106 protein-coding genes and 5 tRNA genes are annotated in these 111152 nt (G+C 62.6%); 46 read left to right on the forward strand and 65 right to left on the reverse strand.

Annotated features, from left to right (window positions below; genetic code table 11):
* Positions 1-147: 147 nt before the first annotated feature.
* Together E8E78_RS27620 and cysK are read right to left on the reverse strand one after the other, a co-directional pair.
* Positions 148-1083, reverse strand: a complete 936-nt coding sequence (locus tag E8E78_RS27620; protein ID WP_049276567.1) for an aspartyl/asparaginyl beta-hydroxylase domain-containing protein — start codon at positions 1081-1083, stop codon at positions 148-150.
* Between the two features lie 171 nt (positions 1084-1254).
* A complete protein-coding gene (gene cysK, locus E8E78_RS27625) occupies positions 1255-2229 on the reverse strand; it encodes a cysteine synthase A (protein ID WP_049276566.1) in 975 nt (324 codons plus the stop codon).
* 134 nt (positions 2230-2363) lie between these two features.
* On the opposite strand from cysK, the gene E8E78_RS27630 reads away from it, so the two are divergent.
* The 3 genes from E8E78_RS27630 (at position 2364) to E8E78_RS27640 (ending at position 5633) form a co-directional block, all read left to right on the forward strand.
* Complete coding sequence (locus E8E78_RS27630) at positions 2364-3437, forward strand: DUF748 domain-containing protein (RefSeq protein WP_016498391.1); 1074 nt, start codon at positions 2364-2366, stop codon at positions 3435-3437.
* A 158-nt stretch (positions 3438-3595) separates the two neighbouring features.
* Entirely contained in the window at positions 3596-4441 is an 846-nt protein-coding gene (locus tag E8E78_RS27635) for a MoxR family ATPase (protein WP_016488585.1), read from the forward strand.
* A gap of 13 nt (positions 4442-4454) precedes the next feature.
* On the forward strand, positions 4455-5633 hold the full coding sequence (locus E8E78_RS27640) for a VWA domain-containing protein (protein ID WP_049277437.1): 1179 nt from the start codon (positions 4455-4457) through the stop codon (positions 5631-5633).
* Between the two features lie 114 nt (positions 5634-5747).
* Here E8E78_RS27640 and E8E78_RS27645 read toward each other — a convergent pair whose 3' ends face one another.
* The 4 genes from E8E78_RS27645 to E8E78_RS27660 are packed head-to-tail and all read right to left on the reverse strand — an operon-like array spanning position 5748 to position 9420.
* Positions 5748-6665 carry a biotin-dependent carboxyltransferase family protein gene (locus E8E78_RS27645; protein ID WP_049276941.1) on the reverse strand — a complete coding sequence of 306 codons (918 nt, stop codon included), beginning with the start codon at positions 6663-6665 and terminating at the stop codon, positions 5748-5750.
* Positions 6662-7348 (reverse strand): 5-oxoprolinase subunit PxpB, encoded by a 687-nt coding sequence (pxpB, locus tag E8E78_RS27650; protein ID WP_049276939.1) that lies wholly within the window; start codon positions 7346-7348, stop codon positions 6662-6664. The genes E8E78_RS27645 and pxpB overlap by 4 nt, the downstream gene beginning before the upstream one ends.
* Positions 7345-8124 (reverse strand): 5-oxoprolinase subunit PxpA, encoded by a 780-nt coding sequence (locus tag E8E78_RS27655; RefSeq protein ID WP_049276936.1) that lies wholly within the window; start codon positions 8122-8124, stop codon positions 7345-7347. The genes pxpB and E8E78_RS27655 overlap by 4 nt, the downstream gene beginning before the upstream one ends.
* A 9-nt stretch (positions 8125-8133) precedes the next feature.
* Positions 8134-9420 (reverse strand): MFS transporter, encoded by a 1287-nt coding sequence (locus tag E8E78_RS27660; protein WP_049276934.1) that lies wholly within the window; start codon positions 9418-9420, stop codon positions 8134-8136.
* Positions 9421-9550: 130 nt separating this feature from the next.
* Here E8E78_RS27660 and E8E78_RS27665 point away from each other — a divergent pair, with 130 nt between their 5' ends.
* Positions 9551-10462 carry a LysR family transcriptional regulator gene (locus E8E78_RS27665; RefSeq protein WP_049276932.1) on the forward strand — a complete coding sequence of 304 codons (912 nt, stop codon included), beginning with the start codon at positions 9551-9553 and terminating at the stop codon, positions 10460-10462.
* A gap of 70 nt (positions 10463-10532) precedes the next feature.
* On the opposite strand, the gene E8E78_RS27670 is transcribed toward E8E78_RS27665, so the two are convergent.
* From E8E78_RS27670 to E8E78_RS27680, 3 genes are read right to left on the reverse strand one after another with little or no spacing between them, the layout of a single operon-like run.
* On the reverse strand, positions 10533-11054 hold the full coding sequence (locus tag E8E78_RS27670; protein WP_280314507.1) for a DUF2937 family protein: 522 nt from the start codon (positions 11052-11054) through the stop codon (positions 10533-10535).
* Between the two features lie 9 nt (positions 11055-11063).
* Positions 11064-11837, reverse strand: coding sequence for a class II glutamine amidotransferase (locus tag E8E78_RS27675; RefSeq protein WP_016498384.1), 774 nt, complete (start codon positions 11835-11837; stop codon positions 11064-11066).
* 17 nt (positions 11838-11854) lie between these two features.
* Positions 11855-12352, reverse strand: a complete 498-nt coding sequence (locus E8E78_RS27680; protein WP_049276929.1) for a hypothetical protein — start codon at positions 12350-12352, stop codon at positions 11855-11857.
* A gap of 92 nt (positions 12353-12444) precedes the next feature.
* On the opposite strand from E8E78_RS27680, the gene E8E78_RS27685 reads away from it, so the two are divergent.
* A complete protein-coding gene (locus E8E78_RS27685) occupies positions 12445-14487 on the forward strand; it encodes a S9 family peptidase (RefSeq protein WP_049276927.1) in 2043 nt (680 codons plus the stop codon).
* 178 nt (positions 14488-14665) lie between these two features.
* On the opposite strand, the gene E8E78_RS27690 is transcribed toward E8E78_RS27685, so the two are convergent.
* A complete protein-coding gene (locus E8E78_RS27690; protein WP_049276925.1) occupies positions 14666-14944 on the reverse strand; it encodes a hypothetical protein in 279 nt (92 codons plus the stop codon).
* A gap of 132 nt (positions 14945-15076) precedes the next feature.
* On the opposite strand from E8E78_RS27690, the gene E8E78_RS27695 reads away from it, so the two are divergent.
* Both E8E78_RS27695 and E8E78_RS27700 read left to right on the forward strand, forming a co-directional pair.
* The gene (locus tag E8E78_RS27695) at positions 15077-15448 is read left to right on the forward strand and encodes a YajD family HNH nuclease (protein ID WP_016488597.1); all 372 of its coding nucleotides are present in this window, start codon (positions 15077-15079) and stop codon (positions 15446-15448) included.
* 71 nt (positions 15449-15519) lie between these two features.
* Positions 15520-15990: an RNA methyltransferase gene (locus E8E78_RS27700; protein WP_016498381.1), complete on the forward strand. Its 471-nt coding sequence runs from the start codon at positions 15520-15522 to the stop codon at positions 15988-15990.
* Between the two features lie 71 nt (positions 15991-16061).
* Here E8E78_RS27700 and E8E78_RS27705 read toward each other — a convergent pair whose 3' ends face one another.
* The 5 genes from E8E78_RS27705 to E8E78_RS27725 all read right to left on the reverse strand — a co-directional run bounded on the left by E8E78_RS27705 (position 16062) and on the right by E8E78_RS27725 (position 22138).
* Positions 16062-17552 carry an aldehyde dehydrogenase gene (locus E8E78_RS27705; protein ID WP_049276923.1) on the reverse strand — a complete coding sequence of 497 codons (1491 nt, stop codon included), beginning with the start codon at positions 17550-17552 and terminating at the stop codon, positions 16062-16064.
* A gap of 13 nt (positions 17553-17565) precedes the next feature.
* On the reverse strand, positions 17566-18459 hold the full coding sequence (locus E8E78_RS27710) for a dihydrodipicolinate synthase family protein (protein WP_016498379.1): 894 nt from the start codon (positions 18457-18459) through the stop codon (positions 17566-17568).
* A gap of 69 nt (positions 18460-18528) precedes the next feature.
* Entirely contained in the window at positions 18529-19857 is a 1329-nt protein-coding gene (locus tag E8E78_RS27715; protein WP_049276921.1) for an MFS transporter, read from the reverse strand.
* 183 nt (positions 19858-20040) lie between these two features.
* A complete protein-coding gene (locus tag E8E78_RS27720) occupies positions 20041-21360 on the reverse strand; it encodes an FAD-binding oxidoreductase (protein WP_049276919.1) in 1320 nt (439 codons plus the stop codon).
* A gap of 61 nt (positions 21361-21421) precedes the next feature.
* Positions 21422-22138 (reverse strand): GntR family transcriptional regulator, encoded by a 717-nt coding sequence (locus E8E78_RS27725; RefSeq protein ID WP_049276917.1) that lies wholly within the window; start codon positions 22136-22138, stop codon positions 21422-21424.
* A 300-nt stretch (positions 22139-22438) separates the two neighbouring features.
* On the opposite strand from E8E78_RS27725, the gene E8E78_RS27730 reads away from it, so the two are divergent.
* Positions 22439-22777, forward strand: a complete 339-nt coding sequence (locus E8E78_RS27730; RefSeq protein ID WP_280314521.1) for a DUF2892 domain-containing protein — start codon at positions 22439-22441, stop codon at positions 22775-22777.
* A gap of 89 nt (positions 22778-22866) precedes the next feature.
* Here the strand turns inward: E8E78_RS27730 and E8E78_RS27735 are convergent, their stop codons facing one another.
* Both E8E78_RS27735 and E8E78_RS27740 read right to left on the reverse strand, forming a co-directional pair.
* Complete coding sequence (locus E8E78_RS27735; RefSeq protein WP_049276915.1) at positions 22867-24075, reverse strand: hypothetical protein; 1209 nt, start codon at positions 24073-24075, stop codon at positions 22867-22869.
* A gap of 41 nt (positions 24076-24116) precedes the next feature.
* Positions 24117-24566: a YcgN family cysteine cluster protein gene (locus tag E8E78_RS27740; RefSeq protein WP_049276913.1), complete on the reverse strand. Its 450-nt coding sequence runs from the start codon at positions 24564-24566 to the stop codon at positions 24117-24119.
* A 143-nt stretch (positions 24567-24709) separates the two neighbouring features.
* Here E8E78_RS27740 and E8E78_RS27745 point away from each other — a divergent pair, with 143 nt between their 5' ends.
* On the forward strand, positions 24710-25303 hold the full coding sequence (locus E8E78_RS27745; protein ID WP_016498372.1) for a nitroreductase family protein: 594 nt from the start codon (positions 24710-24712) through the stop codon (positions 25301-25303).
* A gap of 113 nt (positions 25304-25416) precedes the next feature.
* On the opposite strand, the gene E8E78_RS27750 is transcribed toward E8E78_RS27745, so the two are convergent.
* The 4 genes from E8E78_RS27750 to E8E78_RS27765 all read right to left on the reverse strand — a co-directional run bounded on the left by E8E78_RS27750 (position 25417) and on the right by E8E78_RS27765 (position 29638).
* Complete coding sequence (locus tag E8E78_RS27750) at positions 25417-26349, reverse strand: D-2-hydroxyacid dehydrogenase (protein ID WP_049276910.1); 933 nt, start codon at positions 26347-26349, stop codon at positions 25417-25419.
* A 2-nt stretch (positions 26350-26351) separates the two neighbouring features.
* Entirely contained in the window at positions 26352-26645 is a 294-nt protein-coding gene (locus E8E78_RS27755) for a YcgL domain-containing protein (protein WP_049276907.1), read from the reverse strand.
* A complete protein-coding gene (gene rnd, locus E8E78_RS27760; protein WP_049276906.1) occupies positions 26642-27775 on the reverse strand; it encodes a ribonuclease D in 1134 nt (377 codons plus the stop codon). Before rnd ends, E8E78_RS27755 begins: the two co-directional genes overlap by 4 nt.
* 225 nt (positions 27776-28000) lie before the next feature.
* Positions 28001-29638, reverse strand: coding sequence for a phosphoethanolamine--lipid A transferase (locus E8E78_RS27765; RefSeq protein ID WP_049276905.1), 1638 nt, complete (start codon positions 29636-29638; stop codon positions 28001-28003).
* Between the two features lie 252 nt (positions 29639-29890).
* Between E8E78_RS27765 and E8E78_RS27770 the strand changes: the two genes are divergently transcribed.
* Complete coding sequence (locus tag E8E78_RS27770; RefSeq protein WP_016498367.1) at positions 29891-30127, forward strand: YdcH family protein; 237 nt, start codon at positions 29891-29893, stop codon at positions 30125-30127.
* Between the two features lie 193 nt (positions 30128-30320).
* On the opposite strand, the gene E8E78_RS27775 is transcribed toward E8E78_RS27770, so the two are convergent.
* Complete coding sequence (locus E8E78_RS27775) at positions 30321-31502, reverse strand: aminotransferase class I/II-fold pyridoxal phosphate-dependent enzyme (protein ID WP_049276904.1); 1182 nt, start codon at positions 31500-31502, stop codon at positions 30321-30323.
* A 92-nt stretch (positions 31503-31594) separates the two neighbouring features.
* On the opposite strand from E8E78_RS27775, the gene E8E78_RS27780 reads away from it, so the two are divergent.
* Positions 31595-32053 carry an Lrp/AsnC family transcriptional regulator gene (locus E8E78_RS27780; RefSeq protein WP_049276903.1) on the forward strand — a complete coding sequence of 153 codons (459 nt, stop codon included), beginning with the start codon at positions 31595-31597 and terminating at the stop codon, positions 32051-32053.
* 109 nt (positions 32054-32162) lie between these two features.
* On the opposite strand, the gene E8E78_RS27785 is transcribed toward E8E78_RS27780, so the two are convergent.
* Positions 32163-34493 (reverse strand): FdhF/YdeP family oxidoreductase, encoded by a 2331-nt coding sequence (locus tag E8E78_RS27785; protein ID WP_049276902.1) that lies wholly within the window; start codon positions 34491-34493, stop codon positions 32163-32165.
* A 336-nt stretch (positions 34494-34829) separates the two neighbouring features.
* Between E8E78_RS27785 and moaA the strand changes: the two genes are divergently transcribed.
* The 3 genes from moaA to E8E78_RS27800 all read left to right on the forward strand — a co-directional run bounded on the left by moaA (position 34830) and on the right by E8E78_RS27800 (position 37895).
* Positions 34830-35834, forward strand: a complete 1005-nt coding sequence (gene moaA / locus E8E78_RS27790) for a GTP 3',8-cyclase MoaA (RefSeq protein WP_080983729.1) — start codon at positions 34830-34832, stop codon at positions 35832-35834.
* A gap of 20 nt (positions 35835-35854) precedes the next feature.
* Complete coding sequence (locus E8E78_RS27795; RefSeq protein ID WP_049276900.1) at positions 35855-36754, forward strand: bestrophin family protein; 900 nt, start codon at positions 35855-35857, stop codon at positions 36752-36754.
* Positions 36755-36869: 115 nt separating this feature from the next.
* Positions 36870-37895, forward strand: coding sequence for an RHS repeat-associated core domain-containing protein (locus E8E78_RS27800; protein WP_080983728.1), 1026 nt, complete (start codon positions 36870-36872; stop codon positions 37893-37895).
* Between the two features lie 60 nt (positions 37896-37955).
* Here E8E78_RS27800 and moaB read toward each other — a convergent pair whose 3' ends face one another.
* On the reverse strand, positions 37956-38492 hold the full coding sequence (gene moaB / locus E8E78_RS27805) for a molybdenum cofactor biosynthesis protein B (protein ID WP_049276898.1): 537 nt from the start codon (positions 38490-38492) through the stop codon (positions 37956-37958).
* Positions 38493-38632: 140 nt separating this feature from the next.
* Here moaB and E8E78_RS27810 point away from each other — a divergent pair, with 140 nt between their 5' ends.
* A complete protein-coding gene (locus E8E78_RS27810) occupies positions 38633-39520 on the forward strand; it encodes a LysR family transcriptional regulator (protein WP_049276897.1) in 888 nt (295 codons plus the stop codon).
* On the opposite strand, the gene E8E78_RS27815 is transcribed toward E8E78_RS27810, so the two are convergent.
* Positions 39508-40290, reverse strand: coding sequence for an AraC family transcriptional regulator (locus E8E78_RS27815; protein ID WP_049276895.1), 783 nt, complete (start codon positions 40288-40290; stop codon positions 39508-39510). The genes E8E78_RS27810 and E8E78_RS27815 overlap by 13 nt on opposite strands.
* A 368-nt stretch (positions 40291-40658) precedes the next feature.
* Here E8E78_RS27815 and E8E78_RS27820 point away from each other — a divergent pair, with 368 nt between their 5' ends.
* From E8E78_RS27820 to E8E78_RS27840, 5 genes are all read left to right on the forward strand, one after another.
* Positions 40659-42272 (forward strand): APC family permease, encoded by a 1614-nt coding sequence (locus E8E78_RS27820; protein ID WP_016498358.1) that lies wholly within the window; start codon positions 40659-40661, stop codon positions 42270-42272.
* A gap of 23 nt (positions 42273-42295) precedes the next feature.
* Entirely contained in the window at positions 42296-43222 is a 927-nt protein-coding gene (locus tag E8E78_RS27825) for a 4-hydroxyproline epimerase (protein WP_049277653.1), read from the forward strand.
* 41 nt (positions 43223-43263) lie between these two features.
* Entirely contained in the window at positions 43264-44211 is a 948-nt protein-coding gene (locus tag E8E78_RS27830) for a dihydrodipicolinate synthase family protein (RefSeq protein WP_049277651.1), read from the forward strand.
* Between the two features lie 181 nt (positions 44212-44392).
* Complete coding sequence (locus E8E78_RS27835; RefSeq protein WP_061203437.1) at positions 44393-45970, forward strand: aldehyde dehydrogenase (NADP(+)); 1578 nt, start codon at positions 44393-44395, stop codon at positions 45968-45970.
* Between the two features lie 2 nt (positions 45971-45972).
* Positions 45973-47220, forward strand: coding sequence for an FAD-dependent oxidoreductase (locus E8E78_RS27840; protein ID WP_049278134.1), 1248 nt, complete (start codon positions 45973-45975; stop codon positions 47218-47220).
* Positions 47221-47338: 118 nt separating this feature from the next.
* Here the strand turns inward: E8E78_RS27840 and xenA are convergent, their stop codons facing one another.
* A complete protein-coding gene (gene xenA, locus E8E78_RS27845; protein ID WP_041167628.1) occupies positions 47339-48430 on the reverse strand; it encodes a xenobiotic reductase XenA in 1092 nt (363 codons plus the stop codon).
* A 49-nt stretch (positions 48431-48479) separates the two neighbouring features.
* On the opposite strand from xenA, the gene E8E78_RS27850 reads away from it, so the two are divergent.
* Positions 48480-48815: a helix-turn-helix domain-containing protein gene (locus E8E78_RS27850; protein WP_016488623.1), complete on the forward strand. Its 336-nt coding sequence runs from the start codon at positions 48480-48482 to the stop codon at positions 48813-48815.
* Positions 48816-48947: 132 nt separating this feature from the next.
* On the opposite strand, the gene mqo is transcribed toward E8E78_RS27850, so the two are convergent.
* Positions 48948-50585 (reverse strand): malate dehydrogenase (quinone), encoded by a 1638-nt coding sequence (gene mqo, locus E8E78_RS27855; RefSeq protein WP_016498351.1) that lies wholly within the window; start codon positions 50583-50585, stop codon positions 48948-48950.
* A 332-nt stretch (positions 50586-50917) separates the two neighbouring features.
* On the opposite strand from mqo, the gene E8E78_RS27860 reads away from it, so the two are divergent.
* From E8E78_RS27860 to E8E78_RS27870, 3 genes are all read left to right on the forward strand, one after another.
* Positions 50918-51448, forward strand: a complete 531-nt coding sequence (locus E8E78_RS27860) for a sigma-70 family RNA polymerase sigma factor (protein ID WP_049278132.1) — start codon at positions 50918-50920, stop codon at positions 51446-51448.
* Between the two features lie 4 nt (positions 51449-51452).
* Complete coding sequence (locus E8E78_RS27865; RefSeq protein WP_049278129.1) at positions 51453-52418, forward strand: FecR domain-containing protein; 966 nt, start codon at positions 51453-51455, stop codon at positions 52416-52418.
* Positions 52419-52690: 272 nt separating this feature from the next.
* A complete protein-coding gene (locus E8E78_RS27870; protein WP_049278127.1) occupies positions 52691-55132 on the forward strand; it encodes a TonB-dependent siderophore receptor in 2442 nt (813 codons plus the stop codon).
* Between the two features lie 88 nt (positions 55133-55220).
* Here the strand turns inward: E8E78_RS27870 and E8E78_RS27875 are convergent, their stop codons facing one another.
* Entirely contained in the window at positions 55221-55412 is a 192-nt protein-coding gene (locus tag E8E78_RS27875) for a YhfL family protein (RefSeq protein ID WP_003254720.1), read from the reverse strand.
* Between the two features lie 189 nt (positions 55413-55601).
* Between E8E78_RS27875 and E8E78_RS27880 the strand changes: the two genes are divergently transcribed.
* Positions 55602-56219, forward strand: coding sequence for a LysE family transporter (locus tag E8E78_RS27880; RefSeq protein WP_049278125.1), 618 nt, complete (start codon positions 55602-55604; stop codon positions 56217-56219).
* Positions 56220-56244: 25 nt separating this feature from the next.
* On the opposite strand, the gene E8E78_RS27885 is transcribed toward E8E78_RS27880, so the two are convergent.
* Positions 56245-56502 (reverse strand): hypothetical protein, encoded by a 258-nt coding sequence (locus E8E78_RS27885; protein WP_053092300.1) that lies wholly within the window; start codon positions 56500-56502, stop codon positions 56245-56247.
* Positions 56503-56771: 269 nt separating this feature from the next.
* Here E8E78_RS27885 and E8E78_RS27890 point away from each other — a divergent pair, with 269 nt between their 5' ends.
* Positions 56772-57044 (forward strand): DUF3077 domain-containing protein, encoded by a 273-nt coding sequence (locus E8E78_RS27890; RefSeq protein WP_049278123.1) that lies wholly within the window; start codon positions 56772-56774, stop codon positions 57042-57044.
* Positions 57045-57097: 53 nt separating this feature from the next.
* Here E8E78_RS27890 and E8E78_RS27895 read toward each other — a convergent pair.
* The 5 genes from E8E78_RS27895 to dapA all read right to left on the reverse strand — a co-directional run bounded on the left by E8E78_RS27895 (position 57098) and on the right by dapA (position 60803).
* Positions 57098-57187, reverse strand: a tRNA-Ser gene (locus tag E8E78_RS27895).
* Positions 57188-57278: 91 nt separating this feature from the next.
* Positions 57279-57989 (reverse strand): phosphoribosylaminoimidazolesuccinocarboxamide synthase, encoded by a 711-nt coding sequence (purC, locus tag E8E78_RS27900; protein ID WP_016498342.1) that lies wholly within the window; start codon positions 57987-57989, stop codon positions 57279-57281.
* Between the two features lie 30 nt (positions 57990-58019).
* Positions 58020-58778, reverse strand: coding sequence for an MBL fold metallo-hydrolase (locus E8E78_RS27905; protein WP_016488635.1), 759 nt, complete (start codon positions 58776-58778; stop codon positions 58020-58022).
* Entirely contained in the window at positions 58779-59900 is a 1122-nt protein-coding gene (gene bamC, locus E8E78_RS27910) for an outer membrane protein assembly factor BamC (protein WP_049278120.1), read from the reverse strand. It lies immediately after the preceding gene.
* A gap of 15 nt (positions 59901-59915) precedes the next feature.
* Complete coding sequence (dapA, locus tag E8E78_RS27915) at positions 59916-60803, reverse strand: 4-hydroxy-tetrahydrodipicolinate synthase (protein ID WP_016498340.1); 888 nt, start codon at positions 60801-60803, stop codon at positions 59916-59918.
* A 259-nt stretch (positions 60804-61062) separates the two neighbouring features.
* Here dapA and E8E78_RS27920 point away from each other — a divergent pair, with 259 nt between their 5' ends.
* Together E8E78_RS27920 and E8E78_RS27925 are read left to right on the forward strand one after the other, a co-directional pair.
* The gene (locus tag E8E78_RS27920; protein ID WP_016488638.1) at positions 61063-61626 is read left to right on the forward strand and encodes a glycine cleavage system protein R; all 564 of its coding nucleotides are present in this window, start codon (positions 61063-61065) and stop codon (positions 61624-61626) included.
* Positions 61627-61637: 11 nt separating this feature from the next.
* On the forward strand, positions 61638-62111 hold the full coding sequence (locus E8E78_RS27925; protein ID WP_049278119.1) for a peroxiredoxin: 474 nt from the start codon (positions 61638-61640) through the stop codon (positions 62109-62111).
* 119 nt (positions 62112-62230) lie between these two features.
* On the opposite strand, the gene E8E78_RS27930 is transcribed toward E8E78_RS27925, so the two are convergent.
* Both E8E78_RS27930 and E8E78_RS27935 read right to left on the reverse strand, forming a co-directional pair.
* The gene (locus tag E8E78_RS27930) at positions 62231-63301 is read right to left on the reverse strand and encodes an AI-2E family transporter (protein WP_016498338.1); all 1071 of its coding nucleotides are present in this window, start codon (positions 63299-63301) and stop codon (positions 62231-62233) included.
* 20 nt (positions 63302-63321) lie between these two features.
* Complete coding sequence (locus tag E8E78_RS27935; protein ID WP_049278117.1) at positions 63322-63561, reverse strand: sulfurtransferase TusA family protein; 240 nt, start codon at positions 63559-63561, stop codon at positions 63322-63324.
* 121 nt (positions 63562-63682) lie between these two features.
* Here E8E78_RS27935 and E8E78_RS27940 point away from each other — a divergent pair, with 121 nt between their 5' ends.
* Positions 63683-65119, forward strand: a complete 1437-nt coding sequence (locus tag E8E78_RS27940; protein WP_049278115.1) for a M48 family metalloprotease — start codon at positions 63683-63685, stop codon at positions 65117-65119.
* Positions 65120-65235: 116 nt separating this feature from the next.
* Here E8E78_RS27940 and nadA read toward each other — a convergent pair whose 3' ends face one another.
* Together nadA and E8E78_RS27950 are read right to left on the reverse strand one after the other, a co-directional pair.
* Entirely contained in the window at positions 65236-66294 is a 1059-nt protein-coding gene (nadA, locus tag E8E78_RS27945) for a quinolinate synthase NadA (protein WP_019472564.1), read from the reverse strand.
* A gap of 297 nt (positions 66295-66591) precedes the next feature.
* Positions 66592-68100 carry a YdgA family protein gene (locus E8E78_RS27950; protein ID WP_049277826.1) on the reverse strand — a complete coding sequence of 503 codons (1509 nt, stop codon included), beginning with the start codon at positions 68098-68100 and terminating at the stop codon, positions 66592-66594.
* Positions 68101-68536: 436 nt separating this feature from the next.
* Between E8E78_RS27950 and E8E78_RS27955 the strand changes: the two genes are divergently transcribed.
* The 3 genes from E8E78_RS27955 to E8E78_RS27965 all read left to right on the forward strand — a co-directional run bounded on the left by E8E78_RS27955 (position 68537) and on the right by E8E78_RS27965 (position 73123).
* A complete protein-coding gene (locus tag E8E78_RS27955; protein WP_016498333.1) occupies positions 68537-69889 on the forward strand; it encodes an APC family permease in 1353 nt (450 codons plus the stop codon).
* Between the two features lie 66 nt (positions 69890-69955).
* Positions 69956-72022 carry a methyl-accepting chemotaxis protein McpU gene (mcpU, locus tag E8E78_RS27960; protein ID WP_049277822.1) on the forward strand — a complete coding sequence of 689 codons (2067 nt, stop codon included), beginning with the start codon at positions 69956-69958 and terminating at the stop codon, positions 72020-72022.
* A 141-nt stretch (positions 72023-72163) separates the two neighbouring features.
* Positions 72164-73123, forward strand: a complete 960-nt coding sequence (locus E8E78_RS27965) for a cation transporter (RefSeq protein WP_016498331.1) — start codon at positions 72164-72166, stop codon at positions 73121-73123.
* A gap of 103 nt (positions 73124-73226) precedes the next feature.
* Here E8E78_RS27965 and E8E78_RS27970 read toward each other — a convergent pair.
* The 18 genes from E8E78_RS27970 to E8E78_RS28055 all read right to left on the reverse strand — a co-directional run bounded on the left by E8E78_RS27970 (position 73227) and on the right by E8E78_RS28055 (position 86957).
* Positions 73227-73302 (reverse strand) — tRNA-Lys (locus E8E78_RS27970).
* Between the two features lie 60 nt (positions 73303-73362).
* A complete protein-coding gene (gene queC, locus E8E78_RS27975) occupies positions 73363-74037 on the reverse strand; it encodes a 7-cyano-7-deazaguanine synthase QueC (protein WP_049276760.1) in 675 nt (224 codons plus the stop codon).
* 17 nt (positions 74038-74054) lie between these two features.
* Complete coding sequence (gene queE, locus E8E78_RS27980; protein ID WP_041167623.1) at positions 74055-74702, reverse strand: 7-carboxy-7-deazaguanine synthase QueE; 648 nt, start codon at positions 74700-74702, stop codon at positions 74055-74057.
* Positions 74703-74870: 168 nt separating this feature from the next.
* Positions 74871-75677 (reverse strand): tol-pal system protein YbgF, encoded by an 807-nt coding sequence (gene ybgF, locus E8E78_RS27985; RefSeq protein ID WP_016498328.1) that lies wholly within the window; start codon positions 75675-75677, stop codon positions 74871-74873.
* A gap of 6 nt (positions 75678-75683) precedes the next feature.
* Positions 75684-76184 (reverse strand): peptidoglycan-associated lipoprotein Pal, encoded by a 501-nt coding sequence (pal, locus tag E8E78_RS27990; RefSeq protein ID WP_012273762.1) that lies wholly within the window; start codon positions 76182-76184, stop codon positions 75684-75686.
* A gap of 54 nt (positions 76185-76238) precedes the next feature.
* Positions 76239-77510, reverse strand: a complete 1272-nt coding sequence (gene tolB, locus E8E78_RS27995) for a Tol-Pal system beta propeller repeat protein TolB (RefSeq protein WP_041167621.1) — start codon at positions 77508-77510, stop codon at positions 76239-76241.
* 26 nt (positions 77511-77536) lie between these two features.
* On the reverse strand, positions 77537-78655 hold the full coding sequence (gene tolA / locus E8E78_RS28000; protein WP_016498326.1) for a cell envelope integrity protein TolA: 1119 nt from the start codon (positions 78653-78655) through the stop codon (positions 77537-77539).
* Entirely contained in the window at positions 78655-79107 is a 453-nt protein-coding gene (tolR, locus tag E8E78_RS28005) for a protein TolR (RefSeq protein ID WP_012273765.1), read from the reverse strand. Before tolR ends, tolA begins: the two co-directional genes overlap by 1 nt.
* Positions 79108-79121: 14 nt before the next feature.
* Entirely contained in the window at positions 79122-79817 is a 696-nt protein-coding gene (gene tolQ, locus E8E78_RS28010; RefSeq protein ID WP_008090219.1) for a protein TolQ, read from the reverse strand.
* 2 nt (positions 79818-79819) lie between these two features.
* Positions 79820-80272 (reverse strand): tol-pal system-associated acyl-CoA thioesterase, encoded by a 453-nt coding sequence (gene ybgC, locus E8E78_RS28015; RefSeq protein ID WP_016498325.1) that lies wholly within the window; start codon positions 80270-80272, stop codon positions 79820-79822.
* Between the two features lie 125 nt (positions 80273-80397).
* On the reverse strand, positions 80398-81444 hold the full coding sequence (gene ruvB, locus E8E78_RS28020) for a Holliday junction branch migration DNA helicase RuvB (protein ID WP_016488653.1): 1047 nt from the start codon (positions 81442-81444) through the stop codon (positions 80398-80400).
* Entirely contained in the window at positions 81441-82058 is a 618-nt protein-coding gene (gene ruvA, locus E8E78_RS28025; protein ID WP_016498324.1) for a Holliday junction branch migration protein RuvA, read from the reverse strand. The genes ruvB and ruvA overlap by 4 nt, the downstream gene beginning before the upstream one ends.
* Before the next feature lie 109 nt (positions 82059-82167).
* The gene (ruvC, locus tag E8E78_RS28030) at positions 82168-82692 is read right to left on the reverse strand and encodes a crossover junction endodeoxyribonuclease RuvC (protein ID WP_049276757.1); all 525 of its coding nucleotides are present in this window, start codon (positions 82690-82692) and stop codon (positions 82168-82170) included.
* 188 nt (positions 82693-82880) lie between these two features.
* Entirely contained in the window at positions 82881-83627 is a 747-nt protein-coding gene (locus E8E78_RS28035; RefSeq protein ID WP_049276756.1) for a YebC/PmpR family DNA-binding transcriptional regulator, read from the reverse strand.
* A 114-nt stretch (positions 83628-83741) separates the two neighbouring features.
* A complete protein-coding gene (aspS, locus tag E8E78_RS28040) occupies positions 83742-85517 on the reverse strand; it encodes an aspartate--tRNA ligase (protein ID WP_049276754.1) in 1776 nt (591 codons plus the stop codon).
* Between the two features lie 93 nt (positions 85518-85610).
* On the reverse strand, positions 85611-85832 hold the full coding sequence (locus E8E78_RS28045; protein ID WP_016498320.1) for a zinc ribbon domain-containing protein: 222 nt from the start codon (positions 85830-85832) through the stop codon (positions 85611-85613).
* A 92-nt stretch (positions 85833-85924) separates the two neighbouring features.
* The gene (locus E8E78_RS28050; protein ID WP_016488658.1) at positions 85925-86254 is read right to left on the reverse strand and encodes a ribbon-helix-helix domain-containing protein; all 330 of its coding nucleotides are present in this window, start codon (positions 86252-86254) and stop codon (positions 85925-85927) included.
* Between the two features lie 229 nt (positions 86255-86483).
* A complete protein-coding gene (locus tag E8E78_RS28055) occupies positions 86484-86957 on the reverse strand; it encodes a Dps family protein (protein WP_003254783.1) in 474 nt (157 codons plus the stop codon).
* Between the two features lie 280 nt (positions 86958-87237).
* Between E8E78_RS28055 and E8E78_RS28060 the strand changes: the two genes are divergently transcribed.
* On the forward strand, positions 87238-87831 hold the full coding sequence (locus tag E8E78_RS28060) for a cold-shock protein (RefSeq protein WP_049276753.1): 594 nt from the start codon (positions 87238-87240) through the stop codon (positions 87829-87831).
* Between the two features lie 62 nt (positions 87832-87893).
* On the opposite strand, the gene E8E78_RS28065 is transcribed toward E8E78_RS28060, so the two are convergent.
* Entirely contained in the window at positions 87894-88100 is a 207-nt protein-coding gene (locus E8E78_RS28065) for a SlyX family protein (RefSeq protein WP_016498318.1), read from the reverse strand.
* A 1-nt stretch (position 88101) separates the two neighbouring features.
* On the reverse strand, positions 88102-88521 hold the full coding sequence (locus E8E78_RS28070; protein ID WP_016498317.1) for an HIT domain-containing protein: 420 nt from the start codon (positions 88519-88521) through the stop codon (positions 88102-88104).
* A 692-nt stretch (positions 88522-89213) separates the two neighbouring features.
* On the opposite strand from E8E78_RS28070, the gene E8E78_RS28075 reads away from it, so the two are divergent.
* The 3 genes from E8E78_RS28075 (at position 89214) to E8E78_RS28085 (ending at position 93344) form a co-directional block, all read left to right on the forward strand.
* Positions 89214-90494 carry an OprD family porin gene (locus tag E8E78_RS28075; RefSeq protein WP_016488662.1) on the forward strand — a complete coding sequence of 427 codons (1281 nt, stop codon included), beginning with the start codon at positions 89214-89216 and terminating at the stop codon, positions 90492-90494.
* A gap of 160 nt (positions 90495-90654) precedes the next feature.
* On the forward strand, positions 90655-92370 hold the full coding sequence (locus E8E78_RS28080) for a proline--tRNA ligase (RefSeq protein WP_016498316.1): 1716 nt from the start codon (positions 90655-90657) through the stop codon (positions 92368-92370).
* Positions 92371-92390: 20 nt separating this feature from the next.
* On the forward strand, positions 92391-93344 hold the full coding sequence (locus E8E78_RS28085) for a lipoprotein (RefSeq protein WP_049276750.1): 954 nt from the start codon (positions 92391-92393) through the stop codon (positions 93342-93344).
* 27 nt (positions 93345-93371) lie between these two features.
* Here the strand turns inward: E8E78_RS28085 and dinB are convergent, their stop codons facing one another.
* A complete protein-coding gene (gene dinB, locus E8E78_RS28090; RefSeq protein ID WP_162465281.1) occupies positions 93372-94430 on the reverse strand; it encodes a DNA polymerase IV in 1059 nt (352 codons plus the stop codon).
* A 220-nt stretch (positions 94431-94650) separates the two neighbouring features.
* On the opposite strand from dinB, the gene E8E78_RS28095 reads away from it, so the two are divergent.
* The 5 genes from E8E78_RS28095 to E8E78_RS28115 all read left to right on the forward strand — a co-directional run bounded on the left by E8E78_RS28095 (position 94651) and on the right by E8E78_RS28115 (position 99344).
* Positions 94651-94727, forward strand: a tRNA-Met gene (locus tag E8E78_RS28095).
* Between the two features lie 134 nt (positions 94728-94861).
* Positions 94862-94938: transfer RNA gene (locus tag E8E78_RS28100), tRNA-Met, on the forward strand.
* Between the two features lie 134 nt (positions 94939-95072).
* Positions 95073-95149, forward strand: a tRNA-Met gene (locus E8E78_RS28105).
* Positions 95150-95409: 260 nt separating this feature from the next.
* Positions 95410-98052 (forward strand): bifunctional lysylphosphatidylglycerol flippase/synthetase MprF, encoded by a 2643-nt coding sequence (gene mprF, locus E8E78_RS28110; protein WP_049277781.1) that lies wholly within the window; start codon positions 95410-95412, stop codon positions 98050-98052.
* Positions 98052-99344 (forward strand): AcvB/VirJ family lysyl-phosphatidylglycerol hydrolase, encoded by a 1293-nt coding sequence (locus tag E8E78_RS28115; RefSeq protein WP_049277779.1) that lies wholly within the window; start codon positions 98052-98054, stop codon positions 99342-99344. Before mprF ends, E8E78_RS28115 begins: the two co-directional genes overlap by 1 nt.
* 33 nt (positions 99345-99377) lie before the next feature.
* On the opposite strand, the gene E8E78_RS28120 is transcribed toward E8E78_RS28115, so the two are convergent.
* On the reverse strand, positions 99378-101288 hold the full coding sequence (locus E8E78_RS28120) for a potassium transporter Kup (protein ID WP_049277777.1): 1911 nt from the start codon (positions 101286-101288) through the stop codon (positions 99378-99380).
* 236 nt (positions 101289-101524) lie between these two features.
* On the opposite strand from E8E78_RS28120, the gene rimO reads away from it, so the two are divergent.
* Positions 101525-102856 carry a 30S ribosomal protein S12 methylthiotransferase RimO gene (gene rimO, locus E8E78_RS28125; RefSeq protein WP_059394723.1) on the forward strand — a complete coding sequence of 444 codons (1332 nt, stop codon included), beginning with the start codon at positions 101525-101527 and terminating at the stop codon, positions 102854-102856.
* A gap of 71 nt (positions 102857-102927) precedes the next feature.
* On the opposite strand, the gene E8E78_RS28130 is transcribed toward rimO, so the two are convergent.
* From E8E78_RS28130 to E8E78_RS28145, 4 genes are read right to left on the reverse strand one after another with little or no spacing between them, the layout of a single operon-like run.
* Complete coding sequence (locus E8E78_RS28130) at positions 102928-103677, reverse strand: hypothetical protein (RefSeq protein WP_049277773.1); 750 nt, start codon at positions 103675-103677, stop codon at positions 102928-102930.
* Positions 103678-103731: 54 nt separating this feature from the next.
* Complete coding sequence (locus E8E78_RS28135; RefSeq protein ID WP_280314568.1) at positions 103732-105498, reverse strand: DUF5666 domain-containing protein; 1767 nt, start codon at positions 105496-105498, stop codon at positions 103732-103734.
* Positions 105495-106340: a DUF6502 family protein gene (locus tag E8E78_RS28140; protein WP_061203491.1), complete on the reverse strand. Its 846-nt coding sequence runs from the start codon at positions 106338-106340 to the stop codon at positions 105495-105497. Before E8E78_RS28140 ends, E8E78_RS28135 begins: the two co-directional genes overlap by 4 nt.
* 6 nt (positions 106341-106346) lie before the next feature.
* The gene (locus E8E78_RS28145; protein ID WP_274138827.1) at positions 106347-107003 is read right to left on the reverse strand and encodes a hypothetical protein; all 657 of its coding nucleotides are present in this window, start codon (positions 107001-107003) and stop codon (positions 106347-106349) included.
* Between the two features lie 209 nt (positions 107004-107212).
* Here E8E78_RS28145 and E8E78_RS28150 point away from each other — a divergent pair, with 209 nt between their 5' ends.
* From E8E78_RS28150 to tsaA, 4 genes are all read left to right on the forward strand, one after another.
* Entirely contained in the window at positions 107213-107665 is a 453-nt protein-coding gene (locus E8E78_RS28150; protein WP_049277698.1) for a GNAT family N-acetyltransferase, read from the forward strand.
* Positions 107666-107742: 77 nt separating this feature from the next.
* Positions 107743-108453, forward strand: a complete 711-nt coding sequence (locus E8E78_RS28155; protein WP_049277699.1) for an rRNA pseudouridine synthase — start codon at positions 107743-107745, stop codon at positions 108451-108453.
* Positions 108454-108500: 47 nt separating this feature from the next.
* Positions 108501-108962: a DUF1456 family protein gene (locus E8E78_RS28160; protein ID WP_016498302.1), complete on the forward strand. Its 462-nt coding sequence runs from the start codon at positions 108501-108503 to the stop codon at positions 108960-108962.
* Between the two features lie 6 nt (positions 108963-108968).
* Positions 108969-109661 (forward strand): tRNA (N6-threonylcarbamoyladenosine(37)-N6)-methyltransferase TrmO, encoded by a 693-nt coding sequence (gene tsaA, locus E8E78_RS28165; protein ID WP_151326343.1) that lies wholly within the window; start codon positions 108969-108971, stop codon positions 109659-109661.
* Positions 109662-109735: 74 nt separating this feature from the next.
* Here the strand turns inward: tsaA and E8E78_RS28170 are convergent, their stop codons facing one another.
* On the reverse strand, positions 109736-111058 hold the full coding sequence (locus E8E78_RS28170) for a dicarboxylate/amino acid:cation symporter (protein ID WP_016488678.1): 1323 nt from the start codon (positions 111056-111058) through the stop codon (positions 109736-109738).
* Positions 111059-111152: the final 94 nt, after the last annotated feature.

The raw sequence follows: 111152 nt of genomic DNA on the forward strand, positions 1-111152 counted from the left end.
CATGCCCGCGACTGGCGCGAGGGCAAAGCGTGCAGTGGAAGGGATGGCTGGCATGAACAGGGTCTTCGAGGAAGTGAATGCACTGGAATATAGCGTGGGATTCTTCGCGGGACAAGTCCCGCGAAGAGGCCCGATCAGCCTACAAAATCAGAATAACCAGCGGTACAGCAGATACGCCACCACTACCGCCAGCACCGGCCGCAGCACGCGGTAGGCCTTGGGGTTGGCGCGCTTGAACTGCTTCACGTGGGTGCTGATTTTATTGCTGAACCGCTTGCTCCAGGCATACGCCTGGTTGATGCCGCCCACGCGCTCGTCGTCGGTGTTCTGCGGCGCGGTGGCGCGGCCGAGGAAAGCACTGACCTGGCGGTTGATGCGGGTCATCAGCGGGCTGCTCAGCGGGCGCTCGATGTCGCAGAACAGGATAACGCGGGTAACGTCGGTCTCGTTCTTCACCCAGTGCACGTAGGTTTCGTCGAACATCACGTCCTCGCCATCACGCCAGGCGTATTCCTCGCCATCGACGTAGATGCGGCAAGCATCGGAATTCGGCGTGGACAGGCCCAGGTGATAGCGCAGCGAGCCTGCGAACGGATCGCGGTGCGGGTTCAGGTGGCTGCCGCCGGGCAACAGGGCGAACATCGCGCCCTTGACGTTGGGGATGCTGCTGACCAGCTCGACGGTGCGCGGGCACAGGGCTTCGGCCGAAGGCAGCGGTTTGTCGTACCACTTCAGGTAAAAACGCTTCCAGCCTTTCTTGAAGAACGAACCGAAGCCGGCGTCGTTGTCCTTTTCGGCGGCGCGAATGTAGCCTTCATCGAACAGGCGCATGGCCTCTTCGCGGATGTCTTGCCAGTTGTCCTTCAGCACGTCCAGCTCAGGGAAGCGCTGGCGGTCCAGGTAGGGTTTGGACGGCACGCCGGAAAACAGGTACATCAGGGCGTTGTAGGGGGCGAACAGCGCCGAATGGTTGACGAACTGGCGCAACACCGGCAGGCGAGCCTTGCCGCGCAGGTGCACGAACAGCACGCTGCCGAAGAACACCAGCAGGACACCCGCCTTGGCTGCAAAGGAAAAGGTCATGCTTCACTCCTTGGAAAGGAGACAGGGCTGCGCAGCCTGGCTCCTGAAAATCATCCTGCCATCATAAACCGATCCCGCCGCGGTAAAAACAACCCGGGCGGGATCGCATTCATGAAGATTTTGCAATAAACCACGCCGCCAAACGTTGCGCCGGATCAGCGGCGAGGCCGATTACTGCTGGTTTTCCTGCTCGCTGAACATGTCGCTGAACAGCATGCTCGACAGATAACGCTCACCCGAATCGGGCAAAATTACGACGATGGTCTTACCCTGCATATCGGGTTTTTCGGCCAGGCGCACCGCGGCGGCCATTGCCGCACCACACGAAATACCACAAAGGATGCCCTCCTCCTGCATCAGGCGAATGGCCATGGCCTTGGACTCTTCATCGGTCACCGTCACCACTTGGTCGACAATCGACAGGTCGAGGTTTTTCGGCACAAAACCGGCGCCAATGCCCTGGATCTTGTGCGGGCTGGGCTTGAGCTCTTCGCCCGCCAGGGTCTGGGTGATCAGCGGCGATGACACGGGCTCGACAGCCACCGACAGGATTGCCTTGCCCTGGGTGTGCTTGATGTAGCGCGACACACCGGTGATGGTGCCGCCGGTGCCCACGCCCGCCACCAGTACGTCGACTGCGCCGTCAGTGTCGTTCCAGATTTCCGGGCCGGTGGTTTTTTCGTGGATGGCCGGGTTGGCCGGGTTCTCGAACTGGCCCGGCAGGAAATACTGGGCCGGGTCGGAGGCGACGATTTCGTTGGCCTTCTCGATGGCGCCCTTCATGCCTTTTGCCGGCTCGGTCAGCACCAGTTCGGCGCCCAATGCCTTCAACACCTTGCGCCGCTCCAGGCTCATGGAGGCTGGCATGGTCAGCATCAGCTTGTAGCCACGGGCGGCGGCAACAAAGGCCAGGCCGATACCGGTGTTGCCCGAGGTAGGCTCGACGATGGTCATGCCCGGCTTGAGCTTGCCGCTGCTCTCTGCGTCCCAGACCATGTTCGCGCCAATGCGGCATTTGACCGAGTAGCCCGGGTTGCGCCCTTCGATCTTGGCCAGGATGGTCACGCCACGCGGGGCGATGCGGTTGATCTGCACCAGCGGTGTGTTGCCGATGGAGTGGGCGTTGTCTGCAAAGATACGGCTCATGGCAGGGGTCCTTGGCATGAAAAACAGCAGGGAAAGACCCCAAGGGTAAGCCCCGACCGGTGGCCCGTAAAGCCTGTTCGAACTCGACCGGGCGCGTTGCGGTCAACCACACATCCCGCCTTGGAGACGCCCTGATGAGAGCCCGTTACCGCTGGCCGCTGATCGGCCTGGGCAGCCTGATCGTGCTGCTGGTAGCCCTGCACCTGGCCCTGCCCTACCTGGTGCGCGATTACCTGAACGACAAACTGGCCGACATGGGCGATTACCGTGGCCAGATCGCCGACGTGGACCTGGCCTGGTGGCGCGGCGCATACCAGATCAACGGGCTGAAGATCGTCAAGACCAGCGGCAAGGTACCGGTACCGTTTCTGGACGCGCCGCTGATCGACCTTTCGGTGAGCTGGCATTCGCTGTGGTCCGACAGAGCGGTAGTGGCCGAAGTGACCTTCGTGCGCCCGGAGCTGAACTTCGTCGACGGTGGCACCAAGCAAGCGTCGCAGACTGGCCGGGGTACCGACTGGCGCCAGCAACTGGAAAAACTGCTGCCCATCACGCTCAACGAAGTGCGCATCGACAATGGCGTGCTGACGTTCCGCAACTTCAACTCCAAGCCACCGGTCGACCTCAAGGCCACCCGGCTGAACGCCAACATCCGCAACCTGACCAATGTTCGAGACCCCAAAGGCCGTCGCGATGCGAGTTTCGAAGGTACTGCCCTGATCGCGGGCGATGCGAAGGTAGAAAGCCGTGCCACGTTCGACCCGTTCAGTGATTTCGATGACTTCGAATTCAGGCTGCGCGCCACCGGCATCGAGCTACGCAAACTGAACGACTTCGCCAGCGCCTATGGCAAATTCGATTTCAATGCCGGTCACGGGGACGTGGTCATCGAGGCGCAGGCGGAAAACGGCCGGCTAAACGGCTACATAAAGCCGCTGCTGCGTGATGTCGATGTGTTCGACTGGCAACAGGACGTCGAGGAAAAGGACAAGGGCTTCTTCCGCTCGGTGTGGGAAGCGGTGGTGGGGGCGACCGAGACGGTGCTGAAAAACCAGCCGAAAAACCAGTTTGCCACCCGGGTGGAGCTGAGTGGCAGCGTGCGCAAGCAGGATATCAGCGCCTTCGAGGCGTTTTTGCAAATCCTGCGCAACGGGTTTATCCAGGCGTTCAATGCCCGATACGAGCGAGGGGCGCCGGATTCCGACTGAGTGGGCGTGACGGGGCATTCAGGGACTGAATACCCGGTCTGCGTTTCCAGCCGCTCAACCCCGCGTTATAGTCGGTAACAAATCGAAAACAGGTGTTGGGCCTTTCGCGGGCGTGCCCGCGAAGAGGCCCTGACAGGCATACGGCAGAGGACAGACCCATGAAGTTCGAAGGCACCCGCGACTACGTCGCCACAGACGACCTGAAACTGGCGGTAAACGCGGCCATCACCCTCGAACGCCCGCTGCTGGTCAAGGGCGAGCCCGGCACCGGCAAGACCATGCTTGCCGAGCAGCTGGCGGCCTCGTTCGGCGCGCGGCTGATCACCTGGCACATCAAGTCCACCACCAAGGCCCACCAGGGCCTGTACGAGTACGACGCGGTCAGCCGCCTGCGTGACTCGCAGCTGGGCGTGGACAAGGTGCACGATGTGCGCAATTACCTGAAAAAGGGCAAGCTGTGGGAGGCTTTCGAGGCTGATGAGCGGGTCATCCTGCTGATCGACGAAATCGACAAGGCCGACATCGAGTTCCCCAACGACCTGCTGCAAGAGTTGGACAAGATGGAGTTCTACGTCTACGAAATTGACGAGACCATCAAGGCCAGACAGCGCCCGATCATCATTATTACCTCCAACAACGAAAAAGAGCTGCCGGACGCGTTCCTGCGCCGCTGCTTCTTCCACTACATCGCCTTCCCCGACCGCACCACGCTGCAGCAGATCGTCGACGTGCACTACCCGAACATCAGCCAGTCGCTGGTCAGCGAAGCCCTGGATGTGTTCTTCGACGTGCGCAAGGTGCCGGGCCTGAAGAAAAAACCGTCCACCTCCGAGCTGGTCGACTGGCTCAAGCTGCTGATGGCCGACAACATCGGTGAAGCCGTACTGCGCGAGCGCGATCCGACCAAGGCCATCCCGCCGCTGGCCGGCGCGCTGGTAAAAAACGAGCAAGACGTGCAGTTGCTGGAGCGCCTGGCCTTCATGAGCCGGCGCGGCAACCGCTGACAGGAGCCGGGCCATGCTGCTCAACCTGTTCAATGAAATGCGCGCGGCCAAGGTGCCGGTGTCGGTACGCGAGTTGCTGGACCTTCACCAGGCCCTGCAAAAGCATGTGGTGTTCGCCGACATGGACGAATTCTACTACCTCGCGCGCGCCATCCTGGTGAAGGACGAACGCCATTTCGACAAGTTCGACCGGGCCTTCGCTGCCTACTTCAAAGGCCTGGAAAACCTCGACCGCCACATCGAGGCGCTGATCCCCGAAGACTGGTTGCGCAAGGAGTTCGAGCGTTCGCTCACGGATGAAGAGCGTGCGCAGATCCAGTCCCTGGGTGGCCTGGACAAGCTGATCGAGGAATTCAAGAAACGCCTTGAGGAGCAAAAGGAACGCCATGCCGGCGGTAACAAGTGGGTCGGCACCGGCGGCACCAGCCCGTTCGGCTCGGGTGGTTTCAACCCCGAAGGCATCCGCGTGGGCGAGGCAGGCAAACGCCAGGGCAAGGCGGTAAAGGTGTGGGACCAGCGCGAGTACAAGAACCTCGACGACCAGGTTGAACTGGGCACGCGCAACATCAAGCTGGCCCTGCGCCGGCTGCGCAAGTTCGCCCGTGAAGGCGCCGCCGAAGAGCTGGATATCGACGGCACCATCGACCATACCGCACGCGACGCCGGCTTGCTGAACATCCAGATGCGCCCCGAGCGGCGCAATACGGTAAAGCTGCTGTTGCTGTTCGACATCGGCGGCTCGATGGACGCCCACATCAAGGTTTGCGAAGAGCTGTTCTCGGCCTGCAAGACCGAGTTCAAGCACCTGGAGTACTACTACTTCCACAACTGCGTGTACGAGTCGGTGTGGAAGAACAACCTGCGCCGCACCTCGGAGCGCTATTCCACCTTCGACCTGCTGCACAAGTATGGCGACGACTACAAAGTGGTGTTCGTCGGCGATGCGGCCATGGCGCCCTACGAAATCACCCAGCCGGGCGGCAGCGTGGAGCACTGGAACGAAGAGGCCGGGTATGTGTGGCTGCAGCGCTTCATGGAAAAATTCAAGAAGATCATCTGGATCAACCCTTACCCCAAGCAGGCCTGGGACTACACCGCATCGACCCATCTGGTGCGGGACCTGATCGAGGACAAGATGTACCCGCTGACCTTGCAGGGGCTGGAAGAAGGGATGCGCTACCTGTCCAAGTGATGTTGCCGGTGCCGGCCTTTTCGCGGGCTCGCCCGCTCCCACAAGTGCACCACAGACCCTGAGTTTTGTGGAATACCTGTGGGAGCGGGCAAGCCCGCGAAAGGGCCAGCAGCCTTACAACCAACGGCCCAGGTAAACCTGGTGCTCCCGCCAGGCCTCATCCTGCACCACCGCCCTGAACCGCGCCACCGCCCCCGGCATGCACTGCGCCAGTTGCGCCAGCGCCAACGGCGTCAACGCCCCCAGCCGCGGATACCCGCCAATGGTCTGCCGATCATTGAGCAACACAATCGGCTGCCCATCCGGCGGCACCTGCACCGCCCCCAGCGGTATCCCTTCAGAAATCATCGGCGCCCCCTGGTAAACCAGCTGCGGCCCCAACAGGCGGATGCCCATGCGGTCAGCCCGGCTGTCCAGCGTCCACTCCCGGTTGAAGGCTTCGAACAGGCTGGTACCGCTGAAATCACCGATCTGTGCGCCCATCACCAGGTCGAGGACAGGCTTTTCTGCGTACTGCAGGCGCAGCGCTGGCGGCACCTCGCGCAGGGTTGCATCGCTACCGGTAAACGCTAACGCCTGGCCTTTGGCCAGCGCCGCACCCTGGCCACAGATGCCACCCAGTGCTTCACGTACCACCGTGGCACAACTGCCCAGTACATCTTCGCCCAGGAACCCGCCCGGTGCCGCCAGGTATGCCCGCACACCCTGCTTTGGCTGCTTCAGGGTCAAGCGCTGGCCCTTGCCCAAGGTAAAACTGCGCCAGGGCGCGACAGGCTGGTCATCGACTCGGGCATCCAGGTCGGCACCGGCCAGGGCCAGCACGCAATCCTGTTCGGCCACCATGCAAAAGCCACCCAGCGCCACCTCGACCACCGGCGCCCCCAACGGGTTGCCCAGCAGCCAGTTGGCCCAGCGCATCGCCACCCAGTCCAGCGCCCCGCCCTGGGTCACGCCCAGGTGGCGTACGCCAAAGCGCCCAGCATCCTGCAACTGGCACAGCGGCGTGCTGGCCTCGATCTTCAATTGCTTCATCCTTGGGCCTCCACGTCGCCGCCCATCGCCAGGAACTCGCTGCGCGAAACCGGCACGAAACGCACCCGGTCGCCGGGTTGCAACAGGCTGTAGCCGTCACGCTCACGGTCGAACAGGCGCACCGGCGTGCGCCCGATCAGGTTCCAGCCACCCGGCGATACCGCCGGATACGCCGCCGTCTGGCGCTCGGCGATGCCCACGCTACCCGCCGCCACCCGCTTGCGCGGGGTGCTCAGGCGTGGGCTGGCCAGGCGTTCGTCGACCAGGCCCATGAAACCGAAACCGGGGGCGAAGCCCAAGGCGAACACGGGATAATCACGTTCGCTGTGCAAGCGCACAACCTCGGCTTCACTCAGCCCGCTGCGGGCCGCCAGCACAGGCAGTTCAGGGCCGACGCTGGCGTCGTACCACACCGGGATCTCGTGGCGCCGGCCGCCGCTGCCGGTGTCTGGCTGCAAACCCTCCAGCGCCTGGTTGATCAGCGCCCTCGCCTCGCCCGGTGGCAGGTCGAACTGCACCATCAGCGTGGTGTAGGACGGCACCAGGTCCAGCAGGTGCTCGCCGAACACGCCGCTCAGGCGCTGGCTGGCGGCGAGCATCCACGGCATGTTGGCCTCGTCGATCCGGTCGAACAGGCGCACCATCAGGCTGTCGATGGCCACCACTTCGATACGCGCTTTCATTGCGGCTCCAGGGCGTCGAGAGCCTGGCGTATCTGCCGCACCGCCGCCACCGAACTGTCGTTGTCGCCATGCACGCAGAGGGTGCTGGCCTGCAGGCGCAGGGCGCTGCCATCGTCCGCCACCAGCGTATCGCCACGGGCCAGGCGCACCGCCTGCTCCACCACCAACGCCGGGTCGTGATGCACCGCGCCAGGCAAACGGCGCGACACCAGGTGGCCGCTGGCGGTGTAGGCGCGGTCGGCGAACGCCTCGAACCACAACGGCACACCGATTTCATCGCCCAGGGCCTGGGCGACGCGGTTGTCGGCGGTGGCCATCAGCATCAGAGGCAGGTTGCTGTCGTAGGCCGCCACAGCTTCCAGTACGGTACGCAGCTTCAGCGGGTCGGCCATCATGTCGTTGTACAGCGCGCCATGGGGCTTCACATAAGCCACGCGGCCACCCAGCACTTTGCAGATGCCGTCCAGCGCACCGATCTGGTAGTGCAGCAGGTCGCGGATTTCCTCGGGGCTGCAGGCCATGGAGCGGCGGCCGAAGCCGACCAGGTCCGGGTAGGCCGGGTGCGCGCCGATGGTTACCCCATGCTCCAGCGCCAAGGCCACGGTGCGGCGCATGATGCCGGGGTCGCCGGCGTGGTAGCCACAGGCAATGTTGGCGCAATCGATGTAGGGCATTACCTCGGCGTCCAGGCCCATGCGCCAGCTGCCGAAACTCTCGCCCATGTCGCAATTGAGTAGCAGGCGTTCCACCACGGGGTCTCCCTTGTTGTTGTTCATAGGCTTACCTTACCGCGCCTGCAGCTGTTTGCCGCGTGTTTCCGGCAGGCTCAGGGCCGCCAAGATCACAATGCCGTAGGACACTGCAGAGAACACCCCGATACCTACGCCCAGCGGCACGTTCTGGCCGAGCATGCCGATCAGCAACGGGAACAACGCCGCAATGACCTTGCCAATGTTGTAGCAGAAGCCCTGCCCCGAACCACGAATGCGCGTAGGGAACAGTTCGGTCAAAAACGCCCCCATGCCGCTGAAGATGCCCGAGGCGAAGAAGCCCAGCGGGAAGCCCAGCCACAGCATCACGCCATCGCTGACCGGCAACTGCGTGTACAGCAGCACGATGACGAACGAACCCACGGCGAACAGGATGAAGTTCTTCTTGCGCCCCAGCAGATCGGACAGGTACGCGCTGACCACATAGCCCACGTACGAGCCGACAATCACCATGGCCAGGTAGCCACCGGTACCCAGCACGCTCAGGCCGCGCTCGTTCTTGAGGAAGGTCGGCAGCCACGAGGTGATCGCGTAGTAGCCACCCAGTGCACCAGTGGTCAGCAGCGACGCCCGAACGGTGGTCCAGAGCATGCCCGGGGCGAAGATTTCGTAGAAGTGCGAAGGTGCCTCGGCGCTTTCCACCGCCTTGGCCGCGCGGTACACCTCCGGGTCCTTGACCAGGCGGCGCACGAATATCACGAACACCGCCGGTACCAGCCCCAGCAGGAACAGCGCGCGCCAGGCCTGTTCTGGCGGCAGCCAGGAGAACAGCAGCGCGTAGAGAATCGCCGTGAGGCCCCAGCCGATGGCCCAGCCGGACTGCACCATGCCCACCGCCTTGCCACGGTCCTGGGCACGGATCACCTCGCCGATCAGCACCGCGCCAGCGGTCCATTCACCACCGAAGCCAAAGCCCATAAGGGTCCGGGCGATCAGCAACTGTTCGTAGTTCTGGGCAAAGCCGCAAAGGAAGGTAAAGAAAGCGAACCACAGCACCGTCAATTGCAGGGTGCGCACCCGGCCGATGCGGTCGGAAAGGATTCCGGCGATCCAGCCGCCCACGGCCGAGGCGATCAGCGTGCTGGTATGGATCAACCCGGCTTCGGTGGTGGTGATGCCCCACAGCATGATCAGCGTGGGGATGACAAAACTGAGCATCTGCGTGTCCATGCCGTCCAGGCCATAGCCGATCTTGCAGCTCCAGAAGGTGCGTCGTTGCTGTTTGTCGATGTCGCGGTACCAGGCGAAAGGCCCGGACGAAGGTGGGGAACTGACCTGCTGCTGCACGCCGGTGGGGTTCATGGATGCCTCGGCTTGTTGGTATTGTTTTATGGGCGACATAAAGCGTCGCGGCCTGGGTGCCATTGTTCAGAGGCCGCGACAACTGAGTCCAACGATAAAAACCGCCGGTCTGGAACAAGAAAAACTGATCATGAACCTTCGCTTCCTCGAAACCTTCGTCTGGGTCGCCCGGCTGAAAAGCTTCCGCCTGACGGCAGAAAAGCTGTTCACCACCCAAGCTTCCGTGTCCAGCCGCATTGCCGCGCTGGAGGCAGACCTTGGTGTGAAGCTGTTGCTGCGCGATTCGCGCGGGGTGAGCCTGACCCCGGAAGGCGGCAAGGTACTGGAGTACGCCGAACGCATGCTGGAAACCGCCAAGGCCATGAAGCAGTCGCTGGACAGCGACCGGGCAAAAGTCGGGCGCATTCGCATCGGGGTGATGGACACGGTGATCCACACCTGGATGAGCGCGCTGGTGGCCGAGTTGACCGAGCGTTACCCGCAGATGGAAATCGAACTGGTGGCCGACACCGCGTTGAACCTGCGCGAGCAGTTGCAGAAGGGCTTTCTCGACGTGATTTTGCAGACCGACCTGCTGCGCGAGCAATCGATCCGCAGCCTGGACCTGGCGCGCTACCCGATGGGCTGGGTAGTGGCTGCCGGCTCTCACCAGCACCGGGACTATGCGTCGCTGGCCGAGCTTGGGCGCGAGCGCATCATTACCTTCTCGAAAAATTCACGGCCGCACCAAGAGGTGCTTAGCCTGCTGCAGGCTGCGGGGGCAGAGGCGCCGCGGTTGAACTGCGTGAACTCGGTGGCGGCGATTACCCGGCTTTTGCGCGACGGCTTTGGCATTGGCGCTCTGCCGCCGGCATTAGTGGATGCCGAGTTGGGCCGGGGTGAGCTGATGTTGCTTCAAGGGCTGCAACCGCCGCCTAGCCTGGAGCTGGTGGTGGCGTGGCAGACAGGGGTGGCGTTGGTCGATGAAGTGGTCGGGGTGTGCAGACAGGTGCTGGAGCGGTATGCGCGGGATGTGGGTGGCCAGCGGATAGTACTCATCTGACCGGCTAACGCGGTCTTTGTGGGAGCGGCCTTGTGTCGCGAAAGGGCCGCTCCCACAGGCGCCGTGCAGCCTAGCGCCAGCTTTCTTTCACCGCCCTGCGCCGCCCGCCCAGAATCACCCAGCCAAGCCCCAGCAACAGGCTTTCGACCACGAAGGCCAGCACAAACCCCGCGCCAACACCCCAGCCAATCGCCTCGGGCACCAGCAGGATCTGGTAGCTGTAACCATTGAGCGCTTCTTCGCGCAGCTGCGGGTCGGCCTGCACCAGCACATGCCAGGTACGCTGGGCCCAAGGCCCTTGCAGCGCCTGCCATTCGTTTTCCAGCAGTTGGTTGCGGATCATCAGGCTTTCGATGCTGTTGGCATCACTGTTGAACACCGGGTCGTCACTGCTGCGGTAATGCTGCAGCAACGCCTGCAAGTCGCCCTTGAAGAAGCGCTCGGCCGTTTGCCGGAACCCATCAAGCGCCTCGCGTGATTCGAACAGGTGCGCCTCCACCCGTTGGCTATAGTCCTTGACCAGCCCCGGGACCTGGATACCGGCCAGCAGGCCGAAGGTGAACAGCAGCAACCGCAGGTAACTTCTGAACATGCAGCGTCCTTAGCTCTGGCCGTGCGCCACGCACTCGCCGTGCCGCCACAGGGCCCATTGACCCGGCTCGTAGCGGTGCCAGGTCTCGTTCTCGGTCAAGGCCTCGGTGGCAATCACCGTGACCACGTCGTTGGGGGTGGTTTCGGTATGAAAATCGACGATCAGGTCGACATCCTTCAACCGCGCGGCGCCAAACGGCGCACGGCGGGTAATGTGCACCAGCTTGGTCGAGCAGAAGCAGAACAGCCAGTCGCCGTCGCTGAGCATGCAGTTGAACACGCCCAGGCCACGGTAGCCGGCACAGGCTTCGACCAGCACCGGTAGCAGCTGTTCCACCGGCACCGGCTCGGGGAAGGCACTGCGGATGCGGTTGAGCAGGTCGCAGAAAGCCGCTTCGCTGTCGGTGTCGCCCACCGGCCGGTAGAAGCTGGCCAGGCCCTTGAAGTCGCCCAATTGCCCGTTGTGCGCGAAGCACCAGTTGCGGCCCCACATTTCCCGCATGAACGGGTGGGTGTTGGACAGGCACACCCGGCCGACGTTGGCCTGGCGGATATGGCCAATTACCACTTCGCTCTTGATCGGGTAGCGCTGCACCAGGTTGGCCACTTCCGACTCGCTGCTCGCGGCCGGGTCCTGGAACAGGCGCAGGCCACGGCCTTCGTAGAAACCGATACCCCAGCCATCACGGTGCGGGCCGGTACGGCCACCGCGCTGCATCAGGCCGGTGAAGCTGAAAACGATGTCGGTGGGGACGTTGGCACTCATGCCCAGCAGTTCGCACACAGGCGTGTCTCCTCCGTTTACAGACGGGGCTCGACCCGGCCATTGCCGCGGGGTGCGGCAGGGCGTGGGTCGTCGCGGTAACGGTCGCCGCGCTCAGCGGCCAAGGGCGCTTGCCCGCCGACCTGGTTATCCTCGTCCGCCTGGCGCTTGGCGGCGGCCTCGGCTTGCGCACGGCGCTCGTGGGCGCGCTTTTCCAGCGGCCAGCGCAGCAGCACGAAGAGGAAATACAGGCCGAAGGCGATCATGCCGTACATGGCGAAGTCGGACACCGCACGCCAGGCGTTGTTACCGACCTTGAAGGCGACATCCAGGGCGGTGATGGCGATGGCGGGGGCGAAGCTGTCCTTGACCGGGTCGACCACGGTCGGGGTCAGCAGCAGCACTGCCAGCACCACCCGCAGCGGTTCGCGCAGCCAGCGCCACATCCAGCCGGTGACCTTGAAGGCCACCAGCAGGCAGCCCAGGGCGGCCACGGCGTACAGGCCCCAGGCGAAGGTGTAGTCGTTCTCGGTCATGGTGTTCGTGCAAGCCAGGCAAAGAGATGCCTATGATAAACACTTTTCCGGGCGCAGACAGTGTTTGCCTGTCCCTAGCCAAGAGATCACCAATGCCCAACAAGCCTCAGCCGCCCATCGCCCACGCCGACAACGCCGCCGACCCGTACGCCTGGCTGCAGCAGCGCGACACCCCCGAGGTACTCGCCTACCTGCAAGCCGAAAACGCCTACCAGGAAGCCTGCCTGGCCGACCAGGCGCCGTTGCGCGAGCAATTGTTCGAAGAGATCAAGGGCCGCATCCTGGAAACCGACCTGTCGCTGCCGGCACCCTGGGGCCCTTACCTGTATTACACCCGCACCACCGCAGGCGACGAATACCCACGCCACTACCGCTGCCCGCGCCCGGCCGACGACTCGAACACCGTCGATGAAAGCCAGGAGCAGCTGCTGCTCGACCCCAACGCCCTGGCCAATGGCGGCTTCCTGTCGCTGGGGGCGTTCAACGTCAGCCCCGACCACCGCCTGCTGGCCTACAGCCTCGATACCAGCGGCGATGAAATCTACACCCTGTACGTCAAGGACCTGGCCACTGCCAGCATCACCGCCCTGCCCTTCGACGACTGCGACGGCAGCCTGACCTGGGCCAACGACAGCCAGACGCTGTTCTTCGCCGAACTGGACGACACCCACCGGCCTTGGCGCCTGCGCCGCCACACCCTGGGCAACGACGATGCGCCGACGGTGTTCGAAGAACCAGACGGGCGCTTCTTCCTGCACTGCTACCGCACCAGTTCCGAGTGCCAGCTGGTGCTGCTGCTGAACAGCAAGACCACCAGCGAGGCCTGGGTACTGGACGCCGAAACCCCACAGGCGCCGTTCACCTGCCTGGCGCCGCGTGTCGAAGGCCATGAGTACTTCCCCGACCATGGCCAGCTCGATGGCGAGTGGCGCTGGTTCATCCGCACCAACCAGGACGGTATCAACTTCGCCCTGTACCACGCCCCGGTCACACCGGTGCCCAGCCGTGAACAATGGCAGGTGCTGGTGGCACACCGCGATGCGATCATGCTCGAAGGCCTCAGCCTGAATGCCGGCGCCCTCACCCTGAGCCTGCGCGAAGGCGGCCTGCCGATCATCGAAGTTCGCCCGCAAGGCCTGCCGGCCTACCGCGTGGAACTCCCCGACGCTGCCTACAGCCTGTACGTGCAGGACAGCCTGGAGTTCGCCAGTACGCGCATACGCCTGCGCTACGAAGCGCTCAACCGCCCAGCCCAGGTGCGCCAGCTGGCGCTGGCCACGGGCGCCCAGGCGGTGCTCAAGGAAACCCCGGTGCTGGGTGCGTTCGATGCCGATGACTACGTGAGCGAGCGCCTGTGGGCAACCGCCGCGGACGGCACCCAGGTGCCGATCAGCCTGGTGCGTCGCCGCCAGGACCTGGGCAAAACCGTGCCGCTGTACCTGTACGGTTACGGCGCCTATGGCGAAAGCCTCGACCCGTGGTTCTCCCATGCCCGCCTGAGCCTGCTGGAACGCGGCGTGGCCTTTGCCATCGCCCACGTGCGCGGCGGCGGCGAGCTGGGCGAAGCCTGGTACCGCGCCGGCAAGCAGGAGCACAAGCCCAACACCTTCAGCGACTTCATCGCCTGCGCCGAGCACCTGATTGCCGAGGGCGTGACTACTGCCGAGCGGCTGGCCATCAGCGGCGGCAGCGCCGGCGGCCTGCTGATAGGCGCAGTGCTGAACCTGCGGCCCGAGCTGTTCCGCTGTGCGATTGCCGAAGTGCCGTTTGTCGACGTGCTCAACACCATGCTCGACCCCGAGCTGCCACTGACGGTGACCGAGTACGACGAATGGGGCAACCCGGAGGAGCCGGAGGTGTATGAGCGGATCAAGGCGTATGCGCCCTACGAAAATGTAAAAGCGCAGGCCTACCCGGCGATGCTGGTGGTAGCGGGCTACAACGACAGCCGCGTGCAGTACTGGGAAGCAGCCAAGTGGGTGGCGCGCTTGCGGACGCGCAAGACCGACAACAACCTGCTGCTGCTCAAGACCGAGATGGGGGCTGGGCACGGCGGGATGAGCGGGCGGTACCAGGGGTTGAAGGATGTGGCGCTGGAATATGCGTTCGTGTTTGGCGAGCTGGGTGTGGCATAAAATTCGAGCACCCGCGCGGCCCCTGTGGGAGCGGGTTTACCCGCGAAGAAGGCACCGCGGTGGTTGGCACGGGCTTCGCCCGTGTTCGCGGGTGAACCCGCTCCCACAGGGACCGCGGTGGATCTTGTCATTGCGCACATGCGTTCTTCCCACAGCGGCCGGTGCAGGCGCGCCGTATTCAATCATCCTGCACCGCCGGCTTCGGCGGGTCTTGCCGCACCCCCGGCAATGGCTGGTCCTTGGGCGGCCCGGGCACTGGCATTGGCGGCAACAAGGGCGCCCCCGGCTGGCTGTCGTAGGCCTTGGGCGGTGTACTCGGGGTTATCTGCGGGTATGGCGTGGGCGTGGGCGTACCCGGTGCACCAGGCACTGGCGTAGTGAGTCGTGGTGGCGTGCTGGCAGCTTCGGCCATGGGCAGGCCAGCCATCAACAACGCGGTGAGGATCGCGTGAAACATCAGCAACCTCCTGTCGGGAACCTGCTTACAGGCTACGCCTAAATCACCGCTTTCGCCTGTCCGCCTGCCCTGCAAGCGCGCTAGACTCAATGCCATAACCGTCATTTGCCTGATCAGAACAAAGGAAACACCATGAGCTCCACCTCTTCCGCCGCCGCCACCGCGCGCCTCGACCGCATCCTGGCCGATGCCAAGCGTGACAAGGAAATGGGCTACCGCGACAAGGCCCTGAGAATGTACCCGCACGTGTGCGGCCGCTGCGCCCGCGAATTCGCCGGCAAGCGCCTGAGCGAGCTGACCGTGCACCACCGTGACCACAACCACGACAACAACCCGCAGGACGGCTCCAACTGGGAGCTGCTATGCCTGTACTGCCACGACAACGAGCATTCGCGCTACACCGACCAGCAGTACTTCAGCGAAGGCTCCACCAGCACGCCGAGCATCGCCAAGGCCACCCACAACCCGTTCGCCGCGCTGGCGGGCATGTTGAAGAAAGACTGACTATCGATTCGGCCCCCGCTACTACCGGGCAGCCCGTATAATCGCGCTTTTTTCGCGAAGGGCCCCGGTACGTGGCAAACAAACGATACAGCTGCATCGGCCTGTTCAACCCCAAGTCGGCAGAAAACGTCGGCTCGGTGATGCGCGCTGCGGGCTGCTATGGCGTCAATTCGGTGTTCTACACCGGCAAACGCTACGAACGCGCGCGTGACTTCGTCACCGACACCAAGCGCGTGCACTACGACATCCCGTTGATCGGCATCGATGACCTGCAGCGCATCATCCCGCTGGGCTGTACGCCGGTGGCCGTGGAGCTGGTGGAAGGTGCGCGCCCCCTGCCGGACTATACCCACCCGGACCGGGCCATCTACATCTTCGGGCCGGAAGACGGCAGCCTCAGCCCCGAGGTGCGGGCGTGGTGCGAAGAAACCATCTACATCCCCACCGAAGGCTGCATGAACCTGGCGGCGACAGTGAACGTGGTGCTGTATGACCGCTTGGCCAAAGGGCTGAATACCCGCTCGGGGCCCAAGTTCAAATAAAAAGGCCGCCACTGCGACAGCAGGGCGGCCAGGTGCTGAACTCCGTCAGAACAGCACCGCTCTTGCTCAGATCACGAAGCGTTGATCCAGATGGTCTTCAGCTCCGTGTACTGGTCGTGTGCCCAGATGGACTTGTCGCGCCCACCAAAGCCAGACTCTTTGTAGCCACCGAACGGCGTAGTCACGTCACCTTCGCCGAAGCAGTTGACCGTGACCACCCCCGCGCGGATTTCCCGCGACAGGCGCAACGCATTGCGCAGGCTGCCGGTGTACGCTGAAGCCGCCAGGCCGTAGATGGTGTCGTTGGCCAGTTCGATGGCTTCATCGATGGTCTCGAAGCTAGTCACGCTCAGCACCGGGCCAAAGATTTCTTCCACAAACAGCTTGTTGTCGCGGCCCACGTTGTCGACGATGGTCGGCTGCACGTACACGCCTTGCTCGGTTTCGCCACCCTGGACAATGCTGAGTTTTTGCTCGGCAGCGTATTCCAGGTACGACTTCACCTTCTCGAAGTGCGACTTGCTCACCATGGCGCCCAGGCGATTGTCCGGGTCCATCGGGTCGCCCAGTTTCCAGTCCTTCAGGTGCTTGGCCATCAGGCCCAGCAGCTCATCCTTCACATCCTTGTGCACGATCAGGCGCGAAGAAGCAGAGCAGTTCTCGCCCATGTTCCAGAACGCGCCGGCGGTGACGAACTGGGCCACTTCGTCCAGGTCTTCGCAGTCGTTCATGACCACGGCCGGGTTCTTGCCACCTAGCTCCAGGACGATGCGCTTGAGGTTGGACTCGGCAGCGTATTTCAGGAACAGGCGGCCAGTGTCGGTGGAGCCGGTGAAGCTGACCATCGGGATGTCCATGTGGCGGCCGATGGCCTCGCCCACTTCACGGCCACCACCAGGCACCAGGTTGAACACACCGGCCGGAATACCAGCCTCATGGGCCAGCTCGGCCACGCGCAGTGCGCTGAGGGTGGTTTCCTTGGCGGGCTTGACCACGATCGAGCAACCGGCGGCGAGCGACGGGGCGATCTTCCAGGCCAGCATCAGCAGCGGGAAGTTCCACGGCAGCACCAGGCCGACCACGCCGATGGCTTCACGCACCACCATGGTCACGGCAGCATTGCCGGTCGGGGCAGTGGCGTCGTAGATCTTGTCGATCAGCTCGGCGTGCCAGCGAATGGTGTGGATGGTTTCCGGCACATCGACGGTCTGGCACTCGCTGACCGGCTTGCCGCTGTCCAGCGCTTCCAGCACCGCCAGTTCGTGGGCGTTGTCTTCCAGCAGCTGGGCGAACTTCTGCAACACGTGCTTGCGGTCGTTCGGCTGCATCTTCGACCAGGTGCCCTCTTCGAACACACGCTTGGCAGCCGCTACGGCCACGTTGACGTCATTGACGTCACAGGCGGCGACTTCGGCCAGTTGCTTGCCGGTGGCCGGGTTGGTGGTGACGAAAGTGCGGCCCGAGATGGCATCACGGAATTCACCGTCGATAAATGCCTGGGTGCGCAGTTGCAGGTCAGCGGCGATGGCCGCGTATTGTTCCTTGCTCAGCAATTCAGCCATTTTTCTAGCCTCCTTATTTGATCTGGGCGATGGTGGCCTTCAGTTCGCTGACCACACGTTGCAGTTCCTGCTTCTCGCCAGCGTCGAGGTCGTACAGCGGCTTGCGCACGCCACCGGTGCTCAAGCCATTGAGGGCGCAGCCGTACTTGATCGACTGGACGAACTTGCCACCTTCCAGGAAGTCCATCAGCGGCATCATGGCGGCCATGATCTTGCGGCCTTTGGCAAAGTTCTTTTCGATCACGCAGGCCTCGTACAGGGCCACGTGCTCACGCGGAATGAAGTTGGAGCCGGCGCAGACCCAGCTCTGGGCGCCCCAGGCGAAGAACTCCAGGGCCTGGTCGTCCCAGCCGCACGACAGCTGGATGTTCGGGCGATGGATGGCCAGGCGGTGCAGTTGGGCCATGTCGCCGGAGCTTTCCTTGATGGCGACGATGTTCTTCACATCAGCCACGGCATCGAAGAACTCTTCGCCCATGCTTACGCTCATGCGGCCCGGGTAGTTGTAGAGCATGATCGGCAGGTCGGCAGCGGCGTCGACCGCTTTGACGTGCAAGGCGATTTCCTGTTGGGTCGGCAGGGCGTACGGCGGTGTGCCGACCAGCAGCGCGTCAGCCTTGATCTCCTTGGCGTGCTGGGCGAAAGCCACGGCGTCTTCGGTGCGGATGCCACCGGTGCCGACGATCAGCGGCAGGCGGCCGTGGAGCACGTCCTTGGCCTGGGCGGCCAGCTCGATGCGCTCCTGGGTGGTGTGGGCGTAGTACTCGCCGGTGGAGCCACCAATGATGACGCCGTGGATTTTCGACTCGACCAGGTATTCGAGGACCTCGGCGAACGCCGCCTTGTCGATCGAGCCGTCCGCAGCCAGCGGGGTGATTGCCGGGGTGTAGATGCCTTCGAATTTCACGGTAGGTTCTCCAGTGCGTTGCTCAGTGTTGTAAAGAGTCGCCACGCAACCACGCGGCGGCTTAAGGTTTCAGCTCAACGAAGCCGCTTGTTGCAGGTTCAGCGAACGGGTTTCCGGGGCCAGGGCGACCGAGAAGGCCAGGCCGACAAAGGTGACGGCGGCAGCGGCATACATGGTGGCGCCGATGCCATAGCTGTCGAGCGCGATGGGCACCAGCCAGGTGCCGACTGCCGCACCGATCCGCGACATGGAAGTGCCCACGCCCACGGCGCCGGCACGGATTTCGGTAGGGAACAATTCGTTGGGGTACACCAGTTGCAGCACTTGGGCGCCACCGATGAACAGGGCATAGGCACCGAACAGCACCAGGATCAGCATCTCGTTGTCATTGCTGAAGGCACCCAGGCCCAGCAGTGCCAGCCCAGACCAGAAGAAGCTGTGCAGCAGCGTGGTGCGCCGACCGAGGGTGTTGAGCAGGCGGGTGCCCACGATGCAGCCCACCACGAACAGGAAAGTGATGGCGATGGAGCCGATCGATGCCCAGTCACCTTTCAGGTTCAGCGCGCCCAGCACTTTCGGGGCGAATGCGTACACGGCGAATACCGGGATCACCGAGCAGGTCCAGAACATGGTGACGAACAGCATGCGTTTGCCGTAGCCGGAGTGCAGCAGGCTGAGGAACGACAGCTTGCGGGCCTTGGGCTCTTCCGGCAGGTTGTTCAGCGAAAAACCGTTGCCGTAGACGCGCTTGATCACCTGCTCGGCCTCGGCCAAGCGGCCTTTGCTGATCAGCCAGCGCGGCGATTCCGGGGTACCCAGGCGGATGGCGAACAGCAGCGCACCAATGACGGCAGCACTGGCCAGCACCAGGCGCCAGGCATCGTCGCCACCCTGGCGCAGGATGGCCTCACCGGCCAGGTAGGCGGTAGCGGCGCCGGCAAACCACAACACCGTCAGGGTAGCCAGGCGCGGGCCACGATTCTTCTTGGGCAGGAACTCCACCAGCAGCGAAGTTGCAACCGGGTATTCGATGCCTACGGCAATGCCGATGGCAAACCGCAGCAGGAACAGAACCAGCGCCGACTCCACCCATAACTGCGCGACCGAGGCCAGGATAAACAGGGTCGGGCCAACGAAAAACACGCGTTTGCGGCCGAAGCGGTCGGTTAGCCAACCGCCGAAAAAACCACCGAAGAAAATGCCGATCAACGCCGAAGCGGCGATCATGCCCTGCCAGAAACTGTTCAGGCTCAGGCCTGCAGACATCTGCACCATGGCCACGCCAATGATGCTCAGTACATAGCCATCGACGAACGAACCGCCGCCAGAACGCAAGGTCAGCAATTGGTGGAAGTTGTTGATCGGTACATCTTCAATCGAAACATTCGGATTTGTCATTGTTGTTCCTGCCATTTCGGCTACATGCACATTTTCAAGGCGAGCGTGTCCGCGAAACTGAAAACTGCCTTCAGCCCCGGGTGATCGGACGACGCATCTCGATCATAAAATTCGGGCAAGCCGTGCCCGTGCCGGCCAACTAACGCCGACGTAAAATGCTCTTTGGTCTAACTCAGGCAGCGATCAGCTTTCTTTGCCAGCGCGGAACTGCCCCCACATCAGGTTGGCGTTCAAGCCCAAGGAAACCAAGGGCTGCGGCGGGTTTGCACAAGGCCCTGGGGCATTGAGCAAAAACTCGATCAGTTCGTGCTTGTCGCCCGCCAGCCAGTCGGCCAGCAACTTGCCGGTGACCGTGCCTCGGGTAACGCCCAGGCCGTTACAACACAGTGCGCCGACGACATTAGGCGCCAACTTGCCGAAGAAGCCCATGTGGTTGCGCGACAGTGCCAGCGCACCGCCCCAGGTATATTCAAAGTTCACCCCAGGCAACATCGGAAAACGCCGGGCGAACGATTCGCGGTGGCGCTGAACAAAGCGTTCCAGATATTTGCGGTTGCTACGGCCGTCGGGGTTGTAGCTGAAGCTGTTACGGATCAGCAGGCGGTTGTCGACGGTGCGGCGCAGGGTGGTGCCGAACGGGTCGGCCGGGATCACGCCCCAGTAGGGTTTACCGCCCAGGCGCGCCTGTTCTTCCTCGGTCAGCGGGCGGGTGATACTGGCGTAGGTAAACACCGGCAGCATGCGCCCCTTGAGGAAACCGAAGCTCATGCCGAAGGCGTTGGTGGTGAGCACCAGCTTGTCGGCGGTGATCGAACCCTTGGCGTGGCGCAGCACCACCTTGTCGCCGTACTCGACGTCGGTGATCGGTGTGTGCTCGTACAGCGAGACGTTGGACGGCAGGCTATCGGCCAGGCCTTTGACCAGCGCCGAGGGTTGCAACAAGGCTGTGCCTGGCGTGAACAGGCCTTTGCGGTAGAAATCCGTGCCGATATGATCGGGCAGGTCGCGGCCCTCGATCACTTCGTAGGGTTGACCCAGTTTGTCCAGGCCGCGGCGGTAGGCATCCAGCACGGCAATGCCGCGGTCTTCGATGGCCGCCTGGTATTTGCCGCAATGGCGGAACTGGCAATCGATGTTGTAGCGCTCGATCAGGTCCTTGAGGCATTGCTGCCCACCCAGGTTGAGCTTGAGGATCGTCCTGGCGATGTCGATGTCACCAATGTAATCCTCGGCGCCGATATCGTGCGGCAGGTCGATGGCAAAGCCGGCGTTGCGCCCGGAAGTGCCGAAGCCAACCTCCTGCGCTTCGACCAGTACGATCTCGTCATGCGGAAAGTTCGTTGCCAGCTGCCGCGCGGCCGCCAGCCCGGTGAAACCTGCGCCGACCACCACCCAGCGCGCCTGGCTGTGCCCACTGTGGGCCGGCCGTGGCGTACGCGGTTTGCTCAGGTGGTACCAGCCACAGGTGGCATCATCGGCAGGTAACGAACTTATTCTTGTCATCTCACTAACCTGGATCTTGTTGTCGACGGGTGGTCAACGCCGGTGGCCTGACCCTGGTAATTCATATCTGAATCGGTACATCCAGCCCTTGCGGCGCGGCGTACTCGGCCATGCGGCGGCGCGACAGTTCGAAGTGATCGCGCACCAGCTGGCCAGCCGCTTGCGGGTCGCGGCGCTCGATGGCCTGAATCATCTGCTCGTGCTGCTCGCAGGCGATTTCGAGGTCGCGCTGCATGTCATCGGTAGTGGGATGGCGATAGAAGATCTTGCCCAATCGGGTGTGATCGATCAGCAGGCGACGCAGGCTCGGCATCAGGTAGTCGTTGTGCGCCATCTTGCCGATTTCCAGGTGGAAGGCGTCGTTGTAGAGCACGCGGTTTTCAACGTCGCGTTCTTCGATGGCCTGACGGAACTGGGCCTGGATAGCCTTGAGCACCTCGATTTCTTCAGCGCTGGCGTAAGTGGCGGCCAGCTGGGTAGTGGCCACGTAGATAAGCGGCGCCGCAACGTAGAAGCTGTGCAGCGACTCGTGATTCATGGCGGCGACGCGTGGCGCGCGGTTGGCTTCCAGCTCGATGTAGCCTTCAGCGGCAATCTGGCGCAGCAGCTCGCGGACCGGGGGGCGCGACAGGCCAAACTCGTCGCACAGGGCCAGTTCGTCCACCACGGCGCCCGGGGCCAGTTCCATGCTCATGATCCGGCGGCGCAGTGCTTCGGCGAGGACGGCTTTGCGGTCCTGCGGCACTTCTGCAGCGAGTGGTTGGACGGTGGCTTTCATGGCGGCCTTCTTTGTTGTCATAGAGCTGTGTCTACTATTTGTATAACGACTATAGGGCACTGTTAGACAATGTGTCTACAGCATTCTCGATGAACGGTGAAAACCGCCTGGCCCTTTGTTTTCAAGGGTTACAGCGGCTCCCGGGGTTTGATTAAACACCCTTGGGGGTGCATTGCCAAACCAGACAGGTAATTGGCCAAATGCGACACAGCGAGCACTTTTGGCGCCGCTGGGCGACCCGAATGAACGCCGGCGGCCTCCGGCAGGTCAGCTGCTTACATTTCACACGGAGGTCTTGCCATGCTCGATATCCACGCTGCTGCGGCTTCGCAGCATAATGTTCATGGTCTGGAGCGGGTCAGTTCGCTGGCCGGCGGGGCGCTGATGCTCAGCAAGGGGCTGCGCCATGGCGGGCTGGTCGGCTTGCTGCAGATGGTGGTGGGCGGTATTGCGGTGGCACGCGGGGTCAGCGGGCATTGCTCGACCAAGGCGTGGTGGCAGCGGGATCGGCAGGAGTACCACCGGTTGCGTTCGGATATTGAACGCAGTGCGGCGGAGCTGGAGGCGTTGAAGGCCAGTGCCAAGGCGGCGACGCGGGGAGTGACGGTGACCGGTAAGGATCCGTTGGCTGACAGCTGATCTTTTTATCGCCTGGACCGGCCTCTTCGCGGGGCAAGCCCGCTTCCACAGGTGCCGCACAGTGTTCGAGGTGCAGCCGGCAGGGACGTCTAGCGCAACGCCTTGCTTTGTAGTACCTCGGACTTGCGGCCCAGCACGTTCTCGCTGATTTGCACGAACTCTTCGGTGGTTACGCTGGGCAGCCGCATCAGCCCGCGCACCACATCGTCCAGCGAACGCTTGGCCTGGGTATGAATGCGGATTTCCTTGTCCAGTGCCTGTAGCAGGATTACCCCGCGGGCTACCTGGGCCGGGCTTGCGCGTTCGCCCTTGAGCTGGGTGACCTTGGCGCCCTGCTTGCTCAGGCGGGCCTGCCAGGCCTGGTAGCGGTCATCGCTGACCCCGCCCGAACGGCGCAGCAACTCGCTGGCGTAGTAGTCCGTCAGGCTTTCCACCAGCCAGTCATTGCCGTCGCGCCCACGGATCTGCGCAAACAGCTGCACCACTTCGCGCAGTAACGGGCTGCTGCCGCTCTCGCTCACCATCGGCCGGGCGCTGTGCAGGTACAGCGAACCCTGCGCGGCCATTGCCCCGCGCCACATGCCGTCACGGGCACCGACCAGCAGCAGCTTTGGCGGGTTGCGCGGGAACACCGCCTGCAGCTGCGGCCAGACGTAGGTCAGCAAGGTCAGGCTGTCCATGCGCCGCATGCCCTGCCCCACCGGCGCGGCCACGGTGACCTCGGTATCGCCCAGGCGGGCACGGCGGCTACCCAGGTCGCCGGCCAGCATCCAGCCAGTCGGGCGGTCGAACAGGCGCGAAACGTTGTCAATGCGGAACTTGTCCTTACCAATGCGTGGCCAGGAGGTCTCGATACTCTTCCAGCCCTCGGGCAAGTCGAACGCCAGGCGCGCCACCAGCTCGGTGCCATCTTGCTGGTCAAGCCGCGCAGGCGGTACCAGCTGGTCGCCGAGGAACAGCGCCCAGTGCGGGGTAATACGTGAGGAATAGGCACCGCTGGCGAGCTGCTGGTCCAGCTGCACGCGGTAGCTGAGGCTGGTCTTGCCAGCCGCCGGCTGCCACACGCCACGCTGGCCCTTGAGTTGCCATTGGCCATCAGCCTGGAAGCCGCTGAAGGCACCCGCCTTGCCCAGGTCGAAGTCGAGGCTGCGCACAGCACTGCCTTCTGCCAGGGTCAGGCGGACTTCCGCCTGGCCACTGGCGGGCAACAGGCGCACCTGGTAGTCAAGGTCGACCTTTTTCGCCCAGGCTGGCGAACTGGCCATCAGGCCCAACAGCAAGAACAGCTGGCAACGCATACAGAAACTCCTTGTTTCCCCGTGGCAGCGGGCCGCGCCGGTCAGCTGGCGCGGAAGATCAGGTGGTCTTCCCAGTCGTCTTCGTGCACATCCTGCTCCCTGAGCATACGCCCCGCCTGGGAAATGCGCTGTTCATGGACCTGCTGGCGATCGCCACAGACAAGATGGTGCCAGGCCGGCAGGTCCTTGCCCTCGCTGACCAGGCGATAACCGCAGGTGCTTGGCAGCCACGTGAACTGGTCGGCCTTGCCCGGGGTGAGCTGGATGCAGTCCGGTACATGCGCGAAGCGGTTGGGGTAGTCGCTGCACTGGCAGGTATCCATGTCCAGCAACTTGCAGGCGATACGCGTGTAATAGACGCTATTGTCGTCTTCGTCCTCGAGCTTTTGCAGGCAGCACAGGCCGCAGCCGTCGCACAGCGACTCCCACTCTTGCGGGCTGAGTTGTTCGAGGGTCTTGCGCCGCCAGAACGGCGCGTTTTCAGCGATCATCACACGGTTTCCTGCATTCATCTTGGGGCCACGGCGCGCGGCGGCGCCAGTCTAGAGCCTGGCCTTCGGCAAAGCCAGACCGCTTGTCAGTCGCGACGGGACGCAGTAGCGTGCCGCTTTCCCGTACGTTTGCAGGAGCTGTCATGAGCGCCACCCCCCGCATTGCCGATTACGCCATCAACGAACAGTTCATCAACCGCTGGTCGCCACGCGCCTTCACCGCCGAGCCGATCAGCGAAGAAACCCTGCTGAGCTTCCTGGAAGCCGCACGCTGGGCACCGTCGGCGTACAACTCGCAGCCTTGGCGCTTCCTGTATGCACGTCGCGACACGCCGAACTGGGAGCGCTACCTGAACCTGCTGGTGCCGTTCAACCGCAGCTGGGCGCAACAAGCCTCGGCGCTGGTGCTGATCATTTCCAAGACCACCTTTGCAGCCCCGGGCGCCACAGAAGAAAAACCGGCGCTGTGGCACACCTTCGACACAGGTTCCGCCTGGGGCCACCTGGCCCTGCAGGCCAGCATCAGCGGCTGGCATACCCATGGCATGGCCGGATTCGACCAGGACCTGGCGCGTCAGGAACTGAAGGTTCCCGAGGGCTACGTGCTGCATGCCATGGTGGCGATTGGCAAGCTGGGTGACAAGGCCAGCCTGGATGAAGCGCTGCAGTCGCGTGAAGTGCCAAGCCCGCGCAAGCCGTTGAGCGAGCTGGCTGCCGAGGGTGATTTCAGCCTGTAAGGCCTGTGTAGGCTGCACTGGCCTCTTCGCAGCACAAGGCTGCTCCTACAGGATCTCCATCGCCGGGTAGGAGCAGCCTTGTGCTGCGAAGAGGCCAATACCGGCACTACAAATCAGTAGCCCTTGACGAAGTCCACTTCCCCACGCAACCCCTGCCCCGCTTCATAAGCCCGCACATTCTCGACAAACAACCGCACCATCGCCGCCGGCGAGGTGGGTGCCGAACTGTGCCCGGTCAGCAACAGCCCCCAGGCGGTCCAGAACGGGTGTTGTTTGGGTAGTGGTTCCTGCCGGCAGACATCAATCACCGCACCGGCCAGATGGCCTTCCTTCAGCGCTTCGACCAGGTCGGCATCGACCACAGCCACGCCACGCCCGGCATTGATGAACAACGCCGTGGGCAGGAAGCACTTGAACAGCGCCGCGTCATACAGGTCATGGGTAGCCGGGGTGTCCGGCAGCAGGTTGATCACGTAGTCGACCTGGCCAACCATGCGCGGCAAGTCGGCCAGGGCCGCCACCTCGACGAACGGTGCCTGTTCCCGGGCGGTGCTGGCCACACCGTACAGCACCACACCAAACGGTTGCAGGAACTCGGCCACACGCTGGCCAATGTCGCCGGTGCCGACAATCAGCACTTTGCGCCCTTCCAGCGTGCGCCCCGGGCGGTCATCCCAGCGCCGCTCGACCTGGCTGACCAGGCGCGACAGCACCTCGCGCTCATGACCAAGCATGTAGGTCAGCATGTACTCGGCCATCACCTGGCCGAAAATGCCCACCGCACGGGTCAGGCGATAGTCACGCGGCAGGCCGTCGGCCAGCAACGGCGTGATACCGGCCCACGTCGATTGCATCCACTGCGGCTTGAGGCCCTGGCGCAGCAAGCTTGCCAGCAGGTCCGGCTGGCCCAGCCACACCGTGCACTGCGATGCCTGCTGCGCCAGTTCGGCGGAGTCACCGCTGGTCAGGATTTCCACTTCAGGCGCTGTTTCACGCAATAGCCCGGCGTATCGAGCATGCTCATGCTCAGCAATCAGTACACGCATGGTCAGACCGGGTCGTTACGGCGCAGCAGCTCTTCGGGCAGGTGCTCGATGTACTCATCTTCCAGCGGCGGCATCTGCAGGTGGTAGCCCTGGTTGTCGAGGTTTTCCAACACCTTGGTGATGTCCTCGCGGGCCAGCTTGCGCTCGGGGCTGAGCACCAGGTCAAACGCGTGGATGGGGGTACCGAAGGCCGGCAGCAGCCCTTCGGGCACGCGCTCCAGGCCCTCGGCCTTGAGCACGTAGAGGTACATTTCGTTCTTGCGGGGGCTCTTGTAGATCGAGCAAATGCGTTTCATCGGGTCTCTCCGGCACCTGCGAGGTTGTCCAGCAGGGCCTGGCCCATGCGCTCACGGCGCCAGCCGCGCAGCGAATCGGGCAGTTGATAAGGGCCATTGGGGTAGCCACTCTTGAGCAGCGCCTCCAGGGCTTTCTTGCGCAGCATCAGCTCGGGGGCAATGCCCAGGCGCTCACCTTCGGCCTGGCCGATGGCACGCAGCTGCTTGAGGACGCCGGCGGCCTCGATCGGCAATGGCTCGGGCAACGGCGCTGGCCACTGCTCGGCAGGCAGGCTGCCGGCACGCTTGATCAGCTGGATGAGAAACTCACCGTCCTGACGAATGGTGCGCGGGTGCATCTCGTCGATCTTGGCCAGCGCCGACAGGTTGCCTGGCTGGCTCTTGGCCATGGGCCACAACGAGTGTTCCTTGAGGATGCGGTTACGCGGCACATCGCGGTTGCGGGCTTCGCGCTCGCGCCAGGCGCACAGTTCACGCAGCACCGCCAGTTGCTGGGGGGCCAACTTCCAGGCGAGCTTGACGTCGCGGTACAGGCTTTCGGGCTCGACTTCACGACGCAATGCGGCCACCAGTTCGGCACCGTCCTCCAGCACCCAGGCGTACTTGTCGTCGGACAAGCGCGGGCGCAGCGCGGTGAACAGCTCGGCCAGGTGCACGGCATCCTCGGCAGCGTAGCTGACCTGGGTTTCCGAGAGCGGGCGCTGCAGCCAGTCGGAACGGGTCTCGCCCTTGGGCAGCTCGATACCCAGCACCTCTTGCACCAGGCGCGAATAGCCCATGCTGAAGCCCAGGTTCAGGTAACCGGCAGCCAGCTGGGTGTCGAACAGCGGCTGCGGCAGCTTGCCGGTCAGGCGCAGCAGCACTTCAAGGTCTTCGCTGCAGGCGTGCAGCACCTTGACCACGCCACTGTCTTCCAGCAGGTCGGCCAAGGGCTGCCAGTTGCCGATCAACAGCGGGTCGATCAGGAAGGCCCGCTGGCCGTCACCGATCTGAATCAGCCCGGCTTTCGGGTAAAAGGTGTCGACCCGCATGAATTCGGTGTCGACGGCGACAAAGGGCAGTTGGTGCCAGTCGCGGCAGTGTTCGGCCAGGCTCTGGTCGTCACGGATCCAGTGAATTTCGATGGCCACGAGGCTCTCCCACTAACATTGGCGCGCAGTATATACGGCGCGGGCACTGCTGGTGAAACCTGCGCCATCCCTGGAGTAGATAAACGGCGCTGCAAACCGGCCCTTTTTTGTAGGAGCAGCCTTGTGCTGCGAAAGGGCCGGTGCAGGCATTCTGGTAATGGGCTGGCTGTACCGGCCTATTCGCAGCACAAGGCTGCTCCTACTGGGGGAGGTACAGCCATGCATTCAGCGCTTGGCCGCCAGCCAAGGCCGGCAGCTGGCGAACAGGTCCAGCGACTGCTGGTAGAGCTCGGTGTGCACCTGTAACAGGCCGAGCATGGAGTGGAACAGGTTGTCCTGCGACAGCGGGGCATCGCTGAGCTTGGCCAGGCAGTCGGTGTCGAGGCCGAAGTCTTCCTTGTAGCTGTCGGAGAACCAGGTCAGCAGCGGCACGTGCTTCTGCTGCTCTGGGGCGATGGCGTAAGGTGTGCCGTGCAGGAACAGGTTGTACTCGCCCAGCGACTCGCCATGGTCGGACAGGTAGATCATGGCCGTGTCGACTTTGTCCTGTTTGCTGCGCAAGGTGTCGATCAGCGACGCCAGCACCTTGTCGGTGTAGGCCAGGGTGTTGTCGTAGCCGTTGATGATTTCCTGCTCGCTGCACTGGTTCAGCGCGTTGCTCTGGCACACCGGCGTGAAGCGCTCGCCGCCATTGGGGTAACGCTTGAAGTATTCCGGGCCGTGGCTGCCCATCTGGTGCAGCACCAGCACGGTATCCTTGTCGAGGTTGTCGATCAGCTCGTCCAGGCCTTGCAGCAGGATCTGGTCATGGCATTCGCCATTGGCGCACAGCTGGGGGTCCTTGAGGTTGCTGACATCAATGAACTGCACGCGGTCGCAGGTACCCTTGCAGCCTGACTGGTTGTCACGCCATTGCACGGCCAGGCCGGCACGCTGAAGGATGTCCAGCAGCCCTTCGCGGTTCTTCGCCACGCGGGCGTCGTAATCCTTGCGCTTCATGCCCGAGAACATGCACGGCACCGAAACTGCCGTTTCCGTACCGCACGAGTGCACGTCGGAAAACGCCAGCAGGCCCTGTTCCCTGGCCAGTTTCGGCGTGGTATCGCGGTCATAGCCCAGCACGCCGAAATGGTCTGCACGGGCACTTTCACCCACCACCAGCACTGTCAGCGACTTGCGCTCATGTTTTTGCCAGGCGGCATCACGCTTGGCATCTTCGCCATAGTGCTGGAACGGGCGCGAAGCAGTACCGACTCGCTCGCTGACATAACCAATGGAGGCCCCGACGATATTGCTCGGGGTCAGCATCAGACGCAGTTCGTGGTGGTTGCGAAACAGCGATGACAAGCCTTGATAGTTGATCAGCGCTACCGAGCCAAGGGCCACCACACAGGCACCACTGACCACCAGCTTGCCCAGCAGCTCACGGTGCCAGGGGCGGTAGGCGACAGGCGCTTTCCACAGCAGCACCGAAGGCAATACACCCAGCAGCAGGATATAGGCAGCAAACTTCAGCGACATCAAGTCGCGCACTTCTGCAACATTGGTCTCCGCCATATTGCGGAACATGCCGGCATCAATAAGTACACCGTACTGGTTCATGAAGTAAGCCACACCCGCGCCACTCATGAACAACACGATAAGTACGGGTTTCAATACATAGCGGAAGGCAAACAAGGTGAGGATCAAATTGAAGGCAAACAACATCAGCACGGCAAATGCCAGGCTCAGCCACAGCCCCGACAGGCCGGCGGGCACGACCGCTTGCAGATGCTCCCAAAGGAACATGTTGAAGCCAATCAGCAGGTAAAGGCTGGCCAGCAGCGTGACCCATTCAGTCCGCAGGGATTTGAAGTTGAGCATCAGTGTTCGCAATCAAGAGTGATTATCAACCCCCAGGCCGCATGGCACCGCGGGAAAGTTGGGCGAACTCTAGAAAGCGCGTCATCAATTTTTCGTGAAAAGGACGGTAACAATTTAGTGAAGCTGCGTCTTTTATCAATTACCTGACAGCAGTTCAGCTGGCATTCAGCCTGGCAGCCGTCACAAGCCTGCGCAAACGCGGCTATCCTCAGTGGTCAGGACCTTACCGACAACCCTGACAGAGGTGAAGAAATGCCAGTTCCGCATGATCTGCTCGCTGACCTGCACGTTACCGCTGATGCATTCCAGGCGCTCATAGACAAGGACCCGACGCTGCACACGCTGCACAAGGAATACAACGCCAAGGACAAGGAGGTGGTCGCCGCCGAAGGCAACGGTACCAACGACGACGCCGTCAACCGTCTGCGCAAGGAACGGTTGCTGATCAAGGACAAGATCGAACGGATCATCCATCCGCCCAAATCCTGACAAGCATTCATTGAATCCAAGGGCCTCTTCGCGGGTAAACCCGCTCCCACAGGGACCGCGCAACACCTGAGGGAAGTGAATTACCTGTGAATAGGTCAACCCGGCAACAACCCCTCCCACAGGTACAGCACCAAGCCTGCAAGCAATGCAGTACCTGTGGGAGCGGGTTCACCCGCGAAGAGGCCAGCAGCCCTTACACTGCAGCCAGGGCTTTCAGTGCACCATCCAGGTCCTCGATCAGGTCGCGGTAATCCTCGATCCCCATCGACAGCCGCAGCAGGTTCTCGCTGATCCCCATCACGCCTTTCTGCTCCGGGCTCAGCGAGCAGTGCGACATGGTCCACGAGTGGTTGATCATGCTCTCCACCCCGCCCAGCGAGTCCGCCAGCACAAAAATCTGCAACGCCTCCACCAGGCGGTTGAGCGCGGCCCTGTCACCCTTGACCTTCATCGCCACCACCGCCCCGCCACTGCGCATCTGGCGTTTGCACAGTTCATGCTGGGGGTGGCTTTCCAGCCCCGGGTAATACACCTGCTCGATCTGCGCATGCCCTTCGAGGAAGCGTGCCACCTGCAGGGCGTTGCTGCATTGGCGTTCCATGCGCACATCCAGGGTTTTCAGGCCGCGCAGGGCTAGGTAGCAGTCGAACGGCCCCTGCACCGCGCCAATCGCCATGCTGATGCGGCGCAGGCGCGCCAGCAGCGCATCATTGGCCGCCACTACCACGCCACCGGTCAGGTCGGAGTGGCCGCCGATGTACTTGCTGGCCGAGTGCATCACCAGGTCCACGCCCAGGGTGATCGGGCGCTGGTTCCACGGTGAGCAGAAGGTGTTGTCGATGCAGGTAAGGATACCCCGCGCCCTGGCCAGGTCGCACACGGCCTTGATGTCGACCAGGTGCAGCAACGGGTTGGTCGGCGACTCGATCCAGATCAGCTGGGTTTCCGGCTTGATGGCGGCGGCCACGGCCTCAAGGTCGTTGAGGTCGACATAGGTGGTGGTCAGGCCCGAGGTACGGCTGCGGTAGTCTTCCAGGATGCGGAAGGTGCCGCCATACACGCCGTTCATCACTACCACATGGGAATCCTTGGGCAGCAGCTCCAGCACCGTCGCAGTGGCATTCACCCCCGAGGCACAGGCCACCGCGCCCACGCCTTCCTCCAGGGCGGCAACACAGGTTTCGTAGGCATGCCGGGTGGGGTTGCCGACCCGGCTGTAGGAGTATTCCGGCTTGTCGTCCAGGCTGCACTTGGTGAACGAGCTGGCAGTGACGATGGCCGGGAAGATGGCGTTTTCGGCGACGCTGAACTGCTCGCCGGCGTGAATGGTACGGGTGGCGAAATTGCGCGGCTTGTCGGACATGGTCAGGCCCATTGGCAGAGTGAAGGCTGCAACTATCGCACAACCCAAATCTTCTGGCCTTGGGGTAATCTGTGAAAAATTTTTCTACACGGCTCGCGCGCGATATGGACAGTTTCGACCAGCACATTCTTACCCTGCTACAGCGCGATGCCTCGATCTCGCTCAAGGACCTGGCCGAGGCCGTCAACCTGTCCACCACGCCGTGCTGGAAGCGGGTCAAGCGCCTGGAAGAAGAAGGCTACATACTTGGCCGTGTCGCCCTGCTGGACCCCGAACGGCTAGGGCTGGGGCTGACGGTGTTCGTCCAGCTCAAGACCCAGCGCCACGACAGCGCCTGGCTGGAGCAGTTTGCCGCGACCGTGACCGGGTTCGAGGAAGTGATGGAGTTTTACCGCATGTCGGGGGACTGGGATTACATGCTGCGGGTGGTGGTGGGGGATATTGCGGCGTATGACCGGTTCTACAAAAAGCTGATTACCCGTACCGATGGGCTGTCGAACATCACCTCCAGTTTTGCCATGGAGCAGATGAAATACACCACGGCCTACCCGGTGCATCGGTGATCAAGGACTGCTTTGCAGCCCATTCGCGGCACAAGGCCGCTCCTACAGGGGAATGCGATCACCTGTAGGAGCGGCCTTGTGCCGCGAAGAGGCCAGCTCAGGCAACCGGTCAATCCGAAGCCAACACCGCGGCAATGCGGTTCCCCGTCTTGGCTTTCTCGACCTTGATGGCCACAAATTTCGAGGTCGGGGTGTAGGTCCCCTCGCCATAACTTTCCAGCGGCACCAGTGGGTTGGTCTCCGGGTAATACGCCGCCGCCTGCCCCTCAGGCACGTCATACGCCACCAGGCGGAACCCCGACACCCGCCGCTCCACGCCATCCTCCCACAGCGACACCAGGTCCACCTGCTCACCCGGCTCGAAGCCCAGGCGGCGGATGTCGGCCTCGTTGACGAACACCACTTCACGCAGGCCGAACACCCCGCGGTAGCGGTCATCCAGGCCATACAGGGTGGTGTTGTACTGGTCATGCGAGCGCAGCGTCTGCAGGATCAGGTCGGGCTTGTCACCCCGCGCCAGTACCTTGGCGTTGACCAACTCTTCCGGCAGTGCGTGGGGCATGAAGCGGGCCTTGCCCGTGGCCGTGCGGAAGTTGCGATCGGCGGCATTGTTGCCCAGGTGGAAACCGCCCGGGCTGTGCAGGCGTTGGTTGAAGCCGGTGAAACCCGGGATCACGTCGGCGATCATGTCACGAATGCGGTTGTAGTCGGCCACCGCATACTCCCAGTCGATCGGCTGATTGCCCAGCGTGGCCTTGGCCATGCCGGCGACGATCCACGGTTCGGAGCGCATGTGCGGCGAACGCGGGCGCAACTGGCCGTTGGAGATGTGCACCATGCTGAAGGTGTCCTCCACGGTCACGCCTTGCGGCCCTTCGGCCTGCAGGTCGATTTCGGTACGGCCCAGGCACGGCAAAATCAGCGCATCGCGGCCTGTCACCAGGTGCGAGCGGTTGAGCTTGGTGGAAATCTGCACGGTCAACGCGCAGTTCTGCAGGGCCGCGTGGGTGCGCGGGGTGTCCGGGGTGGCTTGGGCGAAGTTGCCGCCCAGGGCGATGAACACCTTGGCCCGGCCCTCTTCCATGGCCTTGATCGCCAGCACCGCATTGTGCCCGTGGGCCCGCGGCACGCGGAACTGGAAGCGTTTTTCGATGGCGTCGAGCAGCGCCGCCTTGGGCTTCTCGTCGATGCCCATGGTGCGGTCGCCCTGCACGTTGCTGTGGCCGCGCACCGGCGACAGGCCGGCGCCGGGCTTGCCGACGTTGCCGCGCAGCAGCTGCAGGTTGACGATTTCCTGCACGGTCGGCACCGAATGGCGGTGCTGGGTGACGCCCATGGCCCAGCACATGATCACCCGCTCGGCCTTGCGGTACATGCGTGCGGCCAGCTCGATCTCGGCCAGGGTCAGGCCCGACTGTTTGACGATGTGTTCCCACGAGGTAGCGTCCACCGCTGCCAGGTAGCCATCCACGCCGCTGGTGTGCTCGGCGATGAAAGCATGGTCGAACACCGCCGGCTCGCCCTTGGCCTGAGCTTCGCGCTCCCACTGCAAGAGGAATTTGGCAATGCCACGCATGGCCGCCATGTCACCACCCAAGGCCGGGCGGAAGTAGGCGCTGGACGTCGGCTCGGAGCCGTTGCTGAGCATTTCGAACGGGTGCTGCGGGTGCTGGAAGCGCTCCAGGCCACGCTCTTTGAGCGGGTTGAAGCACACCACCTGGGCCCCGCGCTTGACCGCCTCACGCAGCGGTTCGAGCATGCGTGGGTGGTTGGTGCCGGGGTTCTGGCCGATGACAAAGATGGCGTCGGCCAGCTCCAGATCGTGAAACACCACGGTGCCCTTGCCCACCCCGAGGGTTTCCGACATGCCGGCGCCGCTGGCTTCGTGGCACATGTTCGAGCAATCGGGGAAGTTGTTGGTGCCGTAAGCGCGCACGAAGAGCTGGTACAGGAACGCCGCCTCGTTGCTGGCCCGGCCCGAGGTGTAGAACTCGGCCTCATCGGGCGACTGCAGAGCACGCAGGTGCGTGGCGACCAGCTCGAAGGCCTCCTGCCAGGTGGTTTCGACATAGTGATCGGTGGCAGCGTCGTAGCGCATCGGGTGCGTGAGGCGGCCCTGGTATTCGAGCCAATAGTCGGTCTGGTCCTTCAGCGCGCTGACGCTGTACTTGGCGAAGAAGGCCGGGTCGACCGAGCGGCCGGTGGCTTCCCAGTTAACCGCCTTGGCGCCGTTTTCGCAGAACTTGACCATATCGCTTTCCGGCGACTCGCCCCAGGCACAGCCGGGGCAGTCGAAGCCGCCGTTCTGGTTGGTCTTGAGCATGGCCCGCAGGTTCTTGAAGGCATTTTCGCTGCCCAGCCAGCTTTTGGTGACGCTCTTGAGCGCCCCCCAGCCAGCGGCGGCGCCCTTGTAGTCCCTGATGTGTTCGTCCTGGCTCATGCGATGAATCCTCACGCTTCGATGCTTTTTTCCAGCCTATTGAGCGCGAGGCAGGGGCGTCCAATCGAAAGATCTTACGGTGTGATAAGCGGTTTCGATCATGGGCGGGAATGGGGTTGCAGTATTCGCGGGCACGCCCGCTCCCACAGGATTACCTTGCACCTCAGCCCTGTGATGTACCTGTGGGAGCGGGCATGCCCGCGAACGAGGCGACTCGGTGCAGGCTTGGGAATGCCATGATAGAGGCCGTCGATCAAGCAGTCGGACAAAGCAATTTGACGCACCTGCGGCCAGGTTATAGCTTGGAGTTGTGTCCCAACCCATTCGAGCGCGAACGTGGAACAGAACAGCCGGGCCCTGATCGACGGCTTCAACCGGAAAATCGACTACCTGCGGATGTCGGTCACCGACCGCTGTGACTTCCGTTGCGTGTACTGCATGGCAGAAGACATGCAGTTTCTGCCGCGCCAGCAAATCCTCAGCCTCGAAGAACTGTTCCAGGTGGCCGAGCGCTTCGTCGCCCTGGGCACCCGCAAGATCCGCCTGACCGGCGGCGAGCCATTGGTACGCCAGGGCATCGTCGAGTTGTGCGGGCGCATTGCCGCCCTGCCCGGCTTGCGTGAACTGTGCATGACCAGCAACGGCTCACAACTCGGGCGCCTGGCCCAGCCGCTGTTCGATGCCGGCGTGACGCGCCTGAACATCAGCCTCGACAGCCTGGACGCCGACCGCTTCAAGCAGCTGACCCGCACCGGCGACCTGCATCAGGTCATCGCCGGTATCGACGCCGCACGCAAGGCCGGGTTCAAGCGCACCAAGCTCAACTGCGTGGTGCTCAAGGGCCGCAACGATTATGAACTGGTCGACCTGGTGCGCTTCGCCATTGATCGCGAACTGGACATCACCTTCATCGAAGAAATGCCGCTAGGGGTGATCAGCGAGCACGAACGCGGCGAGTCGTTCTGCTCCAGTGATGAAGTACGTGAGCGCCTGGCTGAGCAGTTCACCCTGATCGAATCCACCGAATCCTCACAGGGCCCGGCCCGCTACTGGCGGCTGGCCGAAACCGCGAACACCCGAGTCGGCTTCATATCGCCGCACAGCCATAATTTCTGCGCCACCTGCAACCGCGTGCGCCTGACGGTCGAAGGCCGCCTGCTGCTGTGCCTGGGCAATGAACATTCGGTGGACTTGAAGCATGTGCTGCGCGCGCACCCTGGCAATGCCGAACGCCTGGAAAAGGCCATCCGCGATTCGCTGCACCTCAAGCCCTACCGTCATCACTTCGAAGTCGGTGGCGACGTGCAGATCCTGCGCTTCATGAACATGACCGGCGGCTAAGCGGCCGTCTCTGGAAATCCATGATCGTCCACCCAACCCCAGATGTGCTGCGCGTGCTGTTCACCCTCAAGGGTTCGATCGTCAAGCGCATTGCCCTGCGCTGCCTGATGGTGACCCTGCTGGCCGCGCTGATCGTGCTGATCGAGCGCCATTACCCGGCGTTTTTCTACCCGGTGAGTGCCACGCCGTTCACCTTGCTGGGCCTGTCGCTGTCGATCTTCATGAGCTTTCGCAACAACGCCTGCTATGACCGCTGGTGGGAGGGCCGCAAAGCTTGGGGCAAGCTGATTATCGAAACCCGCTCGTTCGTGCGTGAAAGCGTGGTCATTACAGATGAAAAACTGCGTAACCAACTGCTGCGTAGCCTGTGCGGTTTTGCCCATGCATTGAATGCGCGGCTGCGCGGTGAGGACGAACTGGCGGCTGCCCGGCCATGGCTCGCCCGACCAGAGGCGATCAGCCCGCACAACGTGTGCGATGGCATCCTGCGCGAAATTGGCCAGCATTGCTCAAGGCTGGCAGAGCAACAGCAGATCAGTGACTGGCGATACAGTTTGCTGGAGCAGCGACTGGTAGGGTTGACCGAAGTGCAGGCCACCTGTGAGCGGATCAAGGGTACACCCTTGCCGTTCCCCTATACGCTGCTGCTGCACCGTACCATCTACATCTTCTGCATTCTGCTGCCGTTTGCCCTGGCCGAGCCGCTGGGCTGGCTGGCGCCACTGTTCACCACCATCGTGGGGTACACGTTCTTCGGGCTGGATGCGATTGGCAACGAGCTGGAAGACCCGTTCGGGCGCGATGAAAATGATCTGCCGACCGATGCCATGGTGCGTACTGTGGAGCGGGATGTGCTTGCGGCGCTCGGAGTCGAGCCGCTGCCGCCGGTGCTCCTACCTGTGGACTATGTATTGCGCTGAGTAATTAAAAAAACCTGTTCGCATAGAATCCAGCTCTAAAGCCACTAGCATTTTTACTAGTTTTACAGAATCCAGAGGTTAGTTAAGGTGAGCTTATTTCTAGCGGAGCGCGCCCATGAAAAGCCCACATCCTCAACGCCTATTTTACAACAGCAACAAATTAAGCTCGATTATTCAAGACAAAGAACACACTGCCATCATGCACGGCAGCCAATTGCCACTTGCTGAAAAGGTACTAGCAGGCGGGGACGCAGTAGCCCACACCCGCATGCTAAGCACTGACCGCCTGGATTCCACCATAGTTAACTCGACAAACGCTGAGCAGCACGTATTAACATTCACCCCATACGGGTATATCGATCCACTTCAAATCAAGTCACTACTGGGCTTTACCGGCCAGCTGCGGCAAGCTGTGACAGGATGCTACCTATTAGGCAGCCGCCGAGCCTTCAACCCGATAACAATGAGATTCAACAGTTATGACGACCGAAGCCCTTTTGCAGAAGGTAATATCAATGGGTATGCTTATTGTGGGTGCGACCCTATAAACTACACTGACCCTTCCGGGAGATCGCGATGGGGTTGGATCAAGAAAAATATACTCCGAATAACCCCTAATACAGCAAAATACGATACCGCATTTGAGCGTGGCCGACAACAAGGCTACAACGAGGCCCGTTCTGCTAACCAATATGAGTATGAGCAAGGATTCGATGCCGGCCACACCACTGGGTTTGACAAAGGAATCAATGCCGGCCACAAGATTGGGTTTAACAAAGGAGTCATACAAGGAAATGAATACGGACATATGAACGGCATGAATTACGGCTCCGTATGGGGATTTGCAGAAGGCAAAATATCAGGAAGTAAAAGACTCAATCGTCCTCTTCAAACTTTTCCCGAACGAGCTGAGCACATCCTAACACTACCACTACCTCTCGGAAATGTAAGGAGCAAGTATTTTAATGCCAACCAAAATCAAATGATTAGCAACCTGGCCAACCTGCGGCATCAGGAGGCTGGACTACCACCGATCTATCCCCTTGATCTGAACATTAGCCCAACGTGGAACAGTGAAACATATATTCAATTTATTCGAGAGAGCAGGCATACATCCCCCTTCAACCCCACCGGTAGCTAAATCCTATCAAATGTCTGATCTTTGCAAATAGCAGGTAGATCTGTTCAAGGCAACTGAATACTACGCCTCACCCGCATTCTGACCGAGGATCAGATGTTTGACGAAGTTGCACGGCCGATGGCGGGCATCCAGCTGCTCGGCCAGAATCCCTTCCCATGCCGTACGACAGGCCCCGGTAGAGCCCGGCAGGCAGCACACCAACGTGTGGTTCGACAAACCTGCCAACGCCCGGCTCTGCACGGTCGAGGTGCCGATATCCAGAATCGACAACGCCCGGAACAGCTCACCAAAACCGTCGATGCGTTTGTCCAGCAGGCACTCGACTGCCTCCGGCGTGCTGTCTCGCCCGGTAAAGCCGGTGCCGCCCGTAATCAGCACCACCTGCACCTGCTCATCGGCAATCCAGGTCGCCACCTGGGCGCGGATCTTGTACAGGTCGTCCTTGAGCAGCGCCCGCGCCACCAGCCGGTGGCCGATCTCTACCGAACGGCTCGCCAGCAGCTCGCCAGAGGTATCGTTGTCGTAGGTACGGGTGTCGCTGACGGTCAGCACGGCGATGTTCAGCGGTATGAAGACTGCATCGGGTTGGACGCGCACGGTAAAGCTCCTTGAATGGCATTGTCGCCACGCTAGAGGCACGGCCCGAGGGCGTCCAATCAATATGGCGTACCGGGCGATCAATGACATCTATCGCAGACGTGGGTTAAGGTCTGCATAACCAGACGCCAGGCACTTTCATGGACATCAAGCAGCTCAAGTTCCTCATCGCCCTCGACCAGACCCGCCATTTCGGCCAGGCGGCGGCGTTGTGCCATATCACCCAGCCGACGCTGTCCATGCGCCTGCGCAACCTGGAGGACGAACTGGAGCTGGTGCTGGTCAAGCGTGGCCAGCGCTTCGAAGGTTTTACCGAGGCCGGCGAGCGCATCCTGGCCTGGGCCCGTACCCTGCTCGCCGCCCACGACGGCCTGCAGGCCGAGGCTGCCAGCTGCCGCGGCCAGGTGGTCGGCAGCCTGCGCCTGGGCACCGTGCCGCTGGCCAGCTTCAACCCCATGCACCTGCTGCTGCCCCTGCGCGAAAAATACCCCGAACTGCACTTTCAGCTCAGCTCGCTGAGCTCGGAACAGGTCATCGACGGGCTCAGCCGCAACCAGCTCGACCTGGGTATCTGCTACCTGGACCAGGTCAACACCAGCTTCTTTGAAGTGATCGAACTGGGCACTACCACCATGGGCCTGCTGCACGACACCCGGCACTTCCAGTTCGCCAGCGACCCGCTGCGCTGGGATGCACTCAGCGACATACCACTGGGCCTGCTGAGCAAAGGCATGCACTACCGTCAGTCTCTGGACCTGAGCTTCCGCAGCCGCGGCCTGGAGCCGAATGCGGTGCTGGAAAGCGACTCAACCTTCCAGCTGATCCAGGCCATCAACACCGGCATGTGCTGCGCGATCATGCCGCTGGACTGCGGCCTGGAAGACCTCAGCGAGCACCTGCGCATCGTGCCGGTGGCCGACGCCGCCATCCACAGCCCGGTCGGCCTGCTGTTGCGCCGCAGCGAGCCGCGCTCGGCGATTGCCGAACAGTGCTTCGCCGAGGCGCGGGCACTGTTTCAAGCCACCTGATCGCTGGTTGCCTGGCGGTACTGGCGCGGGGTAAAGCCGGTCAGTTGCTTGAACTGGCGGCTGAAGGCGCTGTGGTCGGTGTAGCCGCAGCACATCGCCACGTCCGTGATGGGCAGGTCCGAATGCAACAGGCGGTGGGCGTGTTCCAGGCGTGCCTTGTGGATCATCTGCCGGGGCGTGAGGTGGAACACCCGCTTGCAGTAGCGCTCCAGCTGGGCCACGGAAATACCGGCGATGCGGGTCAGCTCGCCCATGCTGATCGGCTGGTGAAAGTGCTGGCGAATGTGCTCGTCCACGGCGGCCAGCCGCTGATAGGCGGGGTGGCTGTCGGCGGCTGATTGCAGGTCGACCGAAATGCCGACCAGGCCGATGATCTCGCCCGCCTGGTTGTACAGCGGGCGCTTGTGGGTCAGGCACCAGCCGGGTTCACGGCTGCCGTACAGGTGCAGCTCCAGTTGGTCCTCCAGCACCCTCCCTTCCTTGAGCACCCGGCGGTCCTGTTCGGTGTAGCCGGGGCCGAGCTGTGCCGGGAATACCTCGGCACTGGTCTTGCCCAGCAACGGTTGCAGGCGCTTGAGGCCACAGCGCTGGACCAGGGTGTTGTTGGCCAGCACATAGCGGGCAGCCGGGTCCTTGATGAAGATGGCGGCGTTGGGGATGGCGTCGAGGATCGGCAGCAGCAGCGACACACCGGCAAGCAGGGCCTCGAGGGTGGCGGGGCGGTGCTGGTCGAGGGACTGGTAGAGGGTTGCCAGGGGGGTGTTGGTCATTTTCTCTATCTCGGTTTGCTGGGCGGGCCTCTTCGCAGCACAAGGCTGCTCCTACAGGCCTTGATAGCCATGCGGTCCTTGTAGGAGCAACCTTGTGCTGCGAAGAGGCCAGCACTGGCGCTGCATCTCTCAAACCCTTATCCGGTATGGCCTACAGCCTATCCACCAGCCCACCCTGGCCACCAGCTTTTTTTGCAACTGTGCCGATTTCGTCATCCCCCCTGCAGAAAATCATCAAGAACCGTCGCCCCGACCGGTTCACTCTATGCCCCACGCAAGCCGCCCAAGTCCTACAAGAGCGCGGCCCAAAAAGCCGCATCTCGTGACATCAGACCTGCCTATCCAATAACCAACAAAAAGGCGAACCCATGTCAGGCAAATTCAAAAAACAGTTATCACTGCTGGACCTCACCTTCATCGGCCTAGGGGCCATTTTCGGCTCCGGCTGGCTGTTCGCCGCCAGCCACGTGTCGGCCATCGCCGGCCCGGCCGGCATCCTCTCCTGGTTCCTCGGCGGGTTCGCCGTACTGCTGCTGGGCATCGTCTACTGCGAGCTGGGCGCCGCCTTGCCGCGTGCCGGTGGCGTGGTGCGCTACCCGGTTTACTCGCACGGCCCACTGCTCGGCTACCTGATGGGTTTCATCACCCTGATCGCCTTTTCCAGCCTGATCGCCATCGAAGTGGTCGCCTCACGCCAATACGCCGCCGCCTGGTTCCCCGGGCTGACCAAGGCCGGCTCCAGCGACCCGACCGTGCTTGGCTGGCTGGTGCAGTTCGCCCTGCTGGGGTTGTTCTTCTTCCTCAACTACCGCAGCGTGAAAACCTTCGCCAAGGCCAACAACCTGGTCAGCGTGTTCAAGTTCATCGTGCCGCTGCTGGTAATCGGCGTGCTGTTCACCTTCTTCAAGCCAGAAAACTTCGAGGTCCAGGGCTTTGCCCCGTTCGGCCTGTCCGGGGTGGAAATGGCCGTGTCGGCAGGCGGCATCATCTTCGCCTACCTGGGCCTGACGCCGATCATTTCAGTGGCCAGCGAGGTGAAGAACCCACAGCGCACCATCCCTATCGCACTGATTTTGTCGGTGCTGCTGTCCACCGCGATCTACGCCCTGCTGCAACTGGCCTTCCTCGGCAGCGTGCCCACCGAAATGCTGGCCAACGGCTGGGCCAGCGTGACCAAGGAACTGGCCTTGCCCTACCGTGACATCGCCCTGGCCCTGGGTGTGGGCTGGCTGGCCTACCTGGTGGTGGCCGACGCCGTGATCTCGCCCAGTGGCTGCGGCAACATCTACATGAACGCCACCCCGCGGGTGATCTACGGCTGGGCGCAAACCGGCACCTTCTTCAAGTACTTCACCCGCATCGATGCAGAATCCGGCATCCCGCGCCCGGCCCTGTGGCTGACGTTTGGCCTGTCGGTGTTCTGGACCCTGCCGTTCCCCTCGTGGGAAGCGCTGATCAACGTGGTATCGGCTGCCCTGGTACTGAGCTACGCCGTCGCCCCGGTCACCGTCGCCGCCCTGCGCCGCAATGCACCAGACATGCCGCGCCCGTTCCGGGTCAAGGGCATGGCCGTGCTCGGCCCGCTGTCGTTCATCATCGCCGCGCTGATCGTGTACTGGTCGGGCTGGAACACCGTGTCGTGGCTGCTGGCCCTGCAAATCGTGATGTTCGTGCTGTACCTGCTGTGCAGCCGTTTCGTACCCACCCAACACCTGTCGCTGGCCCAGCAAGTGCGCTCGTCGGCATGGCTGATCGGCTTCTACGCGGTGACCATCCTGCTGTCGTGGTTGGGCAGCTTCGGCGGCCTGGGTGTGCTCGGCCACCCGTTCGACACCGTGGCTGTGGCCGCCTGCGCGCTGGGCATCTACTACTGGGGCGCCGCGACTGGCGTGCCTGCCCACCTGGTGCGCCTGGAAGGTGAAGACGAAAGCGAAGCCGCCGCTGAAACCTATACCCGCCGCCCTGCCGCCGTCGCTTCCTGATCTTTTACGCAAGGGACAAGCCCATGAAACAGATACACGTCATCGACTCCCACACTGGCGGCGAACCGACCCGCCTGGTGATGAAGGGCTTCCCGCAACTGCACGGCCGCAGCATGGCCGAACAGCGCGACGAACTGCGCGAGCTGCACGACCCATGGCGCCGTGCCTGCCTGCTGGAGCCACGCGGCAACGATGTGCTGGTCGGCGCGCTGTATTGCCCACCGGTGTCGGCCGACGCTACCTGCGGGGTGATCTTCTTCAACAACGCCGGCTACCTGAACATGTGCGGCCACGGCACCATCGGCCTGGTAGCCTCGTTGCAGCACCTGGGCCTGATCGCACCGGGTGTGCACAAGATCGACACCCCGGTCGGCCAGGTCAGCGCCACTCTGCATGAAGACGGCGCCATCACCGTCGGCAACGTGCCCTCCTACCGCTACCGCCAACAGGTGGCGGTGGACGTGCCCGGCCATGGCGTGGTGCATGGCGACATCGCCTGGGGCGGCAACTGGTTCTTCCTGGTTTCCGAACACGGCCAGCGTATCGAGCTGGCCAACCGTGAGGCGCTGACCGAGTACACCTGGGCCATGCTCAAAGCCCTGGAAGCCCAGGGCATCACCGGTGAAAACGGCGCGCTTATCGACCACGTCGAGCTGTTTGCCGACGACGCCAACGCCGACAGCCGCAACTTCGTGATGTGCCCCGGCAAGGCCTACGACCGCTCGCCCTGCGGCACCGGCACCAGCGCCAAGCTGGCCTGCCTGGCCGCCGACGGCAAGCTTGCCGAAGGCCAGACCTGGGTACAGGCCAGTATCACCGGCAGCCAGTTCCATGGCCACTACGAGCGCGACGGCGAGCACATTCGCCCGTTCATCACCGGCCGCGCCTACATGACCGCCGACAGCACGCTGCTGATCGACGAACAGGACCCGTTCGCCTGGGGCATCTGACCCCGCCTTTTTCCGACTGAATACTGCGAGGAGTGACAACAATGACCAACAACATCTTCACCGGCACCATGCCCGCCCTGATGACCCCATGCACCGCCGAACGCAAGCCGGACTTCGACGCCCTGGTGCGCAAGGGCCGTGAACTGATCGAGGCCGGCATGAGCGCTGTGGTGTATTGCGGCTCGATGGGCGACTGGCCGCTGCTGACCGAGGCCGAGCGCCAGGCAGGCGTGGCGCGCCTGGTGGCCGCCGGCATCCCGACCATTGTCGGCACCGGCGCGGTAAACACCCGTGAAGCGGTAGCGCATGCCGCCCACGCCGCCGAAGTGGGCGCCGCCGGCCTGATGGTCATCCCTCGCGTGCTCAGCCGCGGTGCTTCGCTGATCGCCCAGAAACACCACTTCTCGGCCATCCTCGCGGCGGCGCCCAAGCTGCCAGCGGTGATCTACAACAGCCCCTACTACGGTTTTGCCACGCGCGCCGACCTGTTCTTCGAGCTGCGCCGCGAATTCCCCAACCTGATCGGCTTCAAGGAATTCGGTGGTGGCGCCGACCTGCGTTACGCCGCCGAACACATCACCTCCAAGGATGACGACGTGACGCTAATGGTCGGCGTGGACACCCAGGTGGTGCATGGCTTCGTCAACTGCAACGCCACCGGTGCCATCACCGGTATCGGCAACGCCCTGCCCCGCGAGGTGCTGCACCTGGTAAGCCTGAGCAAGCAGGCGGCCAAGGGCGACGCCAAGGCCCGCCGCCTGGCGCGCGAGCTGGAAGCGGCGCTGGCTGTGCTGTCGTCGTTCGATGAAGGCTGCGACCTGGTGCTGTACTACAAGCACCTGATGGTGCTGAACGGCGACAGCGAGTACAGCCTGCACTTCAACGAAACCGACGTGCTGACCGATGCCCAGCGCAACTATGCCGAACAGCAGTACGCGCTGTTCCGCAACTGGTACGCCAGCTGGTCGGCCGAGCAGAACATCGCCTGACCAAACCCCTGCTTGGGCCCTTGTAGGAGCGGCCTTGTGCCGCGAAGGGAAAGCAGCCCCAGCATTTCAGCGCAGACACACAAATTGCTGGGGCTGCTTTGCAGCCCTTCGCGGCACAAGGCCGCTCCTACAGGGGTTGCGGTTCACGTTGATACCCGAATTTGATTCACAAGGAGGCTACATGACCCTCACCGGCTACATGCTGATCGGCCAGACGCCGGTAACCGGCAGCCGCGAAGCCATCCGCGGCATCGACCCGGCCACCGGCCAGCCACTGGAACCGGCCTACCTGGGCGGCACCGGCGAACACGTGGCCCAAGCCTGCGCCCTGGCCTGGGCGGCGTTCGATGGCTACCGCGAAACCACGCTCGAACAACGGGCACAATTCCTCGAAACCATCGCCACCCAGATCGAAGCGCTGGGCGATGCCCTGATCGACCGCGCCGTGGCCGAAAGCGGCCTGCCCAAGGCGCGTATCCAGGGCGAGCGTGGCCGCACCTGTACCCAGCTACGCACCTTCGCCCGGGTAGTGCGGGCCGGTGAATGGCTGGATGTGCGGGTCGACAACGCCCAGCCAGAACGCCAGCCCTTGCCGCGCGCCGACCTGCGCCAGCGCCAGGTGGCCCTGGGGCCGGTAGCCGTGTTCGGCGCCAGCAATTTCCCGCTGGCCTTCTCGGTGGCCGGTGGCGACACCGCATCGGCATTGGCGGCTGGCTGCCCAGTGGTGGTCAAGGCCCACAGCGCCCACCCGGGCACCAGCGAACTGGTCGGCCAGGCGGTGGCGCAAGCGGTGAAGCTGTGCGGCTTGCCGGCCGGCGTATTCTCGCTGTTGTACGGCTCCGGCCGTGAAGTCGGCATCGCGCTGGTCAGCGACCCGCGCATCAAGGCCGTTGGCTTTACCGGCTCACGCAGCGGTGGTATCGCGCTGTGCCAGGCGGCCCAGGCCCGCCCGGAGCCGATCCCGGTGTACGCCGAAATGAGTTCGATCAACCCGGTGTTCCTGTTCGAGGCGGCCCTGCAGGCCCGTGCCGAAGCGCTGGCGCAAGGCTTCGTCGCCTCGTTGACCCAAGGTGCCGGCCAGTTCTGCACCAACCCCGGGCTGGTGATTGCCCCCCAAGGGCCGGCTTTACAGCGGTTTATCGACGCTGCCAGCGAGCACGTGCGCCAGGCCGCTGCGCAAACCATGCTCACCCCGGGCATCTTCAATGCTTACCAGGCCGGTGTCGGTGGCTTGGCAGGAAACGCCAATGCCCAGGCTGCGGCCAGCGGGCAGGCCGGGCAAGGCCCCAACCAATGCCAGGCGCAATTGTTCGTCACCCAAGCCGAAGCCTTCCTCGCCGACCCGGCGTTGCAAGCTGAAGTGTTTGGCGCGGCGTCGCTGGTGGTGGCGTGCGCCAGCGATGAACAGGTACACCAAGTGGCCGAGCACCTGGAAGGCCAGTTGACCGCTACCCTGCAACTGGACGATGCCGACATCGACCGCGCCCGTGCGCTGCTGCCGACCCTTGAACGCAAGGCTGGGCGCATTCTGGTCAATGGCTGGCCGACCGGCGTCGAGGTGTGCGATGCCATGGTCCATGGCGGGCCGTTCCCGGCCACCTCCGATTCCCGTACGACCTCGGTGGGCACGGCGGCGATCCTGCGGTTCCTGCGCCCGGTGTGCTACCAGGACTTCCCTGATGCCCTTCTGCCGCACGCATTGCAGCACGGCAACCCGCTGCAGCTGCGGCGCCTGCTCGACGGCAAACGGGAAGGCTGAGCATGGTCGAAAACCCTGAAGCCGATATCGCCGTGGTGGGCGCCGGGATTGTCGGCGTTGCCTGTGCCCTGCAACTGGCCCGCCAGGGCCGCCGGGTGCTATTGGTCGACCGCCAGGCACCCGGCCATGGGGCGTCCTATGGCAACGCCGGGCACCTGGCCACCGAGCAGGTGTTCCCGATTGCCGACCTGTCGATCCTCAAGCGCTTGCCGCGCATGCTGCTGGACCCGATGGGCCCACTGCGCCTGGACTGGAAGTACCTGCCCACGGCCATGCCCTGGTTCACCCGCCTGCTGCTCAACCTGCGCCCGGTGCCGTACCAGCGCAGTGTCGCCGGCATCCGCACGCTGAACGAAGGCAGCCTGGGTGCATGGCAGCGCCTGCTGGGCTCGATCGGGCGCAGCGACCTGTTCCAGGAAGATGGTTCGTTGCTGGTGTTCGAGAAGCCTGAGTCACGCCAGGCACTGGAGGCGTTGCGCACCCGCATGCAACAGCAGGCGGTGCCGGTGGACGTCTGGTCGGCCGAAACCGTGCGCGAGGCAGCGCCGCAACTGAGCCCGTCACTGCTGGGCGGGTTGTTCTTTCCGCGCACCGGGCACTTCATCGACCCTTACCGGGTTGTGTGCGAACTGTTCGAAGCGGCCAAGGCCAACGGCGTGCGCTTTGTTCAGGCGCAGGTCGATGGCGGGCAATTGCACAGTGCGGGCGTGAGCCTGGCCAGCGACCAGGGCACGCTCAATGCCCGCCAGGTGCTGATCAGCTGTGGTGCCCATTCTGCGAAACTGACCGCCGCGCTGACGGGCAAGCGGGTACTGCTAGACACAGAACGCGGTTACCACCTGATGTTGCCGGGTGAGCACCAGCGCCTGCCGTTTGCAGTCACCTCGCTGGAGCGCAAGTTCATCATGACGCCCATGGCTGAAGGCTTGCGCCTGGCCGGCACGGTGGAGTTCGCCGGGCTGGAGGCACCGCCAAGCATGCAACGGGCTTGGCAGTTGCACCGGTTGAGCAAGGGGTTGTTCCGGCAAGACTTGAGCGTCGAAGGGGCGACGCCGTGGATGGGCTTCCGGCCATCGTTACCGGACTCGCTGCCGGTGATCGACAGGGTGTGTGATGGGCGGGTGCTGTTGGCGTTTGGGCATCAGCACCTGGGGTTGACGCAGGCGGCGGTGACGGCGGAATGGGTGGGGCTGTTGGCTGAGCGGGCCGCTGGGCCTGAGATGGGAGCCTACCGGTTGGATCGGTTCTAGATTCGGGGGCCGCCGGGCGGCCCATTCGCGGCACAAGGCCGCTCCTACAAAAAGCACGCGTTATCCTGTAGGAGCGGCCTTGTGCCGCGAATGGGCTGCATGGCAGCCCCTCCAAGCCTCAGCGATAGCGCTCAAGCCAGTGCGCATACGGCGCCGGCAAGGTCCAGGAGGCTTTCTCCACCCCCAGTTCCTTGGCGGCAAAGTAGGCCCAGTGCGGGTCGGCCAGGTGCGCACGCCCTACCGAAACCAGGTCCAGCTGGTTTGCCTGCAACGCGGCCTCAGCCAGCTGCGGTGTGCCAAAGCCCCACGCCGAAGTCACCGGCAGCTTCGCCTCGCGGCGCACACGCTCGGCAATCGGCCCCATGAACGCCGGGCCCCACGGGATGTTGGTCTCGGGAATGGTGAAACCGACACTTACGCTCAGCAGGTCAAGGCCGCCAGCCTTGAAGCGGCGCGCCAGTTCGATCGACTCTTCCAGGGTCTGCTCGTCGCGGCCATCGTATTCCAGTACACCAAAGCGCGCGGTCAACGGCAGGTTCTCTGGCCATACTTCACGCACCGCAGCCAGGGTTTCCAGCAGGAAGCGGCTGCGGTTGTCGAAGCTGCCACCGTAGGCATCGGTCCGCTTGTTGGTGTGCTCGGAGAAGAAGCTCTGGCCCAGGTAGCCGTGGGCAAAGTGCAGTTCGATCCATTCGAAGCCGGCATCACGCGCACGGCGGGCGGCATCGACGAAGTCCTGCTTGACCCGGGCAATGTCGTCCAGGGTCATTTCGCGTGGCACTTTCGGCAGGTTCGCGCCAAAGGCAATGGCAGACGGGGCGATGGTTTCCCAGCCGCGCGCGTCGTCGGCGGCAATGTGGTCGTCACCCTCCCACGGGCGGTTGGCGCTGGCCTTACGACCGGCGTGGGCGATCTGGATGCCCGGCACCGAACCTGCAGCCTTGATGGCCTGTACCACCGGTACGAACGCCTGGGCGTGGGCATCGCTCCAGATACCGGCACAACCGGGGGTGATGCGACCTTCCGGTGCCACCGCCGTGGCCTCCACCACCAACAGACCGGCACCACCACGGGCCAGGCCGGCGTAGTGCACGTGGTGCCAGTCGTTGATCATGCCGTCTTCAGCCATGTATTGGCACATTGGCGGAATGGCGATGCGGTTACGCAGGGTGACGTCTTTGAGGGTATAGGGTTCGAACAGGGCGGACATGGGAAACTCCGGGTTCATCTGAATACTGTTGTTCGATCATAATCGAACTATGGCAATTAGTGAAACCCCCGTTATCATGTCGGCCATGCGAGCCTATAAACATCCCAACGCTGAAGACCTGATCCTTGAACGCCTGCTCTATGCGCTCAGCGACCCCGTGCGCCTGGAAATCGTCCGCCACCTGGCCGGCGTTGCCGAGGCCAGCTGTGGCGAGCTGGACGGGGGGCGGCCCAAGTCGAGCATGTCGCACCACTTCCGCGTGCTACGTGATGCGGGGTTGGTGCATACCCGCAATGTGGGGACGACCCATATGAATTCATTGCGCAGCGAAATGCTGGGCGAGCGGTTTCCCGGGCTGCTGGAGTGCATCCTGCGCCAAAGATGATTTTGCCGCAGGCCCCGGGGGTATTGATGAGCCCGTGGGCCCATCAATACGTCGAACCGCCGCTCAAAGGCCCGAACAGGCAAAAAAAAACCACGAGGTTTACCCCGTGGCTTCTTTCACGACAATGGCCGATTACAGCGCCATGTCGTTCTCAGGCTTGCTTTCAACCGGCTCGCTGGCCGCGCCACCGAAATCGACGCTGGCGTCGATCACTGGCGGTTTCTCCAGCTGCAGTACTTCAGCGGTATAGTTCCACTCTTTCTGGGTGGCCGCCGCCGAATCGTTCAGCTTGGTGCCGTAGCTCGGCACGATCTGCTTGATCTTGGCCTGCCACTCTGGGGTAGCGACCTTTTCCTTGAACACGGTTTCCAGCACGGTCAGCATGATCGGCGCAGCAGTCGAAGCACCTGGCGATGCACCCAGCAGGCCGGCAATGGTACGGTCTTCGGACGCGACCACTTCGGTGCCCAGCTTCAGCACGCCGCCCTTCTCGGCATCACGCTTGATGATCTGCACACGCTGGCCGGCCTGCCACAGGCGCCAGTCTTCCTTCTTGGCATTCGGGAAGTAGGTGCGCAGGGCTTCGAAGCGGTCATCGTCAGACAGCATCAGCTGGCCAGCGAGGTACTCCACCAGCGGGTACTGCTCGATACCGACCTTGGTCATCGGCCACACGTTGTGGGTGGTGGTGCTGCTCAGCAGGTCCAGGTACGAGCCGTTCTTCAGGAACTTGGTCGAGAAGGTGGCAAATGGGCCAAACAGGATCACGCGCTTGCCGTCCAGCACGCGGGTGTCCAGGTGCGGTACCGACATGGGTGGCGCGCCAGTCGAGGCAATGCCGTAGGCCTTGGCCATGTGCTGCATCGCAATGGTCGGATTCTCGGTCACCAGGAACGAGCCACCCACCGGGAAGCCTGCGTATTCCTTGGCTTCAGGAATACCCGACTTCTGCAGCAGCTTCAGTGCGCCGCCGCCGGCACCGATGAACAGGAACTTGGCATCGGTAGCCGATTCGGTACCGTCCTTCAGGTTCTTGTACTCGACGTGCCAAGAGCCGTCCTTGTTGCGGGTGATGTCCTGCACTTCGCTGGACAGCTTCAGGTCGAACTTGTCCTGGGTCTTCAGGTGGCCGACCATCTGGCGGGTGATCTCGCCGAAGTTGACGTCGGTGCCGATTGGCGTCCAGGTCACGGCCAGCTTCTGGTTCGGGTCGCGCCCTTCCATCATCAACGGGACCCACTTGGCGATCTGCGCGTGGTCCTCGGAGTACTGCATCGGGCGGAACAGCGGGCTGGCCTGCAGCGCGTCGTAACGCTTTTTCAGGAACTTGATGTTGTCATCGCCCCACACGAAGCTCATGTGCGGAGTGGTGTTGATGAACGAGTGCGGGTTCTTCAGCACGCCCTGGCGAACCTGCCAGGCCCAGAATTGACGGGAGATCTGGAAGGCTTCGTTGATTTCGATGGCCTTGGAGATATTGACGTTGCCGTCTTTGTCTTCCGGGGTGTAGTTCAGCTCGGCCAGCGCGGAGTGGCCGGTACCGGCGTTGTTCCAGCCGTTGGAGCTTTCTTCAGCCACGCCGTCCAGGCGCTCGACCATTTCCATCGACCAGCTTGGCTCCAGCTCGTGCAGCCACACAGCCAGGGTGGAGCTCATGATGCCGCCGCCGACCAGCAGCACATCTACTTTTTTGGTTTCTGCGGCGTGCGCTTGCATGAAGCTCGCAGCGACAGCCAGACCCAGCAAGGTCTTGCCAGCTTTCTTGAACATTGATCTATTCCAGTCAGGAGAACGGAGGGAGGGCCTGTGGCTGGCCCAGGTGTTCCGTGTTCTTCAGCGCAGGCTTGTTGTTGATCATTGTTCGGCAGCCAGAGAACCAGAAAACGACTCGGCCTTTTGTCGAATTGACCGACAGGGCTGAATCGTTTTTCTGATTGTATCCGAAATGCCAGCGCAAACAAATTGCCGGTCCTCGCGTCAAGGTGACGGGTTGTCCCAGGGTATACCCGCAAGCTTTGCAGTGATTGCAGTATTCTCTCGGCGCCCCTACTATTGCGATCATTTCTCATTCGCACCATTATGCGCTCGCGCCGGATGCCGCCGTGGTTTCGATCCCAGAGCTGAACACCTCGCTCCATACCCTGTACCACAGCCACTCGCGCTGGTTGCTCGGCGTTCTGTACCGCCGCCTGGGCAGCCGCTGCGATGCCGCGGACCTTGTGCAGGACACCTTCGTGCGCATCCTCAACCGCCCAAGGCAGTTCGACGGTGCACGCGGCGAGCGCTCGTACCTGGCGACCATTGCCCGCGGCCTGTGCGTGGACCACTGGCGCCGGCAAAAGCTTGAACAGGCCTGGTTGCAGCAATTGGCCTTGCAGCCCGAGGCACTACAGCCCTCCCCCGAACAGCGCGCGATCATTGTCGAGACCCTGCACGAGGTGGACGCCATGCTGCTGCGTTTGCCGAGCAAGGTGCGCCAGGCATTCCTGCTGGCGCAGATCGATGGCCTGGCCTACCGCGATATCGCCGCGCACATTGGCGTGAGCGAACGCATGATCAAGAAATACCTGGCCCAGGCTTTTCTGCATTGCGCCATTCTTGAAGCCGAACTCGACGGCTTGCTGGTGGAGTGACGCCATGACCGCGCCCGCGCAAAAACTCAGCCACGCCAGCCTGCAGCAGGCCGCGCACTGGTACGTGCAGTTGCAGGACGAAAACGCCGCACCGCAGTTGCACACGCAGTGGCAACACTGGTTTGACCAGCACGGCGACCATCAGGCGGCCTGGCACTATGTGCAACGGGTCGGCCAGCGGTTTGCCCCGTTGCAAGCCGAAGGCGCAGCGGCGGGCCGGGCACTGCGCGAGCACGACGCACGTCGCTTTAGCCGGCGCACCGGGCTCAAGTCGCTGCTGGTGCTTGGTGCTGGCTCCCTGCTTGGCTGGCGGGCGTGGCACGGTGCCCCGTTATCGGGCTGGGATGCCGACATGGCCACCGGCATCGGTGAAATCCGCGAAACCCGCCTGGCCGATGGCAGCCAGTTGTGGCTGGGGGCGCAAAGTGCTGTGGACCTGGAATTCTCCACACTCAGCCGGGTACTGAAGCTGCGCTTTGGCGAGCTGCTGGTGGAAACCGCCCACGATCCGCGCCGCCCGTTCTTCGTCGACACAGCACAAGGGCGCATGCAGGCGCTGGGCACGCGCTTTGCGGTGTGCCAGCAGGGGGAGCGCACCAGGCTGGATGTGTACGCGGGCGCCGTGGAGGTGTGCACGGCTCAAAGCGGTGAGCGCTGCATCGTGGCGGCGGGCCAGCAAGTGGACTTCAGCGCCCGGGGCATCAGCAACGCCCGCCCGGCGCAAAGCGCGGGCGAGTCGTGGATTTATCAACGTCTCAATGCCGAAGACATGCCATTGGCGCATTTGCTGCAAACGCTGGGGCGCTATCGCCACGGGCACCTGGGTTGGCACCCGAATGTCGCCAAACTGTCGGTGATGGGTGCCTTCCCGCTCAACGATACCGACCGCGCACTGGCCTTGTTGCAAGCGGCGTTGCCGGTGCGGGTGCAGCGGCTGACGCCCTGGTGGGTCACAGTCGAGCCAGCCTGATTGGCACCTATTTCAAGGCAAACACAAGCCCTGTAGGAGCAGCCTTGGGCTGCGAAGAGGCCGGTAAGGCTAAAGATTATCTTTGGCTGCAGTGGCCTCTTCGCAGCACAAGGCTGCTCCTACACAGGGACGCGGAAGCCTGAGTGATGGTGCTACCCACGTACATCCGCGCCAACCCATAAAAATCTGCCAAACCAGTTCCCTTTTTCCAATCTCGTTCGGTTAACCCGGCATAGCCCTCCCAACTCACCCTTTCGATCCCAGAGACCAGCATGCCGACGCCCTTCCACCCCGCGCTTCGCCTGGCACTTGCCGCGCCCCTCTCGCTGTGTGCCGCCGCCCCACTGCTGTTGCCCGCCAGCCAGGCCCACGCCGAACAGGCGGCCAGCGCCGAAACCCGCTTCAACATCGCACCCGGCTCGCTCACCAGTGCCCTCAACCAGTTCAGCAGCCAGGCCGGCATCTACCTGGCCGGCAGCAACGAACTGGCCGCCGGCAAGACCAGCCCGGGGCTGCAAGGCCACTACAGCGTCGCCCAAGGCTTGGCCCGGCTGCTGCAGGGCAGCGGCCTGCAAGCCGTGCCCCAAGGCAGCGCGGGTTATGTGCTGCAACCGCTTGCCGATGGCACCGCCCTGCAACTGGATGCCACGTCGATCAACGCCGCTACCCTGCTCGCCAGCAACGGCCAGGGCGATAGCGGCTACCGCGCCGTCGCCAGTGCCACCGCCAGCAAAACCAGCAGCGCCCTGGCCGACACCCCGCGCTCGGTTTCGGTGGTAACCCGCCAGCGCATGGATGACCAGCAATCGCAAACCCTCACCGAGGTGCTGGGCTATGTACCAGGTATTTTCTCACCGCCGTTTGCCGGCGGTGATGGCCAAGCGGGTGACCTGTTCTTCATCCGTGGCTTCAACGCCACCGACTATGGCTATGGCCTGCTGCGCGATGGCTTGCGGGTGCAGGGCAACCGGTATGACACCAGCAGCGAGCCCTACGGCCTGGAGCGGGTGGAAGTGTTCCGCGGCCCGACTTCGATCCTGTATGGCGAAAACGCCCCGGGTGGTGTGGTCAACCTGGTCAGCAAACGGCCTACTGCCGACGCGCGCGGCGAAGTGCAACTGAGCTACGGCTCGCACAACCGCCGCCAGTTGGGCGTCGACGTTTCCGGCCCGCTGACCGATGAGGGCAATGTTCTCGGCCGCCTGGTGATGATGGGCCGCAAGTCCGACACCCAGGTCGACCATCAGCCCGATGACCGCATGTACATCGCGCCATCGCTGACCTTGAACTTCGACGACTTCAACAGCCTGACCCTGCTGGCCACCTACCAGCGCGACCGCACCTTGATGGAGCTTGGTTACCCGGCCGCTGGCACCCTGCTGCGCAACCCCAACGGCAAGATCGACAAGGACCAGTTGTCCGGCAACCCGGACTGGGACAACTTCGAACGGGAAACCTGGAGCCTGGGCTACGAGTTCAGCCACCGCTTCAACGACACCTGGCAGTTCCGCCAGAACTCGCGCTACATGCAGTCGCGCATCGACCGCCAGGAAACGTGGCCAGGCAGCCTGAACAACGGCGGCTTCGGCACCACCCTGAGCAACACGGCCTACGACCGCTACAACAAGTCCATCGCCTACTCGCTGGACAACCAGTTCGAAGGCCACTTCACCAGCGGCGCGTTCGACCATACCTTCCTGATCGGAGCAAGCCTGGACCGCACGTCGTTCAACCAGGATTGGGACGCGGGCAATGGCGGCACCATCAATGTGTTCAACCCGGCCTGGAACGGCAAGCCAAGCACGCCCCTGCATGTGCAGAACGCCTTGCTCGATCAGACCATGTACGGCCTCTACAGCCAGCTGCAAACCAAGGTGGACAACTGGGTGCTGCTGTTGGGCGGGCGACTGGACCGGGTCAACAGCCAGTTCCGCAACAAAGCCGGCACCCTTAACGCACAAGCCGACATGAACAGTTGGGACAGCAAGTTCACCTGGCAGACCGGGGTGATGTACCAGTTTGAAAACGGCCTGTCGCCGTACTTCAGCTACTCCACCGCTTTTGCCCCGACCCAGCAGACCGAAAGCAAGAGCGGCCCGCTGGACCCGACTACCAGCGAGCAGTACGAAGTGGGTATCAAGTACGAGCCCACAGGCTGGAACACCGCCTTCACCGCATCGGTGTACGACCTGCGCAAGAAGGACGATGTGCTGTTCGATTCCGCCGTGGGTGACTATCGCCAGATCGGTGCCAGCCGGGCCAAGGGCGTGGAGCTGGAACTTAACAGCGACCTGAGCGAAAACCTCAACCTCACCGCCGCCTACACCTACACCGATTCGCGCATTACCAAGGACGTGGCCGGGTCGCTGTATGAAGACCACCAGATGACCGGCGTGCCACGCAACCAGGCGTCGGTGTGGAGCACATATCGCTTCCGTGACGGCCTGCTCAAAGGCTTGCAGATCGGTGGCGGCGTGCGCCACTTCGACAGTACCTTCGCCTATACCCCGGCAAGCCTGTACGGCAAGCTGGATACCGGTGACGTGACGCTGGTGGATGCAAAGGTGGGCTATGAAATCGACGAAAACTGGTCGGTCGAAGTCAACGCCCGCAACCTGTTCGACAAAGAGTATGTGGCAGGCTGCAACAACGCCGGCCGTTGCTACTGGGGTGAAGAGCGCACGCTGCTGGGAACCGTGTCGCTGCGCTGGTAAGTGGCCCACAAACAAAAGCCCCCGGCCATTTACATGACCGGGGGCCTTGGATCACGTCGCAAGCGTCGCGATCAGGGTACCGCCAAGATTACTGCTGCTGAGGCAGTTTATCGATCGGGCCGCAGCCACCGATGATCTTGGAGATGGAAACCGAAGGGTGGAACAGGTAGTCGTAAGTGCAGTTTTTCGGTTGGTTGTAAACTTGGCCAGTGCAACCCGACAGCAGGGCAACACCCGAGACAACAGCAACGGCTACGGTGGCCTTGAACAGCTTTTTCATACAAAGTCCTTTAAATGAATCATCTTCGGCCATCTTCTGATGGCCGCGGGATGATACAGACTCTACCCATTGGATCCAAGTCGTACCTGGCACAAGTTCGTTGTAATTGTGCAACAACAGGTTGAAAAGCGCGCCTTTGGCGACGATAGTTCAGGGCACTGCCTTCGCCATGCTCAACAGGAACTCACCATGCTCGGCGTCACCGACTACGGCGCATTCGTCATCGCCTTCATCATTCTGCTGGCCATCCCCGGCCCGGGCAATTTTGCCTTGATCACCGCCACCGGCAAGGGCGGTATCAAGGCAGGCCTGGCTGCGACACTTGGGGTGATCGTGGGTGACCAGGTGCTGCTGTGGCTGGCAGTAGCGGGCGTCGCCACCCTGCTGGCCACCTACCCTACGGCTTTCCACATGGTGCAATGGGCCGGCGCTGCGTACCTGGCTTACCTGGGCCTGCGCATGCTCCTGAGCAAACCCGGTGGTGCTGCCCACGCCTGCCGCATGGACAACGGCCAGTACCTGCGCCAGACCATGATGATCACCCTGCTCAACCCCAAGGCGATCATGTTCTACATGGCGTTTTTCCCGCTGTTCGTCGACCCGGTGAAGCACCAGGGGCTGGTGACGTTCGGTTTCATGGCTGCGACGGTGGCGGTGGTGACCTTCGCGTATGGGCTGATTGCCGTGGTGCTGACCCATCAGCTGGCTGAACGCATGCGCGCCAACCCACGAATCAGTCATCTGTTCGAGCGGCTGGCAGGGGCTTGTCTGGTAGGGTTTGGTATCAAGTTGGCGGCGATGCGCTGAGCAAGGCCGCGGCACAGTTTGTGGGTCAACTCTGGCGACGCATGAACTCTGCAAAAAGCGGTACGGTGGGATCCAGCACACCATGATCGGTGCTGTAGGCCATGCCTTTGGCGATGACCTTGGCTCTTATGGGGCCAAGTGACGATTGGGTTCGGCCCATGGCCTTGGCGATATCACCTACCGCATAAGGCCCATCGCCAAGCTCCGACACAGCTCTGGCGAAAAGCACTTCGGTAGGTTTCAACTGGTCGATACGCCCCCTGAAGAAACCTGCATCCAGCAAAGCCAGGGTTTCCGAGTAGAATTGAACGACATCATCCAGCGATATCTCTGGCCCCTCGGCACAGTTCCACGCCGTGGACGCTCACTCTTGTAAAAAGATTCCTCTTCCGGCGACTCGACCTTGGAGACCAGCAAGCCCGCTTGCTCTTCGCGGCTAAAGCCGCTCCCACAGGGTTATCTCCGCCCTCAGGCACTGCACAGCACCTGTGGGAGCGGGTTCACCCGCGAAGAGGCCAGCCCAGGCAACCCAGAACCCAGGGAAACAAATCAATGCCCACCGACAACACACAAGAACCCGCCACAGTCGGCAAGACCTGTTTCTACCAAGGCGAAAACCACACCCACCCGCTGTTCCGCATCGAACCCGGCATCCCCTGCCAGGAAGCCCGCGAACAGGCCTCCGAACTGATGGGCTACGTGCGCGACCTGATCATCACCGGCCTGATGGACGGCGACCAGAAACTGATTTGGGCCTCGCACTACCTCAGCGCGATGGCCAAGGCGCTGCTGGATGATGCTGAATTAGGAATGATGAAAAAGTAAGGCACAACGAAAAAGCCCCTGAAAGCTTTCGCTTTCAGGGGCTTGATCTTGTATGGCGGAGAGATAGGGATTTGAACCCTAGGTACTGTTGCCAGTACAACGGATTTCGAATCCGTCCCGTTCGACCACTCCGGCATCTCTCCAATGCCGCGCATCATACCAGCGTTCTTTTAAAACGCAAACCTTTTTTTAAAAAAAATCGCGTGGTATCAGACGCTTGCGTGAACGCGCCGCTTACAGCGGCACGCCCAGGCGCTTGGCAACTTCTTCGTAGGCTTCGATCACGTCGCCCAGGCCCTGACGGAAGCGGTCCTTGTCCATCTTCTTGCGGGTTTCTTTGTCCCACAGGCGGCAGCCGTCCGGGCTGAACTCGTCGCCCAGCACGATCTGGCCGTGGAATACGCCGAACTCCAGCTTGAAGTCGACCAGCAGCAGGCCAGCGTCATCGAACAGCTTGGTCAGCACCTCGTTGACCTTCAGCGACAGCTTTTTCATTTCGACCAGCTGCTCGGCGGTGCCCCAGCCGAACGCGACAACGTGGGATTCGTTGATGAAGGGGTCGCCCTTCTCGTCGTTCTTCAGGAACAGTTCGAAGGTGGACGGCTCCAGCTTGATGCCCTCCTCCACGCCCAGGCGCTTGACCAGGCTGCCGGCAGCGTAGTTACGCACTACGCATTCGACCGGGATCATGTCCAGCTTCTTCACCAGGCACTCGTTGTCGCCCAGCAGCTTGTCGAACTGGGTCGGCACGCCGGCTTCTTCCAGTTTCTGCATGATGAAGGCGTTGAACTTGTTGTTCACCGTGCCTTTGCGGTCGAGTTGTTCGATGCGCTTGCCGTCGAACGCCGAAGTGTCGTTACGGAACAGCAGGATCAAGCGGTCGGCGTCGTCGGTCTTGTAAACCGATTTGGCCTTGCCGCGGTAGAGTTCGTCGCGTTTTTCCATGATTGGGCTCCGCTTGCTTGAGGTGTTGGGCTAGGCGATTTCGCGCCAGTCGAGCCCGTGTTCCTGATTCGCCACCTGGAGCCAGTCCGGGTCGCACCCTAAGGTGTCGACGAAGCACTGGCGGGCCAAGTGTGGCAGGTTGTTCTTGCTGCTGAGGTGGGCCAGCACCAGGTGTTGCAGGTTGCTCCAGCCCAACTCGTGCACCAGGCGCGCGGCCTGGTGATTGTTCAAATGCCCTTGCATGCCGCCTACCCGCTGCTTCAGGAAGACCGGGTAGTGACCGCGTGCCAGCAGGTCGCGGCAGTGGTTGGCCTCGATCAGCAGTGCATCCAGGCCCTGGTAACGTTCCAGCAACAGTGCGTCGTACGAGCCCAGGTCGGTCAGCATGCCGAAGCGCCGCTGGCCGTCACTGATCACGTATTGCAGCGGCTCGTAGGCGTCGTGCTCGACCCGCGCTGCGGTCACTTCCAGGCTGCCGATACGCAGGCTTTGGCCACACGCGAGAAAACCGGCCACCTCCACCGGCTTGCGCATGCCGCGCAAAGTCCCTTGGCTGAGGTAGACCGGTACATTGTAGCGCCGTGACAGCAAGCCGACCCCATGCACGTGGTCGGCATGTTCGTGGGTGACCAGTACCGCGCTGAGCTGGGCCGCCGAAACGCCGAGCAGCGCCAGGCGCCGCTCGGTTTCACGCAGGGAAAAGCCGCAATCGACCAGGATGAACGTGTCACCACTGGCGATCAGCGTGCCGTTCCCTTGGCTGCCGCTTCCGAGTACCGCGAAGCGCACTTAGCCCAGGTGGTCCTGAATGGCGCTCAGCACGCGGCGGGCGACATCGGCCGGAGCCACGGTGTTGATGTTTTTCTCGACCGTGACCTGCACGCTCTCACCCACCTTGCTCAGGCGAACCTGATAGCGCTCGGCACGGGCTTCACGCTCTTCCTTGGTCGGCTCGCTGCCGAACATGCGGCCGAAGAAGCCAGGCTGGTTCTGCTTGTCGTCAGGCTTTTCCGACAGGTTGATGTAGTACAGGCCCAGGCTGCGGTTGATGTCTTCGACACGCCACTCGCCACCCTGCTCCAGGGCACGGCCCACGCCAGACCAGGCGCGATCCAGGTCGGAGCCCAGGTACAGCACCGGGTTGCCGCTGCCGTCTTCGCTCAGGCTGACGCGGCTTGGCGCGTCGAAATCGCGCGCGGCCAACAGTGACACCGAACCGCCTTTCTCGGCGCTGCGGTTCATGCTGGCAAGCATTTCGTCGACCAGCAGGGCATCGGCGCCGGTGTTGCTGGACGTGGACGGGAACCCTGGCTCGACAGTGCTGCCGGCCGGGCGCTCGACGCTGACCACGTACACCTCGGAGGTGTTGCGCTGCACGCCAGGCTCCATGCGCACACGGACGCGCACTTCGCTGTCACCGCTGCTGGCGGTGCTGGCCAGGCGCTGGCCAAGCGATGCCGACAGTTCGTCGAAACGCTGCCAGGTGGTGTTGAATTCACCGGTCTGCGGGCGCTCTTCAGCAATGCGGAAGCCATTATCCTCGAAGAACTGGCGGGCCACTGGCCACACCTCGGCAGGCGAATGCTGGGCCAGTACCCAACGGCTGCTGCCGCTGCGCTGCAGGCTATAGTCGGTTACCTGGGCGGCGCCACCGGTCAACGGCTGCGGGCGCGGCACTTCGAACTCGCCAGCGACGTTGTCGTCAGCGACGTTACGCGGGATCGGCAGCAGCGGGTCAAGGCGTTTGACGTTGCTAGCGTCCGGCGGCAGTTGCATCGGCGCGGTCGGATGCGCCTGCAGGTAATCGCTGCCGCGGTCGCGGAAATAGCCATCCTCGCCCCACAGCCAGCCACACCCACTGGTGCTGGAGATAATCAGGGCAAGGGCGGAAAGACCAGCCAATCGCTTCATGCGGTGTACTTCCTCTTAAACCAGTACGCCGGACTGGCGCAAGGCAGTACGGACTTTTTCGTGGCAGCCTTCGCTCAGCCAGGTCAGTGGCAGGCGAATACCTTTTTGCATCAAGCCCATTTCGACGAGCGCCCATTTCACCGGGATCGGGTTGGCTTCGCAGAAGAGGTCTTTGTGCAGCGGCATGAGTTTTTCGTTGATCGCGCGGGCCTTCTCGGCATCGCCCGCAAGGGCGGCCTCGCACAGATCGGCCATTTCGCGCGGGGCGACGTTGGCAGTAACAGAGATGTTGCCCTTGCCGCCCATCAGGATCAGCTCGACGGCAGTCGGGTCATCGCCGGACAGAACGATGAAGTCCTTGCTGACGCCATCGAGGATGGCCTTGGCGCGGACCAGGTCGCCGGTGGCTTCCTTGATGCCGATGATGTTCGGCACGGTCGACAGGCGGATCACGGTCTCGGCCTGCATGTCGCAGGAGGTGCGGCCGGGTACGTTGTAGAGGATCTGCGGAATGTCGACGGCTTCGGCAATGTGCTTGAAGTGCTGGTACAGGCCTTCTTGCGTCGGCTTGTTGTAGTACGGCACCACCAGCAGGCAGGCGTCGGCACCGGCGCTCTTGGCGTTCTGGGTCAGGTGCACGGCTTCGGCAGTGGAGTTGGCGCCGGTGCCAGCGATGACCGGTACGCTGCGGCTGCTGCGCTTGACGCGCTCGACCACGTGCTTGATGACCAGGATGTGCTCTTCGACATCCAGCGTGGCGGACTCACCGGTGGTGCCGACGGCGACGATCGCATGGGTGCCGTTTTCCAGGTGGAAGTCTACAAGTTTGTCGAGGCTGCCCCAGTCAACACGCCCTTGTGCATCCATGGGTGTGACCAATGCCACCATACTGCCCGCAATCATGTAACTGCTCCTGCCGGAAAAAGAGAGCGGTAATGGTACTGGGGGCATCGACCTTGCACAAGCGAAGCAGGCGGGCGGAGCATTCCCCTCGGCGCCTTATTTCGCTACCCTTGACCCTTTGATCGGTGCAGCGCGGCCCGCCGGGCCGTCGACCTTGCTCCCCGCCAGCGTCCAAGACCTCGCATGCGAGCCCCGGGCCCTGCCGACAGGAGGCTTTTGACCGTCCTGCACCGACCGCTCATCGCTTTAGGAATGCTGCATGTCCACCCCCACCACTGTCCGCGAACAATTCCTTGTCATCAGTGCCCTGGGACCGAATCCCATGGAGCTGGCCAACGTCCTCAGCCGCGCCGCCTTCGAAAACCGCTGCGCGGTGGTCACCTCGCGCCTGAGCCGCCATGGCGAGACCAGCGCCCTGGTGCTGCAGGTAGGCGGCAGCTGGGACGCCCTGGCGCGCCTCGAATCCACCCTGCCGGGCCTGGGCAAGAAGCACGGCCTGACCCTGGACGTGGTGCGCAGCGCCGACCAGGAAGTGCGCCCGCAGGCCCTGCCGTACGTGGCTTATGTCAGTGCCGCCTACCGCCCGGACATCATCAACGAGCTGTGCCAGTTCTTCCTCGATCACCGCGTCGAGCTTGAAGCCATGACCTGCGACACCTACCTGGCGCCGCAGACCGGCAGCAGCATGCTCAACGCCCAATTCACGGTGATCTTGCCGGCCGGCACCCAGATCAGCTGGCTACGTGACCAGTTCCTGGACTTTGCCGACGCCCTCAACCTCGATGCGCTGATCGAGCCTTGGCGTCCACAGAACCCAATGTAAGGAAACCGACCATGGCTGTAGCACTCGACCAACCCGTTGCCGACTTCCAGGCCCAGGCCACCAGCGGGCAAACCGTCAGCCTGGCCGAGCTCAAAGGCCAGCAAGTGGTGATGTACTTCTACCCGAAGGACAGCACGCCGGGCTGCACCACCGAAGGCCAGGGGTTCCGTGACCATCACGACGCCTTTGCCGCAGCCAACACCGTGGTGTTCGGGGTATCGCGCGATGGCATCAAGTCGCACGAGAACTTCAAGGCCAAGCAAGGCTTCCCGTTCGAGCTGATCAGCGACAAGGACGAGGCCCTGTGCCAGCTGTTCGACGTGATCAAGCTGAAGAAGCTGTACGGCAAGGAATACATGGGCGTTGACCGCAGCACCTTCCTGATCGACAAGGACGGTGTGCTGCGCCAGGAATGGCGCGGGGTTAAGGTGCCTGGGCATGTGGATGCCGTGCTGGCTGCTGCCCAGGCCTTGGACAAGGCTTGAAATTGATGGGGCTGCTTTGCAGCCCATTCGCAGCACAAGGCTGCTCCTACAGGGGCTGCGCATGACTTTACAAGAGCAGCCTTGCGCTGCGAATGGGCCGCAAAGCGGCCCCAGTTGCATCAAAGCAGCGGCGATACGCTAGGCTCCCGGCGCGGCCAGGCATCCAGCACGGCCTTGATCAGCGTCGCCAGCGGGATGGCGAAGAAGATCCCCCAGAACCCCCACAACCCGCCAAACAGCAATACCGCGCAAATGATCGCCACCGGGTGCAGGCTCACGGCCTCGGAGAACAGCAGCGGTACCAGCACGTTGCCATCCAGCGCCTGGATGATCGCGTACACCGTCATCAGGTAGATGAACTGGTCGCCCCAGCCCCACTGGAACAGCGCAATCAGTGTCACCGGCACCGTCACCACCACCGCGCCCACATACGGCACCACCACCGACAGCCCCACCAGTAGCGCCAGCAGCGCGGCGTAATTGAGCCCCAGGCTGATGAAGGCGATGTAGGTGGCAATGCCGCAGATCAGGATTTCAATGCCCTTGCCGCGAATGTAGTTGGCAATCTGCCGGTTCATCTCGCTGCCCACCCGGTTCAGCAAGGCGCGCTGGGTGGGCAGGTAGCCACTGACCCAACGGCCGATCAGTTCTCGGTCCTTGAGGAAGAAGAACACCAGAATCGGCACCAGCACCAGGTAGATCATGGCGTTGACCAGCAACGGCAGGCTCGACAGCGAAAAGGTCAACGCCCACTGCCCGAACTTGCCGATTTCCCCGCGCACCGACTCGATGGCGTGCAGCACCTGCTCGTCCGACACCAGGTGCGGGTAGCGCTCGGGCAACAGCAACAGCAACGACTGCCACTTGCCGAGCATGCCCGGCAGCTCGTTGAACAGGGTAATCAGCTGGTGCCACAGCAACGGCACCAGCACCAGCATGAACACCGCCAGCGCCCCCATGAACAGGGCAAAGACCAGCATCACTGCCAGCCGGGTCGGTACCCGCAGCCGCTCCAGGGCATTGACCAGCCCCTGCATCAGGAACGCCAGCACCATGCCCGCCAGCACCGGTGCGAGCATGCCGCCCAGGGTGAGCACAGCGGTAAAAGCCAGGAACAGCAGCACCGCCAGCACTACCGCTTCTTCATCGGAGAAGTAGCGGTGCATCCAGTCGCGAAGCACTTTGAACATTGACGATCCTTGGAAAAGACTCAGGCCTTGCGCAGCCAGTAGGTATAGGTGCCGGCCTCAGCCGTTTCCTGCAGCAGGGTATGACCGGCCAGCTTGGCGAAAGTGCGGAAGTCGCGCTGCGAACCTGCGTCGGTGGCGATCACCTTCAGCACGGCGCCGCTGGCCAGGCGATTGAGCTCCATCTTGGCCTTGAGCAGCGGCAAAGGGCAATTCAGCCCGCTGGCGTCCAGTTCGGCGTCGAAGGTCAGGGTGTCACTCATCGCGGGCTCTCCAAAGGCATTGCCGGGTTGCTGCTTCACAGGGTCGGCTAGGATAGCGCCACTGGTCGCCAACGTGTGAGCCCGCTACAGTAGGTATCTTTGACCGACGCGAGCTTCGTGCATGAATCTACTGCGCCCTACCCTGCTGACGCTGGCCTGCCTGATGGCCCTTCCCGGCCATGCTGACGACCTGCCATCACTGGGTGACGCCAGCTCTGCGATCGTCTCGCCGCAACAGGAGCATCAACTGGGCCGTGCCTGGCTGAGCCTGCTGCGTGGCCAGGTCAACCAGTTGAACGACCCGCAGCTCAAGGACTACGTCGAGACTACCGTGTACCGCCTGGCCGAAACCAGCCAGCTGCAGGACCGGCGCCTGGAATTCATCCTGATCGACAGCCGTGAACTCAACGCCTTCGCGGCCCCCGGCGGCATCGTCGGGGTCAACGGCGGCCTGTTCCTCAATGCCCGCACCGAAGGCGAATACGCCTCGGTGCTGGCGCACGAACTGGCGCACTTGTCGCAACGCCACTTCGCCCGCGGCGTCGAAGCCCAGCAACGCATGCAACTGCCGATGATGGCGGCTTTGCTCGCGGGTATCGTGCTGGCTGCCGGTGGCGCTGGCGATGCGGGTATCGGCATGATTGCCGGCACCCAGGCGGCGGCAATCCAGGAACAGCGGCGTTTCTCGCGGCAGAACGAACAGGAAGCCGACCGCATCGGCATCCAGAACCTTGAAAAGGCCGGTTACGACCCGCGCAACATGCCCACCATGTTCGAACGCCTTGCGCAGCAGTACCGCTACGGCGCCAAGCCGCCGGAATTTCTGCTGACTCACCCGGTGACCGAATCGCGTATCGCTGACACCCGCAACCGTGCTGAACAGGCGCCCAAGGGCGGTGTCGAGGACAGCCAGCGCTATCAGCTGATTCGCGCGCGCGTGGCCCTGACCTATGAAGAAACACCCGGCCTGGCAGCCAAGCGCTTCCGCTCCCAGCTCGACGAAGACCCGAAACTTGACGCTGCACGCTATGGCCTGGCCCTGGCGCAAATCAAGGGCGGCCAGCTGAACGAAGCGCGCGAAAACCTGAAGCCGTTGCTGGCCAAGGCCCCCAACGACATCACCTACAACCTGGCGCAGATCGACCTGGATATCACCAACAACCGCCTTGCCGACGCGCAGCAGCGGGCCGAACGGATGCAGGGGCTGTACCCGGGCAACTACCCGCTTAAACAGGTGCGTGCCGATCTGCTGGTGAAGCAGAGCAAGCCGGCCGAGGCGGAGAAGATATTGAACGAGTTGATCAAGAGCCGGCCGGATGACCCGGACGTCTGGTACGACATGGCTGAAGTGCGGGGTTTGTCGGGCAATACCATTGGCTTGCACCGGGCTCGAGCCGAGTTCTTCACGTTGGTAGGGGACTTTGACCAGGCGATCCAGCAGCTGGATTACGCCAAGCGCCGGGCGGGCGGCAACTTCCCGCTGGCGTCGCAGATCGACCAGCGCCAGCGCGAGATCCTGGAGCAGCAGCGTATGGTTCGGGAGATGATGGGGCGCTGAGAATCTGGGGGCGCTTTGCGCCCCATTCGCAGCACAAGGCTGCTCCTACAGAGATCGCATTCCCCTGTAGGAGCAGCCTTGTGCTGCGAATGGGGCGCAGAGCGGCCCTAGCATTTTCAGGCGTTACCGGAAAGCTTCAGGCGCGCCGCCTGGGTGAAGTCCAGCATGCGGTTCAGCGGCTTGATCGCCTTGGGCACCAGCGCCGGGTCGACAAAAATCTCGTTGCTGCCATTACGCAGGCAATCCAGCACCCGCTCCAGGGTGTTCATCGCCATCCACGGGCAATGTGCACAGCTGCGGCATGCCGCGCCGTTGCCGGCGGTGGGGGCTTCGACGAACTCCTTGTCCGGGCACAGCTGCTGCATCTTGTAGAAGATGCCGCGGTCGGTGGCGACGATGAAGGTCTTGTTCGGCAGGGTCTGCGCCGCCTTGATCAACTGGCTGGTGGAGCCCACCGCATCGGCCAACTCGATCACCGCTTCTGGCGATTCAGGGTGCACCAGGATCGCTGCGTCCGGGTACAGCGCCTTCATATCGGCCAGCTGGCGCGACTTGAACTCTTCGTGAACGATGCAGGCACCGTCCCACAGCAGCATGTCGGCACCGGTTTGCTTCTGGATGTAACGGCCCAGGTGCTGGTCCGGGCCCCAGATGATGGTTTCGCCGTTGTCCATCAGGCTTTCGACGATTTCCAGCGCGCAGCTTGAAGTCACCACCCAGTCGGCACGGGCCTTAACGGCAGCGGAAGTGTTGGCGTACACCACCACAGTGCGCTCAGGGTGCTGGTCGCAGAAGGCTGAGAACTCTTCTACCGGGCAGCCCAGGTCAAGCGAGCAGGTGGCCTCCAGGGTTGGCATCAGCACGCGCTTTTCCGGGGTGAGGATTTTCGCGGTCTCGCCCATGAAGCGCACACCGGCCACGATCACCGTTTCGGCCGGGTGATTCTTGCCGAAGCGGGCCATTTCCAGCGAGTCGGACACGCAGCCGCCGGTTTCCTCAGCCAGGGCCTGGATGACCGGGTCGCAGTAATAGTGGGCAACCAGCACGGCATTCTGAGCCTTGAGCTCGGCAGCGATGGCCGCACGGTATTCGGCCTCCTGCTCGGCTGTCAGCGGGTTGGGCTGCTTGGCGTCGAGGTGGGCCTGAACCAACAGGCGTTCGGAAATCTGGGTCATGATCGCTGGACCTGCAGGCGCGCGTGCGCGTCAAATCGAGTGTATCACCCGGCCCTGGCAGATCGGCTAAGGGTGCCGGACGGTACGCAGGCCGCCACGGCCCTCTGCGGGCGCGGATTATTATCGGAGGCCGAAGGCTACAGATAATCCAGCGATTACTAAAGTGGTTTTTGTGTTGCCTGTGCTGGCCTCTTCGCGGGCATGCCCGCTCCCACAGGTACTACGATGCCCTCAGGGGCGATGAGTAACCTGTGGGAGCGGGCGTGCCCGCGAAAAGGCCGGTACAGGTTCAATCAATCAACCCTGCGGCGACAGTGCTGCCAGGTGCGCTGCCACGAGCATGGCGAACTCTTCCACGGTCATCTTCTTGCCGTTGAAATCAACCATGCCATCGGCATAGTGCAGGCTGCTCACCACATCGTTGCCTTCAACGGTGGCCAGGCCACTCTGCAGCGCCATCATGCCGACCATCTCCCCCGCCTGGCTCGACTGCATGGCAATCGCCTGGGCGTCGGTCTGGCCGTCCAGCAGCGCCTGCAAGGTCGCCAGGTCACCCATCATCGGTTTGGAAAGCGACAGCTTGCTCTTCACCTCGGTGATCAGTTGCTTGCTCAACTGGTCCGGCGGCAAGTCGAAGCTGGCCGGGGCGGCGAAGTTCATCGATAGGTTGAAACGGCTCTCGCCATTGGCGGTCTTGAACGACAGGTTTTCTATCGCCACCTTGGGCTTGGCGGCCAGTAGTTGCCGCAGATCACCCTGGAACCGGGCCTTCTCTGCGTCGTCCATCTGGATCTGCGGCACAGGCTGACCGGCTGCAGCGGCCGCCTCGAACTCCGGCAGGTGCGCCTGGTACCACTTCGACAACGCCTGCAATGCCGGTGCGTTGACCGAATTGACACTCACCAGCATGTGCGCCTTGCCCACCGCGCGGCCATCCCAGGTGATGTCGCCGACCTTGTACTCCACGCGACCACCCACGGCATCCGGGCCGTCCAGGGTTTGCAGGACATTCTGCTCCAGGCCGTTGATCAGCAGCACTTGCTGCTTCGGCCCCAGGGTGACCTTGGTTTCGGCCAGCGCCAGGTCGACATTGCCCACATAGATAGCGTCGTGCGCGGTGGCCTGAAGGTTGCCGTCAACCTTCAGGCCTTTGAGTTCGAACGTGGCCGGCGGCTGGTCATCGCGCACAAGTTTCATCACGAAACGGTCGGCCTGGCCGTGGAACTTCGACGCCTTGCCTTCCTTGTCGCCACTGACTTCCAGCTGCATGCCAGAGAAGTCGAGGCTGTTGCCGTCAGCCTCGTCGAGCTTGACCGGCGCCAGCCGGACCTGGCTGACCACACTGCCGCCGTAACCCAGGCTGGTCTGTGCGCTGACCGGGGCCTGCTCGCCTGCAGCGGCGAACCACGCTGCGGTGGCATCGTCCTTCTGCAAGGTGCTGTTGCTGACCGCCATCACCGGCATCAGCTTCAACGCCTTTACCCGCGACCAGGGAAACGGCCCGTGCTCGATCTGGTCGGTCACGCCCACGTCGAAACTCACTACCTCGCCTTCACCCACGTTGATATCGCGGGCCTTGAGCCGGTACTGGGCGGTACTGCTGAAGAAATGCTGCTCCAGCGACACCCGCTCGATGCTCATGCTGCCGCCGGTGGTCACCAGGGCCTTCTTGAGCTCGGCATTGCTGCGGACAAGGGCATTGTCCAGCTCGGCAGGTAACTGCTTGCCGGTGTACCAGGCACCAGCGGTGGATGCGACGGCAATGGCAATCGCCAGGCCGGAAAGGATGCCAACTGATTTCTTCATGAATAGAACCGATTGTCCGTAAGGGCTTCTTGGGCGACAAAGGCCACGCAGGAGGCGAAGAGTACCACTGCGGCAGAACACGATGGCCGATCGGAAAAGAGAAAACACATTTTTTCAGAGGCGTCTGAACGCCCTCAAGGCGAGCGTCACTCGTTAATTTTTACGAACATTCGAATTGATCAAAACCGCAAAAAAACGCGCAAAAACCGAACAAACCCCCTCATAAATCGATAAATATTTCGATTTGGTAACATCTTGTCATGTTTAACTTGACACCAACCTACCCATCGTTTTTTATTTTCACCACTTAGCGCGTCTCCCCCCGCGCCTTCCGCCGCTCCTACAAAAAAGGTGAACAACATGGAGCCCACCCGCTCGCCCTTGCCGCATGCGCAATACACCGTGCCCGCCGTTTACGCCCAGGAGCCATGCCAGCATGCAGCCTGATCACAGCGCTTCCGGCAACGGCCAACTCCGCAAAACCCTGCGCCTCTGGCACGTGATCATCATCGGCCTGGCCTACCTGACCCCGATGACCGTGTTCGACACCTTCGGCATCGTCAGCGGGATCACCGCCGGCCATGTGCCCAGCGCCTACATCCTGGCGCTGGCGGGCATCCTGTTCACCGCCGTGAGCTACGGCACCTTGGTAAAGCGCTTCCCGCAGTCGGGCTCGGCGTACACCTACACCCAACGCGCGATCAACCCGCATGTGGGTTTCCTGGTCGGCTGGTCGTCGCTGCTGGATTACCTGCTGCTGCCAATGGTCAACGCGCTGCTGGCCAAGTTGTACCTCTCGGCCATGTTCCCCGAAGTACCGGAGTGGATATGGGTGGTCGGCTTCGTCAGCCTGATCAGCCTGATCAACATGCGCAGCGTAAACCTGGTGGCGCACTTCAACCTGCTGTTCGTGGGCGTGCAGGTGGCGATCATCGCCGTGTTCATCTACCTGTGCGTGCGCGGCCTGGGCCAGGGTGAAGGGCTGGGCACCACCTGGAGCCTGCTGCCGTTCGCCGACAACCAGACGCACCTGAGTGCATTGGCTGCCGGTGCGACCATCCTGTGCTTCTCGTTCCTGGGCTTCGACGCGGTCACCTGCCTGTCCGAAGAAACCCGCGACCCGGCCAAGACCATCCCGCGGGCGATCTTCCTCACCGCGCTGATCGGTGGCGTGGTGTTCATCACCGTGTCGTATTTCATCCAGGCCTACTTCCCGACCATGGCGCGCTTCCACGACCAGGAAGCGGCCCTGCCGGAAATCGCCCTGTACGTTGGCGGCAAGCTGTTCCAGTCGATTTTCATCGCCTGCACGGTGATCAACACCATTGCGTCGGGCCTGGCCTCCCAGACCAGCGTGTCGCGCCTGCTGTACGTGATGGGCCGCGACAACGTGATCCCGGCCAGCCTCTTTGCCCGCCTGCACTCGCGCTACAAGACGCCGGTGCTGAACATTGCCGTGGTGGGGCTGGTTGCGCTGTCGGCGATCTTCTTCGACCTGGTCACCGCCACCTCCATCATCAACTTCGGTGCGCTGGTTGCGTTCAGCTTCGTCAACCTGTCCGTGATCAACCACTGCTACCTGCGCGAAGGCAACCGCCGGGGCCTGGCCAACCAGCTGAAGTACCTGGTGCTGCCGACCATAGGCTTCTGCATCATCGTCTCGCTGTGGCTGGACCTGAACGCGCATTCGCTGATGTTCGGCGGCATCTGGGCGGCGGTCGGATTGATCTACCTGGGTTGGCTGACCAAAGCCTTCCGGTCGGCACCGCCCAACTACGTTGCCGAATGACCCACGCTGCCAACAACGCCCGCGCCTGACCGCGGGCGTTGTACTTGATCGAAAAGGAAAGCCCTCATGCCGCTGCGTCGCCTCTCCATCCAGTGGAAGATCACCCTGCTCGCCGGCCTGTGCCTGCTGGCCATCGTCGCCCTGCTGGTGGCCACGTCACTGACCCAGGCGCAGCGTAGCGCTGCGCTGGTCAACCAAGCCAACACCGCCATGCTCGACAGCAGCGCGCGCCTGCGCCTGCAGGCCCATGCCGAAACCCAGGCCCTGCGGGTGCAGCGCTACTTCATGGACGCCTACCAGTACGGCAATGGCTTTGCCCGCATGGTGCAGGTGCTCAAGGCCCGAGGCGGCAGTGACCTGCGCGCCGAGCTGACACGCCAGGCCCGTACCAGCTTGGCCGGCAACCCGGATGTGATCGGCCTGTACCTGGTGTTCCAGCCCAACGCGCTGGACCAGCAGGACAGCCATTACCTCGGCCAGGACGCCGTGGGCAGCAACGAAAGCGGGCGCTTCTCGTTGTACTGGTCGCAGCCGCGCCCCGGCACCCTGGAGCATGAGGCCATGCCGGAAGCGATGCTCGGCGATGCCAGCATTGGCAGCAACGGCGCGGCTAGAAACCGCTGGCTGACCTGCCCGCAGGACACCGCCCGTGCCTGCATGCTCGAACCGTACCTGGACGAGGTCAATGGCCGCCAGGTGCTGATGACCAGCATTGCCCTGCCGCTGCTTGAGCAGGGCAAGGTGGTCGGCGTGGTCGGCCTGGACATCGGTCTGGCCAACCTGCAGCAGCTGAGCCTGGACGGCCGCCGCGAGCTGTTTGATGGCCAGGGCCATGTCAGCATCGCCAGCGCAGCCGGCCTGCTGGCAGGCAACAGCCGCGATGCCAGCGTGCTCGGCAAACCCATGGACAATACGGTGGCCGACGGCCTGCTGCGCGTAGCCCACCCCTTCGCCCCCATCCCTGACGCCGCGCCTTGGCAGGTGTTGCTGGAGCTGCCAGAAAGCGTGCTGCAGGCACCCGCCGTGGCCCTCAACCAGCGCCTGGATGCGCATAACCAGAATGCCAACCTCACCAGCCTGCTGATCGGCCTTGGCGCCGCCATCGCAGGTTTGCTGCTGGTGTGGCTGACCGCACGCGGCGTTACCCGGCCAATCCTGGCCGTGGCCGCACGCCTGCAAGACATCGCCAGCGGTGAAGGCGACCTCACGCGCCGCCTGGACTACGCCCGCCAGGACGAACTAGGCCAGCTCACCCACTGGTTCAACCGCTTCCTCGACAAGCTGCAGCCGGTCATTGCCCAGGTCAAAGGCTCGCTGCAGGAGGCCCGTGGCACTGCCGACCAGTCGGCCGCCATCGCCAGCCAGACCAGCAATGGCATGCAGCAGCAGCACCGTGAAATCGAACAAGTAGCCACGGCAGCCAACGAGATGAGCGCCACTGCCCTGGATGTCGCCCACAACGCATCGCAAGCAGCCCAGGCCGCACGTGCCGCCGACCAGGCCAGCCGCGAAGGCCTGCAACTGATCGACAGCACCCGCGAGGGCATCGATCGCCTGGCTGCCGGCATGAACACGGCCATGGACGAGGCGCGAGCACTCGAAGGCCGCAGCGGCCAGATCGGCTCGGTGCTGGAGGTGATTCGCACCATCGCCGAGCAGACCAACCTGCTGGCACTCAATGCTGCCATCGAAGCTGCGCGCGCTGGCGAAGCCGGGCGTGGTTTTGCCGTGGTCGCCGATGAGGTCCGCGGCCTGGCCCAGCGCACGCAGGTGTCGGTGGAGGAAATTCGCCAGGTCATCGAAGGCCTGCAACAAGGTACCCAGGATGTGGTGGGGGCCATGCATGCAGGCCAACGGCAGGCCCAGGACAGCGCCGCACGCATGGAGCAGGCATTACCGGCACTGCAGCGTATTGGCGAGGCCGTGGCGGTGATCAGCGACATGAACTTGCAGATTGCCTCGGCGGCGGAAGAGCAGAGCGCGGTGGCCGAGGAAGTGAACCGTAACGTGGCCGGCATTCGAGATGTGACAGAATCGCTGGCCGGGCAGGCCGATGAATCAGCACGCATCAGCCAAGCCCTGAACCGGCTGGCCAACCAGCAGCAGGCGCTGATGGAGCAGTTTCGCGTTTAGCCTGTCAGGGCCTCTTCGCGGGCACGCCCGCTCCCACAGGCTCGGCGTAACCCTAAGGGGCTGTGCAGTTCCTGTGGGAGCGGGCGTGCCCGCGAAGAGGCCCTGACAGGCACCGCACCATTGTTATTTTGAGCACAACTTATGCCTAATCCAACCCGATCCACCTTCTTCGACATCACCAGCGAACAAGGCCTGTTACGTACCTCGATTGCCGTCACCCTGTTCATCGCCACCATCGGTATCGCCTTCGGCCTGGCTTCCGGGTCGTTCTCCATCGTCTTCGACGGCGTGTACTCGTTGGTTGACGCCAGCATGAGCGGCCTGTCGCTTGTAGTGGTCAAGCTGATCACCTCGCACACCACCAGCGTGCAAATGTCGCGCAAGCTGCGCGAGCGCTTCACCATGGGCTTCTGGCACCTGGAACCGATGGTGCTGGCACTCAACGGCATCCTGCTAAGCGGTGTGGCCATCTACGCGCTGATCAACGCCGTCAGCAGCCTGCTCGAAGGCGGCCGCCACCTGGAGTTCGGCATTGCCATGGTCTATGCGGTACTGACCGTGATCACCTGCGTCACCATCGCCGTCGTCGAGGCCCGCGCCAATCGCAAGCTGAAGTCAGACTTCGTGCGCATGGACGTCAAGGGCTGGGTGATGTCGGCCAGCATCACTGCCGCGCTGTTGATCGCCTTCTGCTTTGGTTACGCGGTGCAAGGCACGTCGCTGGAGTGGGTGTCGCCGTACATCGACCCGGCGGTACTGGCGCTGGTGTGCCTGGTGATCATTCCGCTGCCGCTGTCGGTGGTGCGCCAGGCGCTATCTGAAATCTTTCTGGTTACCCCCGGCGACCTCAAGCTGCACGTCGATGAAGTGGCCAAGGCCTTCGTCGCCCGCCACGGGCTGCAGTCGTACCGCGCCTATGTCGCCAAGGTCGGGCGCTCACGGGAGATCGAGCTGTATTTCATCGTGCCAAAGACAATGGCCGCGAAGACCATCGATGAATGGGATACGTGGCGCAACGAGATTGGTGATGCGGTAGGCGGCGAAGGGCCGGACCGCTGGCTGACGGTGGTGTTCACCGGCGACCCGGAATGGGCTGAGTAAGCAGGGGGCGCTGTGTCGCGATAGGGCCGCAAAGCGGCCCCAGGATGCTGAAAACGTAAAAGCCCGCGACCATTTCTGGTAGCGGGCTTTTACGTACTGCATATGGTGGGTCGTGTAGGATTCGAACCTACGACCAATTGGTTAAAAGCCAACTGCTCTACCAACTGAGCTAACGACCCGATTGATGGCGCGTATAATACTGATTTCTAACGAGAAATCAACAGCCCATCAAGAAATCTTCAAAAATACCGCGTCGGGTCTGCTACACCGGCCGCCTTGAAGCCGTCGGCGCGCAGGCGGCAGCTGTCGCATTTGCCACATGCGCGGCCGTCGTCGTCGGCCTGATAGCAGGAAACGGTCAGGCTGTAATCCACGCCACGGGCCATGCCGGCCTGCACGATCTGCGCCTTGCTCAGGTTCTGCAGCGGCGCCTGAATACGGAAGCCCTGCCCTTCTACACCGGCCTTGGTTGCCAGGTTGGCCATGCGCTCGAAGGCTTCGACGAACTCGGGGCGGCAATCGGGGTAACCGGAGTAATCCACGGCATTGACGCCGATGAAGATGTCACGCGCCTCCAGCACTTCTGCCCAGCCCAGGGCCAGCGACAGGAACACGGTATTACGCGCCGGCACGTAGGTGACCGGGATGCCTTCGCTCGGGGCTTCCGGCACGTCGATGCTGCTGTCGGTCAACGCCGAACCACCGATACCGTCCAGGTTCAGGCCGATGACCTTGTGCTCGACCACGCCCAGGTCCCGGGCGACACGGGCAGCCGCATTCAGCTCGGCCCGGTGGCGCTGGCCATAGTCGAAGCTCATGGTGTAGCAGCTGTAGCCTTCGGCCTTGGCCATGGCTACGACGGTGGCCGAGTCGAGGCCGCCAGACAACAGGATTACCGCGCGTTTCTCAGTCATGTGCTTTTTACTCTCAATCAACGTCCGGGTTCGTCGTTCCACAGCAGCTTGTGCAACTGCAGCTGGAAACGTACAGGCAGGTTGTCGGCAACGATCCAGTCGGCCAGGTCGCTGGCACTCACCTGGTGGTGGCTCGGCGAGAACAACACCTCACCGGCACGCTCAGCCAGGTTGTACTGGATCAGCTTGGAAACCGCCCAGTCATAGTCCTCACGGGAACAGATGACAAACTTGACCTGGTCGTTGCGGGTCAGCTGCTCGATGTTCTCGTAGCGGTTACGGTGCGATTCTTCGGAACCCGGGGTCTTCAGGTCGACAACGCGGCTGACGCGGGTGTCGGTGCCCGCGATATCCAGCGCACCACTGGTTTCCAGCGACACCTCGTAACCGGCATCACACAGGCGCTGCAGCAACGGCAAGGCGTTGGGCTGAGCCAGTGGCTCGCCACCGGTGACACAGACGTAGCGAGGCTTGAAGCCGGCAACCTGCTCAAGGATCGAATCCAGGGTACGAATAGTGCCGCCAGTGAAGGCATAGGCACTGTCGCAGTACTGGCAGCGCAGGGGGCAGCCAGTGAGGCGCACGAATACGGTGGGCAAGCCAGCCGTTCGCGTTTCACCCTGCAAAGAGTAAAAGACTTCTGTGATGCGTAATGTGTCTTGCATGCTCGCCACGGGCGTGACAGCTAAACAGGCTGTCCGCCTCCGTCAGGCACTGTCGCGGACTCGACATGGCGTTATCCGCAGCAGCGTGTTTACGAAAAAAGGGCAGTGATTCTAACGAAAAAACCCGCGACTGGCGCGGGTTTCTTTCGAGCGGTACGGCTACAGGGCTCAGAGCTTCTGCAAGTCACGCTGGGCCAGCTGCGCGGCGGAGGTGCCGGGGTACTGGGTGATGACCTGCTGCAAGATGCCCTTGACCTTGTCGGTATGGCCCATGCGGCGCTCGACGTCGGCCAGTTTGTAGAGCGAATCCGGCACTTTGCTGTGCTTGGGATACTTCTGGCTGACCTGGGCGAAGGCCTGACTGGCACCTGGCAGATCGCCTTTGGCCAGGTTCACTTCACCCAGCCAGTACTGCGCGTTGCCGGCGTACTGACTGTTTGGGTACTTGCGCAGGAAGGCATTGAACGCCTGGCTGGCCTTGTCAAAGTCTTTCTGTTTGATCAGGTCGAAAGCGGCATCGTAGTAGAGCTTCTCTTTCGCTGGATCGCCGGGCTCGCTACTGGCGGCCGGTTGTTGCGCAGCAGCACCAGCTGCTGCATCTGGGGCGGCATTTGAAGCACCACCACCGGAGGAATTGTCAGGGGTCGCGGCAGGTGCAGCGCCACTGTTGATGCGACGGTCCAGGTCCTGGTATCGCTCCAGGTTTTCCTGCTTCATGCGCGACACATCGTTCTGCAGCTCTTCGATGATGCCTTGCTGGCGGGAAAGCTGGTCCTGCATCTGTTGCAGCTGCATGAACAGCTGGCCTTGTGCAGAGGCAGGGGCCGAAGCCCCTGACCCGGCATAGGCGCCGCTCGTGCCATAACCCACAGGCGGATAGCTGCCTGCGTTGTCATCTACTACAGGGACCTCAGCCCAGGCCGCGAGCGGCAGGCTGAGTGCGAGGACGGTTACTACACGGCGGCACATACGCATAAGAACTTACTTACGCAGTTCTACGCGACGGTTCTGAGCCCAGGATTGCTCGTCGTTGCCAGTGGCAACAGGACGCTCTTCACCGTAGGAGACCAGTTCCAGCTGAGCAGGGGAAACGCCCTGCAGAACCAGGTAACGCTGAACGGCCTTGGCACGACGCTCACCCAGAGCCATGTTGTACTCGCGGGTGCCGCGCTCGTCGGTGTTGCCTTCCAGGACAACGCGGTTGCCGTTGGACTTCAGGTCCTTGGCGTGAACGTCCAGAGCGCGCATGGCTTCTGGCTTCAGGTCCGAGCTGTCGTATTCGAAGTAGAAGGTGGTGATTGCGCGCAGGGCGGCTTCTTCGCTCAGGGAACCGTCAACAGCGCCAGTGTTGGCACCGTAGCCAGCGTTCGGATCTACAGCAGCGCCTTCGCCTGCGTTGTCACCGCCCTTCGAGGAGCAACCTACAGCTACGGCCATGGCCAGAGCCAGCGCAGCGAATTTACCAAACTTCAGCATTTCCATCGTGAAACTCCTAATGAAACCCCAGTGTGTTAAGCAAAACGTATTACGCCGCAATCAGTTCAGGTAAGGGGACCAGGACGGTTCTCTGACTTCGCCTTGAGCGGTAGGAAGTGGGAGCCTCACGCGGCCATTAAGCGACACGAGCATCAAGACTCCCCGGCCCTGCTGGCGGGTGGCGTAGATTAGCATGGTGCCGTTTGGCGCAACAGTGGGAGACTCATCAAGACTTGTTTCCGAGAGAATCTTTACACTTCCGCGTTGCAAGTCCTGTGCCGCCACTTTGAAGTTGGTAAAGCCCTGTTGGCGATGGATCATCACCAGGGTCTTTTCGTCAGCGGACAGTTTCGGGTTGGCGTTGTAGTTGCCCACGAAGGTTACGCGCTCGGCACCACCACCACTGACCGACTGTTTGTAGATCTGCGGTTTGCCGCCACGGTCGGAAGTGAAGTAAAGGGTATTGCCATCTTTACCCCAGAACGGCTCGGTGTTGATACCTGGGCCTGCGGTAACCCGGTTGATCTGGCGCGATGCCACGTTCATCACATAGATGTCCGGGTTGCCGTCTTTCGACAGCACGAACGCCAGGCGCGAACCGTCCGGCGACCAGGCTGGCGCGCCGTTCAAGCCTTCGAAGTTGGTCACCTGCTCGCGGCGGCCGGTATCGATGTTCTGAATGAAGATGCGCGGGCGTCTCTGTTCGAACGACACATAGGCGATACGCTTGCCATCTGGCGCAAAGCGTGGCGACAGGATCGGCTCACGCGATTGCAGCAGGGTGACCGCACGCGCACCGTCGTAGTCCGAACGCTGCAGGGTGTAGCGGGTATTGTTGGTGGAGAAACGCTCGGCCGTCACGTACAGCATGCGGGTAGAGAACGCACCCTTGATGCCGGTGAGCTTCTCGAACGACTGGTCGGCAATGTAGTGCGCCATGTCACGCAGCTGGTCGGTGCTGCCCGCGACGCTGCCGGTCAGCACTTGCTGCTCGGTGGCGACGTTGAACAGGGCGTACTGCACCTGCAGGCGACCGCCCGATGGCACGATGCTGCCGACCATCACGTACTGGGCACCCAGCGCTTTCCAGTCACGGAAGATGACTTCGCTGGCCTGCGATGGCTGGCTGATCATGTTCTGCCGTGGAATCGGCGAGTAGTAGCCGGAGTTGCGCAGGTCGTTGCCGATGATGTCGGCAATGTCCTCGGGCAGCACGCTACCACCTTGCAGACCGAACGGCACTACCGCGATGGGCGTCGCCCGGTCGCTGCCGCTGGTGACCAGGATGTTCTTTTCCTCTGCCACGGCCATGCCTGCCACGCAGCACAGCATGACCAGCAGTCCTCTCAGACGTTTAATCACAACGCTAGATCCTCAGGTGTAAATGTCATCTTGAACGAACGATATTGGTTGAAATCGCTCGGCTTCATACCCTGCATCTCGGTCAAACGACCAATGTTCTTCACCGCAGCCACCGCCGAACTGTCATACGGGCCGTCACCACTGGAACGGGCCACGCTGACACTGGTGATGGTACCGTCCGGCAACATGTTGATCTGCAGGACCACCGTCATGCCCTTGCGCGCGGAAGGCGGACGCGCCCAGCCCTCGGCCGCGCGCATACGGATCAGGTCGTCGAAGTCGCCGGCCACCTGGTCACCCTGCTCGTCGGCCAGCGCCTGCTGCCGCTCGGTGGTGTCGGACAACAGCTCGGCCAGGGCCTGGGCTTTCTTGTCTTCTGCCGCCTTGCGGGCCGCTTCCTGTGCCTTTTTCTTCTGGGCGTCTGCAGCGGCCTTTTTCTTGGCCTCTTCAGCTGCCTTCTTCTTCGCGTCCTCGGCCGCCGCTTTCTTCTTGGCGTCCTCGGCTGCTTTCTTCTTGGCCTCTTCGGCTGCCTTCTTCTTGGCGTCCTCGGCGGCTTGTTTCTTCGCCTCTTCAGCGGCCTCTTTCTTGGCCTCTTCTTCGGCTTTTTTCTTGGCTTCTTCCTCGGCCTTCTTCTTGGCGATGTCGGCCTGCTGCTTCTCGGCGGCCTTCTTCGCCTCATCGGCCTTCTTGGCTTCTGCGGCTTTCTTGGCCTCGCTAGCCTTGGCGGCTTCGGCAGCCTTGGCAGCGTCCTCGGCTTTTTTCGCCTCGGCGGCTTCGCGAGCCTCCTCGGCCTTTTGAGCGGCGTCGGCCTTCTTTTGTTCCGCGGCCTTCACGGCCTCCTGCTCGACCTTCTTCTGCTCCAGCTGCTCGACCTCAGTCTGGCGCGAAGCGGTTTTCTTCGCTTCCCCGGCAATCTTCTGATTGGTCTGGGTGGTCGCCTGGCTCTTGGACTTAAGCTGGTACAGGGTAGCCTGAACGATCGGCTTGGAAGGCGGCAGTTCAGGCGTCATGGCGAAACTGACGAACAGCATGGCAAACACCAGCACATGCAGGCCAATGGCCCAGACACTGGGCCAGAAGTAGCTTTCCGAGGCGGATGGCTCTCGCTGTTGCATCAGGGCGCCTCGGTAATCAGGCCAACGTTACCGACACCGGCCTTCTGCAACCCGCCCATGGCACCCATGACCGCGCCATAGTCGACAGCCTTGTCGCCACGAATGAACACCTGGGTCTGCTTGCCCTGGTCACGGCCGGCAGCAATGATCTTGGTCACTGCATTGGTCATGTCGGGCAAGGTCATGGCCTTGTCCATCTGCTTGTCGGTATCGACTTCGCTGCCAAGGTTCCAGTAGTAGGTCTTGTCGGCCTTGATGGAGATGGTGAGGATCTGGACGTTGTTGTCCTGCGGCAAGGCTTCACTGGAAACCTTGGGCAGGTCGACTTTCACGCCCTGGTTGAGCATGGGCGCCGTCACCATGAAGATGACCAGCAGCACCAGCATCACGTCGATGTAGGGCACCACGTTCATCTCGGCGACGGGCTTGCGTTTGTGGCGAACTCGGGCCATGGGCTTCTACCTGATTACTCTTCGCTGGTGTGCACTTTGCGGTGCAGGATCGCCTGGAACTCGTCGGCGAAGGTGTAGTAACGACCGATCAGCACTTCGCTGCGCGCGGCGAAACGGTTGTAGGCGATTACCGCCGGGATTGCTGCGAACAGGCCGATGGCGGTGGCGATCAGCGCTTCGGCGATACCCGGGGCAACGGTGGCCAGGGTGGCCTGCTGGGCGCTGGCCAGGCCGCGGAAGGAGTTCATGATCCCCCATACGGTACCGAACAGGCCGATGTACGGGCTGGTGGAACCGACGGTGGCCAGGAACGGCAGGCTCTGCTCGAGCTTTTCTTCCTCGCGCGAAATGGCTACGCGCATGGCACGGCCAACGCCTTCCATGACGGCGTCCGGGTCAACGCCCGGCTGCTGACGCAGGCGCGAGAACTCCTTGAAGCCGGCACGGAACACCTGCTCGACGCCGGAGTCCGGGTCTGGGTTGCTGCCTGCCTGACGGTACAGCTTGGACAGGTCGATGCCCGACCAGAAGCGCTCCTCGAAGGCATCCAGCGCACGACGACCGGCGCGCAGCATGGTGCTGCGCTGGAAAATCATGATCCATGAGGTGACCGAGGCGGCCACCAGGATCAGCATTACCAGCTGTACCACTACGCTGGCATTGCTGACCAGACTCCACATGGAGGTATGGTCGACGACGTTAGCTTCCACGCTTATTCTCCTGCATTCGATTGGTTACCCGAGCCGTCCGCCGCCAAGGCGTCGCGCAGCTGGGGGGGTATGGCTCGGGGTTTGAAAGTGTCGGCGCGCACGGCGGCCACCAGGAACTGCCCTTCGCAGAGCAGCGTTTCATCCTTTTCCCGCCAGACCTGCTGTACAAAGCGCAGGCTGGCGCGATTGAGTTCAAGTACTTGCGCGGTCACCCGTAACGCGTCGTCCAGCCGCGCCGGCGCGTGGTAGCGCGCTTCGCTGGAATGGACCACGAACAGCAGGTTGTCTTCGGCCAGCTGCGACTGGGAAAAACCCAGATGCCGCAGGCGTTCGGTGCGCGCGCGCTCCATGAATTTCAGGTAGTTGACGTAGTACACCACGCCGCCCGCATCGGTATCTTCGTAATAGACGCGACAACGGTGTGCGAACGGTTCGAGCTGATTTTGCGCGCGCATACTCTAGTGCTTACTCCTCAGCTTGCCAATCCGCTGTGGCAACTGTTTTTTCTTCATTAATGTCTTATTGCCAGCGCACCCTTTGCATGCCAGCGGTAGGACCACGAAAAGTCGCTTTTGATCTGTCATTCATCGCCTGGCTCGGAAAAATCACCGCCCTCCCCCAAACGCCCGGGAATATTCAGGCCAAAGTGCAGGTAGGCATGCCGGGTGACCACGCGACCGCGCGGCGTGCGCATGATGTAGCCCTGCTGGATCAGGTACGGCTCCAGCACATCTTCGATGGTATGACGCTCTTCGCTGATGGCCGCAGCCAGGTTGTCCACCCCTACCGGGCCGCCATCGAACTTCTCGATCATGGTCAACAGCAGGCGGCGGTCGGAATGGTCGAAGCCACGTTCGTCGACATCCAGCAGGTTCAGTGCCATGTCGGCCACGGCTTTGGTGATCTGGCCCTTGCCGCGCACCTCGGCGTAGTCGCGCACGCGGCGCAGCAGGCGGTTGGCGATACGTGGCGTGCCACGGGCACGCCGGGCAATCTCGTAGGCGCCCTGGTCTTCGATGACAAGGCCAAGGATGTTGGCCGAACGGCTGACGATGGTGGCCAGGTCCTTGTCGCTGTAGAACTCCAGGCGCTGGACAATACCGAAGCGGTCACGCAACGGGTTGGTGAGCATGCCGGCACGGGTGGTAGCCCCCACCAGGGTAAACGGTGGCAGGTCGAGCTTGATCGAACGGGCCGCCGGCCCTTCGCCGATCATGATGTCGAGCTGGAAGTCCTCCATGGCCGGGTACAGCACCTCTTCGACGACCGGCGACAGCCGGTGGATCTCGTCGATGAACAGCACGTCGTGCGGTTCGAGGTTGGTCAGCATGGCCGCCAGGTCGCCCGGGCGCTCCAGGATCGGCCCCGAGGTGCTCTTCACCGACACACCCATTTCATGGGCAATGATGTTGGCCAGGGTAGTCTTGCCCAGCCCCGGCGGGCCGAAGATCAGCGTGTGGTCGAGCGACTCGCTGCGGCCACGGGCGGCCTGGATGAACAGCGCCATCTGCTCGCGCACCACCGGCTGGCCGATGTAATCGTCCAGGCTCAGCGGGCGAATCGCGCGGTCCTGGACCTCTTCGCGGTCGCGGCCACTGGCGGCGATCAGGCGGTCGGCTTCGATCACTTGGTAATCATCCCTTTAAGGCTGCGGCGGATCAGCTCTTCACTGCTCAGGCCGGCCTTGTCTTTGATCGCGGCGATCGCCTTGCTGGCTTCCTGCGGCTTGTAGCCCAGCGAGACCAGGGCGCTGACGGCATCAGCCTCGGCGCTGGACTCGCTGGCGGCCGGCAGCGGGCCATCGGACACCAGGGTGAACATGGCCGGGGAGGTTTCCCAGGCCTTGAAGCGGTCCTTGAGCTCGACCAGAAGGCGTTCGGCGGTTTTTTTGCCGACACCGGGCACGCGTACCAGGGCCGAGGTGTCCTGGGCTTGCACGCAGCGCACCAGCTCATCGACTTCCAGGCCGGACATGAGCGCCAGTGCCAGCTTCGGGCCCACGCCGTTAAGCCGGATGAGCTCGCGGAACAGCTCGCGCTCGCGCTTTTCGGCAAAACCATAGAGCAAGTGGGCGTCTTCGCGCACCACCAGATGGGTGTGCACGGTGACGGGTTCGCCCACCTTGGGCAGACGGTACAGCGTGGTCATGGGAACTTCCAGTTCGTAACCCACGCCGTTGACGTCGATAATCAGGTGCGGCGGCTGTTTCTCCGCCAGGGTGCCGCGCAAACGTCCAATCACGTTCCGATCCTTCCTCTCGGGGAGCCGGTCAAAGACCGCTCAACCCTATCAGCAAATGCAACGGGTGAACGCACCACCCGAACAAAATGTGTATCAGCGCATGAAGCGCCTACAGACGCAAGCGCCCGCCGCGCCGCCGCGCCGTGGCCAGGCCATGGGGCACCAGGCTGGAACGGGTGTGAGCGTGGCACAACGCGATGGCCAAAGCATCGGAGGCGTCGATCTGCGGCTTTTGCGTCAGTTTCAGCAGGTGCATGACCATCATCATCACCTGCTCCTTGTTGGCCCCACCGGTGCCGGCCACCGCTTGCTTGACCTGTGTGGCGCTGTATTCAGCGATTTCCAGGCCGGCTTCGGCGGCAGCGACGATAGCCGCGCCGCGGGCCTGGCCGAGCTTCAGCGCCGAGTCGGCGTTGCGCGCCATGAACACCCGCTCGATGCCCATGGTCACCGGTTCGTGCTGGGCGATGATTTCACTGACACCACGAAAAACGATCTGCAGCCGCTCGTGCAACTCGCCGCTGCCGGTGCGGATACAGCCCGACGCCACGTACTCGCAACCACGGGGGGTGTGGCGTACTACGCCGTAGCCGGTGATGCGCGAACCGGGGTCGATACCAAGAATCAGAGTCATAGTGCCTGTCGTTCAAAGCTCACGGTTCAAGACCATTAGGGCCGCTGCGCGACCTATCGCCGGCAAGCCAGCTCCCACGAGTACAGTGCAGGCCTGAAGAAGTGCACTGTACCTGTGGGAGCTGGCTTGCCGGCGATGGGCTGCGCAGCGGCCCCAATAGCAGCCTTGACGCGAAGGGTCAGGAGACCTTAGCCGATATTTTCCATGATCTCGTCGGAAATCTGGGCATTGGAGTAGACGTTCTGCACGTCATCCAGGTCTTCGAGCATGTCGATCAGCTTGAGCACCTTTTCAGCACCGTCCTGGTCGAGCTCGGCACTGGTGGTCGGCTGCATGACGATTTCTGCGTCATCGGCCTTGAAACCAGCCTCTTCCAGGACGTTACGCACGGCATAGAAGCTGTTGAACGAGGTAAATACGTCGAACGAGCCGTCATCGTTGGCCACCACGTCGTCAGCATCGGCTTCCATCGCCGCTTCCATCAGCGCGTCTTCATCCACGCCCGGGGCAAAACTGATCTGCCCCTTGCGCTCGAACAGGTAGGCCACCGAGCCGTCGGTACCCAGGTTGCCGCCACACTTGGTGAAGGCATGCCGCACGGCGGCGGCGGTGCGGTTGCGGTTGTCGGTCATGGTCTCGACCATGATCGCCACGCCACCCGGACCGTAACCTTCGTAGCTGAGCTCTTCGACGTTGTCGCTTTCGTTGGTGCCGGCACCACGGGCCACGGCGCGATCGATGATGTCGCGGCTCATGTTGGCGCCCAAGGCCTTGTCCAGCGCCAGACGCAGGCGCGGGTTGGATGCCGGGTCAGGGCCGCCCTGCTTGGCAGCGACCGTCAGCTCGCGGATCCACTTGGTGAAGACCTTGCCTCTCTTGGCATCCTGGCGCTCTTTGCGGTGCTTGATGTTCGCCCACTTGGAATGACCAGCCATAACGACTCCGAATACTTTGAATCACAAACAGCCCCGCCCCTGTACGGGGCGGGACGGGAAAATACCTGCGCCGAAACGCAAAGGCGCATCCATGTGGATGCGCCCGGGGACCGCTTACTCGACCTTGGTCTGTTCGCGCAGTCGGATGTGCAGCTCGCGCAGGGCCTTGGCGTCGACCAGGCCAGGGGCCTGGGTCATGACGCACGCGGCGCTCTGGGTTTTCGGGAAGGCGATCACTTCACGGATCGACTGGGCGCCGGTCATCAGCATGACCAAGCGGTCCAGACCAAAGGCCAGGCCACCGTGCGGCGGCGCACCGAACTTCAGGGCGTCGAGCAGGAAGCCGAACTTCTCTTCCTGTTCCGCCGCTTCGATGCCCAGCAGGCGGAACACAGCCTGTTGCATCTCTTTGCGGTGGATACGGATGGAACCGCCACCCAGTTCAGTACCGTTCAGGACCATGTCGTAGGCACGGGACAGGGCTGTGGCCGGGTTGGCCTCAAGCTCTTCCGGCGAGCACTTCGGCGCGGTGAACGGGTGGTGCAGCGCGGTGAAGCTGCCGTCTTCGTTCTCTTCGAACATCGGGAAGTCGACGACCCACATCGGTGCCCACTCGCAGGTGTGCAGGTTGAAGTCGTTGCCGACCTTGATGCGCAGTGCGCCCAGGGCCTCGCTGACGATCTTGAACTTGTCGGCACCGAAGAAAACGATGTCGCCATCGACCGCGCCAACGCGATCGAGGATCACGTTGAGGTTGGCTTCAGGGATGTTCTTGACGATCGGCGACTGCAGGCCTTCGACGCCCTTGGCGCGCTCGTTGACCTTGATGTACGCCAGGCCCTTGGCACCGTAGATGCCAACGAACTTGGTGTACTCGTCGATCTTGCTGCGCGGCATGCTGCCGGCGCCAGGCACGCGCAGGGCGGTGACGCGGCACTTCGGATCGTTGGCCGGGCCTGCGAATACCTTGAAGTCGACATCCTTCAGCTGGTCGGCAACGTCGACCAGTTCCAGCGGGTTACGCAGGTCTGGCTTGTCGGAGCCGTAACGGCGCATGGCTTCTTCGAAGGTCATGTGCGGGAATTCGCCGAATTCCAGGTCCAGCACTTCCTTGAACAGCTTGCGGATCATGCTCTCGGTCAGGCCCATGATCTCGCTTTCATCGAGGAAGCTGGTCTCGATGTCGATCTGGGTGAATTCCGGTTGGCGGTCAGCACGCAGGTCTTCGTCACGGAAGCACTTGGCGATCTGGTAGTAGCGGTCGAAGCCGGCGACCATCAGCAGCTGCTTGAACAGCTGGGGCGACTGCGGCAGGGCGAAGAAGCTACCGGCGTGGGTACGGCTTGGCACCAGGTAGTCACGCGCGCCTTCCGGGGTGGCACGGGTCAGGATCGGCGTTTCGACATCGAGGAAGCCGTTTTCATCGAGGAAGCGACGGATGCTGGTGGTGATGCGCGAACGCAGACGCAGCTTCTCGGCCATTTCCGGGCGACGCAGGTCGATGAAGCGGTAACGCAGGCGGGTTTCCTCGCCGACGTCGGAGTATTCGTTCAGCGGGAACGGCGGGGTTTCTGCTTCGTTGAGCACGGTCAGCTGGTAGCCAAGGATCTCGATGGCACCAGAGGCCATGTTGGCATTCACCGCGCCGTCAGGGCGCTTGCGCACCTTGCCGGTGACTTGCACGACGTATTCGCTACGCACGCGGTCGGCGGCGGCGAAGGTTTCGGCGCGATCCGGGTCGAACACGACCTGGGCCATGCCTTCGCGGTCACGGATGTCGAGGAAGATCACCCCGCCGTGGTCGCGGCGACGATGGACCCAGCCGCAAAGGGTGACTTCCTGGCCGTCCAGGCTCTCGTTCAGTTGGCCGCAATAATGGCTGCGCATCATGATGGTGGTTTCGCTTCTCGTGATTCGTGTATTCGGTGGAGGCCTTGGCCGCCCGGAGGGCTAATACTGCAAGACCCGGTCACAGCATTCAACTCAGTCGGCCTTGTCGCCGCCTGCAAGATTCTTTTTCGCCCCGGTCTTGAAGTCGGTTTCGTACCAACCATTACCGCTCAGGCGGAAGCCTGGCACCGACAGCAGCTTCTTCAGCGCCGGCGCCTGGCAGGCCGGGCAATCGGTCAGCGGCGCGGCGCTGATCTTCTGCAGTGCTTCCATGCGGTGCTCGCAGGATGCACATTGATAGTCATAAAGGGGCATGGGTGTCTCTCGTCAACCACAACGCTCGCTGCCAGGGCAGCAAAAAGCGGGATTATATATGGTTAGCAAGCACTGCGCAGCCCGCCAGGCGATCAGCGCACACTTGGCGGGTCTTGCAGCCAGGCAACGCAGATTACCCGAATCAGCCCACTGAAGTTGCGCACGCCACCCTGGCGCAGGTGCACTTCGCGGTCCACGTAGGACAACACCGCACTGACCGAACAGCGGTTGGCGGCGGCGATGCGTTCCAGGATGCCCCAGTAGACGGCCTCCAGACGCAGGCAGGTGGAAAAACCGTTGAGCCGCACCGAACGTGACACCGGCTGCGTCTGCAACATATCGAAATCTGCCTTGAACGGATCAATGCACTGTTTTCCTGGCCAGCTCCCCTGGCCAGCCACACGCTTGCTCGCTTGCATCATGCGCCCTACTTCCTCGTCACCGGTAACAGGTGACCAATGAAGCGCTGGGCAGCAGGTTTAGAGCAGCGGCAAAGTCTTCCCGCACAAACACTCGAGTCCGGAGCACGAGGAAAACACTGTGGGAGCAGGCTTGCCCCGCGAACACCGGCAAAGCCGGTGCCATACACCGCGCGGCCTCATTCGCGAGGCAAGCCCGCTCCCACAGGTTTTTGTCACAGCTCTGGGGTATCTATTTCCCGTCGAGCAACACGCGCAGCATCCACGCGGTTTTCTCGTGCACCTGCATGCGCTGGGTCAGCAAGTCGGCAGTCGGCTCGTCGCTGACCTTGTCCACTACCGGGAAAATACTGCGCGCAGTACGCACCACGGCCTCCTGGCCCTGGACCAGCTGGCGGATCATCTCGTCCGCCGGGGGTACGCCTTCCTCCTCCTTGATAGAGGAATGCCGTGCATAGAATGCATAAGACCCCGGCGCAGGGAAGCCCAGGGCACGGATGCGCTCGGCAATCGAATCGACTGCCAGTGCCAGTTCGTTGTACTGCTCTTCGAACATCAAGTGCAGGGTGCGGAACGACGGACCGGTGACGTTCCAGTGGAAATTATGGGTTTTCAGATACAGCACGTAGGTATCCGACAACAGGCGGGACAGCCCATCGACGATGGACTTGCGATCTTCTTCACTGATACCGATATCGATTGCCATTGAAGTTCCCCTTTCCATAAGGCTTGAGACTCAAGCGGACGCCGACCACTGTAGCAACACTTGACCCACACTGCCTGTGACATGGCGCAACACATCGCCCACTGAGGCCTGCGGTTTGAGTAGCCTTCGCCTTTGCTGTTAAATAGGCACCGTGCCACCCGTGCGGACTGTCATTGCCGGGTGCATAGGCTGGCTTGTCACGTGTTCGCGCCCAACACCTCATGCGCACCGTGCTGCCAGCTCTTCCTGTGATCGGCCTTATCAACTGTGAGCCAACCCCATGTTCAAGATCGTCCATCTGGTGACGGGCGTGGCAGCCTTGCTGCTATCGCTCATACCCAGCCTGAAAACCGATGCAACACCCTTCCTGCAACAACCCGACGCGGTTTACCTTGCCCTGCTCGGCCTGCTCAACCTGGTCCTGGCCCCGGTCGTGCCGCTGTACTACCGCGGCGCCCGTCAGCAGTTGCAGCACCTTGCCTGCGCCCTGCTGGTGGTGGCGGTGGTGCTGCAGACCCTGACGCTGCTGGCTCGCCCGGAAATGGGCAACCTCGCGGCGCTGGTCTGTGTGGCACTGGCCGTGGCCCTGCACCTGGCGGTGGGCTTTGCCCGCAGCCCGCGCAAGGCACGCAGCAGCCAGCATGCCGCCCAGGATGCTGGCAACCGTGATACCGGCACGGTGAAGTGGTTCAACACCTCGAAAGGCTTTGGTTTCATCTCCCGCGATTCGGGTGATGACATCTTCGTGCACTTTCGTGCCATACGCGGCGAAGGCCACCGCATCCTGGTCGAAGGCCAGCGCGTGGAGTTTTCGGTGATGCACCGCGACAAGGGCCTGCAGGCCGAAGATGTGGTGGCAGTTACCCGCCGCTGATTGTCTTGCGATAGCGCTCCTGGTGGGCGCGGCCATGCCCGCGCCCACCAGGATTCGTGTGATCAGTAATGAGGCGGCGGTGCCTCTTCACCTTCGGTGCCGTACTGGCCGACCATCTCTTCATGACGCTTGATCAGTTCGGCCACCTGTAATTTCAGCCGCTCGATCACCTGCGCCTGCTCGACCACCACATCATTCAACGCCTGCAGGGTGTCATCCTGGAACGCCTGGCGGGTTTCCAGTTCGACGATTCGCAATTCCAGCGACATGTCAGGCCTCCTGATAGCCAGCAAGCTGCAGCCCACGCACGCGCTGGCGAATGGCTTGCAACTGGTCGTCACGGTAGGCCACGGCCGGGCACTTGCCCCACACCGGTGCTGGCCAGGCGGCATCGTCACGCTGGCGCACGATCACGTGCATGTGCAACTGGCTGACCACATTGCCCAGGGTGGCCACGTTCATCTTGTCGGCGCCGTAGCTGGCCTTCAGTGCTTCAGCCAGCAGGGTGGTTTCCTGCCACAACTGCTGCTGCTCTGCCGCTTCCAGCTCGAACAGCTCGCTGATGCCGGCGCGCTTGGGCACCAGGATGAACCATGGGTAGTTGGCATCCTTGCTCAGCAACAGCTGGCACAACGCAAACTCCCCCAGCACCAGGGAATCCTGCTGCAAACGCGAATCCAGGACGAACACGGCATATCTCCTTCAGGCAAAAACAACCCGCTTTCAAGCGGAAAACAGGCCTGCAAGGATACCTTGCACATTCCCGGTAACACAGCGCTACTTTTCGCACCAAAATGAGGCCACCTGCGCACCGCCACCACACTTGTCACCCCACAAACGACTCTGGATGAACAAGTTGCGGTAACACATTGACTTTCATGACAGCTTTTTAAATTTTAATGATTCTCGACTCCATCATGCCCCGAGACAGCCTTCGCCCCGTGTTTACGGCACTTTCCGACCCTCGGTAGCAGATTTTGTGAAAATTTCATGAAGTGTTGCGAATTTTGAGCACGCTTGTTGCATTCACTTCACGCCAAGTCGGCACGACATCTGCAGTGGCAGGTGTACGCGACAAATAACAACAGCGGCATTGGTTACCAGGGAGTTTCCTCAACCAGAATCCGTAGTTACAGATTCGTTACGGTGACAGGAACAGCGCTGGCGTTATACGGCCCATAAACCGGGGCGTGATTTGCGACATGGAAATACCTAAAAGCGACATGGCAAAAAAGTTCCGCAAAGAGTCTATATAGCCATATCGCCAACAACAGTCAGCGTGCTATACATTTTCGCCGACATAACAAGAAAGAGCTGCACCCTATAACTAAAACACTTGGGCGCGGCGGTACTCTTCCTAAAAACCAAAGGAGCAAATCACGATGCGCGTGATGAAGTGGAGCATGATCGCCCTGGCCGTTGCGGCAGGGACCTCGCAGTTGGCAATGGCCTCGGCACAAGACGAGTCCAAAGGTTTCCTCGAAGACAGCAAGCTGAACGTAAAAACCCGCATGCTGTACTTCAGCCGTGACTTCCGTAACAACGACAGCGGCAAGAGCCGCGTCGAAGAAACCGGCCTGGGCTTCCTGGGCACCTTCGAATCGGGCTTCACCCAGGGCACCGTAGGCTTCGGCGTTGACGCCATCGGCATGCTGGGCCTGAAACTGGACAGCGGCAAAGGCCGCGCCGGCACCGGCCTGTTCCCGACTGCCTCCGATGGCCGTTCGCAAGATGACTACTCCGAAGGCGGCGGTGCAGTAAAACTGCGCGTGTCCAATACCGTGCTGAAGTTTGGCGACCAGTTCACCGCCCTGCCGGTACTGGCCACCGACGATAGCCGACTGCTGCCAGAGGTCGCTGAAGGTGGCCTGATCACCAGCAACGAAATCGATGGCCTCACCCTGCACGCCGGTCACTTCACCGCGCTGAACGCCCAGGCTCAGACTTACCACGACAGCCTGCGCCTGACCGAGGCCAACGTCTTCGGTGGCACCTATGCCATCAACGACAACCTCAGCACCAGCGTCTACTACTCGCGCATTGAAGACCACTTCCGCAAGTGGTACGGCAACATCAACTGGGCGCTGCCGATCAGCGACAAGCAAGGCCTGGTGTTCGACTTCAACATCTATGACACCAAGTCCATCGGCGACAACCTGACCGGCGCATTCGTCAGCAAGGCTGACGGCAGCAACGAACTGGACAACATTGCAGCCAGCCTCTCGGCCGCCTATAACATTGGCGCCCACACCTTCACCCTGGCTTACCAGAAGGTCAGCGGCGACGGCGACTACGCTTACGGCGTCGACGGTGGCGGCACCATCTTCCTGGCCAACTCCGTTGCCCGTTCCGACTTCAACGCCGAAGACGAGAAGTCCTGGCAGGCGCGCTACGACCTGAACTTCGCCGAATACGGCGTACCTGGCCTGACCTTCATGACCCGTTATGTTCGCGGCTCGGGTGCCACTACCGAAAGCACCAACAACGGCAAGGAATGGGAACGCGACGTAGACGTCAAGTACGTACTGCAGAGCGGCCCGGCCAAAGACCTGAGCTTGCGCGTGCGTCAAGCCACCTACCGCTCCAGCGACGGCGTTTACTACGGTTCGAGCTCGATCGACGAACTGCGTCTGATCGTGGAGTACCCGCTGAGCATCCTGTAAGCCTGGCTTGCAGTGCCCCGCACCTGAAAAAGCCCGGCGATCTCGCCGGGCTTTTTCTTGGCTGACAAGCGGCCCGCCCTGGGGCATCCTGTACGCCTTCGTTTCGCCCCCGTACAATGCGGGGCTATTTCAACGTCTTAGGCAATCGACACGGCTAACCATGCGCACCAGTCAATATTTGCTCGCCACCCAGAAAGAAACCCCTGCCGACGCAGTGGTCATCAGCCATCAGCTCATGCTGCGTGCCGGCATGATCCGCAAACTGGCCTCCGGCCTGTACACCTGGCTGCCGATGGGCCTGCGGGTAATGCGCAAGGTCGAGGCCGTGGTGCGTGAGGAAATGAACGCCGCCGGCGCCCTGGAAGTGCTGATGCCAAGCATCCAGCCTGCCGAGCTGTGGCAGGAGTCCGGTCGCTGGGAACAGTACGGCCCTGAGCTGCTGCGCCTGAAGGACCGCCACCAGCGCGACTTCTGCGTTGGCCCGACCCACGAAGAAGTCATCACCGACCTGGCCCGTAACGAGCTGTCCAGCTATAAACAGCTGCCGCTCAACATGTACCAGATCCAGACCAAGTTCCGTGACGAGATCCGCCCGCGCTTCGGCCTGATGCGCGGCCGCGAGTTCATCATGAAGGACGCCTACTCGTTCCATGCCGACCAGGCTTCCCTGCAGGAAACCTACGACCGCATGCACCAGGCGTACAGCAACGTGTTCACCCGCCTGGGCCTGGACTTCCGCCCAGTGCAGGCCGACACCGGCTCGATCGGTGGCAGCTACTCGCACGAATTCCACGTGCTGGCCGAATCCGGCGAAGACGACGTGATCTTCAGCGACAGCTCCGACTACGCCGCCAACATCGAGAAGGCCGAGGCCATCCCGCGTGAAACCGTGCGCCCTGCCCCTACCGAGGAGCTGCGCCTGGTCGACACGCCAGAGGCCAAGACCATTGCACAACTGGTTGAAAACCACGGCCTGGCGATCGAGAAGACCGTCAAGACCCTGATCGTGCGCGGCGCTGAAGAAGGCAAGCTGATTGCCCTGATCGTTCGCGGCGACCACGAGCTGAACGAAATCAAGGCCACCAAGCTGGAACAGGTTGCCGACCCTCTGGTCATGGCCACCGAAGCCGAACTGCGCGACGCCATTGGCGCCGGTGCCGGCTCGCTCGGCCCGCTGAACCTGCCGCTGGAATGCATCATCGACCGTTCGGTTGCCCTGATGAGCGACTTCGGCATCGGCGCCAACATCGACGACAAGCACTACTTCGGCGTTAACTGGGAGCGCGACCTGCCGGTTCCACAGGTCGCCGACCTGCGTAACGTGGTCGAAGGCGACCCAAGCCCGGACGGCCAGGGCACCCTGGTGATCAAGCGCGGCATTGAAGTGGGCCACATCTTCCAGCTGGGCACCAAGTACAGCGAAGCGCTGAAGTGCCAGGTACTGGGAGAGAACGGCAAGCCGGTGGTTCTGTCGATGGGCTGCTACGGTATCGGTGTGTCCCGCGTCGTCGCCGCTGCCATCGAGCAGAGCTATGACGACAAGGGCATCATCTGGAACGATGCCCTGGCCCCGTTCCAGATCGCTCTGGTACCGCTGCGCTACGAAACCGAGGTGGTTCGCGAGGCAACCGACAAGCTGTACGCCGAACTGACCGCCGCCGGCTTCGAAGTGCTGCTGGACGACCGCGACAAGAAGACCAGCCCAGGCATCAAGTTTGCCGACATGGAGCTGATCGGCATCCCACACCGCATCGTCGTCAGCGATCGCGGCCTGGCCGAAGGCAACCTGGAGTACAAGCACCGCACCGAGCAGGACGCCCAGGCGTTGCCGCTCAATGAAGTGCTGAGCTTCCTGCAGGCCCGCGTTCGCCGCTGATAACCAATGCACGAGTGATCATGTTCAAGCGAAGTACCTTTACCCTGGGGGGCGCCGCACTGTGCGGCGCCCTGCTCGTCAGCGGCTGCGCCAACCAGATGTCCCAGCGCAGCGACCACGAGGAGCGCGTCGAGCGCAAATTGCTCGAGCACACCCTGCAGATTGATGTCGGCGAGCCGAAGGTGATGGAGCTGCCGCAACGACGTGTGCGCGTGCATGAGCAAAAGCGCTTCGAAGTCAACGAGTTCGAAGTCACCCGTCGCTATGACCGCTACACGCCTTACCAGCCCTGGCGGGAGGTCTACGAGATCCCGCTGGGTGCAGTGGCCGTGGTAGCGGGCGTCGGCGCCAACGTGGTCAACGTCTTCGCTTTGGGCAACCTGCCGGAAAGCATCACCCATGACTGGCTGAGCTATGGCGTGGACGGGCTCAACCCGTTCATGAACGTGCCATCCAACGGGCGTGCCCAGCAGAACCTGGCCGGGATCAGCGAAGTGCAGAAAGGCAAGCGCGAGGAATCTACCAGCGTGCCCTGGAGCGAACGCCTGGTCGAGGTCAAGGCCGGCAAGATGACCCACGAGCTGACCACCGACAGGAACGGCGTGCTGCGCCTGAACCTGCTCGACAGCCCGTTCTCCGAGCAGAACCTTAACCACGTCGGCACCCTGCACCTTCAGGTACTCGACGAGGACAACGCGGTGCGGGGTGATGCCAGCCTGCTGGTCAGCGCCACCTTGCGCAACAAGCTGCTCGAAGCCCATGAGCTGATCTTCGACGACCTCGAAGATGATGATGTCGGCCAGTGGGTACATCGGGTCAAGCGTCTGTCGGAGCTGGGCCTTGAAGAAGAAGCCAGTGAAATGGAACAAAGCCTGATCGAGCTGACCCGCAACGATCCGGAGCTGCAGCAGGAATTTCTGCAATCGCTGACCAAGGCCACTGGCCGGTTGGTGGCAGATCCGGGCGTGCAGTAAAAGAAGGGGCCGCTATGCGGCCCCTTTTCATTCAGGCGTAAACAGCTCCAACTGCTCATGCGCTCCGCGCAAATCGCGCAACCTCACCCCTACCCCCAGCAAGCGCACCGGCTTGCCACCCCGGGCGAATGCCTGCCCCAGAAGCTGTCGATAACTTTCAAGGTCCCGCCCGGCCCCTGCCTGCTCCATCGTGGTCTGGCTGAAGTCATGGAACTTGACCTTGACGAACGGCTTGTCCGGCCGATAACTGCTGTCCATACGGGCAATACGCTCGTTCAGGCTCTCCAGCAGCTCGGGTAACCGCGCCAGGCAACTGGCCAGGTCCGGCAGGTCGGTGTCGTAAGTGTTTTCCACACTGACCGACTGCCTGCGGCTGTCATTTTGTACTGCACGGTCATCTATACCCCGCGCCAGCCCCCACAAACGCTCGCCAAAGCTGCCAAACTCACGCACCAGTGCCAGGCGCGACCATTCACGCAGGTCAAGGCAGGTTTCGATGCCCAGCCGCGTCAGTTTATCTGCCGTCACCTTGCCCACCCCATGCAGCCTGGCCACCGGCAAGGCGGCGACAAAGGCCTCCACCTCGCCCGGGGTAATCACGAACAGCCCGTTGGGCTTGCGCCAGTCACTGGCAATCTTGGCCAGGAACTTGTTTGGCGCCACGCCCGCCGACACGGTGATATGCAGGGTGCGGGCGACACGCCGGCGGATATCCTCGGCGATGCGCGTGGCACTGCCCGAATACCACTGGCTGTCACTTACATCCAGGTAGGCTTCGTCCAGCGACAAAGGCTCGATCAGCTCGGTGTAGTCGCGGAAGATCGCATGGATTTCCCGCGAGGCCTCACGGTAGGCCTCGAAGCGCGGCTTGACGATCAACAGGTCGGGGCACAACTTCAGTGCATGCCGTGACGACATGGCCGAGCGCACACCATAGGCACGCGCTTCATAGTTGCAGGTAGCGATCACCCCACGGTGCTCAGGCGAGCCCCCAACCGCCATGGGCCGCCCGGCCAGGCGGGGGTCGTCACGCATCTCGATCGCGGCGTAGAAGCAATCGCAGTCGACGTGGATGATCTTGCGCAAGGACATGGATGGCCGTCAGCACTGTAAATTCATACAGATAGTATCGCATGCGACCTGCCTGAAACACCTTACCCGCTGCATCACACGACAAACTGCCTGAAAGCCCCGTCGCGCCTGAGCCGCTTGCTGCTGACGAGCGCTAAGGGTTTGAACAAAAAAGGGTTTTTCAATGAAACTGCTTGACACTGTGGCGTAAATCCGTAGAATTCGATCTCACAGGCGCGGGATGGAGCAGCCTGGTAGCTCGTCGGGCTCATAACCCGAAGGTCGTCGGTTCAAATCCGGCTCCCGCAACCAGATTCAAGAAAAGGCCACTGTTCATACAGTGGCCTTTTTCTTTGCCTTCTAAAAAGTAAAACCGAAAAACCTTTGATAAATCAAAGCTTAGCGCTTGACACCCCCTCAGCAAACTGTAGAATGCGCCCCACAGACGCGGGATGGAGCAGTCTGGTAGCTCGTCGGGCTCATAACCCGAAGGTCGTCGGTTCAAATCCGGCTCCCGCAACCAAGTTCAAGAAAAGGCCACTGTTAACGCAGTGGCCTTTTTCTTTGTACGCTGAAAAGTATCATCGGAAAAACATCGACAAATCAAAGCTTAGCGCTTGACATACAAACCACACGCTGTAGAATCCGCCCCACTGACGCGGGATGGAGCAGCCTGGTAGCTCGTCGGGCTCATAACCCGAAGGTCGTCGGTTCAAATCCGGCTCCCGCAACCATATTCGTCAGAACAAACCCCGCCTGTGTAACAGCAGCGCGGGGTTTGTTGCTTCTGCCCTCCCTGCTTTTAGTCGCATCGATTTTCCCGCCCTCCAGCCAACCCGCAGGCTTGAGGCATCCAGCCCAGGATGAACTATCTTTAACCCTGCCAAGCCGCTGAAAGCGCCTGAGGCTGGAGTAACATTGGATACGTTTTCCTAAGGGACTTTCACTTGGCCGTACCTCCCCTCAACCTCGCGCTGCATGCCCGAGGCAACCTATGACTTCTCACAACCCCGAACCTCCGGTGCCACTGGCCTCGGCGCTACCCGGTGCCGTGCAGCGTCTGCCCTTGCTCGAACGCGTGAGCCGCTACCGCCAGCCCATCGGCCTGGCAGTGACCCTGGTTCTATTCACAATGGCGTTGATTGCCTGCCGCCACCTGCTGAGCGAGCTGGACATCTATGCCTTGCACGATGCCATGCTCAGCGTACCGGCCCAGTCAGTGCTGGGTGCCTTGCTGGCGACCGTGATCGGCTTCGTGATCCTGCTGGGTTACGAGTGGTCGGCCAGCCGCTATGCCGGCGTGAAACTGCCGGCACGCAGCCTGGTGCTTGGCGGCTTCAGCGCCTTTGCCATCGGCAACGCCATCGGCCTGTCGATGCTTTCGGGTGGCTCGGTGCGCTACCGCCTGTATGCACGCCAGGGGCTGGGCGCTGGCGAAGTCGCACGCATGACCGTGTTTGCCAGCCTGTCGCTGGGCTGCGCGCTGCCCCCCCTCGCCGCCTTGGCAACCTTGAGCGACCTGCCGGCAGCCTCGACCGCACTGGGGTTGGCGCCTGGCCTGCTGGCAGGTATCGCCGCCGCCGTGCTGGTGGCGTCCGCCCTGCTGGTGTTCGGCTTGTACCGCCGGCGCCTGGCCGAACAGCCGCTGGCCAATAACCTGCTGGTGCAACTGGGCCGCCGCACACTGCGCCTGCCGGGCGCGCGCCTGGCCGCCCTGCAACTGCTGATTACCGCGCTGGATGTGGCAGCGGCCGCCACCGTACTGTATCTGCTGCTGCCCGAAGCACCACCCTTTGGCGCGTTTGTGCTGGTGTACCTGCTGGCCCTGGCCGCAGGCGTGCTCAGCCACGTACCGGGCGGCGTCGGGGTGTTCGAAGCCATCCTGCTGGCGGCCTTTGCCGACCAGCTCGGTGCCGCGCCGCTGGCGGCCGCCCTGCTGCTGTACCGGCTGATCTATGTGGTGCTGCCCCTGCTGCTGGCCTGCGTACTGCTGCTGGCCAATGAAGCCCGGCGCCTGCTGTTCGCGCAGCAGGCCATCAAGGCCGCCTCCGGGATGGCCGCCCCCATCCTGTCGATAATGGTATTCCTGTCTGGGGTGGTGCTGCTGTTTTCCGGCGTCACGCCCGAGATCGACACGCGCCTGGAGCACATGGGCTTCCTGGTGCCGCACCGGCTGATCGATGCCTCGCACTTTGGCGCGAGCCTGATCGGCGTGCTGTGCCTGTTGCTGGCCCAAGGCCTGCGCCGGCGGCTGTCCGCGGCCTGGCTGCTGACCACCGTGCTGCTCCTGGTCGGTGCCCTGCTGTCGCTGCTCAAGGGTTTTGACTGGGAAGAGGCCTGCCTGCTGACCTTCACCGCGGCCCTGCTGGCCCTGTTCCGTCGCTCGTTCTACCGCCCCAGCCGCCTGCTGGAGCTGCCATTTTCGCCAGTGTTCCTGGTGGCCAGTGCCTGTGCGGTCGGCGCATCGGTGTGGCTGCTGTTGTTTGCCTACCAGGATGTGCCCTACAGCCATCAGCTGTGGTGGCAGTTCACCCTCGACGCCGATGCCCCGCGCGGCCTGCGCGCCGCCATGGGCAGCGCCTTGCTGCTGGCTGCCTTGGCGCTGACCTGGCTGCTGCGCACCGCGCCGCCGGTGATCCACCTGCCCGACGACGAAGAACTGCAGCGCGCCAACCGTATCCTGCTGGCCTCCGACCAGCCCGACGGCGGCCTGGCCCTGACCGGCGACAAGGCGTTGCTGTTTCACCCACGCGACAATGCCTTCCTTATGTACGCGCGTCGCGGCCGTAGCCTGGTGGCCCTGTACGACCCGATCGGCCCGGCCCAGGAACGCGCCGAAATGATCTGGCAGTTCCGCGACCTGTGCGACCTGCATCACGCCCGGCCAGTGTTCTACCAGGTGCGCGCCGAAAACCTGCCGTTCTATATGGACATTGGCCTGACCGCACTGAAGCTGGGCGAAGAAGCCCGGGTGGACTTGCGCCGCTTCGACCTCGAAGCCAAGGGCAAAGAGATGAAGGACCTGCGCTACACGTGGAACCGCGGTGGCCGCGACGGCCTGAGCCTCGAAATTCACGAACCTGGCCACGCCCCGCTGGCAGAGCTGAAGGAAATTTCCGATGCCTGGCTCGGCGGTAAAAGCGTGCGCGAAAAAGGCTTCTCGCTGGGGCGCTTTAGCCCGGAGTACCTGCAGCATTTCCGCATCGCCCTGATCCGCTTCCAGGGCCGGCCGGTGGCGTTCGCCAACCTGCTGGAGACCCACAGCAACGAGCTGGCCAGCCTCGACCTGATGCGTGCACACCCCGAGGCACCGAAGCTGACCATGGAGTTCATGATGATCGGCCTGATCCTGCACTACAAAAGCCATGAGTATTCCCGCTTCAGCCTGGGCATGGTGCCGCTTTCAGGCCTGCAGCCGCGGCGTGGCGCGCCCCTGACCCAGCGCCTGGGCTCGATGGTGTTCCGCCGTGGCGAACAGCTTTACAACTTCCAGGGGCTTCGACGCTTCAAGGACAAGTTCCAACCGGATTGGGAACCCCGCTACATGGCCGTGCCGGCCGGGCTCGACCCGCTTGTGGCACTGGCCGATACTGCCGCCCTGATTGCAGGCGGCCTGACTGGATTGGTGAAACGTTGATGACCCGACGCTTTTGGCTGTACCTGCTGGTTCCTCTGCTGCTGGCCGCCCTGGGAGGGGTGCTGGCATTCTGGCTGTGGACGCGTCCGGCCCCCGAGGCGCGCCTGGAGCAATTGAGCAGCAATGGCGCCAGCATCACCCGCGTGACCCCGGGCGTGCACCCCAAGGCCCGGGTGGCCATCGGTGTGCCACAGGATCAGGCGCTGACGGACAAGCAGTTGCTTGACCTGAGCCAGGCCGGTGAAGCTCAGCTGGTGCAGGTGGTTTTGCCGCCTAACGACTGCAGCAAGCAGCAACAGGTCATGGGCCAGGCCCTGGCCGAGCTGTCGGACAAGCCGACATTGGTCGCTGGTATCGGCCCTGGCGCCGCCCAGGCCTGGCGCTGGCTGGCCAGCCAGAACGACGACAAGGCCCGGGCAATTTCCGTGGACTTCACCGTCGAGCAACCCGGCTGCCAGGCACCGCTGCCCAAAGCGGCTGCCCATGGCCACTGGAACGTCGCCTGGAACGACAACCCGGATGACGCCAGTGCCGCGTTCGTACGCGACCAGGCCAATGCCGAAACCAGCATCAGTGACTACGACATCCACTTGCCACAAGTGCTCAAGGCCCAGCTGACCCAAGCGCTGGTAGGCCACGATGGCAACGCCCTGGCCATCCCCGTGGTAGAAGTGCCGGCCGGGCAGACAACCGACACAGTCACCCTGTTCCTCTCCGGTGACGGCGGCTGGCGTGACCTGGACCGCGATGTCGCCGGGGAAATGGCCAAGCTGGGCTACCCGGTGGTGGGTATCGACACCCTGCGCTATTACTGGCAGCACAAGACCCCGGAGCAAAGTGCGGCCGACCTGTCCGAGCTGATGCAACATTACCGGCAGAAGTGGGGTACCAAGCGCTTTGTACTGACTGGCTATTCGTTCGGTGCCGATGTGCTGCCGGCAATCTACAACCGCCTGCCGGTGGAGGACCAGCAACGCATCGACGCGGTGATGCTGCTGGCCTTTGCCCGCAGCGGCAGCTTCGAGATCGAGGTCGAGGGCTGGCTGGGCAAGGAAGGCCAGGAGGCCCCAACCGGTCCGGAAATGGCCAGGCTGCCGGCCGCCAAGGTGGTGTGCGTGTATGGCGTGGAAGAGACCGACGAAAGCGGTTGCACCGAAAAGACCGCGGTGGGTGAGCGCCTGAAGCTGCCTGGGGGGCACCACTTTGATGAGAACTACCCGGCGCTGGCCAAGCGCTTGATTGGTGAGATCGAGACACGCCAGGGCAAGTCCAGCGTCGCCGAACAGAACTGATAATGATTGGGGCCGCTTTGCGGCCCTTGGCTATCAGATCTCGACCTGGGTCCCCAGTTCGATCACCCGGTTCAGCGGCAGGTTGAAGAAGCGCAGATTCCCGTTGGCATTCTTCAGCAAGAACGCGAACAGGTTGCCCCGCCAGCGCGACATCCCCTCCAGCCGCGACGCGATTACCGTCTCGCGGCTGAGGAAGTAAGTGGTGCGCATCGGGGTGAAGTCCAGATCGTCCAGATGGCACAGCTTCAATGCCGCCGGCACGTCGGGCTCGTCCATGAAGCCAAAGTGCAACAGCACTCGGAAGAACCCGTCACCATAAGCCTCCACCTCGAAGCGCTCCTGCTCCGGTACCCGCGGCCGGTCCTCGCTGATCACAGTCAGCAACACCACCTGGCTGTGCAGCACCTGGTTATGCAGCATGTTGTGCAACAAGGCGTGGGGCACGGCATCCGACCGGGCAGTGAGGAACACCGCCGTCCCTTCGACCCGGTGCGGCGGCTGAATGCGGATACTGCTGATAAACAGCGGCAATGGCAGCGCACCTTCGTCAATACGCTCCACCAGGATCTGCTTGCCGCGCTTCCAGGTGCTCATCAGCAGGAACAGCACACCGCCAGCCAGCACCGGGAAGGCACCGCCCTGGACGATTTTCGGCACGTTGGCGGCGAAGAACAGCCCATCCACAAACAGGAAGCCCACCAGGATCGGTACTGCCAGCACCGGCGGCCACTTCCACAACAGCAGCATCACCGCCGACACCAGAATGGTGGTCATCAGCATGGTGCCGGTTACCGCCACGCCGTAGGCCGCCGCCAGGGCGCCGGACGACTCGAAGCCGATCACCAGCAGCACCACGCCCACCATTAGCGTCCAGTTCACGGCGCCAATGTAGATCTGCCCCTGTTCGTCGCTGGAGGTGTGCTGGATCTGCATGCGCGGAATGTAACCCAGCTGGATGGCCTGGCGGGTCAGGGAAAAGGCCCCGGAAATGACCGCCTGCGAGGCGATCACAGTGGCCATTGTGGCCAACCCGACCAACGGCAGCAGCGCCCAGCTCGGCGCCAGCAGATAGAAGGGGTTGCGGGCCGCCTCCGGGTTTTGCAGCAGCAGTGCACCCTGGCCGAAATAGTTGAGCACCAACGCGGGCAGCACCAGGATGAACCAGGCCCGGGCGATCGGCTTGCGGCCAAAATGGCCCATGTCGGCATACAGCGCCTCGGCACCGGTCAGCGCCAGCACCACGGCACCGAGGATGGCTACGCCCATGCCTGGGTGAACCACGAAGAAGTTCACCGCCCAGCCCGGGTTGAAGGCCTTGAGCACTTCCGGGCTCTGTGAGATACCGTGCACGCCCAATGCGCCCAGCACCACGAACCAGGTGACCATGATCGGGCCGAACAGCTTGCCGATTTTCTCGGTGCCGTGCTTCTGCACCAGGAACAGCGCCACCAGCACCACCAGCGAAATCGGCACCACCCAGTGGTCGATTCCGTCAAACGCCAGGCCCATGCCCTCCACGGCCGAGAGCACCGATACCGCCGGGGTGATCATGCTGTCGCCATAGAACAGCGAAGCGCCGATCAAACCGCAGATTACCATCAGCGTACGCAACCGCGGGTAGGCGGCCGTAGCCCGCCGCGCCAGCGCGGTCAGCGCCATGGTGCCACCCTCGCCCTGGTTGTCGGCGCGCAGGATGAACATCACATACTTGAACGACACCACCCACAACAGCGACCACAGGATCAGCGACAGGATCCCCAGCACGCCATCATGGTTGACCGGCACCCCGTAGCCGCCGGTGAAGACTTCCTTGAGGGTATACAACGGGCTGGTGCCAATATCGCCATAAACCACCCCGACCGCCGCCACGAGCAGGCCCAGCGACCGCGCCGTCCCCTGCTTCCCCGCGTGCCCGCCCTCGGCGTGACTGCTTGCCTGAACCATCGACCACTCCCGCAGACGGCCATCTCGGCCTTTAGTATTCACTCGCGCGCCAGGCCCCCGAAGGCACCTTCACGCAACGGCGCGAAGCATAGCGCAGCGTTCGTCGTATTTCTGCTGGTCAAGCGACCTTACGCTCGCTAGAATTGCGCACTTTTTGATCAGAGGCGCCAAAAAGCGCCCGTCAAGATCGCCCGCGATTCCGGCCGGGCGACCTGCATTCAATACCGAGGTTAGTCATGTCCACCACGCCCGCCACCCCCAAGGTAGGTTTCGTAAGCCTGGGTTGCCCAAAAGCCCTGGTCGATTCCGAGCGCATCCTCACCCAGCTGCGCATGGAAGGTTATGAAGTCGTGCCCACCTACGAGGACGCCGACGTGGTGGTGGTCAACACCTGCGGCTTCATCGACAGCGCCAAGGCCGAGTCGCTGGAAGTGATCGGCGAAGCGATCAAGGAAAACGGCAAGGTCATCGTCACCGGCTGCATGGGTGTCGAGGAAGGCAGCATCCGTGACGTGCACCCCAGCGTGCTGTCGGTCACCGGCCCACAGCAGTACGAGCAGGTGGTCAACGCCGTGCACGAAGTGGTACCGCCACGCCAGGACCACAACCCACTGATCGACCTGGTGCCGCCACAGGGCATCAAGCTGACCCCGCGCCACTATGCGTACCTGAAAATTTCCGAAGGCTGCAACCACAGCTGCAGCTTCTGCATCATCCCGTCGATGCGCGGCAAGCTGGTCAGCCGCCCGGTGGGTGAAGTGCTGAGCGAGGCCGAGCGCCTGGTCAAGGCCGGGGTCAAGGAGATCCTGGTGATTTCCCAGGACACCAGCGCCTACGGCGTCGACGTCAAGTACAAGACCGACTTCTGGAACGGTCGCCCGGTCAAGACCCGCATGCTCGAACTGTGCGAGGCCCTGAGCAGCCTGGGTGCCTGGGTACGCCTGCACTATGTGTACCCGTACCCGAACGTCGACGACGTGATCCCGCTGATGGCCGCCGGCAAGATCCTGCCGTACCTGGACATCCCGTTCCAGCACGCCAGCCCGAAGGTTCTCAAGTCGATGAAGCGCCCTGCCTTCGAAGACCGCACTCTGGCGCGCATCAAAAACTGGCGCGAACAGTGCCCTGAGCTGGTGATCCGCTCCACCTTCATTGTCGGCTTCCCAGGCGAGACCGAGGAAGACTTCCAGTACCTGCTGGACTGGCTGACCGAAGCCCAGCTCGACCGTGTGGGTTGCTTCCAGTACTCGCCTGTAGAAGGCGCCCCGGCCAACGACCTGGGCCTGGAAGAAGTGCCGGACGACATCAAGCAAGCGCGCTGGGACCGCTTCATGGCCCACCAGCAGGCCATCAGCACCGCCCGCCTGCAACTGCGCATCGGCAAGGAAATCGAAGTGCTGATCGACGAAGTCGAGGAACAGGGTTCGGTTGGCCGCAGCTTCTTCGATGCCCCGGAAATCGACGGCAGCGTGTTCATCGATGGCGACCATGGCTTCAAGCCAGGCGACAAAGTGCGTTGCCGTGTAGTGGATGCCGACGAATACGACATGTGGGCAGAGCCCATCTAAAACGGCTGAAACCTGAAAAGCCCCTGCCCTGGCATTCCCCGCGAGAATGACCGGCGCAGGGGCTTTTTTCGTTAAAACGTGTGAAACAGCATCAGGCCACCCTCTGCATCCGGGCTGGCATCAGAGAAGCCTTTGACCGCATAGAGCTGGACTTTCCATTGCTGGTTGAGCTTGTGGGTCAGGAACAGGGTGAGTTCCTTGATCTGCGAACCGGTCGAGACCACTTTCTGCCGCCAGTCGTAGGAGGCGCCCGCGGAAGTACCTGCAGCCACAGGCAGCGCGAAGCCAAGGCTGATAAATACCGGGTCGTCAAAGTCGCTGTCGGGCGGGTCGCCGAACTTCTTCCAGCCCAACGTCGCGAAGCCGGTGACCGGGCCAAAGCCCTTGGTGATGTCGACCTGGGCGGTGTAGTCGTATTCACCGGTGCCAAGGCACTGGTCTTCATCGGCGGTGGGGAATTTGACCTTGCCGATCAGGTCGAGCATCAGGCCGCCGTCACTGCCATCCAGCAGGGCATACCCGGCGCTGGCGACCGTGTCACCCAGCCCGCTTTCCACATCCCGGCAACCTCCGGGCAGGGGGTCACCATTGGGGCCTACTTCCGGGTTGGTGATGCGCAACCAGGGCACGGTGACCTTGTAGATCATGGGGCCGGTTTCATATTTGCCGACCACGGGGACGTACCAGATTTCCGAAGTGGTACCCGTGCCATAGTCGCCACTTGAATAGTCCATGCCGATGGCGGTGCTGAAGGTATCGGCCACGGTCGACGCACTGGTGCATGACAGCAGGCAGGCAAAAAGAGGAAGCGCGGGTCTCATCTGCACCTCAGTACCCATTCGGGAAGTGTGGTCGGACTTCCCCAGCCTAGTTGCCTAACGCCCGGATCGCTCCGGATGCTCTACTTTTTCGACGGTCTCTACCTTTTCCGGCCTTTCGATGGTTTCGATTTTCTCGACTTTTTCCACCTTCTCGACCTTTTCAGGCTTTTCTACTTTCTCTACCTTTTCGACTTTCTCTACCTTTTCGACTTTTTCGACTTTTTCGACTTTTTCGACTTTTTCGACTTTTTCGACCTTTTCGACCTTTTCGACCTTTTCGACCTTTTCGACCTTTTCGACCTTTTCGACCTTTTCGACCTTTTCAGGCTTTTCGACTTTTTCGACCTTCTCAACTTTCTCTACTTTCTCGACCTTTTCAGGCTTTTCGGCCTTCTCAACCTTCTCAACCTTTTCCACTTTCTCGACTTCAACCTTCTCTACCCGATCACCCTTCCCACTGTTGCTGCTCTCGGGCTGCTCCACGGTTTCGACATGCTCTGACTTGCCAGACTTGTCCACGCTTTCAGACCTGCCGTGACCACTGGCGTCTTCAACGGTACTGCGCCCACTGTGATCATCACTGCTTTCGCTGCGAACGCTGGTCGCCTCGCTTGTTCCATGGCCGCTATTGTCGGAGCCGCCTGACTCACTGCTGCCGTGCTCGCCGCCGTGCCCCGAATGGCCTCGGTCCGGGTTGTCAGCACGGTCATCCTGGAGTTCCACACGTGTGGCCCGTAACTCGTGAGTACCACTGAGCACGCCGCTGACCCGAACGCGTTGATCGAGCGCCAACACTGCAGGCTGCCTGCCGACAACCACGGTGCCCTGCCCCAGCGTCACATTGATGCCAGCGACCACCAGTTGCCGTGCCTGCACGCGCTGCACCAACCCTTCGACCACCGCCTGCTGGACGCGGCCAGCAAACGGCAGGCTCGGGTCTGGACGGGTTTGTGCCACTTCCAGCTGGCGCCCGGTCCACTGGCCGCGCACCAGCACTTCGCGCGCGGGGGCTACGCGGGTGCCCAGCGTCAACCCTTGCAGGCTTCCTGGGCGGTCGATTGCACCAATGGCACTGGCCTCTCTGAGGCCCGGCGCCCGTTCGATACGGGTTGCCACCACTTCGCCCGTGGCATCGCGCAGACCACTGACCCGGACCGGCTCGCCTGCACGCAGCCCTTCAGCCACCCGCGCGCCTGCGGCGAGCCGCACAGGCTGGCCCATCACCCGCAGGGGGGCCGATGCATTGGGGAGCGCCGTCAGCGGCCCTTCGTAGACGTTGAGGATCGAGATACGCCCTGCCTGGAGACCACGCTGGGTGGCAATTGCCTCCACCGCTACAACCTGCCCGATCGCCAAGTGAGCACTGCTGGCGGGTGCACCGTTTTCACTCACCGGCACGTCTTTGCCATAGTGCACTTCCATGCCATTGACACAGATCGAAGCAAACCCGGTGATGGTGCCGACGATGCCGGTACCACCGGTACCGCCTGGGCGCAGGATCGGCGCACCGGTACCACCGACCCCGCCGTTACCGTGATCAAAGTAGGTGCCGTCCACACCTTCGGCCACCGCGCCAGTGCCGCCGGTGCCGCCAGGGCGTTGCGGGAGAGGCGCGCCAGTGCCGCCGACACCACCGTTTTCACTGCGTGCACCGGTACCGCCTGTCCCCCCCGGAAACTGCAGGCCTGTGGCACCGGCCATGCCCACTTCGTCGCGGCTGACACAAACCGGTGCTGCAACCACCTCGGCAGGCGCCGCCAGGTTCAACCCCAGGACCAGGGCAACGGCAACGGCACGAAGGCAGCGCGTGAGGGGGGTCATGGGCCTGGCGTCTTGGACAATTCGGGGTCGGTAGCTTCAGTGTAGAAATAAAGCCCGACAGTGATGCGCTGACGTTGCTCCGCGCTGGGCTCATCAACGTTTTCCAGCTCTGCTGCGAGCCGACTGAAGGCCAGCAGCGTCTGCATGCCCTCTTTGGCAACCACTTCACGCACCTGCTCGACGCTGGCGGGGCTCAAAGCATCGTAGTGCACACTGCGTTCGAAGAACGGCAGGCCCTGGCCACTGAGGTTGTGCACCGCTGCGCTGGCATGGTCATGCAGGTTGTGTCCCAAGTACGCGGCTTTTTCATCGAAACCTTTCTGCGGCACGAACGCCTGGGCTTGCAGATGCACACGATCCTGCTCATCAAGCCGGACGATGCCAAGGCGCAACCACTCATCCAGCACCACACGCCCGCGGATATCAGTGCTGACCGTGGCCACCAGGGCATCGAATGAGCACTCGCCACCCACACTTGCCAAACGCGGCAGTGCCAGTGCCTGGCCAGGTGCCGAGCAGAACGGCGGGCGGGTGGTCCATGCATTGACCAACTGTGCGCCCAGGGTGATGTTCGCCGGCAAGGCCTCGAGTGCCATGCCACCTTCGCTGCGCAGCCGCCGGACATCCTTGCGATGCACGCCTGTAAGCAGGCTGACGCGGCTGTCAGTGGGCGGGGTGCCGTCCAGACGAAACTCACGATGGGCCACGTCGACGAACACCTCCTTGAGCAGGTCGGCGAACATCGTGTAGGTAACCCCTTTGCGCAACATCAAGCGCACCAGCGGGCGCATGACACGCCGCAGTGCGCTTAACATCGAAGGGGGCAGAGTTGGGCTGATCAACGCCTGTCAGCTCCTGCTGTTGTCATCACCCGGTTCGCCACCCACATGGTTGCCGTGATCATCACCAGGTTCACCACCAACGTGATTGCCGTGATCATCGCCAGGCTCGCCGCCGACATGATTACCATGATCATCCCCGGGCTCACCGCCAACATGGTTGCCATGATCGTCACCGGGCTCACCGCCAACGTGATTGCCGTGATCGTCACCGGGCTCACCACCCACGTGATTGCCATGATCGTCACCCGCTTCAGCATGGTTGCCGCTGCGCCCAGCGTTTGAATCACCGGCGTGGCCCAGGCCGGAGTTGCCATGGCCGCTACCACTATTGCCGGCATGGCCGCCGCCGTCACCGCCACTGCCGTGGCCACCACCGCCGCCACTTCCACCACCGCTTCCGCCGCCGCCACCGTGGCCGCCACCACCGCCGCCGCTTCCGCCACCACCACCGTGGCCGCCACCACCGCCGCCGCTTCCGCCGCCACCACCGTGGCCACCACCGCCGCCGCCTCCGCCGTGGCCACCACCACCACCACCACCACCACCACCGCCATCTTTGGCGTAGGCGCTGGAGCCATGAGAAATCGAGTCAGGGATCAAAACAATGGACGTCGACAGCACGCCAGCCACGGCAACCGCCAGTAAAGCCTTCTTGAACAGCAGGTGGATTTGCATAGTCCGTCTCCAGGTCGTCGCCATGAGAACGCCAAATCAGCAGAAATCTTGTTTTCAGTGTTTTCTTTTCTTTGCGTGGGATTTTTTCCCACGCTTAACTAATAGACCCCTGCGCCCCGCGCTTCAAGCGGCGCGCGAACAAGCCGACCGGTGGTTGGCCTGCTATGTTTTCCTGATCGCCATGGAGGACCACCGGCATGCCATCGCTACTGACGCTACAAACCCCGCACTTGCGCGACTACGGCGAGCTTGTGCAGGTGTGGGAGGACTCGGTACGTGCCACTCACGATTTCCTGCCAGAGGGCTACATTGTTTTACTGCGCGAGCAGGTACTGCGCCGCTACCTCGACGCAGTGATGCTGATCTGCTGCAGGGACCGGCAGCGCATCTGTGGCTTTGCCGGGGTCGCCAACGGGCGCGTGGACATGCTGTTTGTTGCACCGGACTACCGTGGCAAAGGGGTGGGCAAGCGCCTGCTGCACTATGCCATCGACGAGCTGAACGCCGAGCGCCTGGACGTCAACGAGCAAAACCCTCAGGCCTTGGGCTTTTACCTGCACGAAGGCTTCGAAGTAATTGGCCGATCGGAAACCGACGGCCTGGGGCAGCCCTACCCCCTCCTGCACATGCGCCTGAGCAAAACGGCGTAAATGACACAGATTCCCAGCCCCTCTGCCGCTCAGGCAGGTACAATGCTGGCCTTTCCCTGCCTTTGCGAATTGCCGTCATGTCCGAACCCGTCCGCCTGTCCAAACGCCTTATCGAGCAACTTGGCTGCTCTCGCCGCGATGCCGAGCTCTATATCGAAGGTGGCTGGGTCACGGTCGACGGCGTGGTGGTCGAGCAGCCGCAGTTCAAGGTAGAGGACCAGCGCGTCGAGCTGCTCCCGGGTGCCCGCGTCGAAGCGCTGGAGCCGGTAACCCTGCTGCTCAACCAGGCGGCCGGCGTGGACAGCGAAAGCGCCCGCGCCAGCATGAACATGGCCACCCTCAGCGAGGCGCACCGCGAAGGCGTGCGCGCCCTGCACGGGCACTTTAACCGCCAGGCCTGCGTGGCACCGCTCGAGCGTGGCGCCAGCGGCCTGCAGGTATTCACCCAGGACTGGCGGGTAAGCCGCAAGATCGAGGCCGACCTGCGTCGCCTGGAGCAGGAGTTCATTGTCGAAGTGCGCGGCGAGACCACACCTCAGGCGCTGGAACGCCTGGCGCGCGGTGCCACGCGCAATGACCGCGAGCTGCCCAAGGCCAAGGCCAGTTGGCAGAACGAGACCCACCTGCGCATGGTGCTGAAAAACCCCCAACCCGGGCAGATCGCCGAGCTGTGCGCCTACCTGCGCCTGGAGCTGGTAAGCATGCGACGCATTCGCTTGGGTGGTGTGTCGATGGGCAAGCTGCCCCTCGGCCAATGGCGCTACGTGGCGACTACCGAACGTTTCTAAGCAATACGCCACGCACAAGCGTGGCACCTGAACAGGATTCTGCAGCAATGAACCACAACGACGTCCTGCGCAGCCTGCGCTACATGCTCAAGGTGAACGACGCCAAGATGGCCGAGATCATCGGGCTTTCCGGCCTCGAGGTGAACCCTTTGGTATTGGCCACCTACCTGAAGAAAGAAGAAGAGGAAGGCTTCGTCCGTTGCCCTGATCGGGTGATGGCGCACTTCCTCGATGGCCTGGTAATCCACCGCCGTGGCAAGGACGACAGCCGCCCGCCACTGCCGGTCGAGCTGCCTGTGACCAACAACCTCATCCTCAAGAAGCTGCGGGTGGCCTTCGAGCTCAAGGAAGACGACCTGCACGTGATCCTCAAGTCGGTCAATTTCCCGGTCAGCAAGCCTGAACTGAGCGCGCTGTTCCGCAAGGCCGGCCACGAAAACTACCGCCCGTGCGGCGACCAGTTGCTGCGCAACTTCCTCAAAGGCCTGACCCAGCGCGTGCGCGGCTAAGTGGCCATGCAGCATACGGTTGCACCCGTCGGCATCGTCCGCTCCTGCTTCAAGGAGAAATTCGCCATCCCGCGCCAGCCCCAACTGGCGCCTGCTGCGCGGGGCGTGCTCGAACTGCTGCCGCCGTTCGACCAGGGTGATGCGGTCGAAGGCCTGGAGCAGGTCAGCCATGTCTGGCTGCTGTTCCTGTTTCACCAGGCCCTCGAGGACAAGCCGCGCCTGAAAGTGCGGCCACCGCGTCTGGGCGGCAACAAGAGCATGGGGGTGTTCGCCACCCGTGCCACCCACCGGCCAAACGGCATCGGCCAGTCGGTAGTGCGCCTGGAGGGTGTGGAGCCTGGGCGCCTGTGGCTATCCGGGATCGACCTGCTCGATGGCACGCCGGTACTGGACATCAAACCCTATGTACCGTATGCCGACAGCGTCGCACACGCCAGCAACCAGATGGCCAACGCAGCGCCCGCCGCGATTGCCGTGCAGTGGGGCGACAACGCCCTGCCCCAGGCCCGCGAGCATGCACTGCGGCTGGCTGAACCGCTGGTAGAACTGATCGAACAATGCCTGGCGCAAGACCCGCGCCCGGCCTACCAGGTACCACCAGCCGAGCGGGTGTACGGGGTGAAGTTCTGGGATGTGCAGGTGAGGTGGCATTACCCTCAGCCGGAGGTGATCCGGGTGTTGGAGGTGGTGCTGGCCTGACCGCCCACCGACGCGAACAGCGCACATGAAAAAGGCGACCCTAGGGTCGCCTCTTTCGTTCTATAGCCGCGCGATCAGCGAGCCGGGCCTTCGGCCACGCCCAGGTCATCGGTCGGACGGGTATCGACCAGCGGTGCACCACCGGAGGCGAGCTCCGAGGCCAGCTTGTCGTTGTCCATTTCCTTGACCCACTTGGCCACGACCACGGTGGCAACGGCGTTGCCCACCAGATTGGTCAGTGCGCGGGCTTCGGACATGAAGCGGTCGATGCCGAGGATCAGCGCCAGGCCAGCTACCGGCAGGTGGCCAACAGCCGACAGGGTGGCGGCCAGCACGATGAAGCCCGAACCGGTGACGCCGGCAGCACCTTTGGAAGCCACCAGCAGCACCAGCAGCAGGGTGATCTGGTGGGTGATGTCCATGGTGGTGTCGGTGGCCTGGGCGATGAACACCGCAGCCATGGTCAGGTAGATCGAGGTGCCGTCCAGGTTGAACGAGTAACCGGTCGGAATAACCAGGCCGACGACCGACTTCTTCGCGCCCAGGCGCTCCATCTTGGCCAGCATGCGTGGCAGGGCCGATTCCGAGGAGGAAGTACCCAGCACGATCAGCAGCTCTTCACGGATATAGCGGATCAGCTTGAGCACGCTGAAGCCGTGGGCGCGGCAGATACCGCCCAGCACCACCAGCACGAACAGCAGGCAGGTGATGTAGAAGCACGCCATCAGGTAGCCCAGTTGCACCAGCGAACCCACGCCGTACTGGCCGATGGTGAAGGCCATGGCGCCGAAAGCACCGATCGGGGCAAGCTTCATGATCATGTTGATGATGTTGAACATGACATGGGCGAAGCGGTCGATCATGTCCAGCAACGGCTTGCCGTAGCTGCCCAGGCGGTGCAGGGCAAAGCCGAACAGCACCGAGAACATCAGCACCTGCAGGATGTCGCCGTTGGCGAAGGCACCCACCACGGTGTTGGGGATGACATTGAGCAGGAAGCCGACGGTGGTCTGCTGGGCGCCGGCGGCGGCGTAGGCGGCCACGCTGCTGGCGTTCAGGGTGCTGACGTCGATGTGCATGCCAGCGCCCGGCTTGACCACGTTGACGACGACGAGGCCGATGATCAGGGCGATGGTGGAGACGATTTCAAAGTACAGCAGCGCGTAGCCGCCAGTCTTGCCGACCGACTTCATGCTCTGCATGCCGGCGATGCCGCTGACCACGGTGCAGAAGATGATCGGGGCAATGACCATCTTGATCAGTTTGACGAAGCCGTCACCCAAGGGTTTGAGGGCGACGCCCGTTTCCGGGTAGTAGTGGCCGAGCAGGATGCCGATGGTGATGGCAACGATCACCTGGACATACAGGGATTTGTACAGCGGCTGACGTGTCGTCATGGCTCATTTTCCTCAAGTGTGCCGGTTCACCCTTCCCAGGGTGATGGGGCACCTGAATCGCTAACCCTCCTGCACTTGGAGGGATTTGTCGTTG

Source organism: Pseudomonas sp. BN505, from assembly GCF_029873175.1.
Taxonomy (GTDB): domain Bacteria; phylum Pseudomonadota; class Gammaproteobacteria; order Pseudomonadales; family Pseudomonadaceae; genus Aquipseudomonas; species Aquipseudomonas putida.

What these genes read in the sequence shown, in the direction of transcription:
- E8E78_RS27620 (WP_049276567.1), bottom strand. Translation starts at nt 1,083, where the DNA reads ATGACCTTTTCCTTTGCAGCCAAGGCGGGTGTCCTGCTGGTGTTCTTC.
- cysK (WP_049276566.1), bottom strand. Translation starts at nt 2,229, where the DNA reads ATGAGCCGTATCTTTGCAGACAACGCCCACTCCATCGGCAACACACCG.
- E8E78_RS27630 (WP_016498391.1), top strand. Translation starts at nt 2,364, where the DNA reads ATGAGAGCCCGTTACCGCTGGCCGCTGATCGGCCTGGGCAGCCTGATC.
- E8E78_RS27635 (WP_016488585.1), top strand. Translation starts at nt 3,596, where the DNA reads ATGAAGTTCGAAGGCACCCGCGACTACGTCGCCACAGACGACCTGAAA.
- E8E78_RS27640 (WP_049277437.1), top strand. Translation starts at nt 4,455, where the DNA reads ATGCTGCTCAACCTGTTCAATGAAATGCGCGCGGCCAAGGTGCCGGTG.
- E8E78_RS27645 (WP_049276941.1), bottom strand. Translation starts at nt 6,665, where the DNA reads ATGAAGCAATTGAAGATCGAGGCCAGCACGCCGCTGTGCCAGTTGCAG.
- pxpB (WP_049276939.1), bottom strand. Translation starts at nt 7,348, where the DNA reads ATGAAAGCGCGTATCGAAGTGGTGGCCATCGACAGCCTGATGGTGCGC.
- E8E78_RS27655 (WP_049276936.1), bottom strand. Translation starts at nt 8,124, where the DNA reads ATGAACAACAACAAGGGAGACCCCGTGGTGGAACGCCTGCTACTCAAT.
- E8E78_RS27660 (WP_049276934.1), bottom strand. Translation starts at nt 9,420, where the DNA reads ATGAACCCCACCGGCGTGCAGCAGCAGGTCAGTTCCCCACCTTCGTCC.
- E8E78_RS27665 (WP_049276932.1), top strand. Translation starts at nt 9,551, where the DNA reads ATGAACCTTCGCTTCCTCGAAACCTTCGTCTGGGTCGCCCGGCTGAAA.
- E8E78_RS27670 (WP_280314507.1), bottom strand. Translation starts at nt 11,054, where the DNA reads ATGTTCAGAAGTTACCTGCGGTTGCTGCTGTTCACCTTCGGCCTGCTG.
- E8E78_RS27680 (WP_049276929.1), bottom strand. Translation starts at nt 12,352, where the DNA reads ATGACCGAGAACGACTACACCTTCGCCTGGGGCCTGTACGCCGTGGCC.
- E8E78_RS27685 (WP_049276927.1), top strand. Translation starts at nt 12,445, where the DNA reads ATGCCCAACAAGCCTCAGCCGCCCATCGCCCACGCCGACAACGCCGCC.
- E8E78_RS27690 (WP_049276925.1), bottom strand. Translation starts at nt 14,944, where the DNA reads ATGTTTCACGCGATCCTCACCGCGTTGTTGATGGCTGGCCTGCCCATG.
- E8E78_RS27695 (WP_016488597.1), top strand. Translation starts at nt 15,077, where the DNA reads ATGAGCTCCACCTCTTCCGCCGCCGCCACCGCGCGCCTCGACCGCATC.
- E8E78_RS27705 (WP_049276923.1), bottom strand. Translation starts at nt 17,552, where the DNA reads ATGGCTGAATTGCTGAGCAAGGAACAATACGCGGCCATCGCCGCTGAC.
- E8E78_RS27715 (WP_049276921.1), bottom strand. Translation starts at nt 19,857, where the DNA reads ATGACAAATCCGAATGTTTCGATTGAAGATGTACCGATCAACAACTTC.
- E8E78_RS27720 (WP_049276919.1), bottom strand. Translation starts at nt 21,360, where the DNA reads ATGACAAGAATAAGTTCGTTACCTGCCGATGATGCCACCTGTGGCTGG.
- E8E78_RS27725 (WP_049276917.1), bottom strand. Translation starts at nt 22,138, where the DNA reads ATGAAAGCCACCGTCCAACCACTCGCTGCAGAAGTGCCGCAGGACCGC.
- E8E78_RS27730 (WP_280314521.1), top strand. Translation starts at nt 22,439, where the DNA reads ATGCTCGATATCCACGCTGCTGCGGCTTCGCAGCATAATGTTCATGGT.
- E8E78_RS27735 (WP_049276915.1), bottom strand. Translation starts at nt 24,075, where the DNA reads ATGCGTTGCCAGCTGTTCTTGCTGTTGGGCCTGATGGCCAGTTCGCCA.
- E8E78_RS27740 (WP_049276913.1), bottom strand. Translation starts at nt 24,566, where the DNA reads ATGATCGCTGAAAACGCGCCGTTCTGGCGGCGCAAGACCCTCGAACAA.
- E8E78_RS27745 (WP_016498372.1), top strand. Translation starts at nt 24,710, where the DNA reads ATGAGCGCCACCCCCCGCATTGCCGATTACGCCATCAACGAACAGTTC.
- E8E78_RS27750 (WP_049276910.1), bottom strand. Translation starts at nt 26,349, where the DNA reads ATGCGTGTACTGATTGCTGAGCATGAGCATGCTCGATACGCCGGGCTA.
- E8E78_RS27755 (WP_049276907.1), bottom strand. Translation starts at nt 26,645, where the DNA reads ATGAAACGCATTTGCTCGATCTACAAGAGCCCCCGCAAGAACGAAATG.
- E8E78_RS27765 (WP_049276905.1), bottom strand. Translation starts at nt 29,638, where the DNA reads ATGCTCAACTTCAAATCCCTGCGGACTGAATGGGTCACGCTGCTGGCC.
- E8E78_RS27770 (WP_016498367.1), top strand. Translation starts at nt 29,891, where the DNA reads ATGCCAGTTCCGCATGATCTGCTCGCTGACCTGCACGTTACCGCTGAT.
- E8E78_RS27775 (WP_049276904.1), bottom strand. Translation starts at nt 31,502, where the DNA reads ATGGGCCTGACCATGTCCGACAAGCCGCGCAATTTCGCCACCCGTACC.
- E8E78_RS27780 (WP_049276903.1), top strand. Translation starts at nt 31,595, where the DNA reads ATGGACAGTTTCGACCAGCACATTCTTACCCTGCTACAGCGCGATGCC.
- E8E78_RS27785 (WP_049276902.1), bottom strand. Translation starts at nt 34,493, where the DNA reads ATGAGCCAGGACGAACACATCAGGGACTACAAGGGCGCCGCCGCTGGC.
- E8E78_RS27795 (WP_049276900.1), top strand. Translation starts at nt 35,855, where the DNA reads ATGATCGTCCACCCAACCCCAGATGTGCTGCGCGTGCTGTTCACCCTC.
- E8E78_RS27800 (WP_080983728.1), top strand. Translation starts at nt 36,870, where the DNA reads ATGAAAAGCCCACATCCTCAACGCCTATTTTACAACAGCAACAAATTA.
- E8E78_RS27810 (WP_049276897.1), top strand. Translation starts at nt 38,633, where the DNA reads ATGGACATCAAGCAGCTCAAGTTCCTCATCGCCCTCGACCAGACCCGC.
- E8E78_RS27815 (WP_049276895.1), bottom strand. Translation starts at nt 40,290, where the DNA reads ATGACCAACACCCCCCTGGCAACCCTCTACCAGTCCCTCGACCAGCAC.
- E8E78_RS27820 (WP_016498358.1), top strand. Translation starts at nt 40,659, where the DNA reads ATGTCAGGCAAATTCAAAAAACAGTTATCACTGCTGGACCTCACCTTC.
- E8E78_RS27825 (WP_049277653.1), top strand. Translation starts at nt 42,296, where the DNA reads ATGAAACAGATACACGTCATCGACTCCCACACTGGCGGCGAACCGACC.
- E8E78_RS27830 (WP_049277651.1), top strand. Translation starts at nt 43,264, where the DNA reads ATGACCAACAACATCTTCACCGGCACCATGCCCGCCCTGATGACCCCA.
- E8E78_RS27835 (WP_061203437.1), top strand. Translation starts at nt 44,393, where the DNA reads ATGACCCTCACCGGCTACATGCTGATCGGCCAGACGCCGGTAACCGGC.
- E8E78_RS27840 (WP_049278134.1), top strand. Translation starts at nt 45,973, where the DNA reads ATGGTCGAAAACCCTGAAGCCGATATCGCCGTGGTGGGCGCCGGGATT.
- xenA (WP_041167628.1), bottom strand. Translation starts at nt 48,430, where the DNA reads ATGTCCGCCCTGTTCGAACCCTATACCCTCAAAGACGTCACCCTGCGT.
- E8E78_RS27850 (WP_016488623.1), top strand. Translation starts at nt 48,480, where the DNA reads ATGGCAATTAGTGAAACCCCCGTTATCATGTCGGCCATGCGAGCCTAT.
- mqo (WP_016498351.1), bottom strand. Translation starts at nt 50,585, where the DNA reads ATGTTCAAGAAAGCTGGCAAGACCTTGCTGGGTCTGGCTGTCGCTGCG.
- E8E78_RS27865 (WP_049278129.1), top strand. Translation starts at nt 51,453, where the DNA reads ATGACCGCGCCCGCGCAAAAACTCAGCCACGCCAGCCTGCAGCAGGCC.
- E8E78_RS27870 (WP_049278127.1), top strand. Translation starts at nt 52,691, where the DNA reads ATGCCGACGCCCTTCCACCCCGCGCTTCGCCTGGCACTTGCCGCGCCC.
- E8E78_RS27875 (WP_003254720.1), bottom strand. Translation starts at nt 55,412, where the DNA reads ATGAAAAAGCTGTTCAAGGCCACCGTAGCCGTTGCTGTTGTCTCGGGT.
- E8E78_RS27880 (WP_049278125.1), top strand. Translation starts at nt 55,602, where the DNA reads ATGCTCGGCGTCACCGACTACGGCGCATTCGTCATCGCCTTCATCATT.
- E8E78_RS27890 (WP_049278123.1), top strand. Translation starts at nt 56,772, where the DNA reads ATGCCCACCGACAACACACAAGAACCCGCCACAGTCGGCAAGACCTGT.
- purC (WP_016498342.1), bottom strand. Translation starts at nt 57,989, where the DNA reads ATGGAAAAACGCGACGAACTCTACCGCGGCAAGGCCAAATCGGTTTAC.
- bamC (WP_049278120.1), bottom strand. Translation starts at nt 59,900, where the DNA reads ATGAAGCGATTGGCTGGTCTTTCCGCCCTTGCCCTGATTATCTCCAGC.
- dapA (WP_016498340.1), bottom strand. Translation starts at nt 60,803, where the DNA reads ATGATTGCGGGCAGTATGGTGGCATTGGTCACACCCATGGATGCACAA.
- E8E78_RS27920 (WP_016488638.1), top strand. Translation starts at nt 61,063, where the DNA reads ATGTCCACCCCCACCACTGTCCGCGAACAATTCCTTGTCATCAGTGCC.
- E8E78_RS27925 (WP_049278119.1), top strand. Translation starts at nt 61,638, where the DNA reads ATGGCTGTAGCACTCGACCAACCCGTTGCCGACTTCCAGGCCCAGGCC.
- E8E78_RS27930 (WP_016498338.1), bottom strand. Translation starts at nt 63,301, where the DNA reads ATGTTCAAAGTGCTTCGCGACTGGATGCACCGCTACTTCTCCGATGAA.
- E8E78_RS27935 (WP_049278117.1), bottom strand. Translation starts at nt 63,561, where the DNA reads ATGAGTGACACCCTGACCTTCGACGCCGAACTGGACGCCAGCGGGCTG.
- E8E78_RS27940 (WP_049278115.1), top strand. Translation starts at nt 63,683, where the DNA reads ATGAATCTACTGCGCCCTACCCTGCTGACGCTGGCCTGCCTGATGGCC.
- nadA (WP_019472564.1), bottom strand. Translation starts at nt 66,294, where the DNA reads ATGACCCAGATTTCCGAACGCCTGTTGGTTCAGGCCCACCTCGACGCC.
- E8E78_RS27950 (WP_049277826.1), bottom strand. Translation starts at nt 68,100, where the DNA reads ATGAAGAAATCAGTTGGCATCCTTTCCGGCCTGGCGATTGCCATTGCC.
- E8E78_RS27955 (WP_016498333.1), top strand. Translation starts at nt 68,537, where the DNA reads ATGCAGCCTGATCACAGCGCTTCCGGCAACGGCCAACTCCGCAAAACC.
- mcpU (WP_049277822.1), top strand. Translation starts at nt 69,956, where the DNA reads ATGCCGCTGCGTCGCCTCTCCATCCAGTGGAAGATCACCCTGCTCGCC.
- E8E78_RS27965 (WP_016498331.1), top strand. Translation starts at nt 72,164, where the DNA reads ATGCCTAATCCAACCCGATCCACCTTCTTCGACATCACCAGCGAACAA.
- queC (WP_049276760.1), bottom strand. Translation starts at nt 74,037, where the DNA reads ATGACTGAGAAACGCGCGGTAATCCTGTTGTCTGGCGGCCTCGACTCG.
- queE (WP_041167623.1), bottom strand. Translation starts at nt 74,702, where the DNA reads ATGCAAGACACATTACGCATCACAGAAGTCTTTTACTCTTTGCAGGGT.
- ybgF (WP_016498328.1), bottom strand. Translation starts at nt 75,677, where the DNA reads ATGCGTATGTGCCGCCGTGTAGTAACCGTCCTCGCACTCAGCCTGCCG.
- pal (WP_012273762.1), bottom strand. Translation starts at nt 76,184, where the DNA reads ATGGAAATGCTGAAGTTTGGTAAATTCGCTGCGCTGGCTCTGGCCATG.
- tolB (WP_041167621.1), bottom strand. Translation starts at nt 77,510, where the DNA reads ATGCTGTGCTGCGTGGCAGGCATGGCCGTGGCAGAGGAAAAGAACATC.
- tolA (WP_016498326.1), bottom strand. Translation starts at nt 78,655, where the DNA reads ATGCAACAGCGAGAGCCATCCGCCTCGGAAAGCTACTTCTGGCCCAGT.
- tolR (WP_012273765.1), bottom strand. Translation starts at nt 79,107, where the DNA reads ATGGCCCGAGTTCGCCACAAACGCAAGCCCGTCGCCGAGATGAACGTG.
- ybgC (WP_016498325.1), bottom strand. Translation starts at nt 80,272, where the DNA reads ATGCGCGCGCAAAATCAGCTCGAACCGTTCGCACACCGTTGTCGCGTC.
- ruvC (WP_049276757.1), bottom strand. Translation starts at nt 82,692, where the DNA reads ATGACTCTGATTCTTGGTATCGACCCCGGTTCGCGCATCACCGGCTAC.
- E8E78_RS28035 (WP_049276756.1), bottom strand. Translation starts at nt 83,627, where the DNA reads ATGGCTGGTCATTCCAAGTGGGCGAACATCAAGCACCGCAAAGAGCGC.
- aspS (WP_049276754.1), bottom strand. Translation starts at nt 85,517, where the DNA reads ATGATGCGCAGCCATTATTGCGGCCAACTGAACGAGAGCCTGGACGGC.
- E8E78_RS28045 (WP_016498320.1), bottom strand. Translation starts at nt 85,832, where the DNA reads ATGCCCCTTTATGACTATCAATGTGCATCCTGCGAGCACCGCATGGAA.
- E8E78_RS28050 (WP_016488658.1), bottom strand. Translation starts at nt 86,254, where the DNA reads ATGATGCAAGCGAGCAAGCGTGTGGCTGGCCAGGGGAGCTGGCCAGGA.
- E8E78_RS28055 (WP_003254783.1), bottom strand. Translation starts at nt 86,957, where the DNA reads ATGGCAATCGATATCGGTATCAGTGAAGAAGATCGCAAGTCCATCGTC.
- E8E78_RS28060 (WP_049276753.1), top strand. Translation starts at nt 87,238, where the DNA reads ATGTTCAAGATCGTCCATCTGGTGACGGGCGTGGCAGCCTTGCTGCTA.
- E8E78_RS28065 (WP_016498318.1), bottom strand. Translation starts at nt 88,100, where the DNA reads ATGTCGCTGGAATTGCGAATCGTCGAACTGGAAACCCGCCAGGCGTTC.
- E8E78_RS28075 (WP_016488662.1), top strand. Translation starts at nt 89,214, where the DNA reads ATGCGCGTGATGAAGTGGAGCATGATCGCCCTGGCCGTTGCGGCAGGG.
- E8E78_RS28080 (WP_016498316.1), top strand. Translation starts at nt 90,655, where the DNA reads ATGCGCACCAGTCAATATTTGCTCGCCACCCAGAAAGAAACCCCTGCC.
- E8E78_RS28085 (WP_049276750.1), top strand. Translation starts at nt 92,391, where the DNA reads ATGTTCAAGCGAAGTACCTTTACCCTGGGGGGCGCCGCACTGTGCGGC.
- mprF (WP_049277781.1), top strand. Translation starts at nt 95,410, where the DNA reads ATGACTTCTCACAACCCCGAACCTCCGGTGCCACTGGCCTCGGCGCTA.
- E8E78_RS28115 (WP_049277779.1), top strand. Translation starts at nt 98,052, where the DNA reads ATGACCCGACGCTTTTGGCTGTACCTGCTGGTTCCTCTGCTGCTGGCC.
- E8E78_RS28120 (WP_049277777.1), bottom strand. Translation starts at nt 101,288, where the DNA reads ATGGTTCAGGCAAGCAGTCACGCCGAGGGCGGGCACGCGGGGAAGCAG.
- rimO (WP_059394723.1), top strand. Translation starts at nt 101,525, where the DNA reads ATGTCCACCACGCCCGCCACCCCCAAGGTAGGTTTCGTAAGCCTGGGT.
- E8E78_RS28130 (WP_049277773.1), bottom strand. Translation starts at nt 103,677, where the DNA reads ATGAGACCCGCGCTTCCTCTTTTTGCCTGCCTGCTGTCATGCACCAGT.
- E8E78_RS28135 (WP_280314568.1), bottom strand. Translation starts at nt 105,498, where the DNA reads ATGACCCCCCTCACGCGCTGCCTTCGTGCCGTTGCCGTTGCCCTGGTC.
- E8E78_RS28150 (WP_049277698.1), top strand. Translation starts at nt 107,213, where the DNA reads ATGCCATCGCTACTGACGCTACAAACCCCGCACTTGCGCGACTACGGC.
- E8E78_RS28155 (WP_049277699.1), top strand. Translation starts at nt 107,743, where the DNA reads ATGTCCGAACCCGTCCGCCTGTCCAAACGCCTTATCGAGCAACTTGGC.
- E8E78_RS28160 (WP_016498302.1), top strand. Translation starts at nt 108,501, where the DNA reads ATGAACCACAACGACGTCCTGCGCAGCCTGCGCTACATGCTCAAGGTG.
- tsaA (WP_151326343.1), top strand. Translation starts at nt 108,969, where the DNA reads ATGCAGCATACGGTTGCACCCGTCGGCATCGTCCGCTCCTGCTTCAAG.
- E8E78_RS28170 (WP_016488678.1), bottom strand. Translation starts at nt 111,058, where the DNA reads ATGACGACACGTCAGCCGCTGTACAAATCCCTGTATGTCCAGGTGATC.